Source organism: Streptomyces sp. NPDC002868 (assembly GCF_055563295.1).
In genome coordinates this window covers 80871-190588 of sequence record NZ_JBVHDR010000001.1, presented here as the reverse complement: position 1 = coordinate 190588, position 109718 = coordinate 80871, and the positions used below count along the sequence as shown (strand labels likewise).

Below are 109718 nucleotides of genomic sequence, written 5' to 3'. Positions count from 1 at the left end.
GCCCGGCGATGGTCAGCGCACGCACCGACACATCGACTCCCACGATCTCGGCGAAGCGCACCTCCTTGAGCAGCGCCTGCACCAACTGGCCCTGGCCGCAGCCCAGGTCGAGCACCCGGCTCGCCCCGGCGCCGCGCAGCGCCTCAAGAATCGCGTCCCGTCGCTGCTCGGCGAGCGGAACCGGCTTCTCTTCGGTGTCCGTCGTCTCGTCCACGGCGTTGTCGACGTCCTCGACTTCGAGGTCGTCGGCCTCGGCGAGCCGCACCAGCTCAAGACGTTGCATCGCCTGCCGGGTGAGCCCCCAGCGGCGGGACAGATAGCGGCTGGTGATCAGCTTCTGCTCGGGGTGCTCGGCCAGCCAGCCCTCGCCCGCCCGCAGCAGCTTGTCCACCTCGTCGGGCGCGACCCAGTAGTGCTTGGAGTCGTCGAGCACCGGCAGCAGTACGTACAACTGCCGCAGCGCCTCGGCGAGCCGCACCTCCCCCTCCAGCGTCAGCTGGACGTAGCGCGAGTCTCCCCACTCGGGGAACTGCTCATCCAGCGCGACCGGCTCCGCCTCGACCGACGTCCAGCCCAGCGGCCCGAACAGCTTCCGAACCAGCTCCGCACCACCACGCGCGGGCAGCGCGGGCACCGCGACGCGCAGCGGCATCGGAGCCTCGGCACGTCCGGGCAGCGCGGCGCACACGCCCCGCAGCGCGCTCTTGAAGACGGTGCTCAGCGCGACGGCCAGCAGCGAGGACGCGGCGTACGGCCGGTCGTTGACGTACTGCGCGAGCGCCGAATCGGGCGCCCCACCACGGCCCTTGCCCTTGCCGCGCCGCACCAGCGCCACCGGATCCACCTCCAGCAGCAGCGCGGCCGTGCAGCGCTCGGCGGACGCCTCGGGGTAGAAGACATGCGCCGTGCCGTGCGAGGTGGAGAACGTCTGCGCCTTGTCGGGATGCTTGTGCAGCAGAAAGCCGAGGTCGGTGGCGGGACGTTCTGGGGTACCGGTGGTGCTGATCGTCAGGAACACGCGTCCGAGTATGGCCGTATTCACCCATCCTGACCAGGGAATTCCTGGCGGGTGCGATTACCCACAGGCGCGTGGAACGGTTTCGCGTGGCGGGGCATACCGCGCCTACGACCGCCCCTGGACGCCACCCGCGTTCAAGGGCCGCCGCCCCTAGCGGCCGCCGCTTTCGAGGGCCACTGTGAGGTCCGCGATCTGCCCCGGCCCCACCCGGCAGCAGCCGCCGACCAGTCGGGCACCGGACGCCAGCCAGTCGCGCACCCGGCCCGGGTCGTACGTGGTCCCGCCCCGCCACGCCCGCTCGTCGGCGTCCCAGCGCTCACCGCTGTTCGGATAGACGACCACCGGCTTACCGGTCACCGACGCCGCGAGTTCCACCGCACGGCCCGCGTCACCCGGCTCGCAGCAGTTCACCCCGACGGCGATCACCTGATCCCGGCCGACGGCCAGGGCGAAGGCCGCCGGCAGCTCCTGGCCGGCCCGGGTGCGCTCGCCAGTGATGCTGTACGACAGCCAGACCGGCACTCCGCACCCGTCAACCGCCCGCAGCAGCGCCTCCGCCTCGTCCGTGTCCGGCACCGTCTCCAGCGCGAGCACATCGGGGCCCGCTGCCACCAGGGCCTCGATCCTCGGCCGGTGGAAGCGCTCCAACTCCCGCACGGACAGCCCGTACCGGCCCCGGTACTCGCTGCCGTCCGCGAGCATCGCGCCGTACGGCCCGACCGAGGCCGCCACCCACACCTCCCGCTGGACCAACTCGCCTGCGCTGCGGGCCAGTTCAACGCTGCGGGCCAGCAGTCCCGCTGCCTCCTCCCGCGCGACTCCACGTCGGGCGAACCCCTCGAACGTGGCCTGGTAGCTGGAGGTGATCAGCACCTGCGCGCCCGCCCGCACATACGCCGCATGCGCGGCCTCGATCTGACTCGGATCGTCGGCGAGCAACCGCGCCGACCAGAGCTCGTCGGACAGCTCGCAGCCCTGCGCCTCCAGTTGGTTGGAGAGGCCGCCGTCGAGGACTACGACCCCTTCGGCGAGGGCGGCGGCGAGTGTACGGGCGGGGCGCACGGCAATCAGCTCAGCTGGGACTGGATCTGGGAGGAGATCAGCTCCAGGTGATCGAGATCATCGAGGTCCAGGACCTGGAGGTAGATCCGGGATGCTCCGATGGCGCTGTACCGCCCGATCTTGTCGACCACTTCGGCGGGCGAGCCGGCCAGCCCGTTCGCCTTCAGTTCGTCCACCTCCCGTCCGATGGCGGCCGCGCGGCGCGCCACCTCTGCGTCGTCCTTCCCCGCGCAGACGACCAGGGCGTTGGAATACACCAGGTCGTCCGCTCCTCGCCCGGCCGCCTCGGCCGCGGCGCGGACCCGGCCGAACTGCCGCTCGCTGTCCTCGATCGAGGCGAACGGGATATTGAACTCGTCGGCGTACCGCGCGGCCAGCCGGGGGGTGCGGGTCGCCCCGTGCCCGCCGATCAGCACCGGCAGCTTCCCCTGGGCGGGCTTGGGCAGCGCCGGCGAGTCGACGAGCTGGTAGTACGCGCCCTCGTACGAGAAGGTCTTGCCGACCTCCGTGGCCCACAGCCCGGTGACGATCGCCAGCTGCTCCTCCAGCCGCGCGAACTTCTCCTTGGGGAACGGGATGCCGTACGCCTTGTGCTCCTCCTCGAACCAGCCCGTGCCCAGCCCCAGTTCGACCCGGCCTCCCGACATCTGGTCGACCTGCGCGACCTGGATGGCCAGCACTCCGGGCAGCCGGAACGTACCTGCGGTCATGAGCGTGCCGAGGCGGATCCGCTTGGTCTCGCGGGCCAGCCCGGCCAGGGTGATCCAGGCGTCGGTGGGCCCGGGCAGCCCGTCGACCGACCCCATGGGGAGGTAGTGGTCGGAACGGAAGAAGGCATCGAAGCGGAGGTCTTCGGTGGCCTTGGCAACGGTCAGCAAAGTGTCGTAGCTCGCCCCTTGCTGGGGCTCGGTGAAGATTCGAAGATCCATGCATCCATCCTGCACCTTCGAACGGCCGCCGACCCCGACGTCCCCACCAGGTCCGCACCGGCCCGACCGGATGGAGACCCGTCACCCCGGCCGGGCGCGCCCGTCCCGCACAGCTCGCACCCGACCACTGCGAGGTCATGACGGCCCCGCCGCGGAGTCCACAGCGTCCACGACGCCCACCGAGCCGGAAGGGCCGGAGGGGCCGGAGGAGCCGGAGGAGCCGGACGAGCCGGACGAGCCGGACGAGCCGGAGGGGCCGGACGAGCCGGACAGGTCGAACGAGTCCGTCGGGTCCGGTAAATCCGGCACCTCCGGCGGCTCCATCGACTCCATCGGCCCCGCCACAGCCACCGGATCGGCTCTGCCCCGGATCGTGTCGGGCGGTCTCTCCGCAAGCCGGCGCAGCATTCCCCGCACCCGGTCGCTCGACTCGTCTGCGGCGTCTATGGCCTCGATGCACTGCCAGTACAACCCCTCCTCGTCAGTGGCGCACGCGACCCCGACCAGGGCGATTCCCACCTCTCCCAACAGCACGCCCAGTCCGATCAACGTCCCCCGTGCATCCGCCACTTCGGACAGCTGCGCGGCTCTGACCCCGCCGCTGCGCACCATCGGATGGTCGAGCACTCCGCATCCGCGTCCGCCGATCTCGCTGAGCCCGCGCGCCTCGCCTCTCAGCTCCAGCGGTCCGCAAACCGCCAGCCTGCTCCCGATCGCCTGTGCGAGTGCCTGCGCCTGCCAGGCCTCCGCCACGATGTCCGGCACGGCCCGGCTCTGCGCCAGGGCATGCCGACTGACTCCGATGAGCCGCTGCGCATCCATGTACGCCGCCCCCGTTCGTACGACTTACTGCCCACTCAGTTCATTACCCAGAGTGAAGGCTCTTGAGCCTGAACGCCAAGGGAATTCGGAAATCTGTGGACACCAAGGCCGATGTGGATATCCCGACCACTCCGTAGAGTGACGAAAGCGTGTGTAGCGGATCACCGGACCCGCCGAGGATCACTTCGCCGGGAACCGAATCTCGTTCCGGTCGATCTTGTCGGAGAGCGCGGCAAGCACGTCGATTCCGAGCACTTCGCAGAACTGCAGCAGATACGCCAGCACATCCGCGACCTCGTCCCGCACCCGGTGTGCCGACCCCTCCTCGTCCATCACTCGCGCCGACTGCTCCGGCGTCAACCACTGGAAGATCTCGACCAGTTCGGACGCCTCGACGCTCAGCGCCACCGCCAGGTTCTTCGGGGTGTGGTATGGCTCCCAGCCGCGAGCCGCCGCGAACTCGGCCAGCCTGCGCTGCAACCCCGCCACATCGAGCCCGCCCAGCCCGTCCTGTCCGTGCCGTTCGTGCCGTTCGTGCTGTTCGTGCTGTTCGTGCTGTTCGTGCTGTTCGTGCCGTCCAGCCTGTCCGTCCCGCCCGTCATCTGTCGTCACGGCACCAGGTCTACCACCGTCACACCGTCCACTCCGCGCGCATACGACGCATCGGCGACCGCCCCCACCAGCCGGACATGGCCCCTCGCGCACACCTCCGCGCCCAGCGACACCAGTTCACGCGCCTGTCGCGGGTCCAGGCAGCGGTCGAAGCCGTCCGCGAGAACGGTGAGAGCCTGGTATGCCGACGGCACCTCGGCCGCCTGGTCCATGGCCAGCACGCCCGGCCCGGTCAGCAGCACCAGCGCGAGCGCCAGATACCTCAACTCGCCCTCGCCGAGCCGCCCCACGGGAGTGGCTCCCCGCATGCCGCCCCGGCCCAGCAACGCCCGCACCGTCCCGTCGTCCAGCTCCTCGACGGCCAGTTCCTCCACCACTCCCGCGCACCCCACCCGCGCCGCCGCGGCCAGTCGCGCATGCCGCTTGGCGCACTCGCTCCGGGTCCGGTGCAGCACCTCCGCGAGGTTGTCGCAGCCGCGCCTCAGCCGCCCCTCCCCCGCCGCCACCGGCTCGCGCATCCGGTGCGGCTGCGGGTCACAGGCGAAGACGGACCGCAGCGCCACCACCACCTGTTCCGCCGCCGCAAGCACCTGCAACTGCCCCTGTGTCTTGCCTGCCACGCGTAACGGCAGCAGGGCCGTGCCGAGCCGGTCGTCCGGCAGCGGGGCACGCGTCACCGACGCGGCCCCGGCCGTGTGCCAGGCGGCCTGCACGGAGGACCGCCCGGGATCGCGCAGCGCGGTGGTCAGCAGGGTCCGCCCGCCGCTGGTCAACCGCTCGCCGACGACACGCAGTTCGGGTTCCGCCTGTACGGCCAGATCCAGTTGTACGGGACCGGCGGGGCCATCCACCGTGCAGCCGATCCTGAATCCCCGCCGCCCCTGCCCGTCGGCTTCCGCCCACTCGGGTACACACGCAGCGGGATCGGGGAACGCGGCCTCGATGTCGTCGCCCGAGCCCAGCCGCGCCAGCGCCTCGTACGCCTGCAGGACGCTCGACTTGCCGCTGCCGCTCGCCCCCGCGAAGAGCGTCAGCGGACCGAGGGGAAAGGCCGCGCCACGGTGTGTCCTGAAGGCGGAGAGCCGCAGTTCCGTGACGGTCGGGCGGGCGCCGTTCGCGCCGCTGAGCGTGGTGTTTGCGTCCATGAGCCGGACGGTACGCAGCGCGCAATGCGCCGAACCGTTCCGCCTCGACGGCCTTCCTACGAACGGGGGACGGCGGCGGCCGCTATCCCCTCGACCTCCGTGCCGATCGGGGCCAGCAGGAAGACATTCCGGTCGACCCGGTGCATCCCGCTGCCGAGCCCGAAGACGACACCACTGCTGAAGTCCAGGATGCGCTTGGCGACATCGGTGTCGGCGCCGGTGAGGTCGAGCAGCACCGGGATCTGGGCGATGAGGTACTCGGCGACCTCACGCGCGTCGGCGAAGACCTGCACCCGCAGCACGACGAAGCGACGCTGCTCCGCCACCGCGTAGTCCTGCGGGATGGTGCGGTGGTCGACCCGAGACGGCCACTCGTTACGGCTGCGCAGTGGGACGACCTGGGCCAGGCCCTCCCACTGCTCGTCGGTGACGTCGTACCTCTCGTACCTACTCATGCGACCCATCCTCGCGCTCCTCACCCGTTCGGCCCAACAGCGACACGGGCGAGTCGGCCGCGGATCGGTCCGGGGCTGTTCGGCGCGGCCGCTCAGTGCCCGGCGGGGTCGGGTACAAGGCCGTCGGCGACCAGACCGGCGAGCACCGCCTCGCTCAATGCCTGGACCGCGGACATGGGGCGGACCATCACGGTGAACTCCTTGACCCGGCCCGTCTCGTCGAACTGCAGCAGGTCGATGCCGTGGATCTGCTTGCCGTTCACGACAGCCCGGAAGAGCAGGATCTCCGAGGGAGCCTCCTCGCCGTCCGTACTGGTCTCGGCCGCGCCCGCGAACCGGCCGACGTAGCGGAAGTCCTCGAAGGTGCGCAGCAGGACGCCGAGGAGGCCGATGACCATCGGCCTGCCTTCGAAGGGGGTGAACTTCACTGGACTGTAGAAGCGGATGTCCTCGGTGAACAGGTCATCCAGGGCGGTCAAGTCCCGCTTCTCGACGGCTGCGCGAAAACGCTCGGTCGTGTCCATCAGTCCTCCTGAAACTGTCACCACTGCCACCGACACTGATTCCTGATACTCAAGAATCTGACTAGTCACTTTATTGAGTATCATGCGGAGAGACACCGAGGGAAGGGGGGCTGCGTTCGATGGCCCTGCGACATGCCGTACTGGCTGCGCTGCTCGACGGCGAGTACAGCGGATACCAACTGGCCAAGGCGTTCGATGTCGGCGTCGCGAACTTCTGGCATGCCCTGCCCCAGCAGCTGTACGCCGAACTGGCCAGGCTGGAGAAGGAAGGGCTGGTCACGGGTCGGCAGGTGGTGCAGGAAACCCGGCCCAACAAGCGCCTGTTCAAGGTCACCGACGCCGGCCTCGCCGAACTGGAGGAGTTCGCCGCGGCCGCGTCGAAGCCCTCGTTCATCCGGGACGACCTGCTCGTCAAGGTCCAGGCCGCCGACCGCGTCGGCACCGGCCCGGTGATCGAGCAGCTCGAAGAGCGCGCGGCCGTCGCCGAGGCCAAGATCGAGCTCTTCGGCAAGCTGCTGCGGCAGATCCGGGGTGAGACGGACGAGGACGAATTCCTGCGCCGGGGAGAGCGGATCGGTCCGTATCTGACCTGTCTGCGCGGTCTCGCCTTCGAACGGGACAACCAGGACTGGTGTCTGCGGATCGCCACGGTCCTGAGGGAACGGCAGTCGGACCGTCACCGCATCGCATAGGCGAGCGCGAGCGGCGGCGGTCCGCCGCCGCTCAAACGGATGACGAGGGCGGGGGGCAGCCCGGTGAGCTGGTCGACCCTGAGTTCGGTCATGACGGGACTCCTTGTCCGGGTCGGGGTGTGGTGGCTGCCGCCAGGGCGACAGCGGTGAGCAGGAGGAGAGCCGGCGCGAGCGCGGCGGCCGCGCCGTGGTGGAGCTGAAGCAGGCCGCCGGCGAGGGCGCCGGTGAACATCGCGGCGAGGGAGAACAGGCGGCGTACGGTGGCCGGCCCCGGCCGGTCGGCGGCCAGACCAGTCAGGGTGCGGGTCATGACGGTGGTGGTGAGGTCGGGTACGGCGAGCTTCCGGACCACGGCGTTCTGCGCGCCCATGCCGAGTGCGAGCAGCACGATCAGTACGTGCTTCGTGGCATCGGCGAGATCGGCCACCAGAGCCGCCGCGACCAGGACGCCGTGCGCCGCGACGAGCAGCGCGAAAAGCCGCACGGGCTCCGCGCCCCTGGGCGTGATCCGCCCTCCGGCGAGCGCACCGGCCACGAACGCCGTGCCCGCCAGGACGGAGGCGACAGCGGACAGTTCCTTTTCGCCTGCCAACGCGAAGCCCAGGAAGACCACATTGCCGGTCATGTTGGCGACGAAGACATGGCCGAGGCCCAGATAGCTGACGGCGTCCACCAGGCCGGTGACAAAGGTCAGCAGAACGAGCAGCGGGGGCAGTACGCCGTGGTGTCCTGGGGTGCCGGGGAAGAGGCGGGCGGCGGCCCGGCCGAGCAGAGTGTTCATGCTTTTCCTTCGGCGGAAACCCGGTGCGGTGCGAGCCCGGTCGGCCAGCGGCCCGGTCCGGTGAGCGCGAGCCCGCCCAGCCGGAAGCTGACCTTCTGCCCACCGTGCCCGGCGAGCAGCAACCCGGTGACCAGCCTCAGCAGGAGCAGTCCGGCGTCCATCAGCCCGCGGCGTCCGCGCTGATCACGGACTGGGCATAGACGACGCTCATGCCGTAGGCGCCCGCGTGCCGCTTCACGACCTCGAGGGTCGCCGTGTACGTCTCCGAGCGCGCCCGGCCCCGCTGGAGATCCAGCAGCACCTGGAGCCAGCCATCAACTAGCCTGCTCCTGAGCGCAGTCGGCGACCCAAGCGCCCGGCAGCAGTAGGTCTCAAGACATTGGAAGGTCATGCGCGAAGACGCCCTCGTTCACGCCGCCACCGGTGTTCACCTGGTCCACGGCAGCAATACCAACTGGGTCATCCTGACCGACGGTGACGCCGTCACGCTGATCGACTGCGGCTACCCGGGAGACCGCAGGCAGGTCCTCGAGTCGCTGGCGGACCTGGGCCACGCACCCGATGCGGTAGAGGCGGTGCTCATCACGCACGCGCACAACGACCACATCGGTTCGGCGGAATACCTCAGCCGCACCTTCGACGCCCCCGTCTTCCTGCACGAGGCAGAGGTACCCCACGCACGCCGGGAGTTCCTCCACCAGGTTTCCATCGGTCAGGTCCTGATGAACGGGTGGCGTCCCGGCGTGCTTCCGTGGGCAGTACACGCTCTCCGGTCGGGCGGCACCGCGGACTCCCGCATCACCCGTCCTCAGAAGTTCCCCGTGGCGGGTGCGCTCGATCTGCCGGGTCGCCCGGTCCCCGTACACACACCCGGCCACACCGCGGGGCACTGCTCCTACCACCTCCCCGACAAAGGGATTCTGATCTCCGGAGACGCGCTGGTCAGCGGCCATCCCACGTCCCGTGTGCGGGGGCCGCAACTGCTGCCCACGATGTTCGACGCGAACCGCGAACGCACCGTGGCATCCCTGGACGTGATCGAGCAGTTGGCGGCCGACATCATGCTGCCCGGGCACGGCCCCATCCATCACGGGTCGGTACGCGAGGCCGCCCGGCGTGCACGCGAACTCACCTCCTGACCGGACCGGCTGACGCGAGGACCCGGCCCTGCGGGGCACGGGCGATCGCGCCGGCCACGCTGCATCGGCGCGCCTGCCGATCACATCAGGGCTTCCGTACCCGCCGTAGAGGGCTGCCAGAGAACCGCTACTGGTCAGGAGCCCCATGGTGGGATGCCCCGCGGCCCCGCGCCGCGATACGACGTCGCGGCGGTCCGCCTTCACGGACAAGAGCACATCGACGCGCGTACGGGACGCGGTGCACGCCGCCATCTTCACCCCCGACGTGTCCGCACCCGCGGGGTCGGGTGCCGAGGGGACGGGTGCCGAGGACACGCAACTACCGTCCACAGCAGCCCGGTTGAACGCACTGCTGCGCCAGTCACCGGACCCGGCCCTCACCCCCGCCGAAACCGGCCTGATGACCGAATGGCTGGACCGGCTGTCCAACGCCCCGCGCAACCAGTAGCCACAGCCTCCGAGCGGTAGCGACGGGCCCCTCAGGGCGTCAGGTAGGAGTGGAAGACGTCCTCGGGGTCGTACTGCGCCCTCAGGGTCTGCAGCCGCTGCCAGTCGCTCGGCGTGAACGACCGCTCGGCGCGGGTCGGACTGGCGGTGAGGTCGGCCTCGGCGATGTAGTGCCCCGTCCCGAGCGGCTCCACGGCGCTCATCGCCTCGCGCAGCCAGCGGATGTTGATGTCATCTTCCGAAGGTTCGTCCCAGACGGCGTAGGGGACTACGTAGCTCGCGCCGAGCACCGAGAACGCCATGTCGCGCAGCAGATCCTCGTTGTGCGACACGGGCGATACGGGTGCCAGGACGAGGGACTTGTCGGAGGGGGCACTTTCGACCGCGTCGCTGAGCTTGGACAACAGCGTCCCGAAGTCCGCCTGAGACCACAGGGTGTCGGCCGCGAAGCGGTGCTGTCCGGGCCAGATGCTGCCGGAGGCGTCGTAGAGGGCATCGAGAGACGTCGGCTCGTCCGCCTCCCGGAAAAGGGAGCGATCGGCGAAAGGGCAGTTCTTGAGCGGACGGAGGGCCTGGACGGCCTGCTCGCTCGAATCCGCGAATGCGGTGGCGGCTACGACGATCACCTTCGGCCGTGGCCTTTCCTTCGTCATGTGCGGGGCGGCCGTTGCGAGTACGAGAGCCAATTCCACGGTCGACTCCAGCTCGTTCGCGGTCTCGATGGCCCAGTTCGACACCTCTTCGACGTCCGCGAGAGGAAAGGCATACGTGGTCGACATGATCGCCCCGGGAAGCCGGTGCAGGCGAAGGCGGAAGCGGGTGACGACAGCGAAGAAACCCGGACCCGCTCCACGCGCCGCCCAGAACAGGTCGGGATTCTCGTCCTCGTTGCAACGGACCACTTCGCCGTCCGCCGTCACGGCTTCAATCTCGTAGACGCTCCGGCAAGCCGGCCCCAGGGCACCGGAATTCCACCCGAGACCACCGCTGAGGAGATATCCGCCGACGGCGACCGACCCACAATGCCCGGTGGGAAAGGCGAGGCCGCGCGCGGCGAGTTCCGGAACGAGTTCGCCGCCGGTGACAGCCGGCTGCACGGTCGCCGTCGCGGACGCCTCGTCGATGTCCCACCGCCGGAGCCGGGAGAGGTCGATGAGCATGCCGTCGGAGCGGAGGGACGACCCGCACCAACTGTGCCCGCCCGCCCGTACGGCGATGCGAAGACCGCGGGAGCGAGCCAGCCCGATGGCTCCGGGAACATCCCGCTCGGAGGCGGCCCGGACGATCACCTCCGGGAATCGCTCGGGCTTGAGCCCGTTCCACACCATGCTTGTCCGGACGGCTTCGTAGTCGGCGTCGCCTCGCTGGACGAGCGCCCCCTCAACACCTCCGGCCTGCCCGTGTTCGCGCATCATGGACTCCAGGACTTGCGCCGGCTGCGGCTGCGGATGAAGCTGAAGATCCGGTGTGAAGTACCGCAGAGTACAAGCGGAGACATCCCCAGTTTACCGGCCGCCCCGAAAGCTCGCGGCCTTGAATTGCTGTGCTGGAGATGGCCATCGACACCATGAGAGCTTTTGTCCTCAGGAGAGTCGGCGAGATCGGTGTCGTCGAGAAACCCGTCCCCGAACCGGGCCCCAATGAGGCGGTCGTGCGCACTACCGCGGCCATGGTCTGTGCGTCCGACGTGCATACGATGAAGGGAGCGATCCCGGTCGCTCCCGATGTCACATTGGGACACGAGGCGGTCGGCGTCGTTCATGCCCTGGGTTCTGCCGTCGAGGGCCTCAGGGAGGGCCAGCGTGTCGCCGTGGGTTGCGTGACCCCGTGTTTCCAGTGCGAATACTGCCAACGCGGCTTCTCCTCGCAGTGCGGCGGCAGAATGATGGGAGGCGCGGTGTTCACCGTCCAGGCCGACGGGAACATGGCGGAGTTTTTCCTCGTCCGCAATGCGCAGGCCAATCTGGCGCCGATCCCCGAGACCCTCGGCGACCACCAGGCCTTGTACGCGACGGACATGCTGTCGACCGGATTCGTCGCCGCCGAGCACGCGGAACTCGAATTCGGTGAGACCGTCGCGATCTTCGCCCAGGGTGCGGTGGGGCTCTCGGCGACGATCGGCTGCCGTCTGCGCGGGGCCGGACTCATCATCGCTGTCGAGTCGATATCCCGGCGCCAGGAACTGGCGAGGCATTTCGGCGCCGATGTCATCCTCGACCACACCCAGCACGACCCGGTGCGGCGAATTCTGGAGTTGACCGACGGTCAGGGCGTGGACGCCGCGATCGAAGCGCTCGGCACCCCCCCTTACCTGGGAAGCGACCTTCCGTGTCACCAAGCCGGGCGGACGGATCTCCAATGTCGGATACCACGGCGACGTACCCGAGCCGCTCAAAATCCCGTTGGAACCCTTCGGATACGGGATGTCCGACAAGCAGATCTACGGCGGACTGAACCGCGGGGGCCGGGAGCGGCTGCGGCGGATCTTCCGGCTGCTGGAGCACGGCAAGGTGGATCCCACGCCGATGACCACGCACGAGTTCGGCTTCGACGAGATCGAACGGGCATTTCGGATGATGGAATCGAGAGAGGACGGGATCATCAAGCCACTGATTCGTTTCGACTGACGCGTTTCGGCTGATGCGCTGTGTTGCCTAACCCGTGGTCAGACCGAAAATGGTGATGATCACCAGACAGCACACCGTCACGACGGCGGCGCCCGCCACATGGGTACGGAAGGATCGCGCCCGGCTGGGCAGCAGCCAGAAGGCGAGCGCCCGGTTGACCAGCGGCATCAGCAACCACGTCAGAACGCTGACACTCAGCACGTTGCTGATGAACAGGGCCAAATACCCGGGCATTCCCAGGCTGTTGAACCAGTCGCCGACCGTCAGGTTCAGGATCATCACCGTGGGATACAGGGCCAGCACCACGGTCATGGCCTGTTTCCAGTTGGGCGGAATGCCTTCATCCGCACCCTCGCCGAAGCGGAACCAGCCGCCGAACGCCGACCCGATCTTGCGCACGTCGTACGAGCGGAAGTAGCCGCGCCCTTCCTCCAGAAGCTTCTCGCGGGCCTCGGAGTCTAGCCAGCCGTCGAGGTGTTCGCGCGTGTCGAAGCGGAAGGCGACCACCCAACGGTCCTGAATGCCCTCCACCGGCTTGAACATCTCCGACCCCATAAAACCGGGAAACCCCTCCTGCGCTTTCAGGATCTTGTCCTCCCAGCGCATGAAGTCCCGCTCCCGCCCCGGCAGCACATCGTGCGAGATGACCGCCGTGACGACATCTTGGGCCGGCGTCCCACCGGTGAGCACCTCCTGTGTCGGGGTCCCGTCGAACAACGAGCGGCCCTCATCAAGGAGTTGTCGGCGCGCACCCGAATTCAGCCACGCGGTCAGCTGCTCGACACCGGAGAAGCGGAATACGACGACCCACTCGTTCTCTTCGCCGGAGACCGGCGGGTACAACTCCGTGCCCTGGAACCCGTCGAAGCCTCGCACGACCTGATTGGTCTTCTCCTGCCAGCGCTTGTAGTCGTCGTCCCGGCCCTCCCGGACCTTCTGGGAGGTCACGACCGTAGCGCTGTCACTGAGGTCACGGCTTGCACGGGTACCCATACGGAGTAGTCTAGATCAAAAGGGAGTTATCGGACAAATTGGAGAGATTTGCGCCGGTCAGCAAGCGGGAGGATTTCGAGATGGGACACAAGGAGTTCATGGCCGAAGCGGTTCGGCTGGCCACAGAGTCCGTCGAGAACGGCTGGGGCGGCCCGTTCGGTGCGGTGATCACCAACGACGGCGAGATCATCGCTCGCGGGCAGAATCGCGTACTCCTCACGGCCGATCCGACCGCGCACGGCGAAGTGGAAGCCATCCGCAAGGCCGTTCAGGTGTTCAATCCCGAGGCGCCCAGCATCTCCGAGGAGCACCAGAACGAGTACACCCTGGAGTTGGTGCCTCGGCCTGAGGGCTCCCCCGACCTCGTGCCGGAGCGCGCTCGCATGCTGCAGGGGTGCGCGATCTACACCAGTGGCGCCCCCTGTCCGATGTGCATGAGCGCCATCTACTGGGCTCGGATAGGCACCGTCTACTACAGCTGCGACTGGAAGGCCACTCAGGAGATCGGCTTCGACGACGCCTTCCAGTACGAGGACTTCGCGAAGCCCCCGGACCATCGGAGCATCACTCTCGAGCAGCTCCACCCCGAGCTGGGCGCCACGTCGTACGAGGCATGGGCGAAAAAGCCGAACAATCACCCGTACTGACGCGGAGTCCCTGAACTGCTCCCTGGCCGGCATCGTCTTGGAATTGCCCGGCCGCAGGGGCGCGGGGCAGGAAGGGGAACGCGATGGAGCTGTTCCCGCCGATACCGCTCGCGGAGTGGCAGGACACCAAGGAAACGCTGCACCGATTCGCGCAAGTCGTCGGCAAGATCCGCCTCTCCGCGAGTGCCCGGCGCAACCACTGGTGGAACGTTCCGTTCCATCTCACCGGACGCGGCATCACCACACGTCCGATGGGACAGGTCGACGGAAATCCGGTCTTCACCATCGACTTCGACTTCGTCGACCATCAACTGGTCGTCGCGACCTTGGACGGCAGAGCGTCCCTCCCGCTTGAGGGCCAGTCCGTGGCGTCCTTCCACAGCAACGCCCTTGACGCTCTGGCCCAACTGGGCGTCCGGGCGCGCATCGCCATTCCCAGGCCGTACGACCTGCCCGATGCCGACCGACCGTTCGCCGAGGACACCGAGCATGCGGCCTACGATCCTGTGCTGGCCAACCGCTACTGGCAGGTCCTCAGCCAAGTGGCGTTGGTGCTGGAGGAATTCGCAGCCGGCTTTTCGGGAAAAGCCAGCCCCGTACACCATTTCTGGCACACCTTCGACATCGCCCACAGCCGGTTCTCAGGGCGTCACATCGACCAGCCGCCGCAGGTCGATCCAGTGACGCGGGAGGCATACTCCCGAGAATTGATCAGCTTCGGATTCTGGTTCGGTGACGATACGTTCGCCGAGCCCGCTTTCTACTCCTACACCGCCCCCGAGCCTGCGGCACTGACCGGGGAGCCGCTCAAGCCCGCTGCAGCACACTGGGTTTCACGCAATGACACCCACCTGGCCGTGCTGCCCTACGACGCGGCCCGCGCCGAAAACGATCCTCGTGCCGCCGTACTCGACTTCTATGAGAGCGCGTACCAGGCCGGATCCCGACGCGCCGGCTGGGACACCGCCGCTTTCGCCTCTCCGGACGGGATCACGGACCCACATCTGCCGGTCCCGCGTCGCTGATTTCCGAACGAACGGATTCCGAACGAGCTGATTCCGAACGAGCTGATTCCGAACGAGCGACGGCAGGCCGAGTGAACCCCAACAGCAACGTCAGTGCACGTGGTGCTGCCAGTCCGCGGGCACCTTGCCCCGCGGGCCCGGGGTCGGCTGGGAGGTCGGGTGCGAGGCGGGTGGGAGCAGCTGCGGGCCCTCGTAGTACTCCCCGGTCTCGATGTTCCAGAACCAGCTCTCTCCCGGCTCGAAGCTGGTGAGGAAGGGGTGTCCCGCCTCGCGCGCATGCTTCGTACCGTGCTGCGAGGGTGAGGAATCGCAGCATCCGATGTGCCCGCACGCGGCGCAGCGCCGAAGGTGCAACCACCATCCCGGACCGTCGCCCGCCAGACACTCCACGCAGCCGTCTCCGCTCGGAGTCGCAGTTGGATCTATACCTGGGATCTGGTCATGTGCCATTTGGCATGCCTCTCTGAGTGAGGCCGGGCAAGTGTCCTTGGGGACCCGTTCGGCGTGCTGAGGTCAGTGACCTGCCCTTCTTGCATCGTAACGGGCCAGTCAGCACGGAGCGCGTCCGGGCGTCCCGCCCGGGGACCAGCTGAGGACCGCGCCGCAGCCGTCGCAGAAGGACTGCCCAAGGGCGGGGCAGACCGGCCGGCGGGGCCGTCGCTGTCCCGGTGCCGCAGCCGCAGCCGCCTGCGAGGCCGGCCGCACACCACCACTGCCCCGCGGGCGCGGCTCGGCGTGCGCCCAGGAGGGTCCGAGGCAGATGAAAGGCGCCCGACCGAGCATCCCCGGCCGAGCGCCTCCCTCGTTTTCAGCCCTGCAGTCGGCCGACCTGTCTCAGCAGTTCAGGCCACTGCTCCTCCGGCTCGGAGCCGGTCAGTCGCAGATACCCAGGCCCCGACACCCACTCCAGGAAGAAGGTGGTGAAGTCGTCCGCGATCGTCTCGAAGACGGACGACATCCACCATTCGACCCCGGTGTCGGGGAAGTACCAGACCGAACCGGTCGACCGGTTGAGGAAGAACGGCTCGTCGGAGATGACTCCCGGGCAGAACCATTCCTCACGACCCAGTGCCACCGCGGCTCCGTCGACCGGGTCCGCGTAGAACTGCATGCTGTCGACCGTGGCAGCGTTGAGGAGCGTAACGTCTCCGCAGGTCGCGCCGTCGGTCGCCGAGAGGAACTCCTGGATCGGGCCCGGTAGCCCGGTCCCGATGTCTTCGGGCCGAGCCCCGGCGGGCAGCGAGTTCAGCATGCGCCACTCGTCGCGCGTGGCAATGGTGGAGCGCAACTCCTCCACCACCCGCCGGAGTTCGGCATTCACCGTGTGCTCCCCACCATTCGATCTTGATCTTGATCGGAGTGAAGTCGTCCAGGTTCTTGATCTGCGGCCAGATCTGCTGAGTCCCGATGTGCCAGTTGGTGAACCGGTCCAGCATCTTGAGATTACCGGCGGCCCGGACCGGCGTGGCCTGGCGATCGCGGTCGCGGTGCTGCTCGCCTGCGGCGAGCTCATCGGCTACGGAATCCTCAACACCCCCGACAAGCCGAAGGCCCGCGCCGTCCCGACCGCCGAGGTGACCTACGAGGTCACCGGGACCGGCACGGCCGAGATCTCGTACCTCGCACGCAGCGAGTCCGGCAAGGCGACGGTGTAGAAGAGCGTCGCACTGCCCTGGAGCTGCACGCTCGCCATCCGCACCAAGCATGTGCAACTCGCCACCGCCTCCGGCAGCTTCGGGCGGGCGGCTTGCACAGGACGGCTGCATGAGCCGACCGCGGCATCCGCCGCACGGCGGGACCGAGCGGGGGTCAGTTGGTGGGCTGGGCAGCCTTCCAGGCGCGGTAGTGGACGTCGATCGCGTCGGTGAGCGAGGCGTGGCGCGGCGTCCAGCCGAGGAGGCGGTGAGCCTTGGCGCTGGTGACGAGTTCGTCCTGGTCGGCGGCCATCTGCATCATGCCGCCGGCCTCGGCGCTCTCCAGGGTGATCTCGCCAGTGAAGCCGGCCGCGCGGACGGCAGTGTGCTGGACGTCCAGGGCGCGCAGGCGCTGCTCGTCGGCGACGACGAAGGTCTCGCCGTCGACGGCAGCGGGGTTGTCGAGGATGCGGACGTACGCCTGGGCGAGGTCGTCGACGTGGACCCAGCTCCATCGCTTTTCGGTGTCTCCATAGAAGACGGGGTGGCCGGCCTCGGCGGCAGCGAACCATTGGCCGGTCATCGACGTCGTGGCGGGCCCGCCGTACATGAAGCCGGGCCGAACGACGGTGTGGGCGAGGCCGGTGGCGGCGAGTTCCTTCTCCAGCTGGAAGCGGAAGCCGATGGGGCTGTCGGGGTTGCCGGGGGTGTTCTCGTCCATGAGGGAAAGGCCGGTGCGGCCGTAGGAGGAGATGCCGGTGGTGAACACCAGGTGCCGGCGGTGCCCGTCGTGCTCCTGCGCGGCGTGGAGTTCGGCGAACAGGCCCTGGTCGGCACCGAAGGGGTCGCTTATGTCCATGAGCAGGTGCACGACGGCGTCCACGCCGTCCAGGTGACCGCGCCAGGTGTCGGGCTTGGCGAAGTCGCCTTCGACGGGGGTGACTTCGGCCAGGGTCAGGGCGCGGGCCGCCTCGGAAGTCGTGTCGCGGGCCAGGCCGTAGACCGTGTGGCCCGCGCGGGCCAGGGCGGCGGAGACTCGGGAGCCGGCGTAGCCGGTGGCTCCGGTGACGAGGATCTTCATGGTGGTTCTCCAGGTGGATGCGGGCCGGGCTCGACCGGCTTGTTGTTTGCCCAAGCAATATCTCGGCCGTCATGGGCGCGTCGCGAGACGGAGAGAAGCGTCAGGCTGCGGTGTCGGTGGTGAAGAAGCGGGCGAGGCGCTCGGCGAGCCAGTCGGGGTTGTCGGCGCCGAGGGTGTGACCGGCCGCGGGCACGATATCGGCGCGCACGTCGGTGGCGGCCTGGCGGGCGCCGTCGAGCAGGATCTGCTGGGGCAGGCCGTGTTCGCCGTTGAGGACCAGGACCGGCATCGCGAGGCGGGCGGCAGCCCGTGCGGCGCGGCCGTCCTCGGTGAGGGTGGCGTAGTGCTCGAACCCGCCGCGCATCCCGTCGGGCGCCCGGTAGGCGCGCAGCAGTTCCGCCCGGTCCTGCTCGGTCACTCCGCCGGCGGTCATCATCGCCCAGTAACCGCCGAGGTACTCCTCCTCCTTTCCGGCGGTGAGCATGGCCGCGAGGTCGACCTGGGCATGGAAGCCGAAGTGCCAGGACCCGCCGGTCGCGGGGTTCATGTGCTCCTCCAGGCCGAAGCCGGGCAGGAACGCCTCGCTGAGCACCAGGCGGCGCATCTCACCGGGATGGGCCAGGGCCCAGGCGTGGGCGACCATGGCGCCGATGTCGGTGCCGACCACGTTCACCTCGGCGAGCCCGAGGTGGTGCACGAGATGGTGCAGGTCCTCAGCCTCCTCGCGTTTGGTGTAGCGGCCGACGGGCTTGGCGGAATCGCCCGAGCCTCGCAGGTCGGGGGCGATCACGGTGAAACCCGCCCGGGCCAGCGGCTGCATCAGCGCCCGCCACTCGACCCAGGTGAACGGCCACCCGTGCAGGAGCACGATGGCCGGGCCGTGTCCGCCCGTCACGTAGTGCAGGCGCACGCCACCGGCGTCCGCGTACTGGTGGGCGAAGCCGTCCAGGCCCGCTGCCGCACTCCCGGGAGCGGGTGGCGGCGGCGCGGGTGCGGCTGTGTTCACGAGGTCCTCCGTTGGGTCGGGCCGGTGCGGCACCCCCGCACCAGGTCAGATACTTGCCTAGGCAAGTAGTAACATCGATTTTCTTGCCTAGTCAAATAAAGTCGGGCATGGTGTGACCGTGAACGACACCGCTCCGCTCAACCCCGCCGAGATGCTGCTGTGGCAGTCCCTCGGCCGCCTGATCCACGCCCTGCCCCGGGTGCTGGAGGACGACATGAGCCGCGCCGGTGGGATGTCCATGACCGAGTTCGCCGTCCTGCTCACCCTCAGCCGAGCCCCCGACCATCGGCTGCGCATGTCCGAACTGGCCACTGCCACCGGGCTGACCCCCTCGCGCATCACCCGCGTCGTCGACACCCTGCGCAGCCACGGCCTGGTCACCAAGGAACGTCACGGCACCGACGCACGCGGCAACGACACCGTCCTCACCGACGCCGGCCAGGCCCGCGTCGAAGCGGCACAGCCCGCCCACCTCGCCAGCGCCAGGCGCCGCGTCCTCGACCACGTTCCGGCCGACCTGGTCCCCACCGTCGCCGACGTCCTGCAAGCCCTCACCGAGGCCACGATCAACCCGCGCAACTGCCCCGACGCCGAGACCGCCGAGAGCACCGCCTGACCCGCAGTGGCTCCAGCTGACGTCACCCCATGCTTGCCGAAACGGCAACGAACGTTGCCACCCCGTTCGTGCGAGTCGCAGGGTGGCGGCATGACTGAGATGAACAAGCGAGACTTCGCTGATCTCGATGTTGTCGTGGTCGGGGGTGGTGTGGCTGGTCTGTCGGCTGCGCTGACTCTGACTCGGGCCCGGCGTTCGGTGCTTGTGGTCGACTCCGGAGAGCCGCGCAACGCTCCCGCTGCCGGGGTTCACGGGTTCCTGTCCCGCGACGGCCTCGCGCCGGGCGAGCTGTTGCGGGTGGGCAAGGACGAGGTCACCGGTTATGGCGGGCGGATCGTGGCGGACCTGGTCACAAGCGCCCGTCGTACCGGCGAGCGCTTCGTCGTGGACACCGAGGGTGGCGAGAGCTATGGCGCGCGGCGTCTGCTGGTGACCACGGGGCTGGTCGACGAGCTTCCCGACGTTCCTGGCGTGCGTGAGCGGTGGGGCCGTGACGTGCTGCACTGCCCGTACTGCCATGGCTGGGAGGTGCGCGACGCGCCGATCGGCGTGCTGGCGACCGGTCCGGGGGCAGTGCACCAGGCGCTGTTGTTCCGGCAGTGGTCGCCGGATGTGACCGTGTTCCTGCACACCGCGGGCGAACTGACCGAGGAACAGTGGGAGCAGCTGGCCGCCCGCGGTATCGCCGTGGTTGACGGCGAGGTGGTCGGTCTCGATGTCGACGACGACCGCCTCTGCGGTGTACGGCTGGCTTCGGGTACGTGTGTGCCGGTGCGGGCTCTTGCTGTGGGGCCGCGATTCGAGGCGCGCGGTGAGGTGCTTTCGGGGCTTGGCCTGACGACCGTGGAACACCCCTTGGGCGTGGGCAGTTACGTGGAGTCCGACGCGAGCGGGTTCACCGGGGTCGCGGGCGTGCGGGTGGCGGGCAATGTCACCGACCTCATGGCCGGCATCGCGGTGGCCGCGGCGTCCGGAGTACAGGCCGCAGTGGCGATCAACGCCGACCTCGTGGCCGCCGATACCGCGGCGGCATTGGCCCACCGCTCGGCAGCGCAGGCCCAGCAGGCATTCAACCCGGCCGCGGAAGCCGCCAACTGTGAGCGGGTCCTCGGCGAACGCCGCCACGGAATCGAGACCGTGATCAGTCCCGGGCACCGCTCGCACGACTGACCCGTCTCGCGCAGTGACCCGTGAGCGCCATCCGGGCGCGAGGGCCTGCGGCAGATTCGCGTCCCCGGCGAGGTCGAGGAGGACGAAGCGACCCCGGGGCAGCAGTTCGTAGACGCGTATCGCCTCCGAACCGGCGGCGGTCAGACCTATGTCGGGCACCCGCCGTCCCACCAGCGGGTCAGCGTCGGCGGTCACGGGCGGGTAGGAGGTGCTCAGCGCGGAGACCCGTCCCTCGAGCAGCCGGTTGACGTCCTCCAGGGACAGGAGTTCGTCGAGGAGCCTGCGCAGGGCGACGGCGGGCAGCTGGTATTGCGGTACGAGGGGCAGCTCGGCGAGCAGGGTCTGGACCTCGGTGTTCTCGGTGACTGCCTGCCCGACGGGGCGGCGTTCGGCGTCGTACGTGTCGAGGAGCCCGGGCGGAGCCCAGCCGTTGACCGTGGCGGCCAGCTTCCAGCCCAGATTCATGGCGTCCTGGAGGCCTGTGTTCAGTCCCTGGCCGGCCGCGGGGAAGTGAATGTGGGCGGCGTCCCCGGCGAGCAGGATGCAGCCGGACCGATAGGCGGCGACGAGGCGGGTGGCATTGCCGAAGCGCGAAAGCCAGCGAGGCTGCGCGACCCGCAGTCGGAGCCGCAGATCCACGTCAGCGAGGTACGGAACTCCTCCAAAGTCACCGGCTGCCCGGCCGGGATCCGCATCCGCTCCGGATCGATGCAGACGAACCGGGTGAGCCAGCCCTCCAGCGGTACGACGAGCACGCCACGGGCCCGTGCGGCAGCAATGACGGCAAGGATCTGCGTCGACGTCCGCAAAGTCCCCGAGCATGCCGGTCAGTGTCTCGTCGGTGCCGGGGAAGCCGATGCCGGCGGCCTGCCGCACCAGGCTGCGCCCGCCGTCGCAGCCGACCGCGTACTGCGCCCGTACGGTGTCGCGGCTCGGTACGCCGCTCCACGATCCGGGTCCGTACGCCCGCCAGCGCCAGCTCGCAGGCGAGCATCAGCCCGGTCGGGCCCGCCCCCCACGACAAGCACGTCGGTGTCCATCAAGTGACCTCCATTATTTAGTGAACATCGTTCACGTGAACGATGTTCACTACAGTGGCGCGCATGAGCAACCCGTCAACCCGCACACGTGGGCGCCCCGCACGACTGGACCAGGCGCGGACCGTCGAGACAGCCCTGGACCTGCTGGACGAAGCCGGGCTCGACGCGCTGACCATGCGGCGTCTGGCTGATGCGATGGGCGTCCAAGCCGGCGCGCTGTACCGCTACTTCGCCACCAAGCAGGAGTTGCTGACCGCGATGGCGGAGCGGATGCTGTCCGACGCGGGCGCACCCAGAGGCCCCGTGGGCGAAGACTGGAGCGAACAGCTGGCCGGCCTGGCCAGAGCGATGCGTACAGCGCTGCTCGCCCATCGCGACGGCGCCCGCGTCTTCGCCGGCACGCACTCGACCGGGGCGTACACCCTGCACTTCGCCGACACCGTGATCGGCGTCCTGCGTGAGGCCGGCTTCGACGATGCGGACGCGGCACGCGCCCTGATGGCGGTGGCCAATTTCACCGTCGGCCACACCCTGGAAGAGCAAGCCGCTTTGGAACCGGGCGCAGAGGCCCCCGCCGACCCGGGTCGCCTGGGTGACGCCGTGGCGGCCGGGTCGTACCCGCACCTCACGGCCACCCTGCCCGTGCTCACCAGCACGGACTTCACCGCCCACTTCGAGTTCGGCCTGCGCCTGCTCATCGAGGGGCTGCACGCCCTGCGACAGCAGCGCTGACCTCCGACTTCACGCCCGTCCGGAATGTTGTTCAGCGGGGTGGTGTGCAGCGCCCTCGGCAGGGTCACAGATTCGGCACTGGGGCTGCCCGGCTCGGCATGGCAGATGACGAGTTGCAGCCCGGACACGCCCCGTACATCGAAGGCGTGGTACGCCAGCATCAGCCGCCCGACCTGCGGAAGGTTGAACTCCTTCGTCTGCCGGGCCTTGCCCCGCACGGTGTGGGAGTCCCAGAGCCGGGCGAAGTCGGCACTACCGTCGGCCGGCATGCCCAGGAGCGCCCGCAGCCGTGCGGGGTGCGGCGCAAAGCCGGTGGAGTCGGCCCTGGAGTGCCGGCTCGGACACCTGGGAGCAAGTAACCCGCCGATAGGTTCCGGAGGTTCACCTACGGCGGCGGGCGGCCGGTGCGCGCTCGGCGACGTGCTGGGCGACCGCGTCGAGTCCCCGCGGCCCGTTGGGTGCAGGGCGAACGCGCGCCGCGGAGGCACGAACCGCGCCAGGCGCGGGCACTGGCGCAAACACGGGCGCGGGCGCAGGCACCCGCACCCGTGCCGGCGGCAGGGGTCGGGCTGGATGCCGGCCGTCGTCCAGGAGGCGGCTACCTCAGGAGCCATTTTCTGGTCAGCTCCATCACCTCAGCGCGGCTGTGACCGCCGTGGTCGGCGGCGATGAAGTGGTAGCCGATCCGCAGTGAGAAGGCGAGCATGCAGCGGACCTCGACGTCGTCCTCGTCGGCGCAGAAGGAGCCGAAGAGTGAGCGCAGGTACTCCATTCGCCGGTTGTCGACGCGCCGGAGTCGCTGCGCGACAGCCTCGTCGCGCCGGGCCCAGTCGCGGATCGCGAGGTCGGCCGCGACGCCCGTCATCGGCCCGTCGCCCGACGAAGCGATCGTGAACAACCGCTCCAGCTTGGCCCGGGCGTCTCCCCCGCCGCTCTCGACACGCTCGATCACCGCCTCGGTGACCTCGCGCTCCCACGTGTCGAGCATCTCGGTGAGCAGCGCGGCCCGATTGCCGAAGTACCCGTAGAAGCCGCCCTTGCTGACGCCGAGCGCCTGCGCCAGCGGCTCGATCCGGACGGCCTCCGGGCCGCCGGCGGAGAGCGCCCGCAGCCCCTCCTCGATCCATTTGCCGCGAGGCGTGCGGGTCACGCCCATGATGTGTCTCCCCTCACGCCTCCCCCCATCTATACGGTGCCGTATAGATGGGTGCTAGTCTCGATCTATACGCCATCGTATAGATCGGGGCCCACTCATGAGACTCCCCAGAACCGCGCACACTTCCCGTCCCTGGCGGATCCACGAGATCGCCGGCGACTTCCACGTCGAGGACGTGTGGGCACTACCGACACCAGGCGGTCCCGACGACCTCGCGCGACTGGTGCGCCAGTTCACGAACGGCGACCCGGCACACGCGTCACACATCTCCTCCCCTGTGCCGCGCATGCTCTTCGCGGTCCGTTGGAAGCTCGGGGAACTGCTCGGCTGGGACAAGCCCGGCGCCGGCATCGGCGCCCGCGTGCGGACCCTGCGGGACCGGTTGCCGGCGGACCTCCGAGACGGTCCCCGGGGGCCCGACCCTGCCGCGCTTCCGTTCACCTCCGTCTACCAGACGGACGACGAGTGGGTGGCCGAGATGGCCAACCGGACCGTGCACGGAGTGATGCACATCGGCTGGGTCCCGGACGGGGCCGGCGGTTACCGCGGCCAGATGGCTGTCCTGGTGAAGCCGAACGGGCTGTTCGGCGCCGCGTACATGGCAGCCATCAAGCCCTTCCGGTACCTGGGGGTGTATTCGGCGATGCTTCGAGCGATCGGACGCAAGTGGCAGGCGAGTGCCGGCGAAAGGAGCAAGGGCTGACCGGATCCGGCGGAGGGCCATCTCGGCCATCCGGCGTGGCCCCTCCGATCAAGCGCCCGTCCGACACGCTCGCGCGGTTCGCTACGTACCTGCGTCGACTCCTGGGCGGCGCCGCCGCCGGCGAACGGCGGGCCTTTGCCGCCGTTCGACGACCGAGAAGCCGTCGAGAACGGCGACTGCGGTGACTACGTCCCGAACCGCTCCCAGGAGCCCCCGACCCGTCGCGGAAGCGCTCGCAAACCCCTCTCGCCCGGTACCTACGACGACGGGCCCTCGCCCTGTGGTGGAGGCAACGGATCAACGCGCATCGCGGCAGTTGCGGACGTTTCAAAGACCCGCTCAGGGCGGCCCCGGATGGGTCGCCCGTCTCGACTCGTACCAGGTGTCGCCCACTGGCTCGGACGCCATGTTCCAACTCCAAGAGATCGACGGGGTGATGCCCAGGTAGAAGCCGGGACCCACCATTCCCGTCCGCTCGACGGGACCGGCCGCGTCGCCGTAGACCCGAATGCCACGTGCGATGAACGGGTCGAACGAAACCAAGTCATCGACTACCAGCGCGACCTTGTGGTTTCCGGCCTGGATGTTCCGGAACTTCCGGGTGCGGAGCACTGAGTCGCCCGAGCCTCCCACCCAGAAGACCGTGCCGTCGAACTCGAATCCAACCGGAACAACGTCAGGCTGCGCTTCAGGACCGATACTCGCGAGGCGTGCAATCGGCTGAGATCGCAGGTAGGCGATCTCCTCGTCTGTGAAGGACATGGAACCCCTCGTGCGGTCGACAGCCTCGGACGACGGGCAAGTCCTCGAAGTCTTGCAGAACGTCCCGATGTCAGCATGTCCGTGAATGTCTGGGCGGCCAGGGGCTTTCACGTGGTTGCCGACCAGCCCGCAGCGCCGCGTGCGCCGCGACGTAGCACCGCTCGTCCCTGGTATGGCGGAAGGCCGCGGGACGCCGACACTCCTCCGGTCCAGGACATGAGGGCCAGGGCAGCAGCGCCGGCCCTCCCCCTGGCTCCACGCGTCCACGAGCCACAGCACCAAACCGCCGGGCGCGCTGGAGGCCGCGGGCTCCCTGGCCACGCTCCGAAGTCGAAGTCCGTCGCTTGGGCTGCGGTGATGGTCACATCGGTCATGCACGAGTCCCGCTTTGGCGCTCACGGCCAGGCCGAGGCCAGATACAAGGCCGTTGAATACGGCTTGCGGTCTTTCACCATCGACGCAGCGGCGCCATGTCCCTCGATGAGCGTCCGCTCGGGGTAGTGGACCTGCTGGCCGAGCAGTCCCGTACGAGCATGGCGATTGGGTCCAACATCACAGCCCTCCCCTTGGTCGTCATCACGCCCCGTATCGCATAGCCGTCTTGATTCAACTCGGTGTCCCTGCCGCAGGTTCCAAGGCGTCCACTGCGTACCGCGAGGCGTCCCCAATCCCACGGTGCGGCGTTTGCGGTAGCAGGCAGGGCACTGTGCCAGCGACCTCGTTGAGCGGCGGGGTCGGCAGAAGTTCCTAGGCGTCCGGCTTCGTGCCGCCCGGCGTGGCCAAGTCGCGCAGGAGCGCTTCCGTCGCCTCGTCCATCGGGAAGAACGTCTCCACCGCGAGTTCGGAGAGTGTCACGTCCGCGGGGGCGCCGAAGGTCGCGATAACGCTGAAGAGGGACATGTCCCCGTACGGCGTGCGGACCCTCAGTGGGACCACGAAGCCCATCGGGTCCACCGGGCCGGGCGCGAGGGCGAGGCCCGGCGGGGCGGGATAGGCTGAGACCTCGTCGTACAGCTCGCGCAGATCGCGGTGGCCGGTGGCGTTGACCTGGTGCTGGAGGCGGCCGAGGGCGTGGGCGCGGACCTCGGCAAAGTTCAGGCACTGGGGCGCCAGGCCGTCGGGGTGCAGGATCAGCCGCATGACGTTCGCGCCCGAGTCCGTCAGGTGCGGCGCAACCATGTTGAGCAGCACGGACATGGCCCGATTGCAGTCGACGACGTCCCAGATCCGGTCGATCGCGGCGGCCGGGTAGGGGTCGTGGCCTGCCAGCATGGTCGTCAGCGCCGTACGCACCATGGCCATCCGGTCGCTGCCCAGGGAGCTCTCCCGGTAGGCGGGGGCGTAGCCGGCGGCAAGCAGCAGGCCGTTGCGGTCGCGCAGGGGCACCTCGAGGTGTTCGGCGAGCCGGAGCACCATCTCCCGGCTGGGCCGGGCGCGGCCGGTCTCCACACAGGACAGATGCCGGGTCGAGGTGTCCGCCTTCAGCGCGAGATCCAGCTGGCTGAGCTTCTTGCGCTGCCGCCAGTCCCGCAGTAACACCCCGACGCGGGGCAGGTCTTCCGTCTCCATGCGAATCTCCTATGTCAAGCCGCGGCGGCGAAGTAAGCGTCCGCCGTGTGGGCTTGGGGTTGCTGGTCTTGGAGCAGGCGGCGGTAGACGACGTCGGAGAGATGCCGCTTGAGGACGCGCAACGCCTCGGACTTGGTCTTGCCGGCCGCGCGCAGCCGACCGTGCACCGCCCAAGACGGTGAGGCGAGAGCCAGCTTCACACTGATTCCACCGTAGCCGCCGTCGTGAGCAGTGCCATGACCTCGGAGGTCATGGAGTCCGCGACCTGGTGCGTGTCACGGTGGGATCACCCCCCGACGGCGAGAAGGAGTCCTGAGATGACGCACACCCTGGCCACGACCGACACGGCGGCGCCCTCGCGCGACACGGCCCGGCTGCTGCGCCTGGTGCTGCGCGTCGACAGTGTCAGCACCGCCGTGATGGGGGTCGTGCTGATCGCGGCCGCCGGGCCGCTCGGTTCCGCCACCGGGATGCCGGTGCCGTTCTCCGTCGGGTTCGGGATCTACCAGCTCGGCGGGGCGGCGGCACTCGCGCTGGTCGCGGGGTATCCGGTGATCCCGCCCGGTCTCGTGTGGGCCGTGATCGCGGTGAACGCGCTGTCCGCCGTCGCCAGTGTCGTGCTGGCCTTCGGCGGCATGGTGCCGCTCACCGGCTTCGGCACCGTCTTCATGCTGATCGGCGCGCTGATCGTGACCGTCTACGCGGCGCTGGAGTACGCCGGTCTGCGGCGCATGACCACTGTGGGCTGACCCGCCCCGTACGAAGTCGCTTCCACGAAGTCGCCTCCGCCCAGGGCGGGTTCCTCCGGCGCCGGCTCGGCGCGACGTCAGTCGCGCGGGGCGCGGGCGCGCATGTAGACGATCGGAGTGGGCAGCGTGATGATCCCGTCCGCGCCGCGCAGGACGTCGAGCCGCCGAGCCACCTCGTCGGCGAGTTCCTTGCTCTCCTGCTCGGAGAGCCTGTCCCAGAGCCTGCGCATGCCGTGCGAGCGGGTCCACTCCACCCACTGGGCGCCGGAGCCGACGGTGATGAGCAGGTCCTCCTCCACTGCCTCCACATCGACGAAACCGGCGCCGGTCAGGGTGGCCTCGACGGCCTCGGGGTCACCAGCCAGTTGTTATGGATGTTGGTGAAGGGACAGTCGTAGGCGTCACCCTGCTTGGGCTGCGTCATGTGCGGCAGCAGCAGGTCGTGGACGTCATCGGGGAGGAAGCCCCACTTGCCGGTGGCGGTCGGGAAGAACGACGGGGCGCTGGCGATATCGCCCGTAACGCCCACACCGCACATAGTGCGCACACATAAAATCGCAGGTCAGGATCCCTTAGCGACCGGTTCCAAAATCGCCACGCACTCCACATGATGCGTCATCGGAAACAGATCGAACGCCCGCAGCGTCCGCGGCTTGTAGCCCGCGTCCCCGAAGTACGCCAGGTCCCGCGCCAGTGCCGCCGGGTCGCAGGCCACGTACGCGATGCGTCGGGCGCCCAGGCCCGCCAGGTGGTTCACCGTCTGCTTGCCCGCCCCCGCGCGCGGCGGGTCGAGGACGATCAGGTCCACCTCGGTGATCTTGGTGCGCGGCAGGACCTGCTCGACCTTGCCGTGTTCGATGCGTACGCGCTCGAAGTCCTGGAGGTTGTGGCGGGCGTCCTCGACGGCGCGCTTGGTCGATTCGATGCCGAGTACCGCGCCCTTCTCGCCCACCCGGTCGGCGATCGCGCCCGCGAACAGGCCCACGCCGCAGTACAGATCGAGCGCCATGTCGCCCTTGCGCGGCAGCAGCCCCTGCATCACGGCCTTGACCAGGATGTCCGCGGCCTGCGGGTGGACCTGCCAGAAGCCGCCCATGCCGACGCGGTACGTCCGGTCGTCGGCCCTCTCCCTCACGAAGGCGCGGCCGTGTACCCGGTGCACCCCGCCGTCGTTCTCGTCGACCCGCAACACCGAGACAGGCTTGTCCAGTTCGACCAGCGGCAGCCGGCCTCCCGGGCGCGGGGTGAGGATGACCTGGCGGTCATTCGAACCCGTCGCCGCGATCGCCTCGACCGTGGCCATCTGCGGCCAGTCCTGCTTCTCGATGCCGAGTTCGGTGACGCCGGGCGCGGCGATCATGCAGTGGTCGATCGGCTGAACGTCGTGCGAGCGGTGCTTGCGCAGGCCCGCCCGGCCCTCCGTGTCGATCGCGTACTGCACGCGCGTGCGCCACGCGGGCACCTCGCCCGCGGGCAGCTTGTCCCCCGGCGCCGGCATGACCGTGCCGTCCCAGCCGGCTTCCTCGGGCGTGAGGCCCGCGAGCCGCTGCAGCTGCTCGGCGATCACCTCGCCCTTGAACCGCCGCTGTGCGCCCGGCTTGGCGTGCTGCCAGTCGCAGCCACCGCAATTGCCCGGACCCGAGTAGGGGCAGGGGGCCTCGACGCGGTCCTTGGACGCCTCGATGATCCGTACGGCGTCGGCCCGCAGGAAGCGGGAGCCCTCTTCGCCCTCGGTGATGCGGGCGACGACCTTCTCACCGGGCAGCGTGTGCCGTACGAACAGCACCCGCCCCTCCTCGGTGCGGGCGATGCAGTGGCCGCCGTGTGCGACGGGGCCCACCTCGACCTCGTACTCCTCCCCGACCAGCGACGACTCGGATGCGTTCTGCATGACGGGGTGACTCCAGGGATGAGAGGGGGGCCGCCGTCCGTGTGCGGACGGCAGCCCCCCAGTCTACGTGGGTGCGCGGACCCCTCAGCCCTTGCCGCTGGGCTCCTTGGGGCGCTGGTCCACCGGCCCGCGCCGTACCGAACCCGGCGCGTTCCATTCCTGGCGCTTCCTCGCCCGCTTCTTCGCGACCTCGGAGGACACCAACTGGTACGGCACCGAGGTCACCATCACACCGGGCGTGAACAGCAGCCGCCCCTTGAGGCGCAAGGCGCTCTGGTTGTGCAGCAGATGCTCGTACCAGTGCCCCACCACGTACTCGGGGATGATGACGCTGACCACGTCCCGCGGGCTCTCGCGCCGCAGCCCCTTGACGTAGTCGATGACGGGCCGGGTGATCTCGCGGTACGGGGAGTCGAGGATCTTCAGCGGCACATTGATGCCGCGCCGCTCCCACTCCTCCTTGAGCGCCTTCGTCTCGGCGGGGTCGACGCTGATGCTGACGGCTTCGAGTTTGTCGGAGCGCATCAGCTTGGCGTAGGCGAGGGCGCGCAGCGTCGGCTTGTGGATCTTGGAGACCAGAACGATGGAGTGCACGCGGGAGGGGCGCACATAGTCGTCGGGGCGCTCCTCCTCCGCGGCGATCTCCTCCGAGACACGGTCGTAGTGCTTCCGGATCGCGGACATCGTCCCGTAGAAGATCACCATGCCGAGCAGCGCGACCCACGCGCCGTGCGTGAACTTGGTGGCGAGCACGACGACCAGCACCAGGCCCGTGAAGAACGCGCCGAAGGTGTTGATCGCGCGGGAGCGGATCATGGCGCGGCGCTTGGCCGGGGCCTTCTCGGTCTTCAGATGGCGGTTCCAGTGCCGCACCATGCCGGTCTGGCTGAGCGTGAAGGAGACGAAGACGCCGACGATGTAGAGCTGGATCAGCTTGGTCGAGTCGGCCCCGTAGAGCCAGACCAGCAGGATTGCCGCCCCGGCCAGCAGCACGATGCCGTTGGAGAAGGCGAGCCTGTCGCCGCGGGTGTGCAGCTGGCGCGGCAGATAGCGGTCCTGCGCGAGGATCGAGCCGAGCAGCGGGAAGCCGTTGTACGCGGTGTTGGCGGCCAGGAACAGGACCAGCGCGGTGGCCGCGGCGAGCAGTACGAAGAAGAACGTGCCGTCGCCGAAGACGGCGGCCGCGACCTGGGAGATCACCGGGTTCTGGACGTAGTCTCCGCCGACCGGGGTGCCGTTTCGGAGCAGGTCGTGCGCGGGCGTCTCGGCCATCCTCACATCGGTGGCCATGGCCAGGCCGATGATGCCGCAGAACATGGTGACGGCCAGGGCGCCCATGAGCAGCAGGGTGGTCGCGGCGTTCTTGCTCTTGGGCTTGCGGAAGGCGGGGACGCCGTTGCTGATCGCCTCGACGCCGGTGAGCGCGGCACAGCCGGAGGAAAAGGCCCGCAGCAGCAGGAAGATCAGCGCGAAGCCTGCCAGCCCCTGGTGCTCGGGCTTGATCTCGAGGTCGGCGGTCGGGGCCCTCATGGTGTCGTCGAGGACGATGCCCCTGAAGGCGCCCCACGCGATCATGATGAAGACGCCGGCGACGAAGACGTACGTCGGGATGGCGAAGAGCTTGCCCGACTCCCTCACGCCGCGCAGATTCATCAGCGTCAGCAGGACGATTATCGCGATGGCGCAGGGGACCTTGTGCTCTACGACGAAGGGGATCGCGGAGCCGAGGTTCTCCACTCCGGAGGAGATCGACACGGCCACCGTGAGGACGTAGTCGACGAGCAGGGCGCTGGCGACGGTGAGGCCGGCCCTGGGTCCGAGGTTGGTGTTGGCGACCTCGTAGTCGCCGCCGCCGCTCGGGTAGGCGCGGACGTTCTGCCGGTAGGAGGCGACCACCGTGAACATCAGCACCACGACAGCGGCCGCGATCCACGGGCTGAAGTGGTAGGCCGACACACCCGCGATGGAGAGCACCAGAAGGACTTCGCCCGGTGCGTACGCCACCGAGGACAGCGGGTCGGACGCGAAGACGGGCAGTGCGATGCGCTTCGGGAGAAGCGTTTCCCCCAGTTTGTCGCTGCGCAGCGCCCTGCCGATCAGGATCCGTTTGGGCACGTCGGTCAGTTTGGACACGCAGAGGATCGTAAGCGCTCCGTATCGACGACGCCCACTCACTACCCCGCTCTTCCCCGGAATCTCCGTTCTCGCAGCACAAAGGGGTCCCGGGGTGGACCGCGCGTGTGTAGCTTGGGCCGCGGTCTGAGACCCTGTTAAGCCTGAGCTAGACCATTGACAGCCGGAAGGACGGTCGTGCACATCGTCATCATGGGATGCGGGCGAGTGGGAGCCGCTCTCGCGCAGACCCTGGAGCAGCAGGGGCACACGGTCGCCGTCGTCGACCAGGACCCCACGGCCTTCCGCCGCTTGGGCTCCGGGTTCGGCGGCCGCCGCGTCACCGGAGTCGGTTTCGACCAGGACACTCTGCGTGAGGCGGGGATCGAGGAAGCCGGTGCCTTCGCCGCGGTCAGCAGCGGCGACAACTCCAACATCATTGCCGCGCGGGTGGCTCGGGAGATGTTCGGCATCGAGAACGTCGCGGCCCGTATCTACGACCCGCGGCGTGCCGAGGTGTACCAGCGCCTTGGCATCCCGACCGTCGCCACCGTCCGCTGGACGGCCGACCAGATGCTGCGGCGGCTGCTGCCGTCCGGCGCGGAGCCGCTGTGGCGGGATCCGAGCGGCGGGGTGCAGCTGGCAGAGGTGCACACCTCGCCGTCCTGGATAGGGCACAAGGTCAGCACGCTGCAGGAGGAGACGGGCGTGCGCGTCGCCTTCCTCACCCGGCTGGGGGAAGCGGTTCTGCCGACGTCGCAGACCGTGTTGCAGGAGGGCGACCTCGTCCACGTGATGATGCGTACGGACGAGATCGAGAAGGTCGAGGCGGCCTTCGCCGAGGGCCCTGAGGAAGGCGGTCACTGATGCGGGTCGCTATTGCGGGCGCCGGCGCGGTGGGCCGTTCCATCGCGGGCGAGCTACTGGAGAACGGGCACGAGGTGCTGCTGGTCGACAAGGCGCCGACCGCGATCTCGGTGGAGCGGGTGCCGCAGGCCGAGTGGCTGCTGGCGGACGCGTGCGAGATCACGTCGCTGGACGAGGCGGCGTTGCAGCGGTGCAACGTTGTGATCGCGGCGACGGGTGACGACAAGGTCAATCTGGTCGTCTCGCTGCTCGCGAAGACGGAGTACGGCGTGCCGAGGGTGGTCGCCCGGGTCAACAACCCGAAGAACGAGTGGCTCTTCAACGAGTCCTGGGGCGTCGATGTCGCGGTCTCCACGCCGCGCCTGATGTCGGCGCTGGTGGAGGAGGCGGTGAGCGTCGGCGATCTCGTACGGCTGCTCCGCTTCAGCCATGGCGACGCGAACCTGGTCGAACTGACCCTGCCGCCGGAGTCGGCGATCGCCGGCACGCAGGTGGGCGATGTGGCCTGGCCGGAGGACACCTCGCTGGTCACGATCATCCGCGGCTCGCGGGTGCTGACGCCGGGCACGGAGGAGACGCTGGAGGCGGGCGACGAGCTGCTGTTCGTGGCGGCGCAGGCCCGCGAGGAGCAGCTGGAGGACCTGCTGTCGGTCCGCCGCGAGGACGCGACGAGCTGACGGGTTCCGTACGCGAAGGGGCCCGGGGAACCTGATCGGTTCCCCGGGCCCCTTCGCGCGTGTCCGGCCGCGGTTACGTGCCGGCCGCGGCTACACCTCGCGCTGCGCCGCCGACGCCGCCTTGCGTTCCTTCTCGGCGCGTTCCTCCGCCTCCATCTCCGCGAAGACGTCGATCGGCGCCGGCGCCTTCGCCAGGAAGACCCAGGTCAGGTACACCGCGAGCAGGAACGGCGGGATCTTCAGGGTGACCAGGACCCAGCCGAGCTGCGTGGTGTCCGCCCACCAGTAGAGCGGGAAGAGGATCGCGCACTTCGCGAGCAGGATCAGGCCCCACGCCCAGCTCGCCTTCGCGTACGCCTTCTTCCGGCCCGGGTTACGCGTCCGCCAGGAGAGGTTCTCCTTGAAGACCGGGCCCAGAATCAGGCCGATCAGAGGGACGCCCGCGATCGTCGTCGCGATGTATGCCACCGCCAGGCCGAGCGTGTAGATCATGCCCGGCAGATAGAAGTCCTTGGCATTGCCCGTCATCATCGCGAAGATGACGCCGAAGGCCACTCCGAAGACCCCGCTGAACGCGTGCTTGACGGTGTCCTTGCGGATCAGCCGGACCGCGACGAGCAGCAGCGAGAGCGCCAGGGCCGCGATGGCCGAGATGTGCAGGTCCTTGTTGATCGTGAAGATCGTGACGAACAGCAGTCCGGGAAGGACCGTCTCCACCATTCCGCGCACGCCGCCGAAGGCCTCGAACAGCGCTGCCTCCGTGACTGCTTTGGCGTCGCTGTCCTGCTGCTTCTGGTCGTTCGTCGTGGTGGTCGGCTTGTCGAGAGACGTCACCGGCTACTCCTGTCCGAGCGGTCGGAGTTCGTATTTGGGGTTGAAAAGCACCCGGCGGCCGTGGCTCATCGAGATCCGGCCCGAAGCTATGAGCCTGCGGCCCGGTTCGATGCCCACGATGGACCGCCGGCCGAGCCAGACGACGTCCAGCGGGGCCGTACCGTCGAAAAGCTCCGCTTCCAGCGCGGGCACCCCGGCCCGCGGACGCAGGGTGACCGTGCGCAAGGTACCAGTCACCCGGACTATCTGGCGGTCGTTGCACTCCGCGATGCGGGTACACCCCGATGCCTCCGCGTCCTCCTGCAGTTCCTCGGACTCGAGGTCCTGCTGGGACGTGGACAGCCGGTCGAGCATGCGGCGGAATCGGCCGGCGGGCTTCGCCGGCCTCTCGGCCTTCTCGGAACGGGGTACGGCACTCATACAAGAAAGCGTACCGGCCGCCACAGGCACCAGATCCGGTCGGTGATCCGATTCTGGATCAGCACTCGAAGCGGTATCCCATACCCGGCTCGGTGACGAAGTGCTTGGGGTGTGAGGGGTCGGCCTCCAGCTTGCGCCGCAGCTGCGCCATGTAGACCCGCAGATAGTTGGTCTCGGTGCCGTAGGACGGGCCCCAGACCTCCTGGAGCAGCTGCTTCTGGCTGACCAGCCGGCCGGTGTTGCGTACGAGGACCTCCAGCAGATGCCACTCGGTCGGGGTCAGTCGCACATCGCGCCCGTCGCGGTGCACCTTCTTCGCCGCGAGATCGACTGTGAAGCCCTCAGTCTCGACGATCATGGCGTCGTCGTCCCCGCCGACGGGCTCCGCCCTGCGGACCGCAGCGCGCAGCCGGGCGAGCAGTTCGTCCATGCCGAAGGGCTTGGTGACGTAGTCGTCGGCACCGGCGTCCAGCGCCTCGACCTTCTCGTCGGAGGTCTGGCGGGCGGAGAGGACCAGGATCGGGACACGGGTCCAGCCGCGCAGGCCCTTGATCACCTCTACGCCGTCCATGTCGGGCAGACCGAGGTCGAGTACGACGGCGTCGGGGTGGCGGGCCGCAGCCAGCTGAAGCGCCGTCGCGCCGTCGGGGGCCGCGTCCACCTCGTACTTGCGCGCCTTCAGATTGATCACGAGGGCGCGTACGATCTGCGGCTCGTCGTCGACCACGAGCACCCGGGTCATTGCGGGCCTGCCTTTCTGCTCGGCACTGACATTTCTGCTCTGCACTGCCATCACTGGCGTCCCGGTCAGGAGATGACCCGGGCGGGAAGTTCGGGGCTGACCGGAGCGGCTCCGGGTGCTGCCCTGAGAGTGAGGACCATGGTCATGCCACCGCCGGGGGTGTCCTCCGCGGTGAGCGTGCCGCTCATGGCTTCGACGAAGCCGCGGGCGACCGCGAGACCGAGGCCCACACCGGCACCTCGTGGAGCGTCACCGTAGCGCTGGAACGGCTCGAAAATCCGCTCTTTCTCGTCATCCGGGACACCGGGGCCGCGGTCCGCGACCCGCACCTCGACGCGGTCGCCGAGGGCGCTCGCGGAGACGGTGACGGGTGTGGCGTAGGGGCTGTACTTGACGGCGTTCTCGACGATGTTGGCGACGGAACGTTCCAGCAGTCCCCGGTCGACGGCCACCATGGGCAGCGTCTCGGGTATGTCGAGCTCGACACTCTCCGCAGGCACCGCGACGAGCGCCATCGGGACGACCTCGTCGAGATCGGTCACCCGGATGAGCGGCGTGACAGTGCCGGTCTGGAGGCGGGACATGTCGAGGAGGTTGCCGACGAGATGGTCGAGGCGGTCGGCGCCGTCCTCGATCCCTTCGAGCAGTTCCGCCTCGTCCTCGTCGGACCAGGCGACGTCGTCGGACCTGAGCGAGGAGACGGCTGCCTTGATGGCGGCCAGCGGGGTGCGCAGATCGTGGCTGACGGCGGCGAGCAGGGCCGTACGAATGCGATTGCCCTCGGCCAGCCTGCGGGCCTCCTCCGCCTGGCCGACCAGTCGCTGGCGGTCCAGTACGACGGCGGCCTGGGCGGCGAAGGCGGCGAGCACCCGGCGGTCCTCGGCGGGCAGGACACGGCCGGACAGGGCGAGCGCCATATGGTCGCCGACCGGCATGTCCACGTCCGCGTCCTCGGGGCGCTGGACGGCGCTGGGGCCGACGCTGCCCGCGCAGGTCCACGGCTCGACGTCGCTCTGCCGCTCCAGCAGCGCCACGGACTCCATACCGAAGGTCTCGCGGACCCGCTCCAGCAGCGCGTCCAGCGTGGTCTCTCCCCGCAGCACGCTGCCGGCCAGGAAGGACAGGATCTCGGACTCGGCACGCAGCCGGGCCGCCTGATCGGTGCGGCGGGCCGCCAGGTCCACCACGGAGGCCACAGCGACGGCCACCGCGAAGAAGATCACGATGGCGACGATGTTCTTCGGGTCCGAGATCGTCAGGGTGTGGGTTGGCGGCGTGAAGTAGTAGTTCAGCAGCAGCGAGCCGACGGCGGCCGAGGCGAGCGCCGGCAGCAGTCCGCCGAGCAGTGCTGACGTCACGGTCAGGAAGAGGAAGAGCAGGACGTCATTGGCGAGCCCCAGGCTGTCGTCGAGGCTGGTCAGTATCAGCGAGAGCAGTACGGGACCGGCGACGCCGACGAGCCAGCCCGCGACGATCCGGGACCGGCCGAGCCGGGCGCCGCGGGCCACCGGCAGTCCCCGGCCCTTGCCCGCCTCGTCGTGCGTGACGATGTGTACGTCGAGGTCGGGACCGGATTCGCGGGCGACCGTCGCGCTGACGCCGGGGCCGAACATGTACTGCCAGGTCCGGCGGCGGCTGGCGCCGAGCACGATCTGGGTGGCGTTGACTCCGCGGGCGAACTCCAGGAGCGCCGACGGGACGTCGTCGCCGATGACGTGGTGGAAGGTGCCGCCGAGGTCCTCGACGAGGGTCCGCTGGACGGCCAGCTCCTTGGGAGAGGCCGAGGTCAGCCCGTCGCTGCGGGCGATGTAGACGGCCAGCACCTCGCCGCCGGCGCCCTTCTCCGCGAGCCGGACGGCGCGCCGGATGAGGGTGCGGCCCTCGGGGCCGCCGGTGAGGCCGACGACGATGCGCTCACGCGCCTGCCAGGTGGAGCGGATGTTGTGCTCGCCGCGGTACTGCTGGAGGTATTCGTCGACCCGGTCCGCGACCCAGAGCAGGGCCAACTCCCGCAGCGCGGTGAGGTTTCCGGGACGGAGGTAGTTGGAAAGGGCCGCGTCGACCTTGTCCGACTTGTAGATGTTGCCGTGGGCCATGCGACGGCGCAGCGCCTGTGGCGACATGTCGACCAGTTCGAGCTGGTCCGCCCGGCGGACGACCTCGTCAGGAACGGTCTCCCGTTGTCGTACGCCCGTGATCGACTCGACGACGTCGCCCAGGGACTCGAAGTGCTGGATGTTGACCGTCGATATGACGTCGATGCCCGCCGCGAGCAGCTCCTCGACGTCCTGCCATCGCTTGGCGTTGCGCGAGCCCGGCACATTCGTGTGAGCCAGTTCGTCCACGAGCGCGACGGCCGGATGGCGCTCGAGGACCGCGTCGACGTCCATCTCGGTGAAGACCGTGCCGCGGTACTCGATCTCGCGGCGCTGGATCTGCTCCAGGCCGTGCAGCATCACCTCGGTGCGCGCTCGGCCGTGGTGCTCGACGAAGGCGACCACGCAGTCGGTGCCACGCTCCACACGGCGATGCGCCTCGGACAGCATGGCGTATGTCTTTCCGACGCCCGGTGCCGAGCCGAGATAGATCCGTAGCTTGCCGCGTCCCATGGCCCCATTGTCTTTCAGACAGCTGTTCACACTGCCTCGACCCTACGGCCAGAGTTTCCGATATTTCGGGCATGAGGCAGGCCTCAGCTGCGTATTTGACGCGATTCTGATGCAGCCCGTTCCCTCCGGGGCCGGACAGACCGGTGGGCCGCACTCCCGTGCAGGAGTGCGGCCCACCGGCCCGGTCGATTTCCGCCCGAGGTGTCAGCGCACCTCGGTGATCTCGGGGCCGCGCTGCAGCTGCCCCATACCGCCGGAGAAGCGGGAGCTCCCCTGCTCCTCCTGCTGAACGCCCTCGGGCACCATCTGCGCATCGTCCGGCAGCTTGAGGACGATCGGGTCGCGCGGCGCCATCGGCCCGTCGCCCCGTACGACGACGGTGTCCCGGAAGACCTGCTCGAGCAGCCCGGCGGCCGCCGGCTGCACGGCGCCCTGCCCGGAGATCACTCCGCGCAGGAACCAGCGCGGCCCGTCGACGCCGACGAAGCGCACCAGCTGCACACCGCCCGTGCCGTCCGGCAGCTGTACCGGGACCTGGGCCCGCAGCTCCCAGCCGAGCGGCCCCTCGACCTCGTCGATGATGCCGCCCTGCTGCGTGATGCCGGAGGCGATCTCCTCGCGGACCTCGCCCCAGATGCCTTCCTTCTTGGGCGCCGCGAAGGCCTGCAGCTGTACGGCGCTGTCGCGCAGCACGACGGTGGCGGCGACGATCGCGTCACCCGCGACCTCGACGCGCAGCTCCATTCCCTCGACTCCGGGCACGAAAAGACCGCCCAGATCGACCCGGCCCTCGCCGGGCTTGGATACCTCGGAGACGTCCCAGGGGCCGTCGGGCCGGGGCGCCGGCGGAAGGTTCGCCCGGCGGGACGTCCCCTCCTCGGCAGACTCGGCTGCCTCGTCGGAGTACCGAGCGTCACGCTCGTCGACGACCTGCTCGGCCTCGCCCGCTGCGTCCGCCGCGTCCCTGGCGGAACCACTCTTCTTGCGACGTCCGAACACGTCACTGTCCTTCCCGGTCGGATACGACCGAAGCGTATCGATTCCCACCCGTTGAGCCGTCCACGGCGGCATGACCGCCGGTGGACCCGAAGCCCCCCTCGGCCCGCGCCGAGCCGGGAAGCTCCGCCACCTCGTGGAAGCGCACCTTCTCGACCTGCTGGACGACCAGTTGGGCAATCCGGTCGAACCGATCGAACCGCACGGTCTCGCGCGGATCGAGATTGACCACGATCACCTTGATCTCCCCACGGTACCCGGCATCCACCGTCCCCGGGGCATTCACGAGGGCTACTCCGCAGCGGGCGGCGAGACCGGACCGCGGGTGCACGAAGGCCGCGTACCCGTCGGGGAGGGCGACCGACACCCCGGTGGGCAGCACGGCCCGTTCGCCGGGGGCGAGTTCGACCGCCTCGGTGGTCACGAGATCGGCGCCGGCGTCGCCGGGGTGTGCGTACGCCGGGAGCGGCACCTCGGGGTCCACACGACGGATCAGCACATCGACAGGGTTGCGCATCAGGGGTTCACCTCGAAGGCGCGGGCGCGCCTGATCTGGTCGGGGTCGGCCATGGCTGCCTGGATCTCCTCCGGGCGGCCGTTGTCGATGAAGTGGTCGACCTTGACCTCGACGAAGAGGGCGTCGGCACGGACGGCGACGGGTCCGTCGGGGCTGCCGATCCGGCCGACGGCGGTGGAGAAGATCTTGCGTCCGGCGACCGCGGTCACCTCGGCCTGGAGGTGCAGCACGGTATCCACGGGCACCGGGCGTACGAAGTCGGTCTCGAGCCGGCCGGTGACCGCGATGGTCCGCAGCAGCCAGTTCAGCGAACCGAGCGTCTCGTCGAGGGCCGAGGCGAGTACGCCGCCGTGCGCGAGGCCGGGCGCGCCCTGGTGCGCGGGCTTGACGGTGAACTCGGCGGTGACGCGTACACCCTCGCCGGCCCGCGCCTGAAGGTTCAGTCCGTGCGGCTGAGCCTCGCCGCAGCCGAAACAGTGCTCGTAGTGCGCGCCGAGGAGCTCACCGGGGGCCGGGGCTTCGGGGTGCCTCACCGGCGGTATGGCGTCGGCCGGAGGGGTCATAGCCGCGGCCCGGCCCGAGGGTCCGGGGGTCGCCCCCCGGGATTTCGCAGTGCTCACAGGCGCAGACCTTACCCGCGCGGCTACCCGCGGGCCGCACCGTGCCAAGCTTGGCTTCATGCAGCCTTCCGTCCCGCACTACGAAGAACGTCTGACCGCACCCCGTTCGTGGTGGGTCATCACTGCCCTGGTGGGCGTCGCGGGCGGCCTGCTGATGCTGCCGCTGGGGACGCTGCCGATGCTCGGCGGCCTGATCGGCGCGGCAGCGGTGGCGGCGGTCGTCGTCAGTTCGTACGGCTCGGTACGCATCCGCGTGGTGGCGGACTCGTTGGTCGCGGGCGACGCCCGGATCCCGCTGACGGCGCTCGGTGACGCCGAGGTGCTGGACGCGGACGAGGCGCGCGCCTGGCGCTCGTACAAGGCCGATCCCCGGGCCTTCATGCTGTTGCGCAGCTATGTCCCGACGGCCCTGCGGATCGAGATCACTGATCCGGCCGACCCGACGCCGTACGTCTATCTCTCGACCCGGAAACCGAAGGCGCTGGCCGCCTCCCTGACGGCGGTGCGCACGGTCTGACTGCCTGGGCGTCAGCGGCCCAGTTCGCGGGGGTCTTGACCCGTCTCCAGCGGGTCCTTGGGCTGCTCCAGCGGCGGGAGTGGCGGCAGCGCGTCCCAGGGGACCTGTTTGCTGCGCAGGTCCTTGCGGATGCGCTCCGCGAGCTTCTTGGTGTCCCTGCGGTTCAGCACGGCTCCGACGGCCGCGCCGACCATGAACGGCATCAGGTTCGGCAGATTGCGGACCATGCGCTTCATGATCTGCTGCCGCAGCTCGCGCTTGAAACGGCCGCCGAGTGCGGCGTTCACCGAGGACGGCTTCGTCACGTCGATCCCGCGCTCCTCCGTCCAGGAGGTCAGATAGGCGGCGCTGCGCTCCGTGAGGGTGCCCGGCGCCCGAATGCCATAGACCTCGTGAAGCTCGGCGATGAGCTTGAGCTCGATCGCGGCGACGCCGATGATCTCCGCGGCCAGCTCAGCCGGCATCGCCGGCGGTACGGGCATCATCGCGGCCGCGCCGATACCCGCGCCGACCGTGGATGTGCCGTTGGCCGCGCCCGCGACCAGCTTGTCCGCAAGCTGCTCGGGAGCGAGGCCGGGGAACTGCTTGCGCAGCGTCGCGAGATCGCGCACCGGCACGCGTGGTGCGTTCTCGATGATCCGGTCGGCGATGTACGCGAGCACCGCTCTGGCGCTCTCGCCACCCTTCCGGACGCCGTGCCGTACGGCGGTCAGGCGTGGAGCCCTGCTCGGGGACCCCGCCTGACCGGCTGCTTCGAGCGAGGCCGGCAGGCCCCGCCCGTCGTCGTCTGCTGCGCCGTGGGGCAGCAAGGCGGCCGAGTGCTCGGCAGACGCCATGGCGTCGTGTGCCGGGCCCGTACCGCCCTGATGCGCCTCCGGCGGCTTGTGACGCCGAAAGCGCCGCTTCCTGGACGGTGTATCGCCTGCCACGGCCGACCGGACCTCAGTCGCAGTCGCGGCAGATCGGCTGACCGTTCTTCTCTCGTGCCAGCTGGCTGCGGTGGTGCACCAGGAAGCAGCTCATGCAGGTGAACTCGTCAGCCTGCCGGGGCAGCACGCGAACGGACAGTTCCTCGTTGGAAAGGTCCGCTCCGGGCAGCTCCAGGCCTTCGGCCTGCTCGAATTCGTCGACGTCGACGGACGACGTCGTCTTGTCGTTCCGGCGAGCCTTCAGTTCCTCAAGGCTGTCCGAATCGACGTCGTCGTCGGTCTTGCGTGGGGTGTCGTAGTCCGTTGCCATGTCGCTCTCCCCCTCTGGGTGTCTGCGGTGTCTCCAGCGCACGTAACGCGTGAGAGGCCGGACTTGTGCCCGACCCGAGGCGGAGATTTTGCCTCACATCAAGGTCTGTTACTCAATCGACACCCAACCGGATTCCTCAAGAGTGCTCTGGTTGGATGGCGATCGGGACCGTACACGGTCCGAATGTCGCACTTCACGGGCGCCACCCCGTGTACTTCCCGTGATCTCGGCCCCCGGAAACCCGGACTTTTCCCGGTTTTCCGGCAGATCCTTGATCACGGAGAGTAGATGGCCTGAAATTCGCCTCTGTGATCGATCACACACGGGCCTCTCGGGCGCGCGTCCCGAAAATTCCGCGTAAAGCGAACGAAGCGAGGCGCGTCGCTCAGCATCTCAGACCGGGAGGGTGACACGCATCACGAGGCCTCCGCCCTCCCGAGGCTCCGCGATAATACGGCCTCCGTGAGCCCGAGCCACCGAGCGGGCGATCGAAAGCCCCAGGCCGACGCCCTTGTCGCTGCCGGTGCGCTCCTGCCGCAGCCGCCGGAAGGGCTCGAAGATGTTGTCGATCTCGTACGCGGGAACGACCGGCCCCGTGTTCGAGACCAGCAGCACCGCCTGGCCCTGCTCGGTCTCGGTGGTGACTTCCACCCAGCCCCCTTCCGGGATGTTGTAGCGCACGGCGTTCTGCACCAGGTTCAGGGCGATCCGCTCCAGCAGCACGCCATTGCCCTGCACGACGGCGGGTGCGCGCCTCCCGCGGATCTCCACGCCTGTCGCCTCGGCCTCGGCGCGCGCCTGGTCGACGGCGCGCGTTGCCACCTCGGCGAGGTCCACCGGCTTGCGCTCGACGATCTGGTTGTCGCTGCGGGCGAGCAGCAACAGGCCTTCGACCAGTTGTTCGCTGCGCTCGTTGGTGGCCAGGAGGGTCTTGCCCAGCTGCTGAAGCTCCACGGGCGCCCCGGGGTCGGAGAGGTGGACCTCCAGCAGCGTGCGGTTGATCGCGAGCGGCGTACGCAGCTCGTGCGAGGCGTTCGCGACGAACCGCCGCTGCGCGGTGAAGGCCCGCTCCAGGCGGTCCAGCATCTCGTCGAAGGTGTCGGCGAGCTCCTTGAGCTCGTCGTCCGGGCCGTCCAGCTCGATCCGCCGCGAGAGGTCGGAGCCGGCCACCTGACGGGCGGTGCGGGTGATCCGGCCGAGCGGGGACAGAACCCGGCCCGCCATGGCGTAGCCGAAGGCGAAGGCGATGATGCTGAGGCCGAGCAGCGCGAAGAGCGAGCGGCGCAGCAGGTCGTCGAGGGCCATCTCGCGCTGGTGCTGGAGGCACCCCGCGACGGCCTCGTTGAACTGCTCGCCGGTCCCCTGCTCCGGCAGCCGGCACCACTCGGTGGTGGGCTGCACCTGTCCTGTCACGATCTTGAAGGGCAGGTCGCCGACCCTGACCTGCAGCGCCTGCGCGGTGAGCAGATAGATGATCGACAGCAGCAGGATTCCGGCGATCAGGAACATCCCGCCGTACAACAGCGTGAGCCGTATCCGGATGGTCGGGCGCAGCCAGGGCCGCACAGGCTCCCGCGGGTCCCAGGTCGGTTTCGGAGGCGCCGCCGGTGGCGCCGGGGTGGTGGCCATCGATCAGATCCGGTAGCCGGAGCCGGGCACGGTGACGATCACGGGCGGCTCGCCGAGTTTGCGGCGCAGGGTCATCACGGTCACGCGCACGACATTGGTGAACGGGTCGGTGTTCTCGTCCCATGCCTTTTCGAGCAGCTGCTCGGCCGAGACGACAGCGCCCTCGCTGCGCATCAGGACCTCCAGGACCGCGAACTCCTTGGGGGCGAGCTGGATCTCCTTGCCGTCGCGGAAGACCTCACGGCGGTTCGGGTCGAGCTTGATGCCGGCGCGCTCCAGGACGGGCGGCAGCGGCACGGTCGTACGGCGGCCGAGCGCCCGTACGCGGGCGGTGAGCTCGCTGAAGGCGAAGGGCTTGGGAAGGTAGTCGTCCGCGCCCAGTTCCAGGCCCTCGACGCGGTCGCTGACATCGCCGGACGCGGTCAGCATCAGCACCCGGGTCGGCATTCCCAGCTCTACGATCTTGCGGCACACGTCGTCGCCGTGGACCAGCGGAAGGTCGCGGTCCAGGACGACCACGTCGTAGTCATTGACCCCGATGCGCTCCAGGGCCGCCGCGCCGTCGTACACGACGTCGACGGCCATGGCCTCCCGGCGAAGTCCGGTGGCCACCGCATCGGCGAGCAGCTGCTCGTCCTCGACGACGAGTACGCGCACGTCGTGATCCTTCCTCTGGGCCCGTCACCCCGTGATCAGGGCAGGTGTGTGAGCACTGGCTGTGCGCATCCATCCTGCCCGTTACGCGCGTAAACCGGCTGTAAGGCGGTGCAGGTCCGTGACGACCGTCCGGAGCCTCAAGGAAATATCCGGATTCCCGGGGCAGTTGAGGTTTCTCTGAGGGAGGGCCTGGGGAAGACGACTGCACACCCGAGATCACGCCCTGTATGTGGCACGCCACGACCTGTTCCCGGGTTGATCAACCCACCGTCGGCACACCCCCGTGCCACCGACCCACGACGAGGGGGCGCACCATGGACGCATTCACCGCAGGACTGCTGCAGCGCATAAAGGCCGCGGAGACAGACCTCACGCTGGCTCGCGAGACGGGTGACGACTTCCTTGCGGATGTCGAGCAGGCAGAGCTGGACGACCTGCGCCGCCTGGCCGCGGAGCACGGCGTGGAGGTCAGCGCCGCGTAGCGCCGGGCCGTACAGGTACCGGACATGAGAAGGGCCCCGACGCCGCGGGACGGCGCCGGGGCCCTTCTGTGCTGCTTGTTCCAGTTCGTGCTGCTTGTTCCAGTCGTGCTGCTTGTTCCAGTCGTGCGGCTTGTTCCAGTTGCACGGCCCTAGTCGTGCCAGGCGCCGAACTCTTCCAGGAGCGCCTGCAGCGGCTCGAAGACGCCCGGGCTCGCCGCCACCGCCAGATCGTACGAAGGTGCCTGCCCGGGACGGCCGCCGGTCAGGGCGCCCGCCTCGCGGGCGATCAGGTCGCCCGCCGCCAGGTCCCAGGCGTTGAGGCCGCGCTCGTAGTAGCCGTCCAGGCGGCCCGCGGCGACGTCGCAGAGGTCCACGGCCGCGGAGCCGCTGCGGCGGATGTCGCGCAGGCGCGGGATCAGCCGCTGGGCGACGTCCGCCTGGTGGGTGCGTACGGCCGCGACGTAGTTGAAGCCGGTGGAGACCAGGGCCTGGTCCAGCGGGGGCGCAGGGCGGCACCGGAGAGGCTTGTCGTCGGCGTACGCGCCGCCGCCGAGCACCGCGCGGTAGGTCTCGCGGCGCATCGGGGCCGCCACGACCCCCACGACCGTCGCGCCGTCGCGCTCGGCGGCGATGGAGACCGCCCAGGTGGGCAGGCCGTACAGGTAGTTGACGGTGCCGTCGAGCGGGTCGATGACCCAGCGGACTCCGCTGGTGCCGGCCGTGGAGGCGCCCTCCTCGCCGAGGAAGCCGTCGTCGGGACGGTGCTCGGCCAGGAAGCCGGTGATCAGCTTCTCGGCTGCGATGTCCATCTCGGTGACGACGTCGATGGGGCTGGACTTGGTGGCGGCGACGCCCAGGTCGGCGGGGCGGCCGTCGCGCAGCAGCTCCCCCGCCCGGCGGGCGCCCTCCAGGGCGAGGTCGAGCAGTTCGGGCAGGAGAGGATCGGTCACGGGGCTTCCTTACGCGTAAGGGCTGTCGGCGCCGGCGGCCGCGGGCTTCGGCGCCCTGGCCGGGCAGCAGCCGACCGGACAGAGGTCGTACGAGGGGCCGAGCGCCCCCAGCGCGCAGCGCTCGGCGGGCAGGCTCCGCTCCGTCGCGGCACGCTCCAGGACGAGGTCGCGCACCGCGGCGGCGAACCGCGGGTCGGCGCCGACCGTCGCCGAACGCCGCACGGGCAGCCCCAGCTCGGCGGCCTTCGCGGTGGCCTCGGTGTCGAGGTCGTACAGGACCTCCATGTGGTCGGAGACGAAGCCGATGGGCACCATCACCACCGCGGGCGCGCCGGAGCCGTGCAGCTCCTCCAAGTGGTCGCAGATGTCCGGCTCCAGCCACGGGATGTGCGGGGCCCCGCTGCGCGACTGGTAGACGAGCCGCCAGGGGTGCTCGACGCCTGTCTGCTCGCGCACGGCGTCGGCGATCAGCCGGGCGACGTCGAGGTGCTGGCGTACATACGCACCGCCCTCGCCGTGCCCGTCGACCGGGCCCGAGGCGTCGGCCGCGGACGTCGGGATGGAGTGCGTTGTGAACGCGAGATGGGCCCCCGCGCGCACCTCCTCGGGAAGGTCCGCCAGCGACTTGAGGACGCCTTCGATCATGGGGCGTACGAAACCGGGGTGGTTGAAGTAGTGCCGCAGCTTGTCCACGCGCGGCAGCTCGAGTCCTTCCGCCTCCAGGGTGGCCAGCGCGTCCGCGAGGTTCTCGCGGTACTGGCGGCAGCCGGAGTAGGAGGCGTACGCGCTGGTGGCGAGGACGGCGATGCGCCGGTGGCCGTCCTGGACCATCTCGCGCAGGGTGTCGGTCAGATACGGCGCCCAGTTCCGGTTGCCCCAGTGCACCGGCAGGTCAAGGCCGTGCTCGGCGAAGTCCTTGCGCAGGGCGTCCAGCAGGGCGCGGTTCTGGTCGTTGATCGGGCTGACCCCGCCGAACAGGAAGTAGTGCTGCCCCACCTCCTTGAGCCGTTCCGTGGGGATGCCGCGGCCGCGGGTGACGTTCTCCAGGAACGGGACGACGTCGTCCGGGCCTTCGGGACCGCCGAAGGAGAGCAGCAGCAGGGCGTCGTAAAGGGCTGGGTCACGCTGATCCGACATGCGACCGATCCTGCCACCAGCCTCTGACAGCGAGAAAACCGCCGTGCGCGGAGCAGTGGTACCGGCGTAATCTGCCAATGCCTCTCATACGCCTTACGCTGGCGAAGCCACCCAGGCACAGCGAACCAACAACGCCCCCGGCCCACGCTCACCACGGCCCCGGTGAGGCGCCTTACCGGAGCACTCCTTGCCCAGTCCGTACCGCGCCATCTTCGCCGCCCCAGGCAGCAAGGGGTTCTCCGCCGCAGGCTTCTTCGGCCGGATGCCGCTGTCCATGATGGGCATCGGCATCGTGACCATGATTTCCCAGCTCACGGGGCGCTACGGACTCGCGGGCGCGCTTGCGGCAACGCTTGCGATGTCAGCCGCGGTGCTCGGCCCGCAGATCTCCCGGCTGGTCGACCGGCACGGCCAGGCCAAGGTGCTGCGCCCGGCCACCCTCGCCTCGGTGGCGGCCGTCGCGGGCCTGCTGGTCTGCGCCCAGCAAGACGCCCCGGACTGGACGCTGTTCGTCTTCTCCGCGGCCGCGGGCTGTGTGCCGAGCGTGGGCTCGATGACCCGCGCCCGGTGGGCCGAGATCTACCGGGGTTCGCCGCGCGAGCTGCACACCGCGTACTCGTGGGAGTCGATCGTCGACGAGGTGTGCTTCATCTTCGGCCCGATCATCTCCATCGGGCTCTCCACCGCCTGGTTCCCCGAGGCGGGCCCGCTGCTCGCCGCCGCGTTCCTGGTCGTCGGCGTCTTCTGGCTGACCGCGCAGCGCGCCACCGAGCCCGTGCCGCATCCGCGCGAGCAGCACACCGGCGGCTCCGCACTGCGCTCCCCCGGACTGCAGGTGCTGGTGGCCACCTTCGTGGCGACGGGCGCGATCTTCGGCGCGGTCGACGTCGTCACGGTGGCCTTCGCGGAGGAGCAGGGGCACAAGGCCGCGGCGAGCCTGGTCCTCGCGGTGTACGCGCTCGGCTCCTGCCTCGCCGGAGCGGTCTTCGGACTGCTCCACCTCAAGGGCTCGGCCTCCCGAAGGTGGCTGGTGGGAGTGTGTGCGATGGCCGTGAGTATGATCCCCCTCCAACTGGCCGGGAACCTTCCCTTCCTGGCCGTGGCGCTCTTTGTCGCGGGCCTGTCCGTCGCACCCACGATGGTGACCACGATGGCCCTGATCGAAGCGCACGTACCGCGCACCAACCTGACCGAGGGCATGACCTGGACCAGTACCGGGCTCGCGGTCGGAGTGGCGCTCGGCTCCTCGGCCGCCGGCTGGGTTGTCGACGCGTCGGGAGCGGACGCGGGGTACGTGGTGCCCGCCGTTGCGGGAGCGCTCGCGGCCGCGGTGGCGTTCCTGGGGTACCGCCGGCTGCGCAGGCCGGTGCCGACGCGGGAGGGGCAGCGTGAGCGGGAGTACGAAGACGGGGCGCAGCACGTGGCGTAACTGGGCGGGGAATGTCACCGCCCGTCCGGTACGGGAGGTCTCGCCCGCCTCCGCCGAGGAACTCGCCGACGCCGTACGGAAGGCGGCCGAGGACGGCTTCAAGGTGAAGGCCGTCGGCACGGGCCACTCCTTCACCGCCGCCGCGGCCACCGACGGGGTGCTGATACGGCCCGAACTGCTGGCCGGGATCCGGGACATCGACCGTACGGCCATGACCGTCACCGTCGAGGCGGGCACTACGCTCAAGCGACTGAACGCGGCCCTCGCCCGTGAGGGGCTCTCGCTCACGAACATGGGCGACATCATGGATCAGACGGTGGCGGGCGCGACCTCCACCGGCACGCACGGCACTGGCCGCGAATCGGCCTCGATCGCCGCCCAGATCAGGGCACTTGAGCTGGTCACGGCGGACGGCTCGGTGCTGACCTGCTCCGAGAAGAAGAATCCGGACGTCTTCGCGGCGGCCCGGATCGGGCTCGGCGCGCTCGGCGTCGTCAGCGCGATCACCTTCGCCGTGGAGCCGGTCTTTCTGCTGACGGCCCGCGAGGAGCCGATGGCCTTCGACAAGGTCACCGCCGAATTCGACGCGCTCTTCGCCGAGAACGAGCACTTCGAGTTCTACTGGTTCCCGCACACCGGCAATTGCAACACCAAGCGCAACAACCGCAGCGCGGGCCCCGCCGCCCCGCCCGGACAGATCAGCGGCTGGATCGAGGACGAGCTGCTGTCCAACGGCCTCTTCCAGGTGGTCAATTCGCTCGGCCGGGCGGTCCCCGCGACCATCCCGACGATCGCCAGAATCTCCAGCCGCGCCCTCTCCGCCCGTACGTACACGGACATCCCCTACAAGGTCTTCACATCTCCGCGCCGGGTGCGGTTCGTGGAGATGGAGTACGCGCTTCCGCGGGAGGCGGCGGTCGGCGCGCTGCGCGAGGTGAAGGCGATGATCGCGCGCTCGCCGCTGCGCGTCAGCTTCCCGGTGGAGGTACGGACGGCCCCGGCCGACGACATCGCGCTCTCGACAGCCTCGGGCCGGGAGAGCGCGTACATAGCCGCGCACCTCTACAAGGGCACGCCGTACCGGTCGTACTTCACCGCGGTGGAACGGATCATGACCGCGCACGGCGGTCGGCCGCACTGGGGCAAGGTGCACACGCGAGACGCGGAGTACTTCGCGGAGGTGTATCCGCGGTTCGGTGAATTCACGGCGCTGCGCGACCGGCTGGACCCGGAGCGGCTGTTCGGCAACGACTATCTGCGGCGAGTTCTGGGCGACTGAGGACCGAGGGCGGCCTCGCCGGCGGGCGCCTGCTTGCCCATCCGCCCAACCATGCCCATCTGTCCAACCGTGCACCAGGTAGGGGCAGTTGAGCGAAGTGAATAGTTCCCTTTGGGAAGATTCCGTGAATCAGGACACCTGGTCACTCATGTCCCAGACGCCCAACTCCCGTGCTCGAGCAGAAGTTCGGCGGCGCGGCGGTCCACCTCCGTGGCCCGAATGGAGTACTGTGGCGAGCCCTGGGCCCGGCCTCCCTCTCGGATGTCCGGACCCCAGGTAGGGGGCCGAAAGCGGCGCTCGATCCGGCGGCGCCGCGGCACCGCATGGGTACTGGATGCACAGAGTGACCGACTTGTTACTCAGAGTGGCAAATAGGTAACCGTGCCATAACGGCGATCCAGGGCCTGTGCCCGACACGCCGGGCAACTCGGCAAGGTTGTGGCAGGCTGCACCCGGGCAGGCCACACTCGACTAGCGGAAGCAGCGACGCACGTGACGTCGGCAGGCACCACCCGGGAGGTCCCCATGCCCGAACTGCGTGTCGTGGCCGTCTCCAACGACGGCACACGACTGGTGCTCAAGGCTGCGGACAGCACGGAGTACACGCTTCCGATTGACGAGCGGCTGCGCGCTGCCGTGCGCAATGACCGCGCCCGCCTCGGCCAGATCGAGATCGAGGTGGAGAGCCATCTCCGCCCTCGCGACATCCAGGCACGTATACGCGCCGGAGCCTCCGCCGAGGAGGTCGCGCAGCTCGCCGGCATTCCGGTCGACCGGGTGCGGCGCTTCGAGGGTCCCGTGCTCGCGGAGCGTGCGTTCATGGCGGAGCGGGCGCGCAAGACTCCCGTACGCCGCCCCGGCGAGAACACCGGGCCGCAGCTCGGTGAGGCGGTGCAGGAGCGGCTGACGCTGCGCGGCGCCGAGAAGGACACCGTGCAGTGGGACTCCTGGCGCCGGGACGACGGCACTTGGGAGGTCCTGCTGGTCTACCGGGTGGCGGGCGAGCCGCACTCGGCGAGCTGGACGTACGACCCGCCCCGGCGGCTCGTCCAGGCCGTCGACGACGAGGCTCGCGCGCTGATCGGCGAGACGGACGACACGATCGCGTCGCAGGAGCCGAGCTTTCCGTTCGTACCGCGCATCGCACGGCTGCCGCGGGACCGTCCGCTGGACCGCGCGCTCGACCGCCAGATGGAGCGCCCGCCCGTGCCTTCGGCCGAGCCGGAGGAGAGCGGCGGGGAGCGGGACTCCCTGACGAGCCTGCTGGAGGCGGTGCCGAGCTTCCGGGGCGACATGGTCGTGCCCGAGCGGCCCGCACCGCCGGAGCCTCCTGCGACGGAGCCCGTCCAGGAGCCCGAGGCGGAGGAGCCGGTCGCTCCGGCGGCCTCGGCGGGCGCGGGCTCGGCATACGCGGACGTGCTCATGCCGCGCTCGGTGGCGGGCCACCGCGACCGCCTGACGGGTACGACGGACAGGCAGGCGGAGGCGGACGGCGTCCGCCCGGGCCGTCGCGCGGCGGTGCCGAGCTGGGACGAGATCGTGTTCGGCACGCGCCGCAAGAAGCAGGACTAGGGCGCGCCCGCGTCGGCCGACTGCGCAGGGGCCCGGCACCACGACGGTGCCGGGCCCCTTGGCGTGCCCGGGCGTCAGCCCGGTTGGGGGCCCGTCGCCACCGGGCGGGATTCGTCCCTGGACCACTGCGACCAGGAGCCCGCGTACAGCGCCGGGGTGAAGCCCGCGACGGCCAGAGCCAGTGCCTCGTGCGCGCCAGAGACGCCGGAGCCGCAGTAGACACCCACCTCGGGCGTGGTCTCGAAGGCTCCCAGCTTGGCGAAGCGGGCCGCGAGTTCCCCGGACGGGAGGAAGTGGCCTTCCTGGTCGACGTTTTCCGTCGTCGGGGCCGAGATCGCGCCCGGGATGTGTCCGCCGACCCGGTCGATCGGCTCGACGTCGCCCCGGTAGCGCTCCGCCGCGCGTGCGTCGAGGAGGATGCCCGAGCGGGCCAGGGCGGCCGCCGCGTCGGCGTCCAGGAGCGGGAGCGCGCCCGGTGCGGGGGTGAAGGTGCCCTCGGCGGGGTTGGGGGTCTCGGTCTCCAGCGGTCCCGTCCACGCGGCGAGTCCGCCGTCCAGGACCCGTACCTCCGTGTGGCCCGTCCAGCGCAAGAGCCACCAGGCGCGGGCCGCCGCCCAGCCCTGGCCGCCGTCGTACGCAACAACCGGCGAGCCGGCCGAAACGCCCGCCCTGCGCATCACCGCGCCGAAGGTCTCAGGATCCGGCAGCGGGTGGCGGCCGCCGTCGCCGGGCGGGCCGGCCAGCTCCGCGTCCAGGTCGACGAAGACCGCGCCGGGGATGTGTCCGGCCTCGTAGTCCGGCCGCCCGTGCGGCCCGCCCAGCTGCCAGCGGATGTCCAGGAGCACCGGAGGGCGGGCTCCGGCAAGCTCGCTCGCGAGATCGGTCGCGGAAACGATGGGGTTCATGTGTCCATCCTTGCGCAGCGGCCGGGCAGAGAGTAGCGCCTCCGAAACGGATGGTTAATGCCAAAACGGGCATCCTCCATCGGGAACCGGCCAAAAGCGGCGCGGCCGGGGCGCACCGGACGCATGGTGGTGCGAGCATCTGCACGGGGCGCATGCCGTTCCGCACAACGGCGCGTATCCGGTCCCCCGCACGACCACCACGATGGTCCGAGGAGAGAGTGACGATGACCGAGGCGACTCGGCACACACCCGGCGCGCCCTGCTGGGTGAGCTTGATGGTGCACAGCCTTGACGCGACCCAGACCTTCTACGCAGAGCTGTTCGGCTGGGAGTTCGCACCCGGCCCGCAGCAGCTCGGGCCGTACGTCCGCGCGCTGCTGGACGGCAAGGAGGTCGCGGGCATCGGCCGGCTCCCGGCCGACCGGCATCTCGGGGTCGCCTGGACGCCGTACCTGGCGACCGACGACGCGGACGCGACCGTCGAAAAGATCAGGAGCTACGGCGGCACGGTCGGCGTCGGCCCACTGGACGCAGAGGACGCGGGCCGGCTGGCCATCGTGACCGACCCGGCGGGCGCGGTCTTCGGCATCTGGCAGCGGGCCGCCCTCAGCGGCAATGCCGTGTACGGCACGCACGGCACACCGGTCTGGGAAGAGCTGCTGACCACGGAGACCGCTTCGGTCAGCAAGTTCTACCAGTCGGTGTTCGGCTATGAGTTGGAGCCGGTCGTCTCGGCCGACTTCGACTATGTGACGCTTCATCTGGATGGGCGTCCGGTGGCCGCCCTGCACGGCGTGGGCCATGCCCTGCCGCGCGACCGGGGCACGCACTGGATGACGTACTTCGAGGTCGAGGACACCGACCAGGCCGCACGCCGCGTGGTGGAGCTCGGCGGGCATGTGCTGCAGGCGCCGAGGGACGATACCGGCGGGCGGACCGCGACCGTCGCGGACCCGGAGGGCGCCGTCTTCACGGTCGTACGGACGGCCGGTCGCTGACGTCGGCGACCTCGACCGGCAGGACGTCCGGGGAGAGCGCGGCGGCGCGGGCGGTGGCGGCGGTCATCCGCCGCCGGTGGTGGCGCCGGCACAGCACCTCGTAACCGATCTCGTCCGGCGACTGGTTGACGTCACCGACGACGGCCTGGGCGTCTTCGACGACCATCACCCCGCCGACGGTACGGGCGTTGTGCGTGGCCCGCGCGCCGCACCAGCACAGCGCCTCGACCTGCAGCACCTCGACCTGCAGCACCTCGACCTGCAGCACCTCGACCCGGTCGGCGAGTTCGGGGCCCTGGCTGAGGCGGGGCCGTCACGGATGACCCGCCCGGTCCTCCGTTGGTCGAAGTCGGCCGCCTGACGCGGGTCGGCCGCCCGGTCCGGCGCCTGGTGCCGGGTGGGCGGCGAGGTTCTTGCACCCCGGCGCTGTCAGTGGGGCCTGGCAGGATCGGCGCCATGGACTACTGGCCGTTCCCGCCGGTTGAGGCGGACCGTATCGACCCCTTCGACAGCGAGCGGACTGAAACACAGTACGTACTCTTCGGTGGCCACCGCCCCACGTCTGCGTTCACCGATTCCGCCAGGTTCAATGACCCCGATCTGCACGAATGGATCCCTTGGGGGTACAAGATCCTCCGGAGGGCGCAGAAGGTGGCCATCCTCCGGCACGGCGACGTCGTACGGGAATGGCCGGTGCTCCACCGCGATCCTCGCGTTGACCCGGTGGACCCGCCCGCCGGCGAGACGCTGTACCTGGACAACTGGCGGCGCGGTGTCTGTGGGTATCGGGTCCTGTCCTCGCCGACCGCGATGAGCGCCCCGGAGGACGCCTACGACTACCCCGCCGCCATCGCACTGGCGCGCACTGCCTCGCGTGCCGAGGGTCGCGCCCTGGTGGTGTACATGTACGACGCCGAGAACTGGCACTGACGACTGAGGCAGTGCCAGTTGCCGTTGCCTTGCGGGCGATCTCGGCTTCGGCGCTACTGGAGGGAGGCAATCGTCTCGATGGGCAGCGACGGGCTCCCGCAATGGCTAAGCTCCGCAGGGCACGGCCAGCAGTGCTGGCTGCGACGGGAACGGGTCCGACGTCCCTTTCGGGCGTGACTGTCGAGGTAGTCGACACCACGTCAATCGCGACAACTGCACACGCGGCCTGTACGTCGGCAGGGCCTCAGTTGATCATCGCATTCAGGATGGTCGACCTGAGACACCTGCCACCCTGTATCCGGTTGCGCTCAGTTCGGCCATCCCTCCACCCACGGGAGGACCCGAACATGGAGCTGCAGATCGTCCTGGGGATTCTGGGCGCGGCCAGCGTTGGATCGGCGTTCATCTACGCCTTGAAGGGCCTGCTTGACCAGATCCCCGACTTGATCCGGTCGTGGCGCCGTGTCATGCAGGAAGCTCGGCGCCCCCACTCGGCCGCCAGGCCCGAACCGGAGGATGTTCGTCCGCCTTCCGGGAGCCCTGATGGCCGGTGATGACGGACGACCGGTCACGAGGCGTCCAACTGCTCCGCAGCGCTTGTCGGATCGCCGTCCCCCGAGCCTCGCAGATGCGTGCCCGCGCGCGTGCACCGGTCACGGGCGCCGAGGTTCGGGAGCTGCCCCGTTGAGTGCCAATACCTCGGACTCCGAGGTTCCGCCGCCGAACCGGTCGATGGCGTAGGACACCCTGGTGGCTGACCGGGTGACGTACAGATTGGGGATCAGGACGGTCACAGCCCGGCCCACCTGCGTGCCCGGAATCCTCAGCCGCGACTCCCACCGTTCGTCCCACAGCGCCCAGCGGACGGTGACGACGTCGTTGGCGGCCATGCCGGGATACGGGCCGATCCGGACGGTGGCGGGGCCGGTGAAGTCCAACTCCAGGTAGCCGTCGACCGCCTCATCGACTGTCGGCGGTGACAGCAGGTCCGTCATCAGGCCCTCGGTCTCGTCAGCGGGCATCGAACCCGAGATGCGTGATGCTGGCGACGATGCCGGCCACCTTCACGTCGACCACGACATCGCCCCTCGTCCATTTCGTCGTCTGGCCGTCGGGCGCGCCCAGCGTCTGAAGGACGGCCACCGCCAGCCGCTCACGGTCCTCCGCCTCGGGGTAGAAGACCACCAGGCAGAGCTCACCGTGGTCGTTGAAGGCGTACTGCGTGGCCATCACGATCCCGCAGAAAGATTCCGGGCCCCGGCCGGTGACCCACCACTCGCCGTTCTCCTGCGCGGCGCCGGGGAACCGCGCCCGGAACTCCGCAACCGTCGCCCCCCACGCCAGGCCGTTCCAGCCTGTCTCGATCGCGCCGGGCACCACGACCGTGGGCGGTGCGTCGACCGGTTCGCGCCGACGGGTGGGGATGAACCGCGAGAGGCCACGGCGCTGCTTACGAGTCCGGGGCGTCTCGACGTCACGGACCTCAACGTCGCTCGCCTCAACGTCGCTGAGGTCGGCGCCCTCGGTCTCGGCGTCATCGTTCTCGATGTCACTGATCATGGTGGTGACGGGTTGCGGCAGCCAGTCGTCGCTCACGTCCGCGCCGGTAAAGGTGTCCAGTATCTCGGCCATCGCCGGCCGAGCGGTCGGATCCTTTGCCAGACAGGCGGCCACCAGTCCGCGCAACTCGTTGTCGACGAGCGACAGGTCGGGCTCCTCCTGAACAACCCGGTACAGCACGGCGGCAGGATGCCCATCGCCGAACGGAGCAGCGCCCATCGAGGCGAAGGCCAGCACGGACCCCAGCGCGAACACGTCGCTGGCGGGAGTGATCTCGGCGTCGCCGCGCGCCTGTTCCGGGGACATGTAGGCCGGAGTGCCGGCGATGACCCCGGTCACGGTCTGCGAGGTGGCCTCCAGGGCGCGGGCGATACCGAAGTCGATGACCCGTGGCCCGTCGGCGGCCAGGATGACGTTGCCCGGCTTGAGATCGCGATGCACCAGGAGGCAGTTGTGGATGGCGTCCAGTCCCTCGGCCAGCCCCGCCGCCAGTACCCGCAGTGCCTTGGCCGGCAGTACGCCGTGCTCGGCGACCGCAGTCTGCAACGAAGGCCCTGGCACGTAGGCGCTGACGAGCCAGGGGCGATCCGCGTACGGGTCGGCGTCGACGACCTGCGCGGTGAAGAAGCCGCCCACCCGCCTGGCCGCCTCCACCTCCCGGGCGAAACTCCGCCGGAACCCGGCGTCGGCCCCGTACTCCGGGCGGACCAGCTTCACGGCCACGGGCCGACCGCCCGCAGAACGGCCGAGGAAGACCTGCCCCATGCCACCGGCGCCCAGTCGGCCCACCAGCCGGTAGTCGCCCACTCGATCCGGATCGCCCGGCTGCAGAGCCTCCATCGACACTCCCCGTCCTCGGCCAACATCCCCTGGGAAAGAACCTTTTCAGACGACAACGGTCCGTGGGCGGAATCGACAACAGTCTCGAACGCCCCGTTCGCCGGCAAGGTCGTCGCCACACCCGGTCAGACGGCCAGGAACTTCCTGGCCGCGGCCACGCCCGCCGCGGGATCCCAGCCACCCTTCCCGATGACCGCGGCCACCTGTTCCTCCGTGACGTCACCGTCGGCGGCGATCAACGCGTCGATGGCGTCCTGGCGTGCGGTCGCACCGGTGACTCCCGGGGCGGTCCGGGTGAACTCGATGATGCTCTCGCGGGTGCGCTCGATGGTCAGAGCGGGCAGGCCCACGCTGCGGAACCCGTCGTCGAGGCTGTATTCGGCGCGCTTCCACCCGTCGGCGTCGAAGCCGTAGACGAAGCCCACATACAGTTCCGCGTCCAGGGTCTGCCGCACCACGGGCTGCCACCAGTCGGGCGCGTCGGCGAGCAGGTCGGTCTCGTCCTCGCCGAACTCCTCGGCGGCGGGGCCGTAGTACGTTTCCGAGTACTCGTGGTCGTGACCTACCAGCACCGCACGCCCCTCGCCGAGGAGATGCAGTTCAAGCCAGTTGCCACCCGCGTCGTCGAAGTGCCAGACACGCCCGTCGGCACGGCACATGGAATCCCATCCCCGGGCGGCACAGACCGCCGCAAACGCCGCCCAGCGCCCGCGCAGCTGTGCCGGTACGGGCAAATCCAAGGCCACCAGCCCCATAGCGGTGTCCACCTCTCTGTCTATGCGGCATTCGAGTGTGCGAATCGGTTGGAACGCATTCAAGCGCCTGCCTCTGACAACGGGCATCGCCGGGGCCGTCCCGCTCAGTCCGTCTTCGGCGTCGGCGGCCGCCCGAAGTGGCGGGCGGTGGGCACCAGCGCAGCCGCGGCAGGTACGAGGAAGCAGGCCGCCGCGCACACGGCGAGCACCGGCGTGACGCCGAAGGTGTCGATGGCCGGGGCAATAAGGGCCAGGCCGACCGGGGCCAGGCCGTAGGACATGAGGAAGTCCAGGGAGGAGACGCGGGCCAGCTTGTCCGGGGCGACCTCACGCTGGGTGGCCGTGAACCAGGGCACGTTGAAGAGCTCGATCCCGATTCCGGCCACGACGTAGGCGGCGATCACCACGGCCGGGTGGACTGGCAGCATCAGGCTCAGCGGCGCGAAACCGTAAACGGCCAGCCCGGCGAAGGCGGCCCAGCCCTGCGAGCGGGGCCGCCGGCGGGCGGTGACCAGAGCCCCGCCGAGCGCGCCCACGGTGTACGCGGTCATGGCCGCGGCAAGCACCCACTCGGTGTCGTACCGATCCCGGCTGATCAGGGGCAGGGCGACACTGGTGGCGGAGTAGCCCAGCGCGATCACCGCGGTCAGGGCGCCGAGTCCGGCAACGAACCAGGGGTGGCGGCGGGCCTCTCGTATGCCGTCGACGAATTCGGCACGGAACGAGGCGCGCGGAGTGGGCTCGGCGGACGGGGCGGCGGCCCCCCGGCCCGGTATGAGTGCGGCGACCAGCCAGAGCACGCCGATCCCCAGCAACAGCGTCCCGACGTCGACGAAGGCCGAGAGCAGCGCGGTCAGGGTGGGGCCGGCCAGCGTGGAGGTCCGTACCGCCAGGGTCATGGCGGCATTGGCCTGCTGTCGGCGGTCGGCGTCGACGACCTCGGCGGTGAGCGCCTGGAAGGCGGGGCGGCAGGCCCCTTGACCGGCGCCCGCAAGGGCGGCGGCAACGGTCATCAGCACCAGTGACCGGCCGAGGCCGAGGGCGAGGAGGGGGGCGGCGACCGCGGCCGCGAGGGCGGACCAGAGTACGACGGCGCGGCGGGAGTGACGGTCGGCCAGCACCCCGCCGACCGCGACGGCGGCGAGGAAGCCGGCGGTGCGTGCCGCGAGGACCAGGCCGAGGCCGGCCGCGCCGAGTTCCCGGTGCAGGACCGCCAGACCCAGCACGAAGGGCAGCGCCCAGGTCGCGAGCCCGGAGGCTGTGGTGCCTGCCCACAGGCGGAGGAAGGCGATGTCGCGCAGGACGGAACGTGCGGGCGGTGGATCGGTCTTGGGCTTCGCGGGCGCGGGTGTAGTCGCCACGGTGTGGTGCTCCTCGTTCGTCGGCAGGTGCCGGGGCGCGGCTCATCGAACCGCACCCCGGGGGTGTTAATGAAAACGATTACCATTACAGTACCCTTCGAACGCGGCACTCCTGCCCGGTGCACGACAACGCCCACGCTCTTTCCAGACCGGAGAATCCATGCGCCACCGCGCCCGCCTCGGCATCGCCCTCACCCTCGCTCTCGCGACCGCGGGCTGCTCGACCGCCACCAACGACCCCGCATCGGCCGACAAGCCGGCCGCCAAAGCCACCGGTGCGGGGGCGGCCATCACCAGCTGCGGCCAGCAGCTCTCCTTCGGCCAGCCCCCGAAGCGGACCGTCGCCCTGGACCAGACCTCGACCGAGACCCTGCTGAAACTCGGGCTCCAGGACCGGATGGCCGGGACGGCCAACCTGAAGACGAAGATCCCCGCGCAGTACCAGGACGCGTACGCCAAGATCCCGGTTATCGCCCCAAAGATCGCCACCAGTGAGCAACTGCGCTCCGCCACGCCCGACTTCGTCGTGGCCGGCTCCACCGACCTCTACACCAAGGACCGGGCGGGCACCCGCGAGGAACTGGGCGCCCTCAAGGTCCCCACCTTCGTCAGCGCCGTGGACTGCCCGCAGCAGAACAAGGCCGGAAAGACCCCCTTCGAACTCCTCTTCTCCGACTACGAGCAGCTGGGCAAGGTCTTCGGCGCCGAAGAGCGGGCCGGCAAGCTCGCCCAGGAGCAGCGCGCCGCCGTTGCCAAGGCCGGCGAGACCGCCCCCAAGGTCGCCCAGGGCGGGAAGCAGCCCACCGTCGTCTACCTCTACTCGGTCTTCAACGGCATGCCCTACGTCGCGGGCAAGACGAGCCTGCCCAGCGAGATGAGCCGGATCGTCGGCGCGAAGAACGCCTTCGACGACGTGAACGAGGACTGGCCGGAGGTCTCCTGGGAGGAAGTCGCCAAACGCAACCCGGACTTCATCGTCATCGGCGACCTGTCCGAGCGCGGCCGGCCGGGCGACAGCGCCGCCGAGAAGCGCGCCACGATGGCAAAGGACCCGGTGATCTCCAAGCTGGCGGCGGTGCGCGACAACAAGATCATCGAGGTGCCGGGCATCGAGCTGGACCCCTCCGTGCGCTCCGTGCACACGCTGGGCCTGCTGGCGGCCGGTATGAAGGACCTCGGGTATGTCCGCTGACCCGGTCGCCTGTCCGGGACCGGTGGACCTGCTGCATCCGGCGGCCCGTGGGGCGGTGGTGACAGCGCCGACCACCGCGCCGTCCGCCCTGCCCCGGGCCGCCCCGGCCCGGGCGGGGCTGCTCCTCGCCGTGGTGGTCGTGCTGGCCGCCTCGGTGGCGGCCGGGGTGCGCATCGGCACCGCCGACGTGGGGTGGACCGAACTCGCCCGGGTGTTCGGTGCCCGGCTCGGCCTGGGGGCCGCGCCGCTGCCGCCGCTGGTGGACTCGCTCATCTGGGATCTGCGCCTGCCCCGCGTCCTGATGGCGGCCCTGGTCGGCGCCTCGCTCGCGGTCTGCGGCACGGTGCTCCAGGCCGTCACCCGCAACGCGCTGGCCGACCCGTACCTGCTCGGCGTGTCCTCGGGCGCGTCGACCGGAGCCGTCACCGTGGTCGTCCTCGGGGTGGGCGCCGGCACCCTCGGGGTCACAGGCGGTGCCCTCGTCGGCGCGCTGCTCTCCTTCGGCCTGCTGCTGATGCTGCTGCGCCGGACGGGGCTGGACTCGGTCCGTATCGTCCTCACGGGCGTGGTCGTCGGACAGCTCTTCACCGCGCTGACCTCGCTCATCCTGATGGCCTCGGCTGACGCCGACACCACGCGCGCGATCACCCACTGGCTGCTGGGCTCGATGGCCCCGGCCCGCTGGGACGCCGTCGTGGTCTGCGCGATCGTCACGCCACTCGGGCTGGCGGCCGCCTGGCTGTGCGCGAACTCCCTCGACGCACTCGCGTTCGGCGCGGACACCGCCGCGTCCCTGGGGATCGGCGTACGGCGCACCCGGCTGCTGCTGCTCGCGGTGACGGCCGTGCTGACCTCGGTGGCGGTGGCCACCGTCGGCGCCATCGGGTTCGTCGGGCTGATCGTCCCCCACGGGGTGCGGTTCCTCGTCGGGCCGCTGCACCGGGTGCTGCTCCCCTACTCGGCGCTCGCGGGCGCGGTGTTCCTGGTGTGGACCGATGCGCTGGCGCGGTTCGCGTTCGCACCCCGGGAACTGCCGGTCGGCGTGATCACCGCTCTGCTCGGCGTACCGCTGTTCCTTCTCGTCCTGCGCAGGAGGGGTGAACTGTGAGGATCAGCGCCGAAGGTCTGAGCTGGTCGGCGGCGGGCACACCCGTCGTCCGCGAGGTCAGCCTGGACATCGCGCCGGGAGAGACGGTCGGACTGCTCGGCCCCAACGGCTCGGGCAAGTCCTCGCTGCTGCGCTGCCTGTCGGGCCTGCGCGTACCGGACGCGGGCACGGTCCGCTACGACGGCCGGCCCGTACGGGACTGGAGCGCCCGCCGGATCGCCCGTCAGATCGCCTTCGTCGAGCAGGACTCCGGGCTCGACACCGATCTGCGCGTCGCCGACGTCGTGGGGCTGGGGCGGACCCCCTTCCGGGACCGCTGGCGCGGGCCGGATGCCACCGACCGGGCGGTCATCGCCGCCGCACTGGACCGCGTCGGGCTCGCCGCCCTCGCCGGACGCTCCTGGAAGGCGCTGTCCGGCGGTGAGCGGCAGCGCGCCCACATCGCCCGCGCGCTCGCCCAGCAGCCGTACGGCCTCCTCCTCGACGAGCCCACCAACCACCTCGACGTCAAGCACCAGTTGGAACTCATGGAGCTGCTGTCCGGCGCCGATCAGACGGTCCTCGTCGCGCTCCACGACCTGTCGCTCGCCGCCCGGTACTGCGACCGGCTGCTGCTCATGCACCACGGGCGCCTGGTCGCCTCCGGCACCCCCTCCGCCGTCCTCACGGCCGAGCACCTCGCCGAGATCTTCGAGGTGGACGCCGAACTGGCCACCGACGCCCTGGGCCACCCCGCGGTCACCTACCGCGGCCCCCTCCGCAACACCGCACCTCAATTCGCTCTGTGACAAGGATCCTCATGACGACCCAGACAAGCACCGCGCCCGCACCGACCGTCGACGCCCTTATCGCGGCCGTACTGGCCGGTGAACACGGCCCGCTGCCCTCCGAGCCCGTGGCGACCAGCGTCTTCTGGATCCACCACGGCACCCGGCTGGCCGGCGGCAACACCACCTACCTCAACCAGTACGTCCTGGTACGCCTCGGCGGCTCCTTCGGCGGCTGCGCCTTCGAGGCCGGGGAGATCGACCCGGCCATCTGCCGCGACTCCTCGGGCACCCCGCTCGACGTCCTGCTGCGCGAGGCACCGCGCCCGCTGCGGATCGCCGCCCTCGACGCCTACCTCGCCGAGCAGCGCCCGCACCGCGCGGCCGCCGAGGCGGCCGAAGCCGATCCGGTCACCCTCCCCGCCGGGACCCCCGAGGTCCGCGCGAAGGCCCGCGACGCGGCCATCGCCGGGCTGCTCGACATCGAGGAGGGCGCCAAGGTCGGCCTGATCGGGGTCGTCAACCCGCTGGTCGCGGCGATCCGCGAGCGGGGCGGCGAACCGCTGCCGTGCGACTTCAACCTCAAGGCCACCCAGTGGGGCGATCCCGTCACCACCGACATGCACGAGGTGCTGGACCGCGCCGATGCCGTCGTCGCCACCGGAATGACCCTCAGCAACGGCTCCTTCGACACCATCCTCGACCGCTGTCGCACCCGGGGCATCCCCCTGGTCGTGTACGCGCAGACCGGCAGCGCGGTGGCCCGGGCCTTCCTGGGCTCCGGGGTGACCGCCCTGTCCGCGGAGCCGTTCCCCTTCTCCCAGTTCAGCGCCGACCCGACCACCCTGTACCGCTACCGGACGGTGAGCGAGGCGTGATCCCGGCCGCCCGCCGGAGTGTGCCCGGCGCCGACCGTTCCGGCGCCGGGTACGCCTCCTGCCACCACGGCGAGATCCTCCAGGGCGTCTTCCTCGACGCCACCGGGCGCAGGTGCGCCGGCCTGGTCACCCTGCCGATGACCGGACTGGGCAGCCGGGCCGAGTTCACCCGCCACCCCGGCACCCCGCCGGAGCACCTCACCGTCCTGCCCGGCGACCGTGCGAAGGCCGCCCGTGCCGCGGTTCTCGCCGTGGAGGAGTGCGCACTGCGGCGCCGGGAGCCGCCCTGCGGCGGGGAGCTGCGGATCACCGGCGACATACCGGTGGGCCTGGGCATGGGCAGCTCCACCAGCGATGTCATCGCCGTGGTGCGGGCGGTCGCGGACTCCTACGGAATGCGGCTGCCGCCCGACACCATCGCGCGGCTGGCGGTGCGGGCCGAGCTTGCCTGCGACCCGTTGATGCTCGACGCCCGCCCCGTCCTCTTCGCCCAGCGCGAGGGCCGGGTCCTGGAAGTCCTCGGCCACTGCCTGCCGCCCCTCGTCGTCGTGGGCTGCGCTCTGGGCGGGGGCGCACCCGTGGACACCCTCTCCCTGCCGGTCCGGGTCCACGACGACAACGACGTACGCGCCTACGAACGGCTGCGCGCCCTCCTGCGGCGGGCCGTGGCCACGAGCGATGCCGCCCTGCTCGGCGAGGTCGCGACCGCCAGCGCCTGGCGCGGGCAGAAGCTCCTGCGTCACCCGGAGTTCGACACGCTCGCCGACATAGCCCGGCGCCTCGGGGCCGTGGGTGTCCAGATCGCCCACAGCGGCGCGGTGGCCGGCCTGCTCATCGACCCCGCCGCGCCGGGCCTGCGGAACCGGATACGGAGCTGCGTACGGGCCCTGGACAGCAACGGCATTCCCGCCACCCGCACCTTCACGACCTTCCCGACGACCAAGGAGTTCCTGAGTGGACCAGCACATCGCGGAGGCGATCGGCCGGCCGGACCTGATACGCCTCGACGACCGGCTCATCTGCCTGCGCTTTGAGACCATGAAGGTCGTCTCCGCCCTCGCCGCGGTACGCCACCTGCTCGACACCGGGGCGGTGCGGCGCGGAGACACCCTGCTGGACAGCTCCAGCGGCATCTATGCCTACGCCCTCGCCCTGGCCTGCCACCGCTACGGCATGCGCTGCCACATCGTCGGCTCGACCACCGTCGATCACACCCTGCGCACCCAACTCTCCGTCTTCGGGGCGACGCTGGAGCAGATGGAGCCCTGCAGCGACCTCAAGCTGGACCAGAAGCGCCGCGTCGAGCGCATCCACGAGATCCTCGCCGAGCACCCCGAGTACCACTGGATGCGCCAGTACCACGACGACATCCACTACCTGGGGTACCGCGCCGTGGCCGACCTGATCCGGGAGTCAACGGGTGGGGAGGACCTGGCCGTTGTCGGCGGAGTCGGATCGGGCGCCTCCACCGGCGCCCTCGCCCGCTATCTCCGTGCGGACTCGCCCGGCGTCGAACTCGTCGGCGTCCAGCCCTTCGGCAGCATCACCTTCGGCGCCGAGCACGTGGCCGACCCCGAGATCATCATTGCCGGAATCGGCAGCTCCATCCCCTTCGAGAACGTCAGCCACGCGTCGTACGACACGCTCCACTGGATCTCCTTCGACGCCGCCCTGGCCGGCAGCGTCGACCTGCTGCGGCGGCACGCGGTGTTCGCCGGGCTGTCCACCGGAGCCGGCTACCTCGCCGCCCGCTGGGAGCGGGAGCAGTCCCCGGAGCGGACAGTCCTCTTCATCGCCGCCGACACCGGCCACCGCTACGTGGACACGGTGTACGCCCGGCACCGCGAGGCCGTCGCCGTCGACTCCCTCGCCCCCCGCCCCGTCACAACCCAGGCCGAACTCGCCCTCCCCTGGTCCCGGATGCACTGGAATCGGGCCCCGGCCGACCCACACGCAGCCGCGATCGTCAGGCGTGGTTGACCGGGAGGACGTCCGGCGAGAGTGCGCCCGCATGAGCTGAGGCGCTGGTCATGCGGCGGCGATGGTGGCGGCGGCAGAGGACCTCGTAGCCGATCTCCTCGGCCGGGCGGTTCACGTCACCGACGACCACCTGGGCACCCTCGACCACCATCTCGCCGCCCACCGTGCGGGCGTTGTGCGTGGCCCGGGCGCCGCACCAGCACAGGGCCTCCACCTGGAGGGCCTCGATCCGGTCGGCCAGCTCGATCAGCCGCTGCGAGCCAGGGAAGAGTTTGGTGCGGAAGTCGGTGGTGATACCGAAGGCGAAGACATCGAGCCCGAGGTCGTCCACGATGCGCGCGAGCTGGTCGATCTGCTCGGGGGCGAGGAACTGCGCCTCGTCCACGATCACGTAGTCCGCCTTGCCGCCCTTGGAAAGCTGGTCCACCAGGTACGCGTAGAGGTCCATGCCCTCGGTGGCCTCGACCGCCTCCGTGACCAGGCCCAGCCGGGAGGACAGCTTCCCCTCGCCCGCCCGGTCGTCACGGGTGAAGATCACACCCTGGAGCCCGCGAGCCGAACGGTTGTGTCCGATCTGGAGCGCCAAAGTGCTCTTTCCGCAGTCCATCGTTCCGGAGAAGAACACCAGCTCGGGCATGGGGAGTTGAGGACCTTTCGGGTCTGCGTGAGAGGAGCGTCCACGGGCGCTTATGAGCGTACTTCGAAGAGCGGGACGAGCTGCTCGATGGGGGTCATCGAGCCGTGCATCCCCACCATCATCGACTCGTGCGGCTCATTGACGGATGCGGTGATCACCACGTCGTCGTGGGCCGCGGCGACGACATCGCCGATCCGCCCGAAGACCCGCTCGTCGACCCGCGCGCCGAACCAGCCGGCGGCGATCGCCTCGTCCCGGCTCGCCACCCAGAACTGCTCGCCGAGCACCTCGCGCCAGACCGCGAGCACATCGGACTCGGCGCCGGGGACGGCGTAGACATGGCGGGCCCGGCCCTCGCCGCCCAGCAGGGCGACTCCCGCGCGCAGCTCCCAGTCCTCGTCGAAGTCGATGCGCGACTGCTCGTCGAAGGGGATGTCGATCATGCCGTGGTCGGCAGTGACATACAGGGCCGCGCGGGGCGGGAGCTGCTCGGCGAGGCGCTGCACCAGCCGGTCGACGTACATGAGCTGGCCGCGCCAGGCGTCGGAGTCGACTCCGAAGCGGTGGCCCTTGCCGTCCACGTCGCTGTAGTACGTGTAGACCAATGACCGGTCCGCCGCGGCCAGTTGGTCCGCCGCGAGGTCCATTCGCTCCTCGCCGGAGAGCCGGCCGAGGAAGCTGCCGCCACTGAGCGCGATCTTGGTGAGCGGGGTGTGCTGGAAGGTCGGCGACGTCACCTGCGCGGTGTGCACGCCTGCCGCGTCGGCCAGCTGGAAGACGGTGGGGTACGGCTGCCAGGCCCTTGGATCGGTGTACGGCTTCCAGCGCAGCTGGTTCATCAGCTCGCCGGTCTCCGGGTTGCGTGCGGTGTAGCCGGGCAGACCGTGTGCGCCGGGCGGCAGGCCGGTGCCGACGGAGGCCAGCGAAGTGGCGGTGGTGGCGGGGAAGCCGGCGGTTATCGGCCGTCCCGTGCCGCCGCGCGAAGTGGCGAGCAGCGAGGTGAGGTACGGGGCCTCGTCCGGGTGGGCCTTGATCTGCTCCCAGCCGAGGCCGTCGATCAGGAACACGCAGTTCCGGTCGGCGGGGGTGAGCTCGGGGATGGACTGGGTCAGGCCCGGCACCCCCTGGCCCGCGGCGAGCGTCGGCAGCAGATCGGCGAGCGATCCGGTGCCGTAATCGGGGACGGGCGCGGTGTCGAGAGCGAGGGGAACGGGTTCGTCCGGCCAGGCTGCGGGCTGAGCCATCAGCGCGTGGCTGCCGTAGCTTCGGAGAGCGCCTGGGCGAAGGCGAGCGTCTGACGGACGGCGTCCGGGCCGTCCCCCGCCTCGCTGACGCGCAGGCTCAGGTCGTCGGCGGTGGAGTTGCCGGTGTAGCCGTGGTCCGCCTCGCAGTTGGGGTCGCCGCAGGCGGCCGGCTCCAGGTCGAGGCGGGATACGGCGCCCCAGCCGATGGTGAGGACGACCTCGCGGGGCAGGGTGCCGGGGGTGTACGACTCGGGGTTGGCGACGACGCGGCTGACCACGACGGACGAGATCCGGCCGAGCTTGACCGATTCGGTGGAGGTGGTGGCGTACGGCGTCGGGGAGGACGAGTCGGCAGCCTGCTCGTCGGTGTGGCTGACGATGAAGCGGTTGACTGTCAGGACGAGGACGGTGACATGGCGGCGCACTTCGTTCGCGTCGAAGGTGGTCTCCTGGTGCACCAGGTACGACGCGATCTGCTCACCACCGACAGCGGCCTCCACCGCCTCGGCCACGAGGGCCGGGTAGTAGCCGCTGCGCTCGATCGCCGCGCGCAGCCCCTGGGTCGTCGTACCGGTCTTCGCCATGCCGTCCATCCTACGGGGCCGCGGGGCCGGTGAGCGCTCAGTAGCTGGGGAGTCGCCGGGGGCCGAGGTCGGTGCGGGCGGGGGGTGGCGCGAGGCGGACGGACGCGCCGAGCACGGAGAGGCCGCGCTGCGCGACGACGACCGGTTCGAGGCTGACCGCGACCACTTCCGGGTGGTCGTCGACCAGCCGTGACACCCGTAGCAGCACTTCTTCGAGTGCCGGGGTGTCGACGGGCGCGGAGCCGCGCCAGCCGAAGAGGAGGGGCGCGGTCCGGATGGTCCTGATCAGCTCGGCCGCGTCACGGTCGGTGGCGGGGACGAGCCGGTGGGCGGTGTCACCGAGCAGCTCGGATGCGGCGCCCGCGAGCCCGAAGGAGAGCACGGCGCCGACGGCGGGATCGATGGCGGCGCGGACGACGGTGTCGACACCGCGGGGGGCCATGGCCTGCACGACGGGCTGCAGCTCCTCGGGCTTGCCGAGGACCTCGGTCAACTCGCGGTATGCCTGCCGCAGTTGGACCTCGTCGGCGAGATCGAGCCGCACGCCACCGAGGTCGGCGCGGTGGCGGAGGTGCGGGGCGGTGGTCTTGAGGGCGACGGGATAGCCGAGGCGGGCGGCGGCCTGCGCGGCGTCGTCGGGGCCCGGGGCGGGGAGGGTCGGCCGTACGGAGATGCCGTACCGGGAAAGGAGCTCGTGGGCGGCGGCGGGGGCGAGGGTGATGCCGCGGGGGTCGGTGTGCTCGCCGAGCAGCGCGTCGATCTGGGCGGCGGCGCCGGGCTCGTCGATGTCCTCGTACTGGGGGACCTTGCCGGGCTCGGCGGCGTCCCGGCGCCACTGGGCGTACTTCACCGCCTCGGAGAGCGCGCGGACGGCGCGCTCGGCGGCGGGATAGGCGGGGATGCGGTAGTCGTGCGGGGCGGTCGTGGGGGCCGGGGCCCCGTAGCGCGCGGCGGCGGACACGGGGGACGCGCTCTGCCCCGGGGGACGGCGGGGGGTGGTTGCGGGCCGCGCGGCAGCTTCCGGTGCCTTGTGGCCGGCGCCAGGGTCCGGGTCGTCGGTCGCCGGGGCCGTGGCCGGACGCGTGCTTGTGGCCGCGGACGGGTCCGTGCCGGTGCTCGTGGCCGCAGCCGGGTCCGTGCGGGTGCTCGTGGCCGCTGCCAGCGCCTCCGCCAGGCCACCCATTTCCACGTGGACCACCGCCACCGGCTTTGCCGGAGACGTCGCCGACGCGTCACGCAGGGCCGCCGCCAGGACCTCGCCGTCACCCGATTCCGTGACGCCGTTCTCTCCCACCCACGGGATCGCCGTAACCACGACGGCGTCGCACGCATCGACGGTCAGCGCTTCGGCGAGCGCCGCCCGGAAGTCCGCCGGAGTGGCCGTCGTCGTGAGGTCGCGCGGCGGCAGCGGGCGCAGGCCCTCCGCGAGACAGGCGTCGTAGGTGAGGAGGCCGAGGGACTCGGAGTTGCCGAGGATCGCCACCCGCGGCCCGGCCGGCAGCGGCTGGCCCGCCAGCAGCAGGCCCGCGTCGACGAGTTCGGTGACCGTGTCGACGCGGATCACGCCCGCCTGGCGCAGCAGCGCCCCGACCGTGGCGTCCGGGATCCGGGTCACCGGCACCGCGTGCCCGGGCGGCTCGCTGCCGCTGTGGCGGGCGCCCTTGACCACGACGACCGGCTTCACCGCCGCCGTACGCCGCGCGAGGCGGGTGAACTTGCGCGGGTTGCCGATCGATTCGAGGTACAGCAGGACGACATCGGTGTCCGGGTCCTCGTACCAGTACTGCAGAAAGTCATTGCCGGACACGTCCGCGCGGTTGCCCGACGAGATGAAGGAGGACAGGCCCGCGCCGCGCCGGTGCAGGCCCGACAGCAGGGCGATGCCGATCGCGCCGGACTGGGTGAACAGGCCGATGCGGCCCGGCGCCGGCGACTGAGGCGCGAGGGAGGCGTTGAGGCGGACGGCGTCCGACGTGCTGATGATGCCGAAGGAGTTCGGGCCGATGATGCGCATGCCGTACGAGCGGGCCTGCCGCACCAGTTCGCGCTGCCGCTCCCGCCCGGCCGCGCCGCTCTCGGCGTATCCGGCAGTGAGGACGACCAGACCCTGGACGCCGTGCTCGCCGCAGTCGGCGACCGCTTCCGGCACCCGTTCGGCGGGAACGGCCACGACCGCGAGATCGACCGGCTCCCCGATCTCGCCGACGGAGCAGAAGGCAGGGACGCCGTCCACCTCCCGCTGTCCCTCGGGAAAGGCGCGGTTCACCGCGTACGTACGACCGGTGTACCCGGCATCGAGGAGGTTGCGCAGCACGGTGCGGCCCACACCGCCCGGCGCGCGGCCGGTGCCGATGACGGCGACCGATCCGGGCGCGAGGAGGCGCTGCACGGAGCGGGCCTCCGCGCGCTGCTCGCGGCCGCGCTGCACGGCGAGGGACTCGGCGGTCGGCTCCAGGTCGAGGGTCAGATGGACGGAGCCGTCCTCGAAGCTGCGCTTCTGGGTGTAGCCGGCATCCCGGAACACCTTGATCATCTTGTTGTTGGCCGGCAGTACCTCGGCGGCGAAGCGCCGGATCCCGCGCTCGCGGGCGACCGCCGCGATGTGTTCGAGCAGCGTGGACGCGACCCCGCGCCCCTGGTGGGCGTCCTGCACGAGGAAGGCGACCTCGGCCTCGTCGGCAGGGGCACTCGCGGGGCGGCCCTGCGCGTTGATCCGGTCGTAGCGGACAGTCGCGATGAATTCGCCGCCGACCGTGACCGCGAGACCCACCCGGTCCACGTAGTCGTGGTGGGTGAAGCGGTGGACGTCCTTGGCGGAGAGCCGTGGATAGGGCGCGAAGAAGCGGTAGTACTTCGACTCGTCCGAGACCTGTTCGTAGAAACTGACCAGGCGCTCGGCGTCCTCGGTGGTGATGGGCCTGATGCGTGCGGTGCCGCCGTCGCGCAGCACCACGTCTGCTTCCCAGTGATCGGGGTAGGCGTGGTCCGGCTCGGTCTGCATGCCGAAAGCGTAAGGCTCACCCACCAGTAGCGGCGGCCGTTGGCCGCGGGCAGTCTGGGGAGATCCGATTGCGGCCACCCCCGGCCGAAGGCCGGTGCGAGCACTCCGCAACGCATGAGAGACTGGTCTAGACAACCGCTAAGACTTGAAGGGCAACACCATGGCTGAGCGCCGCGTCAATGTCGGCTGGGCCGAGGGCCTTCACGCCCGCCCCGCTTCCATCTTCGTCCGTGCCGCCACGGCCGCCGGCGTCCCGGTGACGATCGCCAAGGCTGACGGCAACCCGGTCAATGCCGCCTCCATGCTCGCGGTGCTCGGCCTGGGCGCTCAGGGCGGCGAGGAGATCGTGCTCGCTTCCGAGGCGGACGGTGCCGACGCCGCCCTGGACCGCCTGGCCAAGCTGGTTGCCGAGGGGCTCGAAGAGCTTCCCGAGACCGTCTGAACCTGCCAGTCGAATTGCTCGACGGCGGAGCCGCGGCATCCCGAATTCGGGAGACCGCGGCTCCGCTTTTTTGCGGTCCGGGAACCATGAATTCGGGCAGCATAAAATCCGCCCCACGAATATCTTCTCTTTGTATACGGTGCGGCTGTTAATTGCGGGCGCTCGCGGTGTTTACGGCATGTTGCGAAGTCCTCACCCGCTCGGGACGGCGCAGCCGGTGCGCGGCCGTGGCCCGCTCGGCGTGCAGCGCGGTCAGCGCCCGCGCCCGTTCCACATCGCCGCGCGCCACGGCGTCCACGATCGCGCCGTGCTCGGCCCAGGACTCGATGGGCTTGGCGGGCTGGTCGACGGCGTACATCCAAGTGATCTTGTGCCGCAGCTGGGTGAGCAGGGCGGTCAGGCCGGGGCTGCCGGAGGCCTGGGCGAGCGTCTCGTGGAACCAGCCGCCCAGCGAGCGCAGATCCTCGCCCTGGCCACGGCGGGCCCGCTCCTGCCCCAGTCTGACCAGACCACGCAGGACTTTGAGGTGCGCTTCCGTACGGCGCTTGGCGGCCCGGGCAGCGCCCAGCGGCTCCAGCAGCATCCGGACCTCCAGCAGGTCGGCCGCCTCCTGCTCGGTGGGCTCGGCGACGCAGGCGCCGGCGTGGCGGCGGGTGGTGACGAAACCCTCGGACTCCAGCGTGCGCAGGGCCTCCCGCACGGGGACCCGGGAGACGCCGTAGCGGCGCGCCAGCTGCTCCTCGGTGAGCCGGCTGCCGCGCTCGAATACACCGGAGACGATGTCGTCGCGGATCGCTGTGCATACCGAGTGCGCGGGAATGCGCATGACCGAACCTCCGCTTTAATCCGCGCGAAACGCAGCCGATTGACGCCTGTTCGGTGACTCTATTGCAGTGGGCCGGATTTTCCGATGGCACCTGGAAATTCATGGATATCTTTTGGCCAGAGGACCGAACGCCGAAGGCCCCGGCGGCGGCCAGGGCCTTCGTCCACTCGGGTGTCGCTCAGACGCCGACGCCGTGCGCGCGCAGGTACGCGACCGGGTTGATGTCGGAGCCGTACTCCGGGCTGGTGCGGGCCTCGAAGTGGAGGTGCGGCCCGGAGGTGTTGCCGGTCGCACCGGAGAGGCCGATCCGCTGGCCAGGGGTGACGCTCTGGCCCACAGAGACGCTGATCGACGAGAGATGGCCGTACTGCGTGTACGAGCCGTCGTTCATCTTGATCACGACGTTGTTGCCGTACGCGCCGCCCCAGCCGGCCTCGACGACGGTGCCGGAGCCGACCGCGTGCACGGTGGTGCCGGACGCCGCGTGGAAGTCGATGCCTGTGTGGCTGCCGGAGGACCAGATGGCGCCGCCGGTCTTGTAGCCGGTGGAGACGTACGAGCCGGAGATCGGCGAGACGAAGGAGTTGAGGCGCTTGCGCTCGGCCTCACGGGCGGCGCGCTCCTTGGCCTCGCGGGCAGCCTTGGCGCGGGCCTCGGCCTTGCGCTTGGCCTCAGCCTCGGCCTTCGCCTTGGCGGCGGCCTCGGCGGCCTCCTGCTTCTGGGCGGCGGCCTGGTCGGCGATCTGGTCGGCGAGCGAGTCGGCGGCCACGATCTGGGTCAGGCCGGTGTCCTCGACCGCGGTGGCACCGGGCTCGGCGGCGAGCGCCGGGGAAGCGAGGGTTCCGATGACGCCGGTGGTGGCAAGGGCCGCGACGCCCGCCATGCTCGCGCTCTTGCGCGTCAGACGGCTCGGGGCACGATGCTTCCCGGTGGCACGGGTGAACGCCATGTAGTGGCTGATCCTTTCCTTCCTTCTCGCCTACCGGGTTAGCTGACGGGTTCGGAGCAGGAAGGTCTCCTACGGGCCCCTCCGCACGGGTGCGAAGGCGTCCGATTCACCCCAGGGACTGAGTGGGTCCCCGGCTCCCCAGGCTCGCGCCTGACGGGGACTCGGCGATGACTGTCCGATGCCGCGGGTGCGGCGGGCAACTGGCGGACAGCCGGACCGACGCTAGGCGGGGCATCTTTCATTCACCAAACAGACAGGCATTTTTGTAGTGCATGCCACAGGGCAGACAGGCAGCCTCTCCAACAAACCGGGCATAAGACAGAACCCCGGCGTCGCTTTGGAGGCCGGGGTTCCGCTTGTCTGTTTTAGGTTGTTTGCCAGATATGACGGATCGTCTTGCGGTCAATCAGCCCGTGACAACGGTCACTTCACCGATGCCCAGTGCCCTGACCGGCTCCTCGATCTGCGAGGCGTCGCCGACGAGCACCGTGACAAGCCGGTCCACCGGGAAGGCGTTGACGGCCGCGGCCGTCGCCTCCACGGTGCCGGTCTCGGCCAGCCGTACGTACAACTGCGCCTGGTAGTCGTCCGGGAGGGACTGCTCGACCTGATCGGCGAGCGTGCCCGCGACGGACGCCGCCGTCTCGAACTTCAGCGGGGCGACGCCCACCAGGTTCTGGACGGCGACATCCCGCTCGGCATCGGTGAGCCCCTCGGCCGCGAGCGTGCGCAGCACCTTCCAGAGGTCCTCCAGCGCCGGTCCGGTGTTGGGGGTGTCCACCGAGCCGCTGATGGCGAGCATCGCGGCGCCCGAACCGTCGGGGGCGGACCGCAGTACCTGGCCGAAGGCCCGTACGCCGTAGGTGTAGCCCTTCTCCTCGCGCAGCACGCGGTCCAGGCGGGAGGTGAGGGTGCCGCCCAGGCAGTACGCGCCGAGCACCTGCGCGGGCCAGACGCGGTCGTGCCGGTCCGCCCCGATGCGGCCGATCAGCAGCTGCGTCTGCACGGCGCCCGGCCGGTCCACGATGACCACGCGGCCCGTGTCGTCGGCCGTGATCGGCGGTACGGGACGGGGCGTGGCACTGTCGCCCTTCCAGGTGCCGAGGGTGTCCGCCAACACGGCGTCCAGGTCGACCCCGGTGAGGTCGCCGACGATCACCGCGGTGGCCGTGGCGGGCCGCACATGCACCTCGTAGAAGCCCCGCACGGCCGCGGAGTCGATCCTGGCCACGGTCTCCTCCGTGCCCTGGCGGGGGCGCGACATGCGCAGGGAGGCCGGGAAGAGCTGCTTGGAGAGCTCCTTGGCCGCACGGCGGGCCGGATTGGCCGTCTCGTGCGGGATCTCGTCGAGACGGTTGCGTACGAGCCGCTCCACCTCACTGTCGGCGAAGGCGGGTGCGCGCAGCGCCTCGGCGAGCAGGCCGAGCGCCTTGGGCAGCCGGGAGACCGGGACCTCCAGGGAGACGCGGACGCCGGGGTGGTCGGCGTGCGAGTCGAGCGTCGCTCCGCAGCGCTCCAGCTCGGCCGCGAACTCCTCCGCGGAGTGCTTGTCGGTGCCCTCCGACAGGGCGCGCGCCATGATCGTGGCGACGCCGTCGAGGCCCTCCGGCTCAGCGTCCAGCGGCGCGTCGAGGCAGATCTCGACGGCCACCACCTGCTGGCCGGGACGGTGGCAGCGCAGCACCGTGAGCCCGTTGTCCAGCGTGCCGCGCTCGGGGGCGGGGAACGCCCAGGGCCGGGCCTCTCCGGCGGCCGGCTGCGGGTGGAACTGCATGGTCACGGCAGCGTCGCTCACTGGTCGGTCCCCTCGTGCTCGTCGGTCTCGTCGCTGTCGTCGCCCTCGCCGTCGTCGGCCGAGATGGGCTCGTAGACCAGCACTGCCCTGTTGTCCGGGCGCAGCCTGGCCCGGGCAACCGCCTGCACCTCCTCGGCGGTGACGTCCAGCACCCGCTGCACGGCGGTCAGCGCGAGCTGCGGGTCACCGAACAGCACTGCGTACCGGCACAGTTCGTCGGCGCGGCCCGCGACCGTACCCAGCCGGTCCAGCCACTCGCGCTCCAACTGCGCCTGCGCGCGCTCCATCTCCTCGGGCGTGGGGCCCTCCGCGGCGAACCGCGCGAGCTCCTCGTCGACCGCGGCCTCGATCTGCGGGACTTCCACGCCGCCGGACGTCTTCACGTCCAGCCAGCCGAGCGAGGGCGCGCCGGCCAGCCGCAGCAGGCCGAAGCCGGCCGCGACAGCCGTCTGGTCACGGCGCACCAGACGGTTGTGCAGCCGGGACGACTCGCCGCCGCCGAGGACGGTCAGCGCCAGATCGGCGGCGTCGCACTCGCGCGTACCGTCGTGCGGCAGGCGGTAGGCGGCCATCAGCGCACGGGCCGGGACCTCCTCGACAACCTCTTCGCGCAGCTGCTCGCCGATGATCTCCGGCAGCGATCCGTCACGGGGCGGCTGCTTTCCGTCATGGGCCGGGATGGAGCCGAAGTACTTCTCGATCCAGGCGAGCGTCTGCTCCGGGGCGATGTCGCCGACGACCGACAGCACGGCGTTGTTCGGCGCGTAGTACGTACGGAAGAAGGTGCGGGCGTCCTCGAGGGTCGCCGCGTCCAGGTCGGCCATCGAGCCGATGGGCGTGTGGTGGTACGGGTGGCCTTCGGGGTAGGCGAGGGCGGTCATCTTCTCGAAAGCCGTGCCGTACGGAACGTTGTCGTACCGCTGGCGGCGCTCGTTCTTGACGACGTCGCGCTGGTTCTCCATCGACTCGTCGTCGAGCGCGGCGAGCAGCGAGCCCATCCGGTCGGCTTCCAGCCAGAGCGCCAGTTCCAGCTGGTGTGTGGGCATCGTCTCGAAGTAGTTGGTGCGCTCGAAGCTGGTGGTGCCGTTCAGCGAGCCACCGGCGCCCTGCACCAGCTCGAAGTGGCCGTTCCCCGTCACCTGGCCCGAGCCCTGGAACATCAGGTGCTCGAAGAGGTGGGCGAGGCCGGTACGGCCCTTGACCTCGTGGCGTGAGCCGACGTCGTACCAGAGGCAGACAGCGGCGACCGGGGTCAGGTGGTCCTCGGAGAGCACCACGCGCAGGCCGTTGGCCAGCCGGTGCTCAGTCGCTGTCAGGCCGCCGGAACCGGCCTGCGCTGTGGCCGTGTGACCCATGGGCATGTACGTCCCTTCGATCGCGATATGGAGAAGTCCTGCCACTGTATGCAAGCGCGCTGACACCTGGCGAAGTTCCCGGGTCGCGGTCGGCGTTGTCAGTGGGACGGTCCACAATGGTCGGCGTCAGTTCCAGACCTGGTACGCGAAGGAGCAGCAGCCGCGATGGCCCGCCGCAGCACGAAGACCCCGCCGCCGGACGATTTCGAGGAGAGGATCCTCGACATCGACGTGGTGGACGAAATGCAGGGCTCCTTCCTCGAGTACGCGTACTCGGTGATCTACTCCCGGGCCCTGCCGGACGCACGTGACGGCATGAAGCCGGTGCACCGCCGGATCGTGTACCAGATGAACGAGATGGGCCTGCGCCCCGACCGGGGCTATGTGAAGTGCGCCCGTGTCGTCGGCGAGGTCATGGGTAAGTTGCACCCGCACGGCGACGCGTCGATCTACGACGCCCTGGTGCGGATGGCGCAGCCGTTCTCGATGCGCCTGCCACTGGTCGACGGGCACGGCAACTTCGGCTCGCTCGGCAATGACGACCCGCCGGCCGCCATGCGGTACACCGAGTGCCGGATGGCAGACGCGACGTCGCTGATGACCGAGTCGATCGACGAGGACACCGTCGACTTCCAGTCGAACTACGACGGCCAGGAGCGCGAGCCCGTCGCTCTCCCCGCCGCCTACCCGAATCTGCTGGTCAACGGCGCGTCGGGGATCGCGGTCGGCATGGCGACGAACATGCCGCCGCACAATCTGGGCGAGGTCATCGCCGCCGCCCGCCATCTGATCAAGCACCCGGGCGCGGACCTCGAGACGCTGATGCGCCTGGTCCCGGGGCCCGACCTGCCGACCGGCGGCCGGATCGTGGGCCTGACCGGCATCAAGGATGCGTACGAAACGGGGCGCGGCACCTTCAAGATCCGCGCGACGGTCTCCGTGGAGGACGTCACGGCGCGCCGCAAGGGCCTGGTCGTCACCGAACTGCCCTTCACCGTCGGCCCGGAGAAGGTGATCGCCAAGATCAAGGACCTGGTCTCGTCGAAGAAGCTCCAGGGCATCGCGGACGTCAAGGACCTCACCGACCGCTCGCACGGTCTGCGTCTGGTCATCGAGGTCAAGAACGGCTTCATTCCGGAGGCCGTGCTGGAGCAGCTCTACAAGCTGACGCCGATGGAGGAGTCCTTCGGCATCAACAACGTGGCGCTGGTGGACGGGCAGCCGCTCACGCTGGGGCTCAAGGAGCTGCTCGAGGTCTACCTCGACCACCGCTTCGAGGTCGTGCGCCGGCGCAGCGAGTTCCGGCGGACCAAGCGGCGCGACCGGCTGCACCTGGTCGAGGGCCTGCTCGTCGCGCTGATCGACATCGACGAGGTCATCCGTCTCATCCGGTCGAGCGAGAACTCCGCGCAGGCGAAGGAGCGGCTGATCGAGCGCTTCTCGCTCAGCGACATCCAGACCCAGTACATCCTGGACACCCCGCTGCGTCGGCTGACCAAGTTCGACCGCATCGAGCTGGAGAGCGAGCGCGACCGGCTGAACGGCGAGATCGACGAGCTGACCGGGATCCTGGACTCGGACGCCGAGCTGCGCAAGCTGGTCTCGGGGGAACTGGCCGCGGTGGCGAAGAAGTTCGGCACCGAGCGGCGCACCGTGCTGCTGGAGTCGGCGAGCACGCCGATCGCCGCGGTGGCGCTCGAGGTCGCGGACGACCCGTGCCGGGTGCTGATGTCCTCGACGGGTCTGCTGGCCCGTACGGCCACGGGCGAGCCGCCGGCGGACGAGGGAGGCAGACGCGCCAAGCACGATGTGATCGTCTCCGCGGTACCCGCGACGCAGCGCGGCGACGTGGGCGCGGTGACGTCGGCCGGGCGGCTGCTGCGGATCTCGGTGATCGATCTGCCGCAGCTGCCGGACACCGCTTCGACGCCCAACCTCTCGGGCGGGGCGCCGGTCTCGGAGTTCCTGTCGCTGGAGGCGGACGAGCGGATCGTCTGCCTCACCACGCTCGACGAGTCCTCGCCGGGCCTGGCGCTCGGCACCCTGCAGGGTGTCGTCAAGCGTGTGGTGCCCGACTACCCCGCGAACAAGGACGAGTTGGAGGTCATCTCCCTCAGGGACGGCGACCGGGTCGTCGGCGGCGCCGAGCTGCGTACGGGCGATGAGGACCTGGTCTTCATCACCTCCGATGCCCAGTTGCTGCGCTACCCGGCCTCGCAGGTGCGGCCGCAGGGCCGGGCGGCGGGCGGCATGGCCGGCATCAAGCTGACGGACGGCGCCGAGGTGATCTCGTTCACGGCGGTGGACCCGGCCGGGGACGCGGTGGTGTTCACGGTCGCCGGCTCGCACGGCACGCTGGACGACTCGGTGATGACGGCGAAGCTGACGCCCTTCGACCAGTACCCCCGCAAGGGGCGGGCCACGGGCGGAGTGCGCTGCCAGCGGTTCCTCAAGGGCGAGGACGTGCTCGTACTGGCCTGGGCGGGCGCGGCTCCGGCGCGGGCCGCGCAGAAGAACGGCGCACCGGCCGAGCTGCCGGAGATCGACCCGCGCCGCGACGGTTCGGGCACGCCGCTGACGTCGCCGGTGGCGGTGCTGGCCGGGCCGGCGAGCTAGCCCGCAGGCTCTTCTTGTACGAACCGCAGGACGCCCCACATGCTGTGCTCATCGGGGGCGTCCTGCGGCCGGGTCACCCGGGCGGCGTCGAGTTCCTTGAGCAGGGCTCCGGTGTCGATGCCGGAGCCGATCAGGACCAGCTGGGTCGCCCGCTGCGCGCCGTCCGGCCAAGGCTCCGGATAGAACCGGAGAAAACGGCCGACGGCGTGGACGGCATACCGGTTGCGCGGGTCGGGCAAGCCGAAGTCGACAAAGCCCTTGATGCGGTAGAGGCCGTCGGGCCGCGAGTCGAGAAAGTCCAGCAGCCTGCGCGGGTGGAGGGGCTCGGCCGAACTGAAGGAGACGGTCTCGTAGGCGGTGTGCAGATGGCCGTCGTGATCGTCGTGATCCTGGTCGTCGTCGTGGAGATCCTCGAACGACAGCTGCCCCACGCGCTCGGTCCGGGGGCGGCACTCGAAGAGCAGTTCCGGGTCGATCCGCCCGTACGTCGCCGGCATCACGGCGGCTCCCCCGGCGAGAGAAGCGGTCTTCTCGAGCAACCGCTGACCGGCGGCCTCACCGATACGGTCCGCCTTGTTCAGCACGATCAGATCGGCGATGCCGAGATGCCGGTCGATCTCGGGGTGCCGCTCCCGTGTCCCGTCGAACTCGGCTGCGTCGACGACCTGGACGAGTCCGCCGTAGACGATGCGCTCGTTGTCGCTGGCCAGAAGCATGCGGACGAGTTCCTGCGGCTCAGCGAGTCCGCTGGCCTCGATGACGATCACATCAAGGCGAGCGGCGGGTCGGGTGAGCTTGTCGAGGAAGACGTCCAGCTCGCTCGCGTCGACCGCGCAGCACAGACACCCGTTGCCGAGGGAGACGGTGGAATCGCCCAGCTGACCGGCCACGGTCATGGCGTCGATCTCGATGGAGCCGAAGTCATTGACGATCGCGCCGATCCGGGTGCCGCGGCTCGCTCGCAGCAGATGGTTGAGCAAGGTCGTCTTGCCGGATCCCAGGAAGCCCGCGAGAACGACGACAGGTATCGGTTTTCTTGCCACGCACAAGGATCGTAGTCGACCCGATATTCAGTTACTCCCGTGGCTGGAGGCGGCAAATGTTGCGCCCCTGCCGCCCTCATCGGCCAAAATCTTCGTGTCAGGCGTTCAGGTACGCGATTGCTCCAGCCGCCCGCCGGGCAACCTCCTTGGGACGGCGACTGGTTCATCCTCGCCTCCACTTCTCGCCCTTCACCGATCAGAGCCGCTCGGCGGCAGGGCGACAGCACGCGCAGACTGCGACCGCTCGCCGGCCCTCAGCACGTCCCTGCCCGGTGCCCAGCGAACGGCCGCCTGTGGATCGGGGGTTGACATGACCACACAGGGAAGTGAGCCGCAAAGGGGGGTCGTGGCAGCGATCGCACTGGGGATCGCTGCCACAGTCGGGGTGATCACGCTGGTCGCGGCCCTCAGTCTGGCAATCGGTGCAGTGATGCACGAACTCTCTCCGGACACCGACGTCTCACCCGCCAACGCCGTGTTCTCCGGCCTTGCGTTCGGCGCGGTGGTCATCGCCCTGGCGGTCCAGCACCGACAGCTGCACCGCCAGAACACCAATCTGAGCATTCAGCTCAAGCACATGGCCCAGGCGAACGGCTTTCACGAGCGCAGCGCCCTGACGAATCAGCACCGCCTTCAGTTCGAACTGCTGAGCAAGGCGATGGAGGACCCGGATCTGGTCGCCGTACTGGACACCTATGAGCTTGAGGTCCCGCTGGTGAAGCAACGGCAGTATCTCTTCGCCAACGCCGTCTACAACAACGTCCTCCACGCGTACCAGATCGGCTCGACGAACGAAACGGAGGTGTACGGACATCTCCGGGTCATCTGCCAGAACGCCATCTTCCGCGAGTTCTGGGAGATGACGAGCCATCACCGCGCCAGTCTGAGATACGAGTCGCGCGAGGCACAGCTCGGCCGCGTGGTCGACGGCATCATCGCGAGGCAGCGCCTGGACCGTGCGAACTGGTGGACCGATCCGCCGTGACGGGCGCGGCCGGGCCTTTTACGCAGTTTGCCCGCCCCGTGCCCTCCATTCGGGTAACGGTATGACCAAGCCGAATACCTTGAGGGAGCTGGAGGAGTTACCTGGCCGGATTGCCTGCAACCAGAAACCTAGGAACGGCCACCCGTTGAAGATCGTGCGCAGAATTGGCGCTTCCCCACGCGAGCGCGGAAGCCTTTCGGGTCAGACTTGTCCCGATATTTTCGAGTTGAGTGACGGCAATTTCGCCGTCATCGGGACAGACGTCACCGCTGTCCTCGACAGTGAGCTCCCGCCCGACGCAGGGCGTGCCGAATACGAGCGGATCGTGGTGGTGAGCCGCGAGACCCTTGTTCGCGCGAAGGCCGACATCCCTGACGCCTGACCCCGTACGGCAAGCGCACACAGCCCGGTACCGCCAAGCGGTGCCGGGCCGCGGCATGGGTCAGGACACTGCCGAAACACGAGCTGGGGCGGCGGCGGTCCGACATAGCGGGCCGCCGGGCGGATGATCTTCGAGTCCGCCGCCGGCTCAAGGATGTTGGCGCTCCAGCCGACGACCCTGGCCGCACAGAACGTGGGCGTGAACATCTCACGCGGCAGCCCGCACAGCTCCATGACCACCCCGGCGTAGAACTCCACATTGGTGTGCAGTTCGCGGCCCGGCTCGAGTTCGGCGAGGATCGCCTCGACGCGCGCCTCCACCTGGACCGCGAACTCCACCAGAGGTCCGCCGAAGCGCTCGGCGATCCCCCGCAGCATTCGCGAGCGAGGGTCCTCGGTGCGGTAGACGGGATGGCCGAAGCCCGTGATCCGCTCCCCCGCCAGGACCCGTTCCCTGATCCAGGGGTCGATACGCTCCGGCGTGCCGATCGCATCGAGGGTGTCGAGGGGGCCCGGTTCGGGGCGCCGCCGTGCAGGGGACCCGAGAGCGCGCCGATTGCTCCCACCAGGCAGGCGGCCACATCGACTCCGGTGGAGGTGATCACGCGAGCCGTGAAGGTCGAGGCGATGAAGCCGTGGTCGACGGTGGAGACGAGGTACTGCTCGACCGCCCGGGCCTGCGCCGGTTCCGGCTCGGAACCGGTCAGCATGTAGAGGTAGTTGGCGGCGTACAGCAGGTCGTCACGTGGTTCGACCGGCTCCAGTCCCTCGCCCAGCCGGTACAGCGCGGTGATCAGCCTCGGCACCGTCGCACACGCGGCGAGCGCGTCCGTCCGGCGACGGTCGGCGTCGAGGTCGTACACCGGGCGCAGCCCCGCGGAGGCTCCCAGCAGGGAGAGCGCGGTGCGCAGTCCGGCGAGCGGCCCGGACAGCGCGCACGAGCGGGCTATGGCGGGCAGTGCGGCGCGGACGTCGTCGGGTAGATGACGCAGGGACGCGGTGTACTCCTCGAAGGCCGCACGCTGCGCCGCGTCCGGCAGCTCGCCGTAGAACATCAGATGCCAGACGTCCTCGAAGCCGCGCTTCTCGGCGGCGGATGCGTCCGAGCGGGCAGTACGACGGCCCCCGCCCGCCCAGGCCGTTGCCGTGAGCGGGCGGAGGATTCGATGCGTCCGAGACGTCGCCGGGGACGCCGAGACCGCGCCGACGGGCGGACCGTACGGCTCCGAGTGCCAGCGGATCGCTCGCGCAAATGATCTCGGTGTCCGGTGTTGTCCGAGGAGGCTCCCCAGGTCAGCTTGATCTGGTCGGAGCTGTTGGCCGCGTCCTTCTGCAGCTTGATCTTGCTGCCCACCGGGAAATGGAAATTTCGGAAAGGCCGCTCGGCCATCTACCGTTCCTAGGCATGAGCCCCGTTCCGACCACCCCCGCCCGGCGCCGGCGGTTCGGCTGGCCGCAGCGGGTTTTCTCCCAGGTCCTGCTGATGCAGCTGGCCATCGCCACCGGTGTCACTGTGCTGGCCACCGGTCTCTTCCTCGCGCCGCTCAGCGCCCAGCTCGACGACCAGGCGATGCGCCGGGCGCTCGCCATCGCCGAGACCACCGCGTCCCCGGAGGTCGCCGACGAGCTGCTCGGCTCACGGCCGACGGCTGCCGGTCCGGTACAGGCCGAGGCCGAGCGGATCCGGGAGGCCACCGGTGCCGAGTACGTCGTGATCATGGACAGGCGCGGGGTGCGCTGGTCCCACACCGCTCCCCAGGAGATAGGCCGGGTCGTCTCCACCGACCCCAGCGCGGCGCTGGCGGGCAACGAGGTGATGGAGATCGACAGCGGGACACTCGGCCGATCCGCCCGCGGAAAGGTGCCGCTGCGCGACGACAGCGGCAGGATCGTCGGCGCGGTGTCGGTCGGCATCGAGTACGACAGTGTGCGCGCCCGCCTGCTGGCCGCGATCCCCGGGCTGCTCGCGTACGCCGGCGGGGCACTGGCCGTCGGCGCCCTGGCCGCCTATCTGATCTCCCGCAGGCTCCAGCGGCAGACGCACGACCTGGCCTTCTCCGACATCTCCGCGCTGCTGGCGGAGCGCGAGGCGATGCTGCACGGCATCCGGGAAGGGGTCGTGGCCCTCGACAGGTCGGGCCGGATCCGGCTGATGAACGACGAGGCGCAGCGGCTGCTCGGCCTCGGCCACGAGGCGATGGGGCGGCCGCTCGACGAGGTGCTGGGCGAGGGCCGAACGACCGATGTACTGGCCGGCCGGGTCACCGGCGAGGACCTGCTGACCGTACGCGGCAACCGGGTGCTGATCGCCAACCGGATGCCCACCGACGACGGCGGCGCCGTCGCCACCCTGCGCGACCGCACCGAGCTGGAGCAGCTCGGCCGCGAGCTGGACTCGACCCGCGGACTGATCGACGCCCTGCGCGCACAGGACCATGAGCACGCCAACCGGATGCACACCCTGCTGGGACTCCTCGAACTGGAGATGCACGAGGAGGCAGTGGAGTTCGTCACCGAGGTGGTCGGCGTGCACCGGGCCACCGCCGAGCAGGTCACCGAGAAGATCCATGACCCTCTGCTGGCCGCACTGCTGGTGGGCAAGGCGACGGTAGCGGCGGAGCGCGGCGTCTCGCTGCGCATCGCGCCGGGAACGCTGCTGCCCGACCGGCTGGTGGACCCGCGCGGTCTGGTCACGGTCGTCGGCAACCTCATCGACAACGCGCTGGACGCGGCCGCCGGATCGCAGGACCCGCGGATCGCGGTCGAGCTGCGGGCCGAGGGCCGTACGGCCGTCCTGCGGATCGCGGACAGCGGCCCGGGAGTCCCGCCCGAACAGCGGGAGTTGATCTTCACCGAGGGCTGGTCCACCAAGGAACTCCCTGCCCACGGCAAGCGCGGACTCGGCCTGGCGCTGGTGCGCAGGCTCGCGGAACGGCAGGGCGGCAGCGCACGGGTGCGCGAGGCGCCGGGCGGCGGCGCCGAGTTCACCGTCGTACTCCCCGAAGCGCTGACCGAGCCTGGGCTGGCCACGGTCGTGGAGGCACGATGATCGATGTACTGGTGGTGGACGACGACATCAGGGTCGCGGAGATCAACGCGGCCTATGTGTCCAAGGTGGCCGGCTTCCGAGTCTCCGCGAAGGCCTACTCGGCGGCCGAGGCACTCGCCCGGATCGCCGACAGTCCGGTGGATCTGATCCTGCTCGACCACTATCTGCCGGACGGGAACGGGCTCGCGGTCGTACGCGAGCTGCGCAGGCTGGGCCACCAGACCGATGTGATCATGGTGACCGCGGCCCGGGATGTGGCCACTGTCCAGGCGGCGATGCGCCATGGCGCGCTCCAGTACCTGGTGAAACCGTTCAACTTCGCGGGCCTGCGCGCCAAGTTGGAGGCGTACGCCTCGCTCCGCCGCACCCTGGAGGGCGGCGGTGAGGCCGAACAGGCCGAGGTGGACCGGATCTTCGGGGCACTGTCGGCCGGCTCGATCGCCCCGGACCTGCCCAAGGGCCACTCGCCGACGACCGCCGAGCTGGTGCGCCAGGTACTGCTGGCCGCCGAAGGACCGCTGTCCACCCAGGAGATCGCGGAGCGTGCGGGGGTGAGCCGGCAAACGGCGCAGCGCTATCTGAAGCTGCTGGAGCGGGCGAGCCGAGTGCAACTGAGCCTGAAGTACGGCGAGACGGGCCGCCCGGAACACCGGTACCTCTGGTCGGCGAGCATCTGAGAAGACCGGTCCGCAGGCGGCTTTCGTCGGCGAGCATCTGAGAAGACCGGTCCGCAGGCGGCTTTCGTCGGCGAGCATCTGAGAAGACCGGTCCGCGGGTGGCCTTCGACCGCGCCGCGAGCTTCAGACCGCTCCCGCGCCCGTGAGCGACCGCACCTCTGTCTCCGCGTGCTTCGCGGCGTCCGGCGGCTCAGCAGACGTCACGGTGCCGATCCAGCCCGCCAGGAAGCCCAGCGGGATGGAGACCAGCCCCGGGTTCTGCAACGGGAAGACATGGAAGTCCACCCCCGGGAAGAGCGCCTCCGGGCTGCCCGTCACGACCGGCGAGAACACCACAAGCAGCACCGCCGGAATCAGCCCGCCGTACACCGACCACACCGCGCCGCGCGTGGTGAAGTTCCGCCAGAACAGCGAGTAGAGCAGTACGGGCAGATTGGCGGAGGCGGCGACCGCGAAGGCCAGGCCCACCAGGAACGCGACGTTCAGATCGCGGGCGAGCAGCCCGAGCGCAATGGCGGCCGCCCCGATGGCTACCGCGGCGACCCGGGCGACGGCGACCTCGCTGCGCTGCTTGGAGTGGCGCCGCTTGAGTGAGGCGTACAGGTCGTGGGCGACCGAGGCCGAGGAGGCGAGGGTGATACCGGCGACGACGGCGAGGATCGTCGCGAAGGCCACGGCCGCGACCACCGCGAAGAGAACCGTGCCGCCGGTCGATCCGGCGCCTCCGCCCAGATCGAGGGAGAGCAGCGGAACCGCCGTGTTCCCAGCGGCGTTCGACGCCCGTACCGCATCGGAGCCCACCACCGCGGCCGCGCCGAAGCCGAGCACGATCGTCATCAGATAGAAGCTGCCGATGAGGCCGATCGACCAGACGACCGAGCGGCGAGCGGCCCGCGCGGTCGGCACGGTGTAGAAGCGGGACAGGATGTGCGGCAGCCCCGCCGTGCCCAGGACAAGCGCCAGGCCGAGGCTGATGAAGTCGAGGCGCGCGGTCCAGTTCCCGCCGTACTTGAGGCCGGGCGAGAGAAAGTCCTTGCCGTGGCCGCTCCGTTCGGCGGCGGAGTTCAGCAGTTGGTTGAAGTCGCCGTGGAAGCGGGTCAGTACGAGCACGGTCATCGCGATCGCGCCGGCCATCAGCAGCACGGCTTTCACGATCTGGATCCAGGTGGTGGCTCGCATCCCTCCCAACGACACATAGATCACCATCAGTGCACCCACGCCGATCACGGTCCACGAGCGCGCGGCTTCGCTCGTACCGCCCAGCAGCAGCGAGACGAGGCTGCCGGCCCCCACCATCTGCGCCACCAGATAGAGAACGGACACGGCGACCGAAGAAGTTCCCGCCGCGATGCGGACCGGGCGCTCGCTCATCCTCGATGCGACGACATCGGCGAGTGTGAACCGGCCGCAGTTGCGCACGAGTTCGGCGACGAGGAGCAGGACGACCAGCCAGGCGACCAGAAAGCCGACGGAGTAAAGCATTCCGTCGTAGCCGTAGAGGGCGATGAGGCCGGAGATGCCGAGGAACGAGGCGGCGGACATGTAGTCGCCGGCGATGGCAAACCCGTTCTCCATGGGGGAGAAAAGCCGCCCGCCCGCGTAGAACTCCTCCGCGGAACCTCGTCTGTTGCGGCTCACCCAGGTCGTGATGGCGAGGGTGAGCGCGATGAACGCGCTGAAGAGCAGCAGGGCCAGAGTCTGGTGGTCGCCGCTCAACGCTCGTGCCCCCGCGTCATCTCCTGTGCTCTCGCCTGCTCCTGGGCCCTTGCCTGCTCCTGGGCCCTCGCCTGCTCCTGCACCCTTGTCTGATCGAACACGGTCCAGCGCAGATCGAGCGCGGCTCGGTCCCGGCGCAGCCGCGCATGGCGGGCATACGCCCAGGTCAGCAGGAAGGTGGTGAGGAACTGTCCGAGCCCGGCGACCATCGCCACATTCACCGCGCCCGCCACCGGCCGGGCCATCAGCCCGGGAGCCGTGGTGGCCGCGACGACGTACGCCAAGTACCAGGTGAGAAAGGCGAGGGCGGCGGGGACGACGAACCTCCGGTAGCGCCCGCGCACCTCCTGGAAGGCGGCGCTGCGCTGCACTTCAAGATAGATGTCGGCCGCGCACGGCCCGGCGCTCTGCCGGTCCGCGGACTGCGGCGGCAGGACGGGCGCGGGGGCACCTGTGCCGTCCAGCTCGCCCCAGCCGGAGGCCAGCGCGTCGTACCACGGGTCATCGAGCCGTACCCCCGCGGCGTCCCGCCCTTCCTGCTTCTCCACCGATCAACTCTCCTTGTCGGCGAACCGTTTCGGCCGCGTGTACAAGGATGGACAGAGCAGGAAGATCCCGGACGCATCTCCCGCCGGTCTTCACCCCATCAGGTGATCCCCGACCCGGGTGGCTGCGCGAGGCCTTCCCGGTAGGCGTACCGCACCGCCTGCGCACGGTCGTGAAGGCCTGCCTTCGAGAAGAGGTTGTTGATGTGGGTCTTCACGGTGGCCGTGGAGATGTGCAGCCTGCGGGCGATGTCCGCGTTGGTGAGGCCGTCCGCGATCAGGGCCAGCACCTCGCCCTCGCGCGCGGTCAGCCCGTCGGGCAGCTTCGGCCCTGAGGGTTCGGGCGCCGAGGTGACCTGCTCCAGCAGCCGGCGCTGGACGACCGGCGAAAGCCCGGCCCGGCCGGCCATGACGTCCTGGATGGCACGTACGATCTCGTCGCCGTCGGCGTCCTTGGTGAGATAGCCGCGCGCTCCCGCCCGCAGGGCCGGGAAGAGCGAGTCGTCGTCGGCATAGGTGGTGAGCACGACGATCTGGGTGCCGGGGTGTTCGCCGCGGATACGGCGGGTCGCCTCGACCCCGTCGCAGCGGGGCATCCGCAGGTCCATCAGGACGACGTCGGGGGCGAGTTCGGCGACCAGGGCGAGGGCTTCCTCGCCGTCCTTTGCCGAGCCGACGACCTCGATTCCCGGCAGCAACCCCAGGAGCATCACAATGCCCTCGCGCACCACCGCCTGATCGTCGGCGACGATCACTCTGGCGATCCGCGCGGTCATGCCGGCACTCGCAGCCGCACCACGAAGCCCTCTCCCTCCGGTCTCGCCTCCAGGGTGCCGCCGAGCAGTTCGGCCCGTTCGCGCATCCCCAGCAGACCGTACCCGGAGCCGGAGGTCCCGAGCTCACCGGCTTGGCCGGCGGCTCCCGAATCCCGTACCTCCAAAGTCACTTCGCCGTCCTCGTACACGAGCAGCATGCGTACCTTTGCGCCGGGCGCGTGCTTGCGCGCGTTGGTCAGAGCCTCCTGCGCCACCCGCCGTACCGCTTGCGAGGCCTCGGCGGTCAGCTGCCGTCGCTCACCTGTCACCTCGGTCTCCGCCCCGTCGGCGACTCCCAGCTCGCGCAGATAGTCCTCGACGGGAGCCATCTCGCCGCGCAGGGCGGAGAGCGCCTGCCGGGTCTCCGCGAGGCCTTCGCGAGCCATCACCCGGGCGGCCACCACCCGCTCCAGGATCTGTTCGCGGAACGGCCCTTCCGGGCCCCGTTCAATCTGTAGCCGGGCCGCCTCCAGATGCACGAGCTGCGCGGAGAGGCTGTGCGCGAGGACGTCATGGATCTCGCGCGCTATTCGGGCCCGCTCGGCGAGGGCCGCGGAGGTGGCCTCGGCCTCGCGCGCGGCCCGCTCCTGGGCGAGCAGCCGGAAGCCGGCGCTGCGGGCCTGGGCGTCGAGGCGCAGTGAGTAGCCGCCGAGCAGCACGGAGGCCATCGTGATCCCGGCCCCCAGGGCGCTGCTGTCCTGGATCAGCGCGAAGAAGCTGACCATCACCACGCCGGTGACCAGACCGGGGGCCGGCGGCAGGCGTTCCATCGCCATGACAGAGGCCGAGATCCACAGCACCGCCGAGGGAACGTCCGCTCCGGCGGCGTACGACCCCGCCCCCACCGCGGCAACGGCTGCGAGCAGTCCGAGCGAGGGCAGCAGCCGGTTGGCCAGGGTCGTCTGGTGGTAGCAGAGGACGGCCGCGGTGCAGCAGAGCAGGCCGAGCGCCGGAAGCACCGCTCGCCAACCGTGGAAGGCGCCCGATGCGTACGCGCTGGAGACGGCCCAGGCCGCCATGGAGGCCAGCACGGCGACGTCGAGGGCGATGCGCACACGCGGTACGCCCACCCGGGACAGCGCTTCCCGCGTGGGCCACTCGGTCCACTGGCTGCTGGGCACGTCGGGTCCCCCTCCGTCGCCCTCGATGCTACGGAGCGGGACCCCGGCCCGGGATCGGATCAGGGGTGGAGCCGACGGCTCCACCCCTGGGTGGGCGGGGCCGTCGTCAGGCGTCGATCCGTGAGCGGTCCAGCGTCGCGGCAGAGCTGGTGATGAACTCCTTACGGGGCGCGACCTCATTGCCCATGAGCAGGTCGAAGACCTGCTCGGAGGAGTCCAGGTCACCGATGTTGATCCGGCGCAGGGTGCGGTGGCGCGGGTCCATTGTGGTCTCCGCGAGCTGATCGGCGTCCATCTCACCGAGGCCCTTGTAGCGCTGGATGGAGTCCTTGAAGCGGACCCCCTTGCGCTGGAACTCCAGCAGCGTCTGGCGCAGCTCGTTGTCGGAGTACGTGTACACGTACTTGTCCTGGCCCTTCTTGGGCTGGACAAGTTCGACCCGGTGCAGTGGCGGCACGGCGGCGAAGACCCGGCCCGCCTCCACCATCGGCCGCATATAGCGCTGGAAGAGCGTGAGCAGCAGACAGCGGATGTGGGCGCCGTCGACATCGGCATCGACCAGCAGGACGATCTTGCCGTAACGCGCCGCGTCGATGTCGAAGGTCCGGCCCGACCCCGCTCCTATGACCTGGATGATCGCGCCGCACTCGGCGTTCTTGAGCATGTCCGAGACGGACGACTTCTGTACGTTGAGGATCTTTCCGCGGATCGGCAGCAGCGCCTGGAACTCGCTGTTCCGGGCGAGTTTGGCGGTGCCGAGCGCCGAGTCCCCCTCGACGATGAAGAGCTCACTGCGCTCCACGTCGTCGCTACGGCAGTCGGCGAGCTTGGCGGGCAGCGAGGAGGACTCGAGGGCTGTCTTCCTGCGCTGCGCCTCCTTGTGCTGGCGGGCCGCGATACGCGTACGGGCGGCGGCCACGGCCTTCTCCAGCACCGCGCGGGCCTGCGCCTTGGCGTCCCGCTTGGTGGAGGTCAAAAACGCCTTGAGCTCCTTGGCGACGACATTGGCCACGATCCTGTTGGCCGCAGAGGTGCCCAGCACCTCCTTGGTCTGGCCCTCGAACTGCGGCTCCGCCAGCCGGACCGTGATCACCGCGGTGAGGCCCTCCAGGGCATCGTCCTTGACGATGTCGTCCTCGGCGACGCGCAGCACCTTGGCGGAGCGCAGCACCTCGTTCACCGTCTTGGTGAGGGAGCGCTCGAAGCCGGTCACATGGGTGCCGCCCTTGGGGGTGGCGATGATGTTCACGAAGGACTTGACGGTGGTGTCGTATCCCGTGCCCCAGCGCAGGGCGATGTCGACGCCGAGCTCCCTGGTGACCTCGGTGGGGGTCATATGGCCGCGGTCGTCGAGGACCGGGACGGTCTCCTTGAAAGTGCCCTGCCCGGTCAGCCGCAGCACGTCGCAGACGGCCTTGTCCTGGGCGAGGTATTCGCAGAACTCGCTGATGCCGCCGTCGAAGCGGAAGATCTCCTCGCTCTTGCCCTCGCCCTCCAGGTCCCGCTCGTCGCGCACCACGATGGTCAGGCCGGGCACCAGGAAGGCGGTCTGGCGGGCCCGCTGGTGGAGATGCTCCAGAGAGAGCTTGGCGTCCTTGAGGAAGATCTGCCGGTCAGCCCAGTACCGCACGCGCGTGCCGGTACGGGTCTTGGGTACGCGCTTGCCCTTGAGCAGCCCGTTCGCCGGGTCGAAGGGGGCGTCCGGGCCCGACTCGGTGAAGATACCGGGGACCCCGCGCCGGAAGCTGATGAGATGCGTCGCGCTGCCGCGGTCCACCTCGACGTCGAGGCGGGCGGAGAGGGCGTTGACGACGGAGGCGCCCACGCCGTGCAGACCGCCGGACGCGGCGTACGAACCGCCGCCGAACTTGCCGCCGGCGTGCAGCTTGGTCATCACGACCTCGACGCCGGAGAGGCCGGTCTTGGGCTCGATGTCGACAGGGATGCCCCGGCCGTTGTCCTTGACCTCGACGGATCCGTCTTCGTGCAGGATCACCTCGATGTGGTCACAATGGCCCCCGAGGGCCTCATCGACGGAGTTGTCGATGATCTCCCAGAGGCAGTGCATCAGACCGCGGCTGTCGGTGGACCCGATGTACATTCCGGGGCGCTTGCGGACCGCCTCGAGCCCCTCGAGTACGAGCAGGTGCCGCGCGGTGTAGTTGGAACCGTCACGGTCTGCGGTCAGCACCGCTGTGGACGGCACGGACGTTTCGGCGGTCACGCGGTTCGCTCCTCGCTGAATTTCAGATGTGGCCCAGTGGGGTATAGGCCCGGCGTCGGTCGCCGGTCAGAGGGTACCGAGGCCTGGTAGAGCCGATGTAACGCCACCCTCCCGAATTCTCATGCTAGTCCAGCCTCGCATACATGTTCGATACCTCGATGGAGTGACGTGCACATCACGTTCCCTTCCAGGCATGAACCATTTAGGCTCCGGGCACGTCCTCATGAACAACCGGCAACCCAGCCGGGAGGGCCAAACGAGACAAGCAAACGCGAAATCCGTAGAGCGAAGCAATACGGCTCATTCGCCGCCAACCGGCAGCAGACAGCCACCTTGAGAAGAAGTTTCGAGGAAAAGCCCCGAGCGGGAACGTTTTCGGGCTGGTTGGATGTTGACCCTGGTACGACAGCTCGTCGAGCTAGAGAAGAGGCGACGTGACTACTGTTCTGACCCCCGCGAGCCCCCTGACGGCCGCTGATCGCTGCGACCGCTGCGGCGCCCAGGCGTACCTGCGTGTCGTCCTGACCAGCGGCGGTGAACTGCTCTTCTGCGCCCACCACGGACGTAAGTTCGAGCCGGAACTCAAGAAGATCGCCGCGGAAATACAGGATGAGACCGACCGACTCACGGCCGTGCCGGCCGCTGTCGGTGAAGAGGAACACTGACACCTCGCATCCCACGACGAGCCACGGGCCGGTCTCCAGGACCGGCCGACGGGCGGCCACCCCTGAATACCAGGGGCGGCCGCCCGCTCTCATACCGTGACCGCGGCGGCGGTCGCTCAGGAGGTCTTGCCTCAGGCGTCCTGCCTCAGGCCTCAGGCGCCGGCGTCAGGTCTCAGGCCTCGGTTCACCACCGGACCACGGCGGAGATCCGCGTATACACCCCCGGGCTGCCCGCCTGCCCGCAGCCGCTGCCCCACGAGACGAGACCGATGAGCTTCCCGCCGGCCACCAGCGGCCCTCCACTGTCCCCCTGACAGGCGTCCCGGCCGCCCCTGGCGTCTCCTGCGCAGAGCATCGTGGACGCGACGTAGCGCCCGCTCAGGCCGCCGGGATAGGCCTGTCCGCAGGTCTGGTCCGACAGGATCGTCACCTGCGCGGCGTGGAGGGTGGACGCATAGCTGCCATCCCCTTTCGTGTCGCCCCAGCCGTAGACGGTGGCGCTCGTCCCCGGCTGGTACGCCGGGTCTCCGGGACGTGCCAGACCGATCACCTGGGAGGAGGGCAGCGCCTTGGCCAGCGTCAGCATCGCCACGTCCACGTTGTTCGTCGTCGGGTCGTACTTCGGCGCGACCTGGGTGCCGCTGACCGCGATTTCCTGGCCTCCTGCGCCGACCAGTTCCGAGCGACCTGAGAGAACGCGCAGGTCGCGGATCTCGCTCACCTCCTTGCCGAGGACGGTCCGGCTCAGACAGTGGGCGGCGGTCAGCACCTTCGTCGGCGCCACCACGACACCTCCGCAGAACTGACCGGCGCGCGTACCCCCGAACCGGTCACGGCTGGCCAGCGCAACGACCCATGGGCTGTCGGCGACACGTGCCGGATAACCGCCCACCACCACTCCGTCGGCGGCGGCCGGCACGGGCGATGTCAACGGCGCCAATGCCGCCGCGGTGATCAGGGCCAGCGCCCCGGTCAGGGCTCGGGCGAGGGAACGACGCATAAGGGCCTCCTGACTCAGCGTGAAACGAGTCCACTCAGAGTCAGCCAGCAGACCACGGCCCGCACCCGGGCACACACGATGCGCACACGCGGTACACGCGCAGGGCGCACGGCGAAGGGCCCACTCCCCTGACGGGATGCGGGCCCTTCGTCGACGTACGACCGCGACCTAGTCGAGGTAGTCGCGCAGAACCTGCGAACGCGACGGGTGACGCAACTTCGACATGGTCTTGGACTCGATCTGCCGGATGCGCTCACGCGTCACGCCGTAGACCTTGCCGATCTCGTCCAAGGTCTTCGGCTGGCCGTCGGTGAGACCGAAGCGCATGGAGACCACGCCCGCCTCACGCTCGGACAGGGTGTCGAGCACCGAGTGCAGCTGCTCCTGCAGCAGTGTGAAGCTGACCGCGTCGGCCGGGACGACCGCCTCGGAGTCCTCGATCAGGTCACCGAACTCGCTGTCGCCGTCCTCACCGAGGGGGGTGTGCAGCGAGATCGGCTCACGGCCGTACTTCTGGACCTCGATGACCTTCTCCGGGGTCATGTCGAGCTCCTTGGCCAGCTCCTCCGGGGTGGGCTCACGGCCCAGGTCCTGGAGCATCTGGCGCTGCACGCGCGCGAGCTTGTTGATGACCTCGACCATGTGCACCGGGATACGGATGGTGCGGGCCTGGTCGGCCATGGCGCGGGTGATCGCCTGACGGATCCACCAGGTGGCGTACGTGGAGAACTTGTAGCCCTTGGTGTAGTCGAACTTCTCGACCGCGCGGATCAGACCGAGGTTGCCCTCCTGGATCAGGTCCAGGAAGAGCATGCCGCGGCCCGTATACCGCTTGGCCAGCGAGACGACCAGGCGGAGGTTGGCCTCCAGCAGGTGGTTCTTCGCGCGGCGGCCGTCCTCGGCGATGATCTCCAGTTCGCGCTTGAGCTTCGGCGCGAGCTTGTCGGAGTTCGCCAGCTTGTCCTCGGCGAACAGACCCGCCTCAATGCGCTTGGCGAGCTCCACCTCCTGCTCTGCGTTGAGGAGGGGGACCTTGCCGATCTGCTTGAGGTAGTCCTTGACCGGGTCGGCGGTGGCGCCGGCGACGGCGACCTGCTGCGCAGGCGCGTCGTCCTCGTCGTCATCGGAGAGAACGAAGCCCTTGCTCTCGCCCTCGGCCTCTTCTTCCTCGCCCTTGCCACCGGGCTGGACCTCGTCGAGCAGCTCTTCGCCCTCGGTGGCCTCGTCGGCGTCCTTCTTGCCCGTGGTCTTCTTGGCCACGGTCTTCTTGGCGGCGGTCTTCTTCGCCGCCGTCTTCTTGGCTGCCGTCTTCTTGGCGGCGGCCTTCTTGGCAGGCGCGCTTGCCTCGACCTCGTCGGCCGGGACGTCGACGGTCTCGGCCGTCGACGCCGCTGTGGCCGCGACGGTCTTCGCCGTGGCGGTCTTGGCCGCGACAGTCTTGGTGGCGGTGCGCTTTGCCGGGCTCTTCGCTGCGACGCTCTTGCGGGCGCGCTTCGGCGACTCCGCGGCACTGACCATCAGCGTCACACCCTCTTCCTCGAGGATCTGGTTGAGGCTGCGCAGAACATTCTTCCACTGGGTTGGCGGAATCTGGTCAGCCTCGAAGGCCCGACGCACGTCATCGCCGGCGATCTGCCCATCAGCCTTTCCCCGCTCGATGAGCGCCATCACAGACTCGGACTCGGCGATCTCCGGCGGGAGCGTACGGGATGTGCTGGCCGACACGAACAACCTCTCGGAACGATGGAAACGGCTTCCGGCCCCGCCCATGATCGGGCCGGAGCCGACGACCACCAGGCTGCGGATGTGCCGGTGGCGCGGGCTGAGCCTCAGATTTGAACAGCGCGCTCACTGGCGGCTGTATTCCCTCCTCGGCTGTCACCTCTTAGGTCATCGCACTGTTTCGAGGAGTGTTACGCCCAATCCACGTGGCCCGAGTCACACCTCATTTACGACGAAACGACCAGAGGGGGCGATCACCACACAATCGTGCCGCCGGACCCCCGTGGAATCCGGCGACACGCGATGCGTACGCCTCCATACTCCTGACCGTGCCCCGCGGTCAGTGCTCGCGCGGCGCGGGCACGACTCGCTCCACCTCCGGGTGGACGGTGAGCAGTTGACGCATGGCCGACTCCGCGGCGTGCGAGTCGCCGGCGGCGAGGGTGTCGACGATCCGCGCGTGGTGAGTCAGAGAGACCTCGGTCGGGCGGTCACAGCCGGTGACCGGGCCGCCGGACACCTGGAGGGCCGCGGAGACGATGCCGGAGAGGTGCTCCAGCATGCGGTTGCCCGCGAGCTGGATCAGCAGGGAGTGGAACTCCGCGTCGGCCCGCGAGAAGGTAATCCCGTCACCCTGAGCGAGCGCATGGCTCATGATCTCGACCATGTCGGCGAGCCGCTGCTGGACGTCCTCACGGCCGTGACCTGCAGCGAGGCGGGCGGCGAGCGGCTCGATGGTCCAGCGCAGCTCGTTCAGCTCGCGGCGCTGGTCGTCACGCTGCGGACCGAAGGCGCGCCACTCGATGATGTCGGGGTCCAGCAGATTCCAGTCGCTGACCGGACGGACCCGGGTGCCGACATTGGGGCGGGCGCTGACCAGGCCCTTGGCCTCGAGGACGCGCAGCGACTCCCGGACGACGGTGCGGGAGACCTCGAAGCGCTGGCCGATCTCCTCTGGGACGAGCGGGCGGTCGGCTCCGAGGTCTCCGGAGACGATCATCTGGCCAAGCTGCTGGACGAGTTGGCCGTGCAGTCCGCGGCCGCGGCTGCCTGCTGCACGGCGGCCGACCCGGCCCAACTCGGCTTCGGAGCCGTCCCAGGAGGGAGGGCCGACGCGGTCGGCGCCGGGCGACTCCGCGTAGGGGTATCGGTCGAGTTCGCCCGGGCCGGCGAGGCCGGACTCGGCGGGGCGGGCGGCGGTCATCATGGTGTGCGCAAGGGTACTCACGCATCCTTTGTCGGCTTGGGTTCAGCGGCCCTTGAGGTCTTTGGTGAAAAGCACACGAAAGGGTGATCGGCGCCAGCCCCGCAATTGACGCCTTATCGGAAGGAAGCGGGCGTACTCAAGGGAGTTGTGAGCGGTTCGCCGAGACCCGGTCGATCATGATCACCAACGGGCCCTACGACGAAGGCCAGTGAACAGATACGCGCAGATCAGAGCCGACAACGACAACGCCAGTGCCGCGCCGACAGGTTGAGCGAGGAGGCTCCCCCCGGCCGTCAGCCAGTGGTCCGTCTGCCACGGCAGCTGCGCCCAGGCCAGCTCGCGCAGCCTGCCCGGGAGTCCGGCGATCGAACGGACTGGCGGAGCGGCGAGCGCCGTCTGCACGAGCGGGGCGATGACGACCGGCACGGCGAGTACGGCGGCCACTCCGGCGGCCGTGACCCGGCAGATTCCGGCGGCGAGCAGCCCCGCCCAGGCACAGCCCACCGCGAGCCCTCCCCAACTGGCGGCCAGGTCGGGCCAGTTCCGCGGGACTTGGGCCAAATCGCTTCCGTACACGAGGCGGAGGGCCTGGACGTCGGCCGCCACGGTGAGGAACGCGAGCAACAGCGCGGCAACGGCGGTCACCGCGAGCTTGGCCAGCAGGAGGCCGAGGCGGCGGGGCACGGTGCCGCGGGCGGCGGCGAGCGCGGGGTAGCGGAACTCCTCGCCGAAGGAGAGCGCCCCGAGCAGTCCGGCGCCGAAGGCCGCGGGCGGCAGCGGAAGGAACTCGGGCCAGGCGGCAAGCGCGGTCGGGAGGGGGGTGGAGCCGGCACTGGCCAGCAGGACGCACAGGGCGGCGGAGGCGACGAGCACGGCTGTCGCGACGAGGAGGGCGGTACGGACTCCAAGGAGGCGGCGTAGTTCGTACCGCAAGGGCCAGAGGGGGCTGCGTACGGGACGCGGCTGGAACCGGACCGGGGGTGGGGCTGGGGGTGGGGGTGGATGGGGGTCTGGGTGTTGCGTGGCTCGGGGGGCGGGCGGGGCGGGGGGCTTCTCGGCGTCGGGGGCGGCGGCCGGCGCGGGCGCCGAGGCGGAGGCGGACAGCGCGGGGCCCGTGTCACCCACCTCGTCGGTGAGCCGGTGGACGAGTACGCCGTGCCGGAAGGCGGTTTCGCCGATCTCGGCGCAACTGCTGCCGTAGACGGAGAGCAGGCTGCCACCCTCGGCGACAACCTCGACCGAGCGCCGGGCGGCACGCGCCTCGCGGGTGACAACTGCGGCAAGGCGTGCGGCATGCGGGGTACCGACTGCCACGCGGGGGCGGAGCCTGGTGCGGGAGAAGGCGGCTGCGTCCTGGTCGGCGACGAGGCGGCCCGCGTCGAGGGTGATGACTCGGTCGGCGAGACGCGCGGCCTCCTTGGGGTCGTTGGTGGTGCAGAGGACGGTGCCGCCGCCGGCGGCGTGGGTGCGCAGCAGTCCGTACAGCCAGCTGTTCTCGCGGGGCGAGAGACCCTTCGCGGGCTCGTCGAGGATGAGCGTCTGTGGGTCACCCAGCAGTGCGGAGGCGAGCCCGAGCCTGCGGTCCATGCCGAGCGAGAGCGTGCCGAGAGGTCGGCCGCCGAGGCTGGTGAGACCGACGACTTCGAGCAGCTCGTCGGCGCGTGAGGCAGGCACGCCGGCGGCGGCGCAGAGCATACGGAGCTGGCCCCGGGCGGTCCGTGCCGGATGGCCGGGCACGTCGCCGAGGAGCACCCCCACCTCGCGGGCTGGGTGGGCGATGCGGTGGAGGGGGTTGCCGCGGAAGTAGGTGATGCCCCGGCCCGACTCGAGTTCGAGCATCAGCCGCAGCGCCGTCGTCTTGCCGGAGCCGTCGGCTCCGACAAGCGCCGTGACACTGCCTGGCCTGGCCTCAAAGGTGAGGTCGTCGACGGCGGGCGGGAGGTCTCGGCGGGGGGTGCTGGTCAGTCCGATGGCCTGGAGCATCGCTTCTCTCGCGGAAGGTGAGACCGCTCGGCGGCAGGGCGGGTACCCAGCAAGATAACGCGACATTTCTGACTTTTCGCGCAACGGCCAGGGCCCGGGTGTCAGCCCCTCACCGACGTCGGCCGGGAGTCCTGTCCGGACGCGGGGGCGTGTTTCTACGGGGCTCCGGCCGACGGCGCGGCCGAGCTTCGACCGGGCTCGGGACGGCTTCGGTCAGACTTCCGGGCGCAGCATCGGCGGGTTCAACAAGGTCGCCCCGCCTGCCCGGAACAGCTGCGCGGGTCGGCCGCCCTGGCGGGTGGTCGTGCCGCCCGCAGGCACCAGGAACCCAGGGGTGCCGGTGACCTTGCGGTGGAAGTTGCGGGGGTCGAGCGCGACGCCCCACACGGCCTCGTACACACGTCGCAGCTCGCCGACCGTGAACTCCGGTGGGCAGAACGCCGTAGCCAGGGAGGAGTACTCGATCTTGGAGCGGGCCCTTTCGACGCCGTCCGCCAGGATCCGCGCATGGTCGAAGGCGAGCGGGGCGGGCTGCTCGCCTTCGCGGCCGAACCCGTTCTCCTGGCCCAGGAGATCCTCGACAGGGGCCCACCGCGCGCTGTTCGCGTCACCGCCCGCTCGTGGCGCGGGGAGGTCGGGCGCAAGCACCAGATGGGCGACGCTGACAACTCGCATACGGGGGTCCCGTTTGGGATCGCCGTACGTGGCCAACTGCTCGAGATGCGCGCCGTTTCCCGGTGCCGGGGAGGCCGGATCGTGCGCGCACAGCCCGGTCTCCTCGGCGAGCTCGCGCGCTGCTGCCGCCGCCAGATCCTCGTCACCCCTGACGAAGCCACCGGGCAGCGCCCACCGGCCCTGGAACGGCGGCTCTCCGCGGCGTACCACCAGCGCGCAGAGCGCATGACGACGCACGGTGAGCACGACCAGGTCGACGGTGACAGCAAAGGGCGGAAAGGCCGACGGGTCGTAGGGCGACATGCCGTGATCATAGTCGTCTGCCTGACGATAAACACTCCCTTCGCCACCTGCCGCAACTGTTTCTTCACCCGCTCCCCCGCCCGCCCACCCACCCCACTCACACCCCCAACTGAAGGCCGTCGGCGGCCTCCTCCACCATCCCCAGACCGAGCCTACTGACGCGTACAGCGAACGGCTCTCCCGCGACCCACAGCCCGGAGATCTGTACGGCACCGAGGGGAGCGCAGCGCACCGGGTGCAGCGCGACCGTACGGCCAGGAGCGTCGGGGCGGATGCCGACGAGGGTCGTCAGAAGCTGAACCCCGGCGGCCGCGGCCAGGGCCGACGGGCGACAGGCGGCCGGGTGCGGCACCGGCACGCCGTCCGCCGTGCGCTGCTCCCCGGCGTACATCTCGGGCAGCCGGTACCCGAAGGCCTCGGCTGCGTCGAGGACCCCACGCAGCAGTGACACCGCCTCCTGCTCGTACCGGGCGGCGGCCAGCCCCGCGACGGCGACGACCGTGTCGTGTACCCGGACGGCTCCGGCGCGGTGGCCGAACGGGTTGTGCCCCGGCTCCTTGGCCCCCAGGCTGCGCAGGCCCCAGCCGGAGTCCAGTGCGGGGCCGCCGAGGAGTCTGGCCAGCTGCCCGGTCTGCACCCTGTTCAGCAGCCCGGGGGCGTACCGACCGCCGCCGAGCAGTCCGGTGTCGAGAAGGTGCGCGGCACCACCGCCCAGGTGAGGCACCGGCCGGCCGTCGGGCAGCCGCCCCGCCGCGGGACGGCCGCCCGCTCTGTCGTCCATCCAGAAGTCCTCCCGGAAGCGGTGGCGCAGTTCGCTCGCCCACTCGCGCCAGGCGTCGGCTCCTGGACGGCCGTAGGCCTCCAGCAGGTCGGCGCCCAGCAGTGCGGCACGATGGGCATGGGCCTGGGTCTCGGCGCGCTGGACTCCGGACGGCCCTGGCTCGGACAGGATTCCGTAGTCGCCCGCGGCCTGCCGCAGCCAGTGCAAACAGCGCTCCGCCGCCGGCAGCAGCTCCGCCAGCTCCTGCTCGGGCAGTCCCCAGCGCCACGCCTCGGCAAGGACCACGGGGAACGCGAGGGTCGCTTCGATGCCCGTGCAACTCGACGGCAGATGCGGGCCCGCATCCCTCATCGGGCCAGGGATGCGCCCGAAGTCCGGTCCCTGACCCAGAAGCTGGGTGCGGGCGAACGTACGCAGGGTGGCCGAGGCAAGCCGGGTGGAGAGCGGGAGCGCCATGCGTGCGGCCCATAGCGCTTCGGCGGGTGCCGGCCCGCAACGCCAGGGCACCCCGGCGGCCAGATACACATCGGCGGATCCCCCGGGGTCCCGCAGCAGCAGCGCCCTGAGGTCGCCCAGGCCGGCCCTGAGCAGTGCCTGCAGCCTGGGGTCGTCCCCCTCTGCTCGCGCCTCGGGCAGGGTATGACTGCATGTCCGGCCGGACGACCGGGCCGGGCGGTCGGAGCGGACATGCAGCTCGATGGTGCGGGAGGCCCCGGGTGCGAGTTCCACCTCCCAGCGCAGCATTCCCGCGGAGGCCAGAGCGTCCTGCGGGGGCGGATCCGCGGTGACCACGACATGGGCGCCCTGACCGGCGGACCAGCGCATGCCCGAGTCATGGACGCTGGCGCGCAGTTCGGGGCCGGGCCGTCCGGCCGCGACCGCGCCCAGGCCCGCGAGGTCGGTACCGAGCGTGATCTCCACCGGGAGCCTGAGGGGTCTCTCCGCCGAGCTGCGCAGCGTGATTCGTTCCGTGCCGTCGGCGTCGCGCGAGCGCTCCACCCCGACCTTCGGATCGGGTCCGGTGTCGGCGGGGGTGCGCACCACCGCGATGAATCTGGCCCGGTGGGCGGAGACCAATCGGCCCTGCACCGCGACCGGTTCGCGCCCCGCGACCCGCAACTGGCATCGGGAGAGCAGCCGTCGACCCGAGTGGTAGACGCCTTCGAGCCCCGTCCCGGTGAGCTGGCCGTGCTCGGGGGAGATCGCCAGGCACGGCAGGGCGACGCAGATGAGCATGTTGTGCACCGGCGGAAGATCACCGGGCCGTCCGGCTCCGGGCGGCGCTGGACCGGAGCCGGAGTTCTGTCCCGTCTGCGGCAGGTGGGGCGGGCGAGGGGCGGTGATGGCCATGGGGGTTCTGCTGTGCCTTCCGTGCGCTCCGGACAGCCGCTGCGAATACGACGGCACGGGTCGTACGACTCCGCCACAACGGTGAACGGCGGCACGGGCGCCCAGGTCACGGCCGTCATCGCCCGCTCCTTGTGCCACGCTGCCCGCTGCGCCTGCTCCCCCTGCTGCGGTTCCTCGACACCGACTTTTCGGGACGCGTCCCGGCAGGCGACAGGCCCTTCTTGCCTGCGGACGGACGGACCTTCTGAGAACGCGGGCGGTGCGGGCGCCCGCCTGCCCCGCGGGCAGCGGCGGACGCCCCTGAGCCGTGCTCCTTGCGCAGACAGCTGCGCAGAGCCTCCGGGTCAAGTCCCTCGTTGCATGCCTGGTGCAGTAGGCGGGCGAAGACATACTCGGGGTCGACGCGCAGGGCACGTCCGAGAGCCACTCTCGCGCCGGGTTCGTCGCCGGTGGACCAGGCGACCCAGCCGGCGAGCGTGAGCGGTGCGGCGGCGTGCTCGGAGTAGGGGCCGACGCAACGGCGGGACAGGGCCCGCCAGAGCCGCAGCGCGGGATCCGCGTCCGGTCCCTCCATCCATTCCGCGGCCCGGTCCCGGGTGTCCCGGTCCTGAAGACCAAGGACCACGGCGGCGGCCTCGTCATGAGTGAGGAGCCTGTCGTCCGCGACATCCGTCTCGGCCCAGCCCCCCGACCGAGGGGTCTCCGCAATGCGTTTCATCAGTCGGCGGGCCAGCGCGAGGGTCTCCGCGGCGACCTGTTGACGCCCCTCTCCGTCCAGGATCCTGGGCACCAGCGCGGCGCCCGCGGCGTCCAGTGCCTTCTCCTGGTCGGCGGCGGACGCAGTGGCCATCGGCTCGAGCCGCGCCTCCATCTGCCGCAGGGTTCCGTGTACTTGGATGCCGGCGTATGCGGCGGCCGCGGCCATCACCGAGGTGCCGGGCAGAGCCAGGACATCGCCTTCGGGCGGACAGCAGCGCGAGTCGGGGCAGCAGTAGGACCAGAAGCGGCCGTCGGAGATGCAGAGCGCCTCAAAGACGGGCACGTCGAAGGTGCCGCAGGCGGTCCTCAGCCGTTGCGCGAGGGGGCGCAGCCGCTCCATGACCCGGTGGCTGGTCTCGCCTTCAGCCGGGTCCTGGCATAGGAAGACTACGATGCCGTCGGGGCGGGAGCCGCGGCGCTCGCTGCCTTCGATCAGGCACTCCGCGAGCTGATGGGCCACGGGCGACCATTCGCGCGGTGAGCGCGGAATGCCGAGCCGCAGCCGCCCGCCGAAGCGGCCGCGGGCGCCGTGCAGCGCGACGAGCACAATCGAATCGTTCGGATGGAAGCCCATCATGTACGGGAGGGCGTCGGCCAGTTCGGCTGGGCCGCGCAGGGTGATCTGCTGCTCGTCGGCCGGACCGGTGGGTTCGTGGTGCTTGTTCATGGCACGACCGTCTCGCGGCGGCCCCCGCTCCGCGACCCCTGTGGATAACGTTATCCACAGGCTGGCGGTCTCGTTCGCGCAATGTCGGCGGCATCGGGTTGCATGGGGGCATGACCAACGCAGACGTCACAGATTCCGCAGACCTCAGGGCCTCGGCCGATTCCGTACTTGCCCGCCTCGTCTCGGACACCACGGGCACCGCCCGGCTGCGCGAGGACCAGTGGCGGGCGATCGAGGCACTGGTCGCCGAGAAGCGCCGGGCGCTGGTCGTGCAGCGGACCGGCTGGGGCAAATCCGCGGTGTATTTCGTCGCGACCTCGCTGCTGCGCGAGCGCGGCAGCGGCCCGACCGTGATCGTCTCCCCCCTGCTCGCGCTCATGCGCAACCAGGTGGAGGCCGCGGCCCGGGCAGGCATCCGTGCCCGGACCATCAATTCCTCCAACACCGAGGAGTGGGACACGGTCCAGGCCGAGGTGGCCGCGGGCGAGGTGGATGTGCTGCTGGTCAGTCCCGAGCGGCTCAACAACCCCGATTTCCGTGACCAAGTGCTTCCCAAGCTGGCCGCCGCCACCGGACTGCTGGTGGTGGACGAGGCTCACTGCATCTCCGACTGGGGCCATGACTTCCGGCCGGACTACCGACGGCTGCGCACGATGCTGGCGGAGCTGCCGGCGGGAGTCCCGGTGCTCGCCACCACCGCGACGGCCAATGCCCGGGTGACCGCGGACGTCGCTGAGCAGCTGGGCACCGGAGCAGGCACGGACGCCCTAGTACTGCGTGGCCCGCTGGATCGGGAGAGCCTCAGCCTGAGCGTGCTTCAGCTCCCCGATGCCGCGACCCGGCTGGCCTGGCTGGCCGATCACCTCGGGGAGCTGCCCGGCTCAGGGATCATCTACACCCTGACTGTCGCTGCGGCCGAGGAGGTGACGGCGTATCTCCGGCAGTGCGGCCACACTGTGTCCTCGTACACCGGCCGCACGGAGAACGCCGACCGGCAACAGGCCGAGGAAGACCTGCTGGCCAACCGCGTCAAGGCCTTGGTCGCCACGTCCGCGCTGGGTATGGGCTTCGACAAGCCCGATCTCGGATTCGTCGTGCACCTGGGCTCGCCCTCGTCCCCCATCGCCTACTACCAGCAGGTGGGCCGCGCGGGCCGTGGCGTCAAACACGCGGAAGTCCTGTTGCTGCCGGGCCGGGAGGACGAGGCGATCTGGCAGTACTTCACCTCGGTGGCCTTCCCGCCCGAGGAACTGGTGCGGCGCACCCTCGACGTACTGGCACAGGCGGGCAGGCCGCTCTCCCTGCCCGCGCTGGAGCCGCTGGTCGAGCTGCGGCGTACCCGGCTGGAAACCATGCTCAAGGTCCTGGACGTGGACGGTGCGGTGCGCCGGGTGAAGGGCGGCTGGACCACGACGGGGCAGCCCTGGTCGTACGACACCGAGCGGTATGCGTGGGTCGCGCGGCAGCGGCAGTCCGAGCAGCAGGCAATGCGCGACTACGCACGGTCGACAAATTGCCGGATGGAGTTTCTGCGGCGGCAGCTGGACGATGAGGAAGCCGCTCCCTGCGGGCGCTGCGACAACTGCTCGGGAGCCCGGTTCAGCGACAAGGTCTCCGGAGCGGCCCTGGATGCCGCGCGCGGGGAGCTGGGCAGGCCGGGTGTGGAGGTGGAGCCCCGCAAGATGTGGCCGACCGGGCTGGCAGCGGTGGGGGTCGCTCTCAAGGGCCGAATCCCTGAAGGGGAGCAGTCCTTCACAGGCCGCGCGCTGGGCAGGCTGTCCGACATCGGCTGGGGCAACAGGCTCCGCCCGATGCTCGCGGCACAGGCTCCGGACGGTCCAGTTCCGGACGATGTGGTGAAGGCGGTGGTGACCGTGCTCGCCGACTGGGCCAAGGGTCCGGGCGGATGGGCGTCCGGCGCGCCGGACGCACCGCCCCGGCCGGTCGGTGTGGTCACTGTCGCCTCGCGCAGCAGGCCCCAGCTGGTCGGATCCCTCGGCGCCCGGATCGCTGAGGTCGGCCGGATGCCGCTGCTGGGCACCGTGGAGTACGCACCTGAGGCAATGGACACTCGAATCTCGCGCACCAACAGCGCGCAGCGGGTGCGGGCCCTGCATGAGGCGTTCATCGTGCCGCCCCGGTTGGCCGAGGAGCTGGTCTCGGCCGGTGGACCTGTCCTGCTGGTGGACGATCTTTCGGACAGTGGCTGGACCCTCGCGGTTGCGGCGAGGCTGCTGCGCAGGTCTGGTGCGAGGGGGGTGTTTCCGCTGGTCCTCGCGGCTCAGACGTGACATGAGGGGTCGTCGGCGGCGCAGCTGGGCAGGGATAAGGCAGGAATATGAGCCTCATACCCGCCGATTCCCGTCGGTGCCGCCAAATTGCTCGTTGCCCCACGCTCACGCGACAGGAAGAATTGGAGTGCTCCCCGTGCGGCCCGTTCGCGGTCCGGAAGGGCCGTGCCGCGGTGCGCCCCCACTCGACCCTGCCCGCACTGTCGGCGCGTATGCGAAGGGAGGACCGTGACCTTCGGATTCGCTCCGTCCGCAGCCACTTCGCTCGCGACGTCGGCCAATTCCGCCAGCCGGCTCGCCAGGATGCTCGAGCCCGCCGAGTGGGCGGCGGCCGGTATACCGCTGCTGCGCAACCCCCGCGAGGTGGTCAGCGGATTGCACACCCGGCACCAGCCGACACCGGCGACCGCCGTCGTCGCCGTGCTCGACCACGAGGAACGGCTCGCTGCCAGCGCATCGTTCCCCCGGCGATCCGCGCCTGTCGACGGCTGGGAGTTCCGCAACGTAGTGCTGGCTCATCTGCGCCGGGTCATCCCGCACGACCTGCGCCGCCGTACGCCCGTGCGCACTGCCGTGCTGCTCTACTGCCGCGAGGGCGACGAGCGCTGGACGGAGGAGGACGGAGCGTGGATGTGGGGACTGCGGGACGCATGCACCCTGCACGGGCTGCGCTGCGGTGCGTACATCACGCTGACGCACGGGGGATGGCAGGTGCTGGGCGAAGGCCGAGGTGGCCGACGGCCCAACTCCACCTCCTTGCCGGGCGACCTCGCCGACATCACGACCGACATCGAACCGATGCCGCTGCGCAGCGCGAGTGGCGCGGCCGAAGCACTTCGGCGCACGGCGGCCCGCTGAGGGTGCCACCTTCCGGCTGCCCACGAAGGGGCAGCCGTCCGGTAATCGCCGTACGGCGACGGCTCAGACGCCCCTGCCGAGCACGGTGTTGATCCGCTTGGGATCGCCGCACACGATCAGCAGCGCGGTCGCCTTCGCCAGGGCCGCGGGCAGTGCGCTGGCGGCTGCGTCGTCGGCGCCTCCGTTGACCGCGACGACCACCACGGGACGGGCCGAGGCCCGGCCCGCCGCGGCGTCCGCGTAGAAGACGTCGTCCTGGGCATCGTGCTGGGCCCAGTAGGCGGCCTCGCCGAAGGACAGCTCGTGCGCGGCCCACGGGTGCTGTTCACCGGTGGTGAGCACCAGGACCTCGCCCGGAGCACGGCCCGAGTCGAGCAGCAGGTCGACCGCCTCGCCGGCGGCGTCGAGCGCGCCGTCCGCCGGGGCGGGGATCAGTTGGATCTGCGGCGTTGAGGACTTTCCCGGCCGGGATGCCTGCGGCTGCCCGGCAGAGTGGTGCGTACGCGGTGTCGGCGGCGCCGGCCTGGCGGGACCAGGACCCGGGTGTCCGGGACGCGGCGAGGCCGCGGAACGCGGACCGGGTACGGGACGGGGGGTCGGCGCGGTGCGGCCTGCGGCCGGCGTGGCGCGGGGACCCTGGGCACTCTCGTGAATCTGAGGCTCCTCGGGGATGAGAGGCATGGGTGGATGTCTATCAAATGCCGGTGAAGAGGGCATCGGCGGGTGGGTACATAAGTGCGACTGGCCTGCTGGGAGGACGGGTTCAGAATTCGAAGCCGAGCTGACCCCCGCTTTCCAGTGCGGCCGCCTCCGCGGAGATGCGGACCTTCTTGAGGTGCCGCCACTGGGGCAGCGCGTCGAGATAGGCCCAGGAGAGCCGGTGGTAGGGCGTGGGCCCCAGCACCCTGAGCGCCGCCTTGTGCACGGGCGAGGGGTAGCCGGCGTTGTCGTCGAAGCCGAAGTCGGCGAACTCCCCCCGCAGTTCGGCCATCATCGCGTCCCGGTGCACCTTGGCGATCACCGAGGCGGCCGCGACCGCGACGCAGGACTGGTCCCCCTTGATGACCGTACGGACCTGCCAGGGGGATCCCAGGTAGTCGTGCTTGCCGTCGAGGATGATCGCGTCCGGACGAATCGGAAGCGCGTCCAGCGCTCGGACTGCGGCCAGCCGCAGCGCCGCGGTCATCCCCAGTTCGTCGATCTCCTCGGGCGAGGCGTGTCCCAGGGCGTGCGCCGTGACCCACTTCTCCAGCAGCACGGCCAGTTCCGTACGGCGCTTGGGGGCGATGAGCTTGGAGTCGGTGAGCCCTTCGGGCGGTCTGCGCAGGCCGGTGACCGCCGCGCACACAGTGACCGGACCGGCCCACGCCCCGCGTCCGACCTCGTCGACACCAGCAATGATCTTGGCGCCGGTGGTGGCTCGGATCGAGCGCTCGACTGTGTGTGTGGGTGGTTCGTACGGCATGGCGCCAGCAAGGTTACGCCGCCTGACCCCGCCCGCGACACCCGGTTCCCGTCACCGGCTCCGCGTCGGCTGCCGACCGGTGCTCGACGACCCCGCGCACGATCACCCCGTGGAACCGTTCGGCGGTAGCGATGTCGCACTCGTAAAGCACTGAACGCAGGGCAAAGCCGGACCTGGAGTACATCGCGTCGGCATGTTCTTCTTCATCGTCCTGTTCGTGCAGAACGTGCTGAGCTACAGCCCCATCACCTCCGGTCTCGCGTTCCTCCCGGTCACGGTGATGATCGTGGCCGCGGCCGGGATCTCCTCGAAGCTGCTGCCGGTGCTCGGGCCCAAGCCGTTCCTGGCCGCGGGCGCGGTGCTCACCGGGGGCGGCATGGCGTGGCTGACCGCGCTGGACCCGGGCAGCTCGTATCTGGGCGGGGTGCTGGGGCCGATGCTGCTCTTCGGATTCGGCATGGGTCTGGTCTTCGTGACGGCGACGCTCACGGCGGTCTCGGGCGTCGCGCAACACGAATCGGGTGCGGCCTCCAGCCTGCTCAACGCCACACAGATGGTCGGAGGTTCCCTGGGACTGTCGATTCTGATGACCGTCTTCAGCACCGCCAGCCGCGACGAGGCCGAGCGTCAACTGCCGTCGTTCCTCGCGGACTCGACGCCCACGCAGAAGGAGATCTTCGCCAAAACGCACGAGCTGCCGCCGCCGTGGGGGCATCAAGTGCTGGCCGAAGGCATCGCGACGGCGTTCTGGGCGGGGGTGGGCCTGGTCGGCCTCGCCGTGCTGACCGCGGTCTTCGTCATCCGGGTGCGCAAGAGCGACCTGGAGGCGCTCAGCGGCTCGGCGGGCGCGGGCGGCCACGCCGGGTAGGGCAGCCGCCTGGGGCCGACGCGTGAAGCGCCGCCTTCCGGAGCCGGGGTACGGGCCGTGCATGGGGGCACGGCCCGTACCCCACCTCAGCAGTCGGAAGCCGGCGGCTCAGTCGGCCGTACGCCTGACACGGGACCTCGCCCTCCCGGCACGCGCACGTGCCGGTAGGGCGAGCGGCAGGCAGGCAGCGGCTCAGCGGGCCTGTTCCGGCACCCAGTCCGGGAGGGCTTCGGTCTGCTCCAGCCAGGCCGCCGGGGGCTGCCCCGACTTGCCCGCGGCGACCACGCCGCAGGCAATCGCACACGTGGTGTCCACATCGCCCCCGACCTGCGCGGTCGTCCAGAACGCGCGCTCGAAGTCGCCGAGCGAGCGAGCCGCGGACCACAGCGCGAACGGCACGGTGTCATGCGCACTCGTGCGCCGACCGCTGCCGAGAACGGCGGCGACGGTTCCCGCGTCGTCGTAGTCGAGCATGTCCCGCGCCCGGCGAAGACCCGCCCCCACCGCGCTGCGCGGTACGAGCGCTACGACACCGTCGAGCAGCTCCGCGGGCCCTGGTGGCCCGGCCGGATTCGCGGCGATCGCGGCGGCGGCCGCCACGGCCATGGCTCCGACCACCGCTTCACGGTGCTGGTGCGTGGTGTACGAGGAGATCTCGGCCTGGTGGGTCGCCTGCTCCGGATCGAAGGCGTACCAGGCGCCGAGCGGCGCGATACGCATTGCCGAGCCGTTGCCCCACGAGCCCTGGCCGTTGAAGAGCTCGGCGGCCAGCTCGCGCCAGTCGCCGCCTTCCCTGACCAGCCGGAGCATCCGGTTGACGGCGGGGCCGTAGCCTCGGTCGAAGCCGTGGTGCTCGGCGAAGGACCTGGCGAGTGCGTCCTGGTCCACCCGGCCGTGGGCGGCGAGCACAGTCAGCACCGAGCAGGCCATCTCGGTGTCGTCGGTCCACTGCCAGGGGCCAGGCGGCAGCTGCCGCCGCTTCAGCAGTGGATAGTTCGAGGGAACGAAGAACTGGGAGCCCAGGGCGTCTCCCACGGACAGTCCGCGCAGGCTGTCCAGGGCGCGTTCGAAGCGCCGGTCGCGAGAGGAGTCAGCGGTCATCTTCCTGCCACTCTATCCGGTGACGCCATACGGCTCGGGGGTGCGCCAGCGCTCGAACGGCCGGTCAAGCGTGTAGCGGCCGTCCTCGCCGAGCTGCAGTATCCGGGTCTCGGCGTTGCCCGGGTTGGACAGCGACTCGAACTCCGCGACCGACCAGTGGAACCAGCGCATGCAGAACAGCCGCATGGTCAGTCCGTGCGTCACCAGGAGTACGTTCGGCGGGTGGTCCGGCGCCTCAAAGCTGCGGTACAGGCTCTCCAGGAACGCCCCGACCCGGTCGTACACGTCCGCTCCCGACTCACCCTGGGCGAAGCGGTAGAAGAAGTGGCCGTAGGCGTCCCGGTAGGCCTTCTGCAGCCGTACGTCGTCCCTGTCCTGCCAGTTCCCCCAGTCCTGCTCGCGCAGCCGCGGCTCCTCCCTGACGCGCACCAGCTCCGGATCGAGGCCGAACGCGCGGAAGGTCTCATGGGTGCGGCGATAGGGCGAAACGTAGACGCTGACGCGCTCACGTCCGAAAAGATCACGCAGCCGCACGCCCGTCTCCTCGGCCTGGGCCCAGCCGGTGCTGGTCAGCCGCAGCGCATGGTCGGGCTCGCGTTCGTACACGGTGTCATCGGCGTTTCCTTCCGACTCGCCGTGCCGGACGAGGACGATGCGTCGCGGTCGTGCCATGGCACGACAGTAGATCGGGCCGGGCTCGGCCGAGCAGCCGGGCCGAGTCCATCCGGCGTATCCGGGCGGGGAGACGGCGCCAGCGGTCGGCGGTCGGCGGCGCAGGCGGTCCGTGCGTCGGCGTGGCGGTCCGGCCGGTGGCATGGCGCCGGCGAGCAAGCGGTGGCCGGTCGGACCGCCCGCCGCGCCGACGGTCAGCTGCGCCTCCACTGGGCGCGCCCGTGGCTTCAGACCGTCCAGGACGGTTCGAGCTGCACCACATCACCGGCCAGCGCCGCGACATCTGCCTCGGTCTGCGCGCGCAGCAGCAGCCTCTCCACCCGCTCCCTGCGGTACTTCCCGTGCTCGGCCGCCGACTGCCACATCGACATCACCAGGAACTCGCTCCCCGGCGCCTCCCCGAACACCCCGCGCACCATCCCGGGCGACCCGGCCATCGCCGGGTTCCACACCTTTTCCTGCATCAGCGAATAGTGCTCGACCCGGTCCTCGCGCACCCTGCAGTGCGCGACCCGCACCACATCGGCGTCCGTGAACCTCGGCTCGAACCCGGTCTTCACATCGAAGCGGTAGTCGAACAGCTTGACCTGTATGTCCTTGTACGTCCCCGACTGCCCGGATGCCAGCCGGTCGTGGGAGCGCGCCATGAACGAGTCGTAGAACGCCCGGCTCTCCCAGAAGGCGAAGACATGGGCGACATGAGGCCGCCCTTTACTCCACCCACCGCCCTGGCCCCGGAATCCCGGCTCACCCAGCAGCCCCGCCCACTTCCGCTGTCCCCGCTCGAACCCACGACGGTCCACCACGGTGCAGCGAATCCACTTGACCAGCACCGCGCCATCGTACGGCGCGGAACGTGGCCCCGGTCACGCTCCGGCAGAGTGCACTCGTACCAGCTCGGTCGAATCCCCGGCGTCCAGTTCGATCCTGGACACCAACGGCTCGAACGGCCCCAGACTGCCCAATGATCGTAATGACGGTGCGAACCGGTGATACGAACCCCGTGGTGCGGAAGAGTGAGCGTGGCAACATGGTCAACCGACGTAAAACACCCGGCAGTTACGGGGAAGGGGAATCCGGTGAGCAGTCTCAACAAGGGGATCCGGAAGGCCGAGGTGACACTCAAGTGGGATCCGAGCCCTCTGGGCGAGTCGCCCCATGACCTCGACATCGTCGCCGCGACGTACATGGCGGACGCCCCGACCGGAGAACCGGCGTACGTCGTCCACTTCGACAGCCGGTCGCCCGACGGCACCATCATCCTGACCCGGGACAGCAAGACCGGTCAGGGCTTCGGCTCCGACGAGGTCATGACGCTGGAGTTCGACCGGCTGGCGGCCACGTACGGGCGCGTCGTCGTGGGGGTGGTCATCCAGCAGCGGGACGGACGAAAGGTGTTCGGCGACATAGCGAACCCCCTCGTGCGGGTTCTCGAAGGACACACCGAGCTGGGGAAGAACGACTTCACCGGCGTGGCTGGAGCCACGGGCGCGGTCGTCGGAGACTTCACCAAGGGCGAGGCAGGCGACTGGGAGTTCCGCGAGACCGTCCGCGGATTCGACGCCGATCCGCAGTCGTTCATCGCGCTGATGGGCAACAGTACTTACTGAGCACGCGTTGCATCGATACGCACGAGAGCACGAGAGAGGGGGGGGGGGCCCCCCCCCCCCCCCCCCCCCCCCCCCCCGGGGCCCCGGCCCCCCCCCGGGGGGGGGCCCCCCCCCCACAACAATCACCAGGCCCCCCCCCCGCACATAGTC

At 70.1% G+C, this 109718-nt stretch carries 106 protein-coding genes, 9 pseudogenes and 1 riboswitch (1 of these 116 only partly in view); of the genes and pseudogenes, 41 read left to right on the top strand and 74 right to left on the bottom strand.

Annotated features, from left to right (window positions below; translation table 11 throughout):
- From ACZ3H8_RS00905 to ACZ3H8_RS00870, 8 genes and pseudogenes are all read right to left on the bottom strand, one after another.
- A protein-coding gene (locus tag ACZ3H8_RS00905; protein WP_467395907.1) for a 3' terminal RNA ribose 2'-O-methyltransferase Hen1 crosses the window boundary here: on the bottom strand, positions 1–1018 show its 5' portion. Its footprint begins 536 nt before the window's first position; only the first 1018 of its 1554 coding nucleotides appear in the window; its start codon is at positions 1016–1018; its stop codon lies off the left edge, out of view.
- Positions 1019–1168: 150 nt separating this feature from the next.
- Entirely contained in the window at positions 1169–2080 is a 912-nt protein-coding gene (mmuM, locus tag ACZ3H8_RS00900; RefSeq protein ID WP_467395905.1) for a homocysteine S-methyltransferase, read from the bottom strand.
- Positions 2081–2085: 5 nt separating this feature from the next.
- Positions 2086–3009 (bottom strand): LLM class F420-dependent oxidoreductase, encoded by a 924-nt coding sequence (locus ACZ3H8_RS00895; protein WP_467395903.1) that lies wholly within the window; start codon positions 3007–3009, stop codon positions 2086–2088.
- Between the two features lie 351 nt (positions 3010–3360).
- A pseudogene (locus ACZ3H8_RS00890) lies at positions 3361–3831 on the bottom strand (DUF6099 family protein); the annotation flags it as partial.
- Between the two features lie 180 nt (positions 3832–4011).
- Entirely contained in the window at positions 4012–4335 is a 324-nt protein-coding gene (locus ACZ3H8_RS00885) for a nucleotide pyrophosphohydrolase (RefSeq protein ID WP_467397872.1), read from the bottom strand.
- 104 nt (positions 4336–4439) lie between these two features.
- Positions 4440–5588 carry an AAA family ATPase gene (locus ACZ3H8_RS00880; RefSeq protein WP_467395901.1) on the bottom strand — a complete coding sequence of 383 codons (1149 nt, stop codon included), beginning with the start codon at positions 5586–5588 and terminating at the stop codon, positions 4440–4442.
- 56 nt (positions 5589–5644) lie between these two features.
- Positions 5645–6043, bottom strand: a complete 399-nt coding sequence (locus ACZ3H8_RS00875) for a cell division protein SepF (RefSeq protein ID WP_307660569.1) — start codon at positions 6041–6043, stop codon at positions 5645–5647.
- Positions 6044–6135: 92 nt separating this feature from the next.
- Complete coding sequence (locus tag ACZ3H8_RS00870; protein ID WP_467395898.1) at positions 6136–6567, bottom strand: nuclear transport factor 2 family protein; 432 nt, start codon at positions 6565–6567, stop codon at positions 6136–6138.
- A gap of 119 nt (positions 6568–6686) precedes the next feature.
- Between ACZ3H8_RS00870 and ACZ3H8_RS00865 the strand changes: the two genes are divergently transcribed.
- On the top strand, positions 6687–7259 hold the full coding sequence (locus tag ACZ3H8_RS00865) for a PadR family transcriptional regulator (RefSeq protein WP_467395896.1): 573 nt from the start codon (positions 6687–6689) through the stop codon (positions 7257–7259).
- 88 nt (positions 7260–7347) lie between these two features.
- Here ACZ3H8_RS00865 and ACZ3H8_RS00860 read toward each other — a convergent pair whose 3' ends face one another.
- From ACZ3H8_RS00860 to ACZ3H8_RS00850, 3 genes are read right to left on the bottom strand one after another with little or no spacing between them, the layout of a single operon-like run.
- Positions 7348–8040 carry a YoaK family protein gene (locus tag ACZ3H8_RS00860; RefSeq protein WP_467395894.1) on the bottom strand — a complete coding sequence of 231 codons (693 nt, stop codon included), beginning with the start codon at positions 8038–8040 and terminating at the stop codon, positions 7348–7350.
- Positions 8037–8201, bottom strand: a complete 165-nt coding sequence (locus ACZ3H8_RS00855; protein ID WP_467395893.1) for a hypothetical protein — start codon at positions 8199–8201, stop codon at positions 8037–8039. The genes ACZ3H8_RS00860 and ACZ3H8_RS00855 overlap by 4 nt, the downstream gene beginning before the upstream one ends.
- The gene (locus ACZ3H8_RS00850; RefSeq protein ID WP_467395891.1) at positions 8201–8341 is read right to left on the bottom strand and encodes a hypothetical protein; all 141 of its coding nucleotides are present in this window, start codon (positions 8339–8341) and stop codon (positions 8201–8203) included. The genes ACZ3H8_RS00855 and ACZ3H8_RS00850 overlap by 1 nt, the downstream gene beginning before the upstream one ends.
- An 88-nt stretch (positions 8342–8429) precedes the next feature.
- On the opposite strand from ACZ3H8_RS00850, the gene ACZ3H8_RS00845 reads away from it, so the two are divergent.
- Positions 8430–9179 carry an MBL fold metallo-hydrolase gene (locus ACZ3H8_RS00845; protein ID WP_467395889.1) on the top strand — a complete coding sequence of 250 codons (750 nt, stop codon included), beginning with the start codon at positions 8430–8432 and terminating at the stop codon, positions 9177–9179.
- Between the two features lie 145 nt (positions 9180–9324).
- Positions 9325–9627 carry a hypothetical protein gene (locus tag ACZ3H8_RS00840; RefSeq protein ID WP_467395887.1) on the top strand — a complete coding sequence of 101 codons (303 nt, stop codon included), beginning with the start codon at positions 9325–9327 and terminating at the stop codon, positions 9625–9627.
- A gap of 31 nt (positions 9628–9658) precedes the next feature.
- Here ACZ3H8_RS00840 and ACZ3H8_RS00835 read toward each other — a convergent pair whose 3' ends face one another.
- Positions 9659–11041 (bottom strand): FAD-binding oxidoreductase, encoded by a 1383-nt coding sequence (locus tag ACZ3H8_RS00835; protein WP_467395885.1) that lies wholly within the window; start codon positions 11039–11041, stop codon positions 9659–9661.
- Positions 11042–11178: 137 nt separating this feature from the next.
- On the opposite strand from ACZ3H8_RS00835, the pseudogene ACZ3H8_RS00830 reads away from it, so the two are divergent.
- Positions 11179–11895: pseudogene (locus ACZ3H8_RS00830) on the top strand (alcohol dehydrogenase catalytic domain-containing protein); the annotation flags it as partial.
- 82 nt (positions 11896–11977) lie between these two features.
- Positions 11978–12253 (top strand): zinc-binding dehydrogenase, encoded by a 276-nt coding sequence (locus ACZ3H8_RS00825; protein WP_467397869.1) that lies wholly within the window; start codon positions 11978–11980, stop codon positions 12251–12253.
- 27 nt (positions 12254–12280) lie between these two features.
- Here the strand turns inward: ACZ3H8_RS00825 and ACZ3H8_RS00820 are convergent, their stop codons facing one another.
- On the bottom strand, positions 12281–13129 hold the full coding sequence (locus tag ACZ3H8_RS00820; RefSeq protein WP_467395883.1) for an antibiotic biosynthesis monooxygenase: 849 nt from the start codon (positions 13127–13129) through the stop codon (positions 12281–12283).
- 197 nt (positions 13130–13326) lie between these two features.
- Between ACZ3H8_RS00820 and ACZ3H8_RS00815 the strand changes: the two genes are divergently transcribed.
- Positions 13327–13893, top strand: coding sequence for a nucleoside deaminase (locus ACZ3H8_RS00815; protein WP_467395881.1), 567 nt, complete (start codon positions 13327–13329; stop codon positions 13891–13893).
- Positions 13894–13976: 83 nt separating this feature from the next.
- Positions 13977–14918, top strand: coding sequence for a DUF5996 family protein (locus ACZ3H8_RS00810; RefSeq protein ID WP_467395879.1), 942 nt, complete (start codon positions 13977–13979; stop codon positions 14916–14918).
- A gap of 90 nt (positions 14919–15008) precedes the next feature.
- Here ACZ3H8_RS00810 and ACZ3H8_RS00805 read toward each other — a convergent pair whose 3' ends face one another.
- Positions 15009–15368 carry a UBP-type zinc finger domain-containing protein gene (locus tag ACZ3H8_RS00805; RefSeq protein WP_467395877.1) on the bottom strand — a complete coding sequence of 120 codons (360 nt, stop codon included), beginning with the start codon at positions 15366–15368 and terminating at the stop codon, positions 15009–15011.
- Positions 15369–15726: 358 nt separating this feature from the next.
- On the bottom strand, positions 15727–16239 hold the full coding sequence (locus ACZ3H8_RS00800; protein ID WP_467395875.1) for a hypothetical protein: 513 nt from the start codon (positions 16237–16239) through the stop codon (positions 15727–15729).
- Positions 16240–16327: 88 nt separating this feature from the next.
- Here ACZ3H8_RS00800 and ACZ3H8_RS00795 point away from each other — a divergent pair, with 88 nt between their 5' ends.
- The gene (locus tag ACZ3H8_RS00795) at positions 16328–16573 is read left to right on the top strand and encodes a hypothetical protein (protein WP_467395873.1); all 246 of its coding nucleotides are present in this window, start codon (positions 16328–16330) and stop codon (positions 16571–16573) included.
- A 154-nt stretch (positions 16574–16727) separates the two neighbouring features.
- On the opposite strand, the gene ACZ3H8_RS00790 is transcribed toward ACZ3H8_RS00795, so the two are convergent.
- Complete coding sequence (locus tag ACZ3H8_RS00790; RefSeq protein WP_467395871.1) at positions 16728–17633, bottom strand: NAD-dependent epimerase/dehydratase family protein; 906 nt, start codon at positions 17631–17633, stop codon at positions 16728–16730.
- A 100-nt stretch (positions 17634–17733) separates the two neighbouring features.
- Positions 17734–18639, bottom strand: coding sequence for an alpha/beta fold hydrolase (locus tag ACZ3H8_RS00785; protein ID WP_467395869.1), 906 nt, complete (start codon positions 18637–18639; stop codon positions 17734–17736).
- 118 nt (positions 18640–18757) lie between these two features.
- On the opposite strand from ACZ3H8_RS00785, the gene ACZ3H8_RS00780 reads away from it, so the two are divergent.
- Entirely contained in the window at positions 18758–19255 is a 498-nt protein-coding gene (locus ACZ3H8_RS00780; protein WP_467395867.1) for a MarR family winged helix-turn-helix transcriptional regulator, read from the top strand.
- Between the two features lie 90 nt (positions 19256–19345).
- Positions 19346–20425: an NAD(P)/FAD-dependent oxidoreductase gene (locus tag ACZ3H8_RS00775; RefSeq protein ID WP_467395865.1), complete on the top strand. Its 1080-nt coding sequence runs from the start codon at positions 19346–19348 to the stop codon at positions 20423–20425.
- A 57-nt stretch (positions 20426–20482) separates the two neighbouring features.
- Here the strand turns inward: ACZ3H8_RS00775 and ACZ3H8_RS00770 are convergent.
- Positions 20483–21301 (bottom strand): annotated as a pseudogene (locus ACZ3H8_RS00770) (FAD-dependent monooxygenase); the annotation flags it as partial.
- 227 nt (positions 21302–21528) lie between these two features.
- Between ACZ3H8_RS00770 and ACZ3H8_RS00765 the strand changes: the two are divergent.
- On the top strand, positions 21529–22197 hold the full coding sequence (locus ACZ3H8_RS00765; RefSeq protein WP_467395863.1) for a TetR/AcrR family transcriptional regulator: 669 nt from the start codon (positions 21529–21531) through the stop codon (positions 22195–22197).
- A gap of 80 nt (positions 22198–22277) precedes the next feature.
- On the opposite strand, the pseudogene ACZ3H8_RS00760 reads toward ACZ3H8_RS00765, so the two are convergent.
- Together ACZ3H8_RS00760 and ACZ3H8_RS00755 are read right to left on the bottom strand one after the other, a co-directional pair.
- Positions 22278–22811 (bottom strand): annotated as a pseudogene (locus tag ACZ3H8_RS00760) (MmyB family transcriptional regulator); the annotation flags it as partial.
- Positions 22796–23353, bottom strand: a complete 558-nt coding sequence (locus tag ACZ3H8_RS00755; protein ID WP_467395861.1) for a TetR/AcrR family transcriptional regulator — start codon at positions 23351–23353, stop codon at positions 22796–22798. The pseudogene ACZ3H8_RS00760 and the gene ACZ3H8_RS00755, both read right to left, overlap by 16 nt.
- A 97-nt stretch (positions 23354–23450) precedes the next feature.
- On the opposite strand from ACZ3H8_RS00755, the gene ACZ3H8_RS00750 reads away from it, so the two are divergent.
- Positions 23451–24056: a DUF2867 domain-containing protein gene (locus tag ACZ3H8_RS00750; protein WP_467395859.1), complete on the top strand. Its 606-nt coding sequence runs from the start codon at positions 23451–23453 to the stop codon at positions 24054–24056.
- Between the two features lie 339 nt (positions 24057–24395).
- Here ACZ3H8_RS00750 and ACZ3H8_RS00745 read toward each other — a convergent pair whose 3' ends face one another.
- The gene (locus tag ACZ3H8_RS00745) at positions 24396–24818 is read right to left on the bottom strand and encodes a PPOX class F420-dependent oxidoreductase (RefSeq protein WP_467395857.1); all 423 of its coding nucleotides are present in this window, start codon (positions 24816–24818) and stop codon (positions 24396–24398) included.
- Positions 24819–25288: 470 nt separating this feature from the next.
- Here ACZ3H8_RS00745 and ACZ3H8_RS00740 point away from each other — a divergent pair, with 470 nt between their 5' ends.
- Positions 25289–25414: a hypothetical protein gene (locus tag ACZ3H8_RS00740; RefSeq protein ID WP_467395855.1), complete on the top strand. Its 126-nt coding sequence runs from the start codon at positions 25289–25291 to the stop codon at positions 25412–25414.
- A gap of 151 nt (positions 25415–25565) precedes the next feature.
- On the opposite strand, the gene ACZ3H8_RS00735 is transcribed toward ACZ3H8_RS00740, so the two are convergent.
- Both ACZ3H8_RS00735 and ACZ3H8_RS00730 read right to left on the bottom strand, forming a co-directional pair.
- Positions 25566–26387: a helix-turn-helix domain-containing protein gene (locus ACZ3H8_RS00735; RefSeq protein ID WP_467395853.1), complete on the bottom strand. Its 822-nt coding sequence runs from the start codon at positions 26385–26387 to the stop codon at positions 25566–25568.
- Between the two features lie 14 nt (positions 26388–26401).
- Positions 26402–26587 (bottom strand): hypothetical protein, encoded by a 186-nt coding sequence (locus ACZ3H8_RS00730; RefSeq protein WP_467395851.1) that lies wholly within the window; start codon positions 26585–26587, stop codon positions 26402–26404.
- Positions 26588–26704: 117 nt separating this feature from the next.
- On the opposite strand from ACZ3H8_RS00730, the gene ACZ3H8_RS00725 reads away from it, so the two are divergent.
- Positions 26705–27136: a hypothetical protein gene (locus ACZ3H8_RS00725; protein WP_467395849.1), complete on the top strand. Its 432-nt coding sequence runs from the start codon at positions 26705–26707 to the stop codon at positions 27134–27136.
- 77 nt (positions 27137–27213) lie between these two features.
- Here ACZ3H8_RS00725 and ACZ3H8_RS00720 read toward each other — a convergent pair whose 3' ends face one another.
- The 4 genes from ACZ3H8_RS00720 to ACZ3H8_RS00705 form a co-directional block, all read right to left on the bottom strand.
- Positions 27214–27435: a hypothetical protein gene (locus ACZ3H8_RS00720; RefSeq protein WP_467395847.1), complete on the bottom strand. Its 222-nt coding sequence runs from the start codon at positions 27433–27435 to the stop codon at positions 27214–27216.
- A gap of 29 nt (positions 27436–27464) precedes the next feature.
- Positions 27465–27665 carry a hypothetical protein gene (locus tag ACZ3H8_RS00715; RefSeq protein WP_467395845.1) on the bottom strand — a complete coding sequence of 67 codons (201 nt, stop codon included), beginning with the start codon at positions 27663–27665 and terminating at the stop codon, positions 27465–27467.
- Positions 27666–27698: 33 nt separating this feature from the next.
- Positions 27699–29027: a class I SAM-dependent RNA methyltransferase gene (locus ACZ3H8_RS00710; RefSeq protein WP_467395843.1), complete on the bottom strand. Its 1329-nt coding sequence runs from the start codon at positions 29025–29027 to the stop codon at positions 27699–27701.
- A gap of 84 nt (positions 29028–29111) precedes the next feature.
- Entirely contained in the window at positions 29112–31160 is a 2049-nt protein-coding gene (locus ACZ3H8_RS00705) for an APC family permease (RefSeq protein ID WP_467395841.1), read from the bottom strand.
- 177 nt (positions 31161–31337) lie between these two features.
- Between ACZ3H8_RS00705 and ACZ3H8_RS00700 the strand changes: the two genes are divergently transcribed.
- The gene (locus ACZ3H8_RS00700; protein ID WP_307660637.1) at positions 31338–32006 is read left to right on the top strand and encodes a potassium channel family protein; all 669 of its coding nucleotides are present in this window, start codon (positions 31338–31340) and stop codon (positions 32004–32006) included.
- Positions 32006–32683 carry a potassium channel family protein gene (locus tag ACZ3H8_RS00695; RefSeq protein ID WP_307660638.1) on the top strand — a complete coding sequence of 226 codons (678 nt, stop codon included), beginning with the start codon at positions 32006–32008 and terminating at the stop codon, positions 32681–32683. The genes ACZ3H8_RS00700 and ACZ3H8_RS00695 overlap by 1 nt, the downstream gene beginning before the upstream one ends.
- 90 nt (positions 32684–32773) lie before the next feature.
- Here the strand turns inward: ACZ3H8_RS00695 and ACZ3H8_RS00690 are convergent, their stop codons facing one another.
- The 7 genes from ACZ3H8_RS00690 to ACZ3H8_RS00660 all read right to left on the bottom strand — a co-directional run bounded on the left by ACZ3H8_RS00690 (position 32774) and on the right by ACZ3H8_RS00660 (position 39364).
- Positions 32774–33517 carry a DUF3159 domain-containing protein gene (locus tag ACZ3H8_RS00690; protein WP_467395840.1) on the bottom strand — a complete coding sequence of 248 codons (744 nt, stop codon included), beginning with the start codon at positions 33515–33517 and terminating at the stop codon, positions 32774–32776.
- Positions 33518–33520: 3 nt separating this feature from the next.
- Complete coding sequence (locus ACZ3H8_RS00685) at positions 33521–33937, bottom strand: OB-fold nucleic acid binding domain-containing protein (RefSeq protein WP_307660640.1); 417 nt, start codon at positions 33935–33937, stop codon at positions 33521–33523.
- A gap of 58 nt (positions 33938–33995) precedes the next feature.
- The gene (locus tag ACZ3H8_RS00680; protein WP_467395839.1) at positions 33996–34679 is read right to left on the bottom strand and encodes a response regulator; all 684 of its coding nucleotides are present in this window, start codon (positions 34677–34679) and stop codon (positions 33996–33998) included.
- A gap of 65 nt (positions 34680–34744) precedes the next feature.
- Positions 34745–37288: a DUF4118 domain-containing protein gene (locus ACZ3H8_RS00675; RefSeq protein ID WP_467395837.1), complete on the bottom strand. Its 2544-nt coding sequence runs from the start codon at positions 37286–37288 to the stop codon at positions 34745–34747.
- Between the two features lie 204 nt (positions 37289–37492).
- A complete protein-coding gene (locus ACZ3H8_RS00670) occupies positions 37493–38287 on the bottom strand; it encodes a DUF3710 domain-containing protein (RefSeq protein WP_467395835.1) in 795 nt (264 codons plus the stop codon).
- 1 nt (position 38288) lies between these two features.
- Entirely contained in the window at positions 38289–38801 is a 513-nt protein-coding gene (gene dut / locus ACZ3H8_RS00665; protein ID WP_307660644.1) for a dUTP diphosphatase, read from the bottom strand.
- Complete coding sequence (locus ACZ3H8_RS00660) at positions 38801–39364, bottom strand: PaaI family thioesterase (protein WP_467395833.1); 564 nt, start codon at positions 39362–39364, stop codon at positions 38801–38803. The genes dut and ACZ3H8_RS00660 overlap by 1 nt, the downstream gene beginning before the upstream one ends.
- Positions 39365–39479: 115 nt before the next feature.
- Here ACZ3H8_RS00660 and ACZ3H8_RS00655 point away from each other — a divergent pair, with 115 nt between their 5' ends.
- Positions 39480–39938, top strand: a complete 459-nt coding sequence (locus ACZ3H8_RS00655; RefSeq protein WP_467395831.1) for a DUF3093 domain-containing protein — start codon at positions 39480–39482, stop codon at positions 39936–39938.
- Between the two features lie 11 nt (positions 39939–39949).
- On the opposite strand, the gene ACZ3H8_RS00650 is transcribed toward ACZ3H8_RS00655, so the two are convergent.
- From ACZ3H8_RS00650 to ACZ3H8_RS00635, 4 genes are all read right to left on the bottom strand, one after another.
- Positions 39950–40867 (bottom strand): hypothetical protein, encoded by a 918-nt coding sequence (locus ACZ3H8_RS00650; RefSeq protein WP_467395829.1) that lies wholly within the window; start codon positions 40865–40867, stop codon positions 39950–39952.
- Positions 40868–40880: 13 nt separating this feature from the next.
- On the bottom strand, positions 40881–41177 hold the full coding sequence (locus tag ACZ3H8_RS00645; RefSeq protein ID WP_142213239.1) for a DUF4193 domain-containing protein: 297 nt from the start codon (positions 41175–41177) through the stop codon (positions 40881–40883).
- 393 nt (positions 41178–41570) lie between these two features.
- The gene (locus ACZ3H8_RS00640) at positions 41571–42806 is read right to left on the bottom strand and encodes a sensor histidine kinase (protein ID WP_467395827.1); all 1236 of its coding nucleotides are present in this window, start codon (positions 42804–42806) and stop codon (positions 41571–41573) included.
- Positions 42807–42809: 3 nt separating this feature from the next.
- Positions 42810–43463: a response regulator transcription factor gene (locus ACZ3H8_RS00635; protein WP_142213241.1), complete on the bottom strand. Its 654-nt coding sequence runs from the start codon at positions 43461–43463 to the stop codon at positions 42810–42812.
- A gap of 314 nt (positions 43464–43777) precedes the next feature.
- On the opposite strand from ACZ3H8_RS00635, the gene ACZ3H8_RS00630 reads away from it, so the two are divergent.
- Positions 43778–43945, top strand: a complete 168-nt coding sequence (locus tag ACZ3H8_RS00630; protein WP_186356888.1) for a hypothetical protein — start codon at positions 43778–43780, stop codon at positions 43943–43945.
- A 149-nt stretch (positions 43946–44094) separates the two neighbouring features.
- On the opposite strand, the gene ACZ3H8_RS00625 is transcribed toward ACZ3H8_RS00630, so the two are convergent.
- Positions 44095–44895, bottom strand: coding sequence for an inositol monophosphatase family protein (locus tag ACZ3H8_RS00625; RefSeq protein ID WP_467395822.1), 801 nt, complete (start codon positions 44893–44895; stop codon positions 44095–44097).
- A 9-nt stretch (positions 44896–44904) separates the two neighbouring features.
- Entirely contained in the window at positions 44905–46032 is a 1128-nt protein-coding gene (locus tag ACZ3H8_RS00620) for a ferrochelatase (protein WP_467395820.1), read from the bottom strand.
- Between the two features lie 187 nt (positions 46033–46219).
- Between ACZ3H8_RS00620 and ACZ3H8_RS00615 the strand changes: the two genes are divergently transcribed.
- The 3 genes from ACZ3H8_RS00615 to sepH all read left to right on the top strand — a co-directional run bounded on the left by ACZ3H8_RS00615 (position 46220) and on the right by sepH (position 50312).
- On the top strand, positions 46220–47461 hold the full coding sequence (locus tag ACZ3H8_RS00615) for an MFS transporter (RefSeq protein WP_467395818.1): 1242 nt from the start codon (positions 46220–46222) through the stop codon (positions 47459–47461).
- Complete coding sequence (locus tag ACZ3H8_RS00610; protein WP_467395816.1) at positions 47421–48740, top strand: D-arabinono-1,4-lactone oxidase; 1320 nt, start codon at positions 47421–47423, stop codon at positions 48738–48740. The genes ACZ3H8_RS00615 and ACZ3H8_RS00610 overlap by 41 nt, the downstream gene beginning before the upstream one ends.
- A 525-nt stretch (positions 48741–49265) precedes the next feature.
- Positions 49266–50312, top strand: coding sequence for a septation protein SepH (gene sepH / locus ACZ3H8_RS00605; protein ID WP_398991015.1), 1047 nt, complete (start codon positions 49266–49268; stop codon positions 50310–50312).
- Between the two features lie 74 nt (positions 50313–50386).
- On the opposite strand, the gene ACZ3H8_RS00600 is transcribed toward sepH, so the two are convergent.
- Complete coding sequence (locus tag ACZ3H8_RS00600; RefSeq protein ID WP_467395814.1) at positions 50387–51217, bottom strand: sulfurtransferase; 831 nt, start codon at positions 51215–51217, stop codon at positions 50387–50389.
- A gap of 224 nt (positions 51218–51441) precedes the next feature.
- Between ACZ3H8_RS00600 and ACZ3H8_RS00595 the strand changes: the two genes are divergently transcribed.
- Positions 51442–52215, top strand: a complete 774-nt coding sequence (locus tag ACZ3H8_RS00595; protein ID WP_467395812.1) for a VOC family protein — start codon at positions 51442–51444, stop codon at positions 52213–52215.
- Here ACZ3H8_RS00595 and ACZ3H8_RS00590 read toward each other — a convergent pair.
- Positions 52187–52504 (bottom strand): annotated as a pseudogene (locus tag ACZ3H8_RS00590) (hypothetical protein); the annotation flags it as partial. The gene ACZ3H8_RS00595 and the pseudogene ACZ3H8_RS00590 sit on opposite strands and share 29 nt — an antisense overlap.
- Before the next feature lie 167 nt (positions 52505–52671).
- Here ACZ3H8_RS00590 and ACZ3H8_RS00585 point away from each other — a divergent pair.
- Together ACZ3H8_RS00585 and ACZ3H8_RS00580 are read left to right on the top strand one after the other, a co-directional pair.
- Positions 52672–53145, top strand: coding sequence for a hypothetical protein (locus ACZ3H8_RS00585; protein ID WP_467395810.1), 474 nt, complete (start codon positions 52672–52674; stop codon positions 53143–53145).
- 347 nt (positions 53146–53492) lie between these two features.
- Positions 53493–53699: a hypothetical protein gene (locus ACZ3H8_RS00580; protein ID WP_467395808.1), complete on the top strand. Its 207-nt coding sequence runs from the start codon at positions 53493–53495 to the stop codon at positions 53697–53699.
- A 99-nt stretch (positions 53700–53798) separates the two neighbouring features.
- Here the strand turns inward: ACZ3H8_RS00580 and ACZ3H8_RS00575 are convergent, their stop codons facing one another.
- From ACZ3H8_RS00575 to ACZ3H8_RS00560, 4 genes are all read right to left on the bottom strand, one after another.
- Complete coding sequence (locus ACZ3H8_RS00575; RefSeq protein WP_467395806.1) at positions 53799–54167, bottom strand: hypothetical protein; 369 nt, start codon at positions 54165–54167, stop codon at positions 53799–53801.
- On the bottom strand, positions 54157–55545 hold the full coding sequence (locus tag ACZ3H8_RS00570; RefSeq protein ID WP_467395804.1) for a serine/threonine-protein kinase: 1389 nt from the start codon (positions 55543–55545) through the stop codon (positions 54157–54159). Before ACZ3H8_RS00570 ends, ACZ3H8_RS00575 begins: the two co-directional genes overlap by 11 nt.
- A gap of 125 nt (positions 55546–55670) precedes the next feature.
- A complete protein-coding gene (locus ACZ3H8_RS00565; RefSeq protein WP_467395802.1) occupies positions 55671–56204 on the bottom strand; it encodes a proteophosphoglycan 5 in 534 nt (177 codons plus the stop codon).
- Positions 56205–56404: 200 nt separating this feature from the next.
- Complete coding sequence (locus ACZ3H8_RS00560; RefSeq protein WP_467395800.1) at positions 56405–57661, bottom strand: MFS transporter; 1257 nt, start codon at positions 57659–57661, stop codon at positions 56405–56407.
- Positions 57662–57821: 160 nt separating this feature from the next.
- Here ACZ3H8_RS00560 and ACZ3H8_RS00555 point away from each other — a divergent pair, with 160 nt between their 5' ends.
- From ACZ3H8_RS00555 to ACZ3H8_RS00530, 6 genes and pseudogenes are all read left to right on the top strand, one after another.
- A complete protein-coding gene (locus ACZ3H8_RS00555; RefSeq protein WP_467395798.1) occupies positions 57822–58853 on the top strand; it encodes an ABC transporter substrate-binding protein in 1032 nt (343 codons plus the stop codon).
- The gene (locus ACZ3H8_RS00550) at positions 58843–59961 is read left to right on the top strand and encodes a FecCD family ABC transporter permease (protein WP_467395796.1); all 1119 of its coding nucleotides are present in this window, start codon (positions 58843–58845) and stop codon (positions 59959–59961) included. The genes ACZ3H8_RS00555 and ACZ3H8_RS00550 overlap by 11 nt, the downstream gene beginning before the upstream one ends.
- A gap of 59 nt (positions 59962–60020) precedes the next feature.
- A pseudogene (locus ACZ3H8_RS00545) lies at positions 60021–60749 on the top strand (ABC transporter ATP-binding protein); the annotation flags it as partial.
- 11 nt (positions 60750–60760) lie between these two features.
- Positions 60761–61606, top strand: a complete 846-nt coding sequence (locus ACZ3H8_RS00540) for a Rossmann-like domain-containing protein (RefSeq protein ID WP_467395794.1) — start codon at positions 60761–60763, stop codon at positions 61604–61606.
- A 20-nt stretch (positions 61607–61626) separates the two neighbouring features.
- Complete coding sequence (locus ACZ3H8_RS00535) at positions 61627–62640, top strand: GHMP family kinase ATP-binding protein (RefSeq protein WP_467395792.1); 1014 nt, start codon at positions 61627–61629, stop codon at positions 62638–62640.
- Positions 62561–63586, top strand: a complete 1026-nt coding sequence (locus tag ACZ3H8_RS00530; protein ID WP_467395790.1) for a pyridoxal-phosphate dependent enzyme — start codon at positions 62561–62563, stop codon at positions 63584–63586. The genes ACZ3H8_RS00535 and ACZ3H8_RS00530 overlap by 80 nt, the downstream gene beginning before the upstream one ends.
- On the opposite strand, the gene ACZ3H8_RS00525 is transcribed toward ACZ3H8_RS00530, so the two are convergent.
- From ACZ3H8_RS00525 to ACZ3H8_RS00510, 4 genes are read right to left on the bottom strand one after another with little or no spacing between them, the layout of a single operon-like run.
- Positions 63573–64223, bottom strand: a complete 651-nt coding sequence (locus ACZ3H8_RS00525) for a thymidine kinase (protein ID WP_467395788.1) — start codon at positions 64221–64223, stop codon at positions 63573–63575. The genes ACZ3H8_RS00530 and ACZ3H8_RS00525 overlap by 14 nt on opposite strands.
- Before the next feature lie 50 nt (positions 64224–64273).
- Complete coding sequence (locus ACZ3H8_RS00520; RefSeq protein ID WP_467395786.1) at positions 64274–65467, bottom strand: alkaline phosphatase family protein; 1194 nt, start codon at positions 65465–65467, stop codon at positions 64274–64276.
- Positions 65467–66051 carry a DUF5998 family protein gene (locus tag ACZ3H8_RS00515; RefSeq protein WP_398991006.1) on the bottom strand — a complete coding sequence of 195 codons (585 nt, stop codon included), beginning with the start codon at positions 66049–66051 and terminating at the stop codon, positions 65467–65469. The genes ACZ3H8_RS00520 and ACZ3H8_RS00515 overlap by 1 nt, the downstream gene beginning before the upstream one ends.
- Positions 66052–66088: 37 nt before the next feature.
- Entirely contained in the window at positions 66089–69052 is a 2964-nt protein-coding gene (locus ACZ3H8_RS00510) for a bifunctional acetate--CoA ligase family protein/GNAT family N-acetyltransferase (protein ID WP_467395783.1), read from the bottom strand.
- 160 nt (positions 69053–69212) lie between these two features.
- Here ACZ3H8_RS00510 and ACZ3H8_RS00505 point away from each other — a divergent pair, with 160 nt between their 5' ends.
- Positions 69213–69494 (top strand): HPr family phosphocarrier protein, encoded by a 282-nt coding sequence (locus ACZ3H8_RS00505; protein WP_398991003.1) that lies wholly within the window; start codon positions 69213–69215, stop codon positions 69492–69494.
- A 148-nt stretch (positions 69495–69642) separates the two neighbouring features.
- On the opposite strand, the gene ACZ3H8_RS00500 is transcribed toward ACZ3H8_RS00505, so the two are convergent.
- From ACZ3H8_RS00500 to ACZ3H8_RS00485, 4 genes are all read right to left on the bottom strand, one after another.
- Positions 69643–70320 carry a GntR family transcriptional regulator gene (locus ACZ3H8_RS00500; protein ID WP_467395781.1) on the bottom strand — a complete coding sequence of 226 codons (678 nt, stop codon included), beginning with the start codon at positions 70318–70320 and terminating at the stop codon, positions 69643–69645.
- A gap of 178 nt (positions 70321–70498) precedes the next feature.
- Entirely contained in the window at positions 70499–71269 is a 771-nt protein-coding gene (locus ACZ3H8_RS00495; protein ID WP_467395779.1) for a M23 family metallopeptidase, read from the bottom strand.
- A gap of 13 nt (positions 71270–71282) precedes the next feature.
- Positions 71283–71446: riboswitch (cyclic di-AMP (ydaO/yuaA leader) on the bottom strand.
- 229 nt (positions 71447–71675) lie between these two features.
- Complete coding sequence (locus ACZ3H8_RS00490; RefSeq protein WP_467397867.1) at positions 71676–73043, bottom strand: M16 family metallopeptidase; 1368 nt, start codon at positions 73041–73043, stop codon at positions 71676–71678.
- A 17-nt stretch (positions 73044–73060) separates the two neighbouring features.
- On the bottom strand, positions 73061–74425 hold the full coding sequence (locus tag ACZ3H8_RS00485; RefSeq protein ID WP_467397865.1) for a M16 family metallopeptidase: 1365 nt from the start codon (positions 74423–74425) through the stop codon (positions 73061–73063).
- A gap of 159 nt (positions 74426–74584) precedes the next feature.
- Here ACZ3H8_RS00485 and ACZ3H8_RS00480 point away from each other — a divergent pair, with 159 nt between their 5' ends.
- The gene (locus tag ACZ3H8_RS00480) at positions 74585–77035 is read left to right on the top strand and encodes a DNA gyrase/topoisomerase IV subunit A (protein WP_467395777.1); all 2451 of its coding nucleotides are present in this window, start codon (positions 74585–74587) and stop codon (positions 77033–77035) included.
- On the opposite strand, the gene ACZ3H8_RS00475 is transcribed toward ACZ3H8_RS00480, so the two are convergent.
- Positions 77032–78078 (bottom strand): CobW family GTP-binding protein, encoded by a 1047-nt coding sequence (locus tag ACZ3H8_RS00475; protein WP_467395775.1) that lies wholly within the window; start codon positions 78076–78078, stop codon positions 77032–77034. The two genes, ACZ3H8_RS00480 and ACZ3H8_RS00475, sit on opposite strands and share 4 nt — an antisense overlap.
- A 346-nt stretch (positions 78079–78424) precedes the next feature.
- Between ACZ3H8_RS00475 and ACZ3H8_RS00470 the strand changes: the two genes are divergently transcribed.
- Together ACZ3H8_RS00470 and ACZ3H8_RS00465 are read left to right on the top strand one after the other, a co-directional pair.
- Positions 78425–79063, top strand: coding sequence for a DUF6082 family protein (locus ACZ3H8_RS00470; RefSeq protein WP_467395773.1), 639 nt, complete (start codon positions 78425–78427; stop codon positions 79061–79063).
- A gap of 145 nt (positions 79064–79208) precedes the next feature.
- Positions 79209–79445, top strand: coding sequence for a hypothetical protein (locus ACZ3H8_RS00465; RefSeq protein ID WP_467397863.1), 237 nt, complete (start codon positions 79209–79211; stop codon positions 79443–79445).
- A 77-nt stretch (positions 79446–79522) separates the two neighbouring features.
- Here ACZ3H8_RS00465 and ACZ3H8_RS00460 read toward each other — a convergent pair.
- Positions 79523–80607, bottom strand: a pseudogene (locus ACZ3H8_RS00460) (citrate/2-methylcitrate synthase); the annotation flags it as partial.
- Between the two features lie 242 nt (positions 80608–80849).
- Between ACZ3H8_RS00460 and ACZ3H8_RS00455 the strand changes: the two are divergent.
- A complete protein-coding gene (locus ACZ3H8_RS00455) occupies positions 80850–82493 on the top strand; it encodes a sensor histidine kinase (protein WP_467395770.1) in 1644 nt (547 codons plus the stop codon).
- Positions 82490–83170 carry a response regulator gene (locus ACZ3H8_RS00450; RefSeq protein ID WP_467395768.1) on the top strand — a complete coding sequence of 227 codons (681 nt, stop codon included), beginning with the start codon at positions 82490–82492 and terminating at the stop codon, positions 83168–83170. The genes ACZ3H8_RS00455 and ACZ3H8_RS00450 overlap by 4 nt, the downstream gene beginning before the upstream one ends.
- Before the next feature lie 123 nt (positions 83171–83293).
- Here the strand turns inward: ACZ3H8_RS00450 and ACZ3H8_RS00445 are convergent, their stop codons facing one another.
- The 5 genes from ACZ3H8_RS00445 to ACZ3H8_RS00425 form a co-directional block, all read right to left on the bottom strand.
- Positions 83294–84886, bottom strand: coding sequence for a solute symporter family protein (locus ACZ3H8_RS00445; protein WP_467395766.1), 1593 nt, complete (start codon positions 84884–84886; stop codon positions 83294–83296).
- Complete coding sequence (locus ACZ3H8_RS00440; protein ID WP_467395764.1) at positions 84883–85434, bottom strand: DUF485 domain-containing protein; 552 nt, start codon at positions 85432–85434, stop codon at positions 84883–84885. The genes ACZ3H8_RS00445 and ACZ3H8_RS00440 overlap by 4 nt, the downstream gene beginning before the upstream one ends.
- Before the next feature lie 98 nt (positions 85435–85532).
- Entirely contained in the window at positions 85533–86207 is a 675-nt protein-coding gene (locus ACZ3H8_RS00435) for a response regulator transcription factor (RefSeq protein ID WP_398990978.1), read from the bottom strand.
- Positions 86204–87367, bottom strand: coding sequence for a sensor histidine kinase (locus ACZ3H8_RS00430; protein WP_467395761.1), 1164 nt, complete (start codon positions 87365–87367; stop codon positions 86204–86206). Before ACZ3H8_RS00430 ends, ACZ3H8_RS00435 begins: the two co-directional genes overlap by 4 nt.
- A gap of 106 nt (positions 87368–87473) precedes the next feature.
- Positions 87474–89591: a DNA gyrase/topoisomerase IV subunit B gene (locus ACZ3H8_RS00425; protein WP_467395759.1), complete on the bottom strand. Its 2118-nt coding sequence runs from the start codon at positions 89589–89591 to the stop codon at positions 87474–87476.
- A 434-nt stretch (positions 89592–90025) separates the two neighbouring features.
- Here ACZ3H8_RS00425 and ACZ3H8_RS00420 point away from each other — a divergent pair, with 434 nt between their 5' ends.
- On the top strand, positions 90026–90256 hold the full coding sequence (locus ACZ3H8_RS00420; RefSeq protein WP_307660675.1) for a DUF7455 domain-containing protein: 231 nt from the start codon (positions 90026–90028) through the stop codon (positions 90254–90256).
- A 184-nt stretch (positions 90257–90440) separates the two neighbouring features.
- Here the strand turns inward: ACZ3H8_RS00420 and ACZ3H8_RS00415 are convergent, their stop codons facing one another.
- The 7 genes from ACZ3H8_RS00415 to ACZ3H8_RS00385 all read right to left on the bottom strand — a co-directional run bounded on the left by ACZ3H8_RS00415 (position 90441) and on the right by ACZ3H8_RS00385 (position 100703).
- A complete protein-coding gene (locus ACZ3H8_RS00415) occupies positions 90441–91256 on the bottom strand; it encodes a serine protease (RefSeq protein WP_467395757.1) in 816 nt (271 codons plus the stop codon).
- Between the two features lie 168 nt (positions 91257–91424).
- Positions 91425–92981, bottom strand: coding sequence for an RNA polymerase sigma factor (locus ACZ3H8_RS00410; RefSeq protein WP_467395755.1), 1557 nt, complete (start codon positions 92979–92981; stop codon positions 91425–91427).
- Positions 92982–93318: 337 nt separating this feature from the next.
- Positions 93319–94206, bottom strand: a complete 888-nt coding sequence (locus ACZ3H8_RS00405; RefSeq protein WP_398990968.1) for a FadR/GntR family transcriptional regulator — start codon at positions 94204–94206, stop codon at positions 93319–93321.
- Positions 94207–94365: 159 nt separating this feature from the next.
- On the bottom strand, positions 94366–96168 hold the full coding sequence (locus tag ACZ3H8_RS00400; protein ID WP_467395752.1) for an ATP-binding cassette domain-containing protein: 1803 nt from the start codon (positions 96166–96168) through the stop codon (positions 94366–94368).
- Between the two features lie 213 nt (positions 96169–96381).
- On the bottom strand, positions 96382–97146 hold the full coding sequence (locus ACZ3H8_RS00395) for an NUDIX hydrolase (protein ID WP_307660680.1): 765 nt from the start codon (positions 97144–97146) through the stop codon (positions 96382–96384).
- A gap of 97 nt (positions 97147–97243) precedes the next feature.
- Positions 97244–99163 (bottom strand): amylo-alpha-1,6-glucosidase, encoded by a 1920-nt coding sequence (locus ACZ3H8_RS00390; RefSeq protein ID WP_467397861.1) that lies wholly within the window; start codon positions 99161–99163, stop codon positions 97244–97246.
- A 229-nt stretch (positions 99164–99392) separates the two neighbouring features.
- Positions 99393–100703 (bottom strand): DUF4192 domain-containing protein, encoded by a 1311-nt coding sequence (locus ACZ3H8_RS00385; protein WP_467395750.1) that lies wholly within the window; start codon positions 100701–100703, stop codon positions 99393–99395.
- A 110-nt stretch (positions 100704–100813) separates the two neighbouring features.
- On the opposite strand from ACZ3H8_RS00385, the gene ACZ3H8_RS00380 reads away from it, so the two are divergent.
- Both ACZ3H8_RS00380 and ACZ3H8_RS00375 read left to right on the top strand, forming a co-directional pair.
- Positions 100814–102994: a RecQ family ATP-dependent DNA helicase gene (locus ACZ3H8_RS00380; RefSeq protein WP_467395748.1), complete on the top strand. Its 2181-nt coding sequence runs from the start codon at positions 100814–100816 to the stop codon at positions 102992–102994.
- Between the two features lie 228 nt (positions 102995–103222).
- Positions 103223–103852, top strand: coding sequence for a hypothetical protein (locus ACZ3H8_RS00375; protein WP_467395746.1), 630 nt, complete (start codon positions 103223–103225; stop codon positions 103850–103852).
- Positions 103853–103915: 63 nt separating this feature from the next.
- On the opposite strand, the gene ACZ3H8_RS00370 is transcribed toward ACZ3H8_RS00375, so the two are convergent.
- The 3 genes and pseudogenes from ACZ3H8_RS00370 to ACZ3H8_RS00360 form a co-directional block, all read right to left on the bottom strand.
- Entirely contained in the window at positions 103916–104533 is a 618-nt protein-coding gene (locus tag ACZ3H8_RS00370; protein ID WP_467395744.1) for a hypothetical protein, read from the bottom strand.
- A gap of 82 nt (positions 104534–104615) precedes the next feature.
- Entirely contained in the window at positions 104616–105317 is a 702-nt protein-coding gene (locus tag ACZ3H8_RS00365) for a ribonuclease HII (protein ID WP_467395742.1), read from the bottom strand.
- Between the two features lie 82 nt (positions 105318–105399).
- Positions 105400–105507 (bottom strand): annotated as a pseudogene (locus tag ACZ3H8_RS00360) (TetR family transcriptional regulator); the annotation flags it as partial.
- On the opposite strand from ACZ3H8_RS00360, the pseudogene ACZ3H8_RS00355 reads away from it, so the two are divergent.
- A pseudogene (locus tag ACZ3H8_RS00355) lies at positions 105508–106185 on the top strand (MFS transporter); the annotation flags it as partial.
- A gap of 192 nt (positions 106186–106377) precedes the next feature.
- On the opposite strand, the gene ACZ3H8_RS00350 reads toward ACZ3H8_RS00355, so the two are convergent.
- From ACZ3H8_RS00350 to ACZ3H8_RS00340, 3 genes are all read right to left on the bottom strand, one after another.
- Positions 106378–107286, bottom strand: a complete 909-nt coding sequence (locus ACZ3H8_RS00350; RefSeq protein ID WP_467395740.1) for an ADP-ribosylglycohydrolase family protein — start codon at positions 107284–107286, stop codon at positions 106378–106380.
- Positions 107287–107298: 12 nt separating this feature from the next.
- The gene (locus tag ACZ3H8_RS00345; protein ID WP_467395738.1) at positions 107299–107958 is read right to left on the bottom strand and encodes a histidine phosphatase family protein; all 660 of its coding nucleotides are present in this window, start codon (positions 107956–107958) and stop codon (positions 107299–107301) included.
- 227 nt (positions 107959–108185) lie between these two features.
- Positions 108186–108791 carry a YdbC family protein gene (locus ACZ3H8_RS00340; RefSeq protein WP_307660690.1) on the bottom strand — a complete coding sequence of 202 codons (606 nt, stop codon included), beginning with the start codon at positions 108789–108791 and terminating at the stop codon, positions 108186–108188.
- A gap of 246 nt (positions 108792–109037) precedes the next feature.
- On the opposite strand from ACZ3H8_RS00340, the gene ACZ3H8_RS00335 reads away from it, so the two are divergent.
- On the top strand, positions 109038–109568 hold the full coding sequence (locus tag ACZ3H8_RS00335) for a TerD family protein (protein ID WP_467395736.1): 531 nt from the start codon (positions 109038–109040) through the stop codon (positions 109566–109568).
- Positions 109569–109718 lie beyond the last annotated feature (150 nt).

What these genes read in the sequence shown, in the direction of transcription:
- ACZ3H8_RS00400 (WP_467395752.1), bottom strand. Translation starts at nt 96,168, where the DNA reads ATGCTCCAGGCCATCGGACTGACCAGCACCCCCCGCCGAGACCTCCCG.
- ACZ3H8_RS00740 (WP_467395855.1), top strand. Translation starts at nt 25,289, where the DNA reads ATGTCCCTCGATGAGCGTCCGCTCGGGGTAGTGGACCTGCTGGCCGAG.
- ACZ3H8_RS00845 (WP_467395889.1), top strand. Translation starts at nt 8,430, where the DNA reads ATGCGCGAAGACGCCCTCGTTCACGCCGCCACCGGTGTTCACCTGGTC.
- ACZ3H8_RS00480 (WP_467395777.1), top strand. Translation starts at nt 74,585, where the DNA reads ATGGCCCGCCGCAGCACGAAGACCCCGCCGCCGGACGATTTCGAGGAG.
- ACZ3H8_RS00370 (WP_467395744.1), bottom strand. Translation starts at nt 104,533, where the DNA reads ATGCCTCTCATCCCCGAGGAGCCTCAGATTCACGAGAGTGCCCAGGGT.
- ACZ3H8_RS00745 (WP_467395857.1), bottom strand. Translation starts at nt 24,818, where the DNA reads ATGTCCTTCACAGACGAGGAGATCGCCTACCTGCGATCTCAGCCGATT.
- ACZ3H8_RS00595 (WP_467395812.1), top strand. Translation starts at nt 51,442, where the DNA reads ATGACCGAGGCGACTCGGCACACACCCGGCGCGCCCTGCTGGGTGAGC.
- ACZ3H8_RS00345 (WP_467395738.1), bottom strand. Translation starts at nt 107,958, where the DNA reads ATGGCACGACCGCGACGCATCGTCCTCGTCCGGCACGGCGAGTCGGAA.
- ACZ3H8_RS00855 (WP_467395893.1), bottom strand. Translation starts at nt 8,201, where the DNA reads ATGGACGCCGGACTGCTCCTGCTGAGGCTGGTCACCGGGTTGCTGCTC.
- ACZ3H8_RS00600 (WP_467395814.1), bottom strand. Translation starts at nt 51,217, where the DNA reads ATGAACCCCATCGTTTCCGCGACCGATCTCGCGAGCGAGCTTGCCGGA.
- ACZ3H8_RS00735 (WP_467395853.1), bottom strand. Translation starts at nt 26,387, where the DNA reads ATGGAGACGGAAGACCTGCCCCGCGTCGGGGTGTTACTGCGGGACTGG.
- ACZ3H8_RS00515 (WP_398991006.1), bottom strand. Translation starts at nt 66,051, where the DNA reads ATGGCGAAGACCGGTACGACGACCCAGGGGCTGCGCGCGGCGATCGAG.
- ACZ3H8_RS00865 (WP_467395896.1), top strand. Translation starts at nt 6,687, where the DNA reads ATGGCCCTGCGACATGCCGTACTGGCTGCGCTGCTCGACGGCGAGTAC.
- ACZ3H8_RS00505 (WP_398991003.1), top strand. Translation starts at nt 69,213, where the DNA reads ATGGCTGAGCGCCGCGTCAATGTCGGCTGGGCCGAGGGCCTTCACGCC.
- ACZ3H8_RS00810 (WP_467395879.1), top strand. Translation starts at nt 13,977, where the DNA reads ATGGAGCTGTTCCCGCCGATACCGCTCGCGGAGTGGCAGGACACCAAG.
- ACZ3H8_RS00450 (WP_467395768.1), top strand. Translation starts at nt 82,490, where the DNA reads ATGATCGATGTACTGGTGGTGGACGACGACATCAGGGTCGCGGAGATC.
- ACZ3H8_RS00510 (WP_467395783.1), bottom strand. Translation starts at nt 69,052, where the DNA reads ATGCAGACCGAGCCGGACCACGCCTACCCCGATCACTGGGAAGCAGAC.
- ACZ3H8_RS00490 (WP_467397867.1), bottom strand. Translation starts at nt 73,043, where the DNA reads ATGCAGTTCCACCCGCAGCCGGCCGCCGGAGAGGCCCGGCCCTGGGCG.
- ACZ3H8_RS00680 (WP_467395839.1), bottom strand. Translation starts at nt 34,679, where the DNA reads ATGACCCGGGTGCTCGTGGTCGACGACGAGCCGCAGATCGTACGCGCC.
- ACZ3H8_RS00575 (WP_467395806.1), bottom strand. Translation starts at nt 54,167, where the DNA reads ATGCCCGCTGACGAGACCGAGGGCCTGATGACGGACCTGCTGTCACCG.
- ACZ3H8_RS00350 (WP_467395740.1), bottom strand. Translation starts at nt 107,286, where the DNA reads ATGACCGCTGACTCCTCTCGCGACCGGCGCTTCGAACGCGCCCTGGAC.
- ACZ3H8_RS00870 (WP_467395898.1), bottom strand. Translation starts at nt 6,567, where the DNA reads ATGGACACGACCGAGCGTTTTCGCGCAGCCGTCGAGAAGCGGGACTTG.
- ACZ3H8_RS00895 (WP_467395903.1), bottom strand. Translation starts at nt 3,009, where the DNA reads ATGGATCTTCGAATCTTCACCGAGCCCCAGCAAGGGGCGAGCTACGAC.
- ACZ3H8_RS00835 (WP_467395885.1), bottom strand. Translation starts at nt 11,041, where the DNA reads ATGATGCGCGAACACGGGCAGGCCGGAGGTGTTGAGGGGGCGCTCGTC.
- ACZ3H8_RS00495 (WP_467395779.1), bottom strand. Translation starts at nt 71,269, where the DNA reads ATGGCGTTCACCCGTGCCACCGGGAAGCATCGTGCCCCGAGCCGTCTG.
- ACZ3H8_RS00815 (WP_467395881.1), top strand. Translation starts at nt 13,327, where the DNA reads ATGGGACACAAGGAGTTCATGGCCGAAGCGGTTCGGCTGGCCACAGAG.
- ACZ3H8_RS00630 (WP_186356888.1), top strand. Translation starts at nt 43,778, where the DNA reads ATGGACGCATTCACCGCAGGACTGCTGCAGCGCATAAAGGCCGCGGAG.
- ACZ3H8_RS00880 (WP_467395901.1), bottom strand. Translation starts at nt 5,588, where the DNA reads ATGGACGCAAACACCACGCTCAGCGGCGCGAACGGCGCCCGCCCGACC.
- ACZ3H8_RS00675 (WP_467395837.1), bottom strand. Translation starts at nt 37,288, where the DNA reads ATGGGACGCGGCAAGCTACGGATCTATCTCGGCTCGGCACCGGGCGTC.
- ACZ3H8_RS00790 (WP_467395871.1), bottom strand. Translation starts at nt 17,633, where the DNA reads ATGAAGATCCTCGTCACCGGAGCCACCGGCTACGCCGGCTCCCGAGTC.
- ACZ3H8_RS00390 (WP_467397861.1), bottom strand. Translation starts at nt 99,163, where the DNA reads ATGCTCATCTGCGTCGCCCTGCCGTGCCTGGCGATCTCCCCCGAGCAC.
- ACZ3H8_RS00765 (WP_467395863.1), top strand. Translation starts at nt 21,529, where the DNA reads ATGAGCAACCCGTCAACCCGCACACGTGGGCGCCCCGCACGACTGGAC.
- ACZ3H8_RS00620 (WP_467395820.1), bottom strand. Translation starts at nt 46,032, where the DNA reads ATGTCGGATCAGCGTGACCCAGCCCTTTACGACGCCCTGCTGCTGCTC.
- ACZ3H8_RS00520 (WP_467395786.1), bottom strand. Translation starts at nt 65,467, where the DNA reads ATGGCTCAGCCCGCAGCCTGGCCGGACGAACCCGTTCCCCTCGCTCTC.
- ACZ3H8_RS00640 (WP_467395827.1), bottom strand. Translation starts at nt 42,806, where the DNA reads ATGGCCACCACCCCGGCGCCACCGGCGGCGCCTCCGAAACCGACCTGG.
- ACZ3H8_RS00500 (WP_467395781.1), bottom strand. Translation starts at nt 70,320, where the DNA reads ATGCGCATTCCCGCGCACTCGGTATGCACAGCGATCCGCGACGACATC.
- ACZ3H8_RS00395 (WP_307660680.1), bottom strand. Translation starts at nt 97,146, where the DNA reads ATGTCGCCCTACGACCCGTCGGCCTTTCCGCCCTTTGCTGTCACCGTC.
- ACZ3H8_RS00755 (WP_467395861.1), bottom strand. Translation starts at nt 23,353, where the DNA reads ATGGGCGTGACCCGCACGCCTCGCGGCAAATGGATCGAGGAGGGGCTG.
- ACZ3H8_RS00570 (WP_467395804.1), bottom strand. Translation starts at nt 55,545, where the DNA reads ATGGAGGCTCTGCAGCCGGGCGATCCGGATCGAGTGGGCGACTACCGG.
- ACZ3H8_RS00415 (WP_467395757.1), bottom strand. Translation starts at nt 91,256, where the DNA reads ATGCGTCGTTCCCTCGCCCGAGCCCTGACCGGGGCGCTGGCCCTGATC.
- ACZ3H8_RS00550 (WP_467395796.1), top strand. Translation starts at nt 58,843, where the DNA reads ATGTCCGCTGACCCGGTCGCCTGTCCGGGACCGGTGGACCTGCTGCAT.
- ACZ3H8_RS00585 (WP_467395810.1), top strand. Translation starts at nt 52,672, where the DNA reads ATGGACTACTGGCCGTTCCCGCCGGTTGAGGCGGACCGTATCGACCCC.
- ACZ3H8_RS00485 (WP_467397865.1), bottom strand. Translation starts at nt 74,425, where the DNA reads ATGCCCATGGGTCACACGGCCACAGCGCAGGCCGGTTCCGGCGGCCTG.
- dut (WP_307660644.1), bottom strand. Translation starts at nt 38,801, where the DNA reads ATGCGCAACCCTGTCGATGTGCTGATCCGTCGTGTGGACCCCGAGGTG.
- ACZ3H8_RS00380 (WP_467395748.1), top strand. Translation starts at nt 100,814, where the DNA reads ATGACCAACGCAGACGTCACAGATTCCGCAGACCTCAGGGCCTCGGCC.
- ACZ3H8_RS00805 (WP_467395877.1), bottom strand. Translation starts at nt 15,368, where the DNA reads ATGGCACATGACCAGATCCCAGGTATAGATCCAACTGCGACTCCGAGC.
- ACZ3H8_RS00365 (WP_467395742.1), bottom strand. Translation starts at nt 105,317, where the DNA reads ATGCCGTACGAACCACCCACACACACAGTCGAGCGCTCGATCCGAGCC.
- ACZ3H8_RS00645 (WP_142213239.1), bottom strand. Translation starts at nt 41,177, where the DNA reads ATGGCAACGGACTACGACACCCCACGCAAGACCGACGACGACGTCGAT.
- sepH (WP_398991015.1), top strand. Translation starts at nt 49,266, where the DNA reads ATGCCCGAACTGCGTGTCGTGGCCGTCTCCAACGACGGCACACGACTG.
- ACZ3H8_RS00655 (WP_467395831.1), top strand. Translation starts at nt 39,480, where the DNA reads ATGCAGCCTTCCGTCCCGCACTACGAAGAACGTCTGACCGCACCCCGT.
- ACZ3H8_RS00750 (WP_467395859.1), top strand. Translation starts at nt 23,451, where the DNA reads ATGAGACTCCCCAGAACCGCGCACACTTCCCGTCCCTGGCGGATCCAC.
- ACZ3H8_RS00540 (WP_467395794.1), top strand. Translation starts at nt 60,761, where the DNA reads ATGACGACCCAGACAAGCACCGCGCCCGCACCGACCGTCGACGCCCTT.
- ACZ3H8_RS00525 (WP_467395788.1), bottom strand. Translation starts at nt 64,223, where the DNA reads ATGCCCGAGCTGGTGTTCTTCTCCGGAACGATGGACTGCGGAAAGAGC.
- ACZ3H8_RS00435 (WP_398990978.1), bottom strand. Translation starts at nt 86,207, where the DNA reads ATGACCGCGCGGATCGCCAGAGTGATCGTCGCCGACGATCAGGCGGTG.
- ACZ3H8_RS00775 (WP_467395865.1), top strand. Translation starts at nt 19,346, where the DNA reads ATGACTGAGATGAACAAGCGAGACTTCGCTGATCTCGATGTTGTCGTG.
- ACZ3H8_RS00685 (WP_307660640.1), bottom strand. Translation starts at nt 33,937, where the DNA reads ATGAGTGCCGTACCCCGTTCCGAGAAGGCCGAGAGGCCGGCGAAGCCC.
- ACZ3H8_RS00710 (WP_467395843.1), bottom strand. Translation starts at nt 29,027, where the DNA reads ATGCAGAACGCATCCGAGTCGTCGCTGGTCGGGGAGGAGTACGAGGTC.
- ACZ3H8_RS00695 (WP_307660638.1), top strand. Translation starts at nt 32,006, where the DNA reads ATGCGGGTCGCTATTGCGGGCGCCGGCGCGGTGGGCCGTTCCATCGCG.
- ACZ3H8_RS00565 (WP_467395802.1), bottom strand. Translation starts at nt 56,204, where the DNA reads ATGTGCCGTGCCGACGGGCGTGTCTGGCACTTCGACGACGCGGGTGGC.
- ACZ3H8_RS00580 (WP_467395808.1), top strand. Translation starts at nt 53,493, where the DNA reads ATGGAGCTGCAGATCGTCCTGGGGATTCTGGGCGCGGCCAGCGTTGGA.
- ACZ3H8_RS00660 (WP_467395833.1), bottom strand. Translation starts at nt 39,364, where the DNA reads ATGACCCCTCCGGCCGACGCCATACCGCCGGTGAGGCACCCCGAAGCC.
- ACZ3H8_RS00385 (WP_467395750.1), bottom strand. Translation starts at nt 100,703, where the DNA reads ATGAACAAGCACCACGAACCCACCGGTCCGGCCGACGAGCAGCAGATC.
- ACZ3H8_RS00725 (WP_467395849.1), top strand. Translation starts at nt 26,705, where the DNA reads ATGACGCACACCCTGGCCACGACCGACACGGCGGCGCCCTCGCGCGAC.
- ACZ3H8_RS00455 (WP_467395770.1), top strand. Translation starts at nt 80,850, where the DNA reads ATGAGCCCCGTTCCGACCACCCCCGCCCGGCGCCGGCGGTTCGGCTGG.
- ACZ3H8_RS00860 (WP_467395894.1), bottom strand. Translation starts at nt 8,040, where the DNA reads ATGAACACTCTGCTCGGCCGGGCCGCCGCCCGCCTCTTCCCCGGCACC.
- ACZ3H8_RS00555 (WP_467395798.1), top strand. Translation starts at nt 57,822, where the DNA reads ATGCGCCACCGCGCCCGCCTCGGCATCGCCCTCACCCTCGCTCTCGCG.
- ACZ3H8_RS00875 (WP_307660569.1), bottom strand. Translation starts at nt 6,043, where the DNA reads ATGAGTAGGTACGAGAGGTACGACGTCACCGACGAGCAGTGGGAGGGC.
- ACZ3H8_RS00840 (WP_467395887.1), top strand. Translation starts at nt 9,325, where the DNA reads ATGGTGGGATGCCCCGCGGCCCCGCGCCGCGATACGACGTCGCGGCGG.